The 115,343-nt window shown below is 73.5% G+C and carries 104 protein-coding genes, 5 tRNA genes and 5 pseudogenes; 89 read left to right on the top strand and 25 right to left on the bottom strand.

What is annotated here, in order from left to right:
- Positions 1-266: pseudogene (locus I003_RS36335) on the bottom strand (hypothetical protein); the annotation flags it as partial.
- Between the two features lie 80 nt (positions 267-346).
- On the opposite strand from I003_RS36335, the gene I003_RS31270 reads away from it, so the two are divergent.
- The gene (locus I003_RS31270; RefSeq protein ID WP_486584029.1) at positions 347-1,096 is read left to right on the top strand and encodes a hypothetical protein; all 750 of its coding nucleotides are present in this window, start codon (positions 347-349) and stop codon (positions 1,094-1,096) included.
- Between the two features lie 413 nt (positions 1,097-1,509).
- Here the strand turns inward: I003_RS31270 and I003_RS0100020 are convergent, their stop codons facing one another.
- Positions 1,510-2,187 carry a TnsA-like heteromeric transposase endonuclease subunit gene (locus I003_RS0100020; RefSeq protein ID WP_486584030.1) on the bottom strand — a complete coding sequence of 226 codons (678 nt, stop codon included), beginning with the start codon at positions 2,185-2,187 and terminating at the stop codon, positions 1,510-1,512.
- Between the two features lie 354 nt (positions 2,188-2,541).
- Between I003_RS0100020 and argC the strand changes: the two genes are divergently transcribed.
- The 7 genes from argC (at position 2,542) to I003_RS0100055 (ending at position 8,647) form a co-directional block, all read left to right on the top strand.
- Positions 2,542-3,570, top strand: a complete 1,029-nt coding sequence (gene argC / locus I003_RS0100025; RefSeq protein WP_027769583.1) for an N-acetyl-gamma-glutamyl-phosphate reductase — start codon at positions 2,542-2,544, stop codon at positions 3,568-3,570.
- A complete protein-coding gene (gene argJ, locus I003_RS0100030) occupies positions 3,567-4,733 on the top strand; it encodes a bifunctional glutamate N-acetyltransferase/amino-acid acetyltransferase ArgJ (protein WP_027769584.1) in 1,167 nt (388 codons plus the stop codon). The genes argC and argJ overlap by 4 nt, the downstream gene beginning before the upstream one ends.
- On the top strand, positions 4,730-5,671 hold the full coding sequence (gene argB, locus I003_RS0100035) for an acetylglutamate kinase (protein WP_027769585.1): 942 nt from the start codon (positions 4,730-4,732) through the stop codon (positions 5,669-5,671). The genes argJ and argB overlap by 4 nt, the downstream gene beginning before the upstream one ends.
- A complete protein-coding gene (locus I003_RS0100040) occupies positions 5,668-6,876 on the top strand; it encodes an acetylornithine transaminase (RefSeq protein WP_037719771.1) in 1,209 nt (402 codons plus the stop codon). Before argB ends, I003_RS0100040 begins: the two co-directional genes overlap by 4 nt.
- Positions 6,877-6,899: 23 nt before the next feature.
- Positions 6,900-7,424: an arginine repressor gene (locus tag I003_RS0100045; RefSeq protein ID WP_037719773.1), complete on the top strand. Its 525-nt coding sequence runs from the start codon at positions 6,900-6,902 to the stop codon at positions 7,422-7,424.
- Between the two features lie 349 nt (positions 7,425-7,773).
- Positions 7,774-8,097, top strand: a complete 324-nt coding sequence (locus I003_RS0100050) for an SMR family transporter (RefSeq protein ID WP_027769588.1) — start codon at positions 7,774-7,776, stop codon at positions 8,095-8,097.
- Positions 8,087-8,647, top strand: a complete 561-nt coding sequence (locus tag I003_RS0100055) for a TetR family transcriptional regulator (RefSeq protein WP_027769589.1) — start codon at positions 8,087-8,089, stop codon at positions 8,645-8,647. The genes I003_RS0100050 and I003_RS0100055 overlap by 11 nt, the downstream gene beginning before the upstream one ends.
- A 21-nt stretch (positions 8,648-8,668) precedes the next feature.
- Here I003_RS0100055 and I003_RS0100060 read toward each other — a convergent pair whose 3' ends face one another.
- The 3 genes from I003_RS0100060 to I003_RS0100070 all read right to left on the bottom strand — a co-directional run bounded on the left by I003_RS0100060 (position 8,669) and on the right by I003_RS0100070 (position 10,977).
- Complete coding sequence (locus tag I003_RS0100060; RefSeq protein ID WP_027769590.1) at positions 8,669-9,223, bottom strand: GNAT family N-acetyltransferase; 555 nt, start codon at positions 9,221-9,223, stop codon at positions 8,669-8,671.
- Between the two features lie 20 nt (positions 9,224-9,243).
- On the bottom strand, positions 9,244-9,828 hold the full coding sequence (locus tag I003_RS0100065) for a pyridoxamine 5'-phosphate oxidase family protein (protein ID WP_027769591.1): 585 nt from the start codon (positions 9,826-9,828) through the stop codon (positions 9,244-9,246).
- Positions 9,829-9,921: 93 nt separating this feature from the next.
- Positions 9,922-10,977, bottom strand: a complete 1,056-nt coding sequence (locus tag I003_RS0100070) for a tartrate dehydrogenase (protein WP_027769592.1) — start codon at positions 10,975-10,977, stop codon at positions 9,922-9,924.
- Positions 10,978-11,064: 87 nt separating this feature from the next.
- Between I003_RS0100070 and I003_RS0100075 the strand changes: the two genes are divergently transcribed.
- The 11 genes from I003_RS0100075 to I003_RS0100125 all read left to right on the top strand — a co-directional run bounded on the left by I003_RS0100075 (position 11,065) and on the right by I003_RS0100125 (position 23,214).
- Positions 11,065-12,672, top strand: coding sequence for a DASS family sodium-coupled anion symporter (locus I003_RS0100075; RefSeq protein ID WP_027769593.1), 1,608 nt, complete (start codon positions 11,065-11,067; stop codon positions 12,670-12,672).
- Positions 12,673-12,813: 141 nt separating this feature from the next.
- Positions 12,814-14,010, top strand: coding sequence for an argininosuccinate synthase (locus I003_RS0100080; RefSeq protein WP_027769594.1), 1,197 nt, complete (start codon positions 12,814-12,816; stop codon positions 14,008-14,010).
- Positions 14,007-15,482, top strand: coding sequence for an argininosuccinate lyase (gene argH, locus I003_RS0100085; RefSeq protein WP_027769595.1), 1,476 nt, complete (start codon positions 14,007-14,009; stop codon positions 15,480-15,482). Before I003_RS0100080 ends, argH begins: the two co-directional genes overlap by 4 nt.
- 133 nt (positions 15,483-15,615) lie before the next feature.
- The gene (locus tag I003_RS0100090) at positions 15,616-16,587 is read left to right on the top strand and encodes an aldo/keto reductase (RefSeq protein WP_027769596.1); all 972 of its coding nucleotides are present in this window, start codon (positions 15,616-15,618) and stop codon (positions 16,585-16,587) included.
- Between the two features lie 171 nt (positions 16,588-16,758).
- A complete protein-coding gene (locus tag I003_RS0100095; RefSeq protein ID WP_027769597.1) occupies positions 16,759-16,995 on the top strand; it encodes a hypothetical protein in 237 nt (78 codons plus the stop codon).
- Positions 16,992-18,065 (top strand): AAA family ATPase, encoded by a 1,074-nt coding sequence (locus I003_RS0100100; protein WP_027769598.1) that lies wholly within the window; start codon positions 16,992-16,994, stop codon positions 18,063-18,065. Before I003_RS0100095 ends, I003_RS0100100 begins: the two co-directional genes overlap by 4 nt.
- Complete coding sequence (locus I003_RS0100105; RefSeq protein WP_051368043.1) at positions 18,062-19,018, top strand: DUF58 domain-containing protein; 957 nt, start codon at positions 18,062-18,064, stop codon at positions 19,016-19,018. Before I003_RS0100100 ends, I003_RS0100105 begins: the two co-directional genes overlap by 4 nt.
- Positions 19,019-19,382: 364 nt before the next feature.
- Positions 19,383-20,333 carry a VWA domain-containing protein gene (locus tag I003_RS0100110; protein ID WP_027769600.1) on the top strand — a complete coding sequence of 317 codons (951 nt, stop codon included), beginning with the start codon at positions 19,383-19,385 and terminating at the stop codon, positions 20,331-20,333.
- An 11-nt stretch (positions 20,334-20,344) separates the two neighbouring features.
- A complete protein-coding gene (locus I003_RS0100115) occupies positions 20,345-21,259 on the top strand; it encodes a trypsin-like peptidase domain-containing protein (protein WP_027769601.1) in 915 nt (304 codons plus the stop codon).
- Between the two features lie 9 nt (positions 21,260-21,268).
- Positions 21,269-21,940, top strand: a complete 672-nt coding sequence (locus tag I003_RS0100120) for a response regulator transcription factor (protein ID WP_027769602.1) — start codon at positions 21,269-21,271, stop codon at positions 21,938-21,940.
- Positions 21,937-23,214, top strand: coding sequence for a sensor histidine kinase (locus tag I003_RS0100125; RefSeq protein ID WP_027769603.1), 1,278 nt, complete (start codon positions 21,937-21,939; stop codon positions 23,212-23,214). The genes I003_RS0100120 and I003_RS0100125 overlap by 4 nt, the downstream gene beginning before the upstream one ends.
- A gap of 33 nt (positions 23,215-23,247) precedes the next feature.
- Here I003_RS0100125 and I003_RS0100130 read toward each other — a convergent pair whose 3' ends face one another.
- Positions 23,248-23,919: a lysophospholipid acyltransferase family protein gene (locus tag I003_RS0100130; protein ID WP_027769604.1), complete on the bottom strand. Its 672-nt coding sequence runs from the start codon at positions 23,917-23,919 to the stop codon at positions 23,248-23,250.
- Positions 23,920-24,135: 216 nt separating this feature from the next.
- On the opposite strand from I003_RS0100130, the gene I003_RS0100135 reads away from it, so the two are divergent.
- Together I003_RS0100135 and I003_RS0100140 are read left to right on the top strand one after the other, a co-directional pair.
- Positions 24,136-25,305, top strand: a complete 1,170-nt coding sequence (locus I003_RS0100135; protein ID WP_027769605.1) for a glycerophosphodiester phosphodiesterase — start codon at positions 24,136-24,138, stop codon at positions 25,303-25,305.
- 240 nt (positions 25,306-25,545) lie between these two features.
- On the top strand, positions 25,546-26,070 hold the full coding sequence (locus tag I003_RS0100140; protein WP_027769606.1) for a GNAT family N-acetyltransferase: 525 nt from the start codon (positions 25,546-25,548) through the stop codon (positions 26,068-26,070).
- Here the strand turns inward: I003_RS0100140 and I003_RS0100145 are convergent.
- Complete coding sequence (locus tag I003_RS0100145; protein WP_027769607.1) at positions 26,003-26,455, bottom strand: membrane protein; 453 nt, start codon at positions 26,453-26,455, stop codon at positions 26,003-26,005. The genes I003_RS0100140 and I003_RS0100145 overlap by 68 nt on opposite strands.
- A complete protein-coding gene (locus I003_RS0100150) occupies positions 26,448-26,816 on the bottom strand; it encodes a hypothetical protein (RefSeq protein ID WP_027769608.1) in 369 nt (122 codons plus the stop codon). Before I003_RS0100150 ends, I003_RS0100145 begins: the two co-directional genes overlap by 8 nt.
- Positions 26,817-27,385: 569 nt before the next feature.
- Between I003_RS0100150 and I003_RS0100155 the strand changes: the two genes are divergently transcribed.
- From I003_RS0100155 to I003_RS0100185, 8 genes and pseudogenes are all read left to right on the top strand, one after another.
- The gene (locus I003_RS0100155; RefSeq protein WP_027769609.1) at positions 27,386-28,408 is read left to right on the top strand and encodes an ATP-binding cassette domain-containing protein; all 1,023 of its coding nucleotides are present in this window, start codon (positions 27,386-27,388) and stop codon (positions 28,406-28,408) included.
- A pseudogene (locus tag I003_RS36625) lies at positions 28,405-29,124 on the top strand (methionine ABC transporter permease); the annotation flags it as partial. The gene I003_RS0100155 and the pseudogene I003_RS36625, both read left to right, overlap by 4 nt.
- A gap of 90 nt (positions 29,125-29,214) precedes the next feature.
- A pseudogene (locus I003_RS36630) lies at positions 29,215-29,925 on the top strand (MetQ/NlpA family ABC transporter substrate-binding protein); the annotation flags it as partial.
- Positions 29,926-30,002: 77 nt separating this feature from the next.
- Positions 30,003-30,608, top strand: a complete 606-nt coding sequence (locus tag I003_RS0100165; RefSeq protein WP_027769611.1) for a GNAT family N-acetyltransferase — start codon at positions 30,003-30,005, stop codon at positions 30,606-30,608.
- Between the two features lie 124 nt (positions 30,609-30,732).
- Positions 30,733-32,004, top strand: coding sequence for a precorrin-6y C5,15-methyltransferase (decarboxylating) subunit CbiE (gene cbiE / locus I003_RS0100170; RefSeq protein ID WP_027769612.1), 1,272 nt, complete (start codon positions 30,733-30,735; stop codon positions 32,002-32,004).
- A gap of 376 nt (positions 32,005-32,380) precedes the next feature.
- A complete protein-coding gene (gene cobT, locus I003_RS0100175) occupies positions 32,381-36,781 on the top strand; it encodes a nicotinate-nucleotide--dimethylbenzimidazole phosphoribosyltransferase (protein ID WP_027769613.1) in 4,401 nt (1,466 codons plus the stop codon).
- A 264-nt stretch (positions 36,782-37,045) separates the two neighbouring features.
- Positions 37,046-38,287 (top strand): uroporphyrinogen-III C-methyltransferase, encoded by a 1,242-nt coding sequence (cobA, locus tag I003_RS0100180; RefSeq protein WP_027769614.1) that lies wholly within the window; start codon positions 37,046-37,048, stop codon positions 38,285-38,287.
- 74 nt (positions 38,288-38,361) lie between these two features.
- On the top strand, positions 38,362-39,180 hold the full coding sequence (locus tag I003_RS0100185; protein ID WP_027769615.1) for a TrmH family RNA methyltransferase: 819 nt from the start codon (positions 38,362-38,364) through the stop codon (positions 39,178-39,180).
- A 37-nt stretch (positions 39,181-39,217) separates the two neighbouring features.
- On the opposite strand, the gene I003_RS0100190 is transcribed toward I003_RS0100185, so the two are convergent.
- A complete protein-coding gene (locus I003_RS0100190; protein WP_027769616.1) occupies positions 39,218-40,498 on the bottom strand; it encodes a serine/threonine-protein kinase in 1,281 nt (426 codons plus the stop codon).
- A 170-nt stretch (positions 40,499-40,668) separates the two neighbouring features.
- On the opposite strand from I003_RS0100190, the gene I003_RS0100195 reads away from it, so the two are divergent.
- From I003_RS0100195 to I003_RS0100210, 4 genes are all read left to right on the top strand, one after another.
- Entirely contained in the window at positions 40,669-40,923 is a 255-nt protein-coding gene (locus I003_RS0100195; RefSeq protein ID WP_027769617.1) for a hypothetical protein, read from the top strand.
- Between the two features lie 183 nt (positions 40,924-41,106).
- Positions 41,107-41,313, top strand: a complete 207-nt coding sequence (locus tag I003_RS0100200) for a hypothetical protein (RefSeq protein WP_027769618.1) — start codon at positions 41,107-41,109, stop codon at positions 41,311-41,313.
- A 189-nt stretch (positions 41,314-41,502) separates the two neighbouring features.
- Complete coding sequence (locus tag I003_RS0100205; RefSeq protein WP_027769619.1) at positions 41,503-42,630, top strand: phosphotransferase; 1,128 nt, start codon at positions 41,503-41,505, stop codon at positions 42,628-42,630.
- A gap of 66 nt (positions 42,631-42,696) precedes the next feature.
- The gene (locus I003_RS0100210) at positions 42,697-42,975 is read left to right on the top strand and encodes a TFIIB-type zinc ribbon-containing protein (RefSeq protein ID WP_027769620.1); all 279 of its coding nucleotides are present in this window, start codon (positions 42,697-42,699) and stop codon (positions 42,973-42,975) included.
- Between the two features lie 98 nt (positions 42,976-43,073).
- Here the strand turns inward: I003_RS0100210 and I003_RS0100215 are convergent.
- The 6 genes from I003_RS0100215 to I003_RS0100240 form a co-directional block, all read right to left on the bottom strand.
- Positions 43,074-43,145: transfer RNA gene (locus I003_RS0100215), tRNA-Val, on the bottom strand.
- Positions 43,146-43,298: 153 nt separating this feature from the next.
- Positions 43,299-44,441 (bottom strand): trypsin-like serine protease, encoded by a 1,143-nt coding sequence (locus I003_RS0100220; protein ID WP_027769621.1) that lies wholly within the window; start codon positions 44,439-44,441, stop codon positions 43,299-43,301.
- Between the two features lie 211 nt (positions 44,442-44,652).
- Positions 44,653-45,867 carry a GNAT family N-acetyltransferase gene (locus I003_RS0100225; protein ID WP_027769622.1) on the bottom strand — a complete coding sequence of 405 codons (1,215 nt, stop codon included), beginning with the start codon at positions 45,865-45,867 and terminating at the stop codon, positions 44,653-44,655.
- A gap of 161 nt (positions 45,868-46,028) precedes the next feature.
- Positions 46,029-46,100: transfer RNA gene (locus tag I003_RS0100230), tRNA-Val, on the bottom strand.
- Between the two features lies 1 nt (position 46,101).
- Positions 46,102-46,172 (bottom strand) — tRNA-Cys (locus I003_RS0100235).
- 26 nt (positions 46,173-46,198) lie between these two features.
- Positions 46,199-46,271 (bottom strand) — tRNA-Gly (locus I003_RS0100240).
- Positions 46,272-46,429: 158 nt separating this feature from the next.
- On the opposite strand from I003_RS0100240, the gene I003_RS0100245 reads away from it, so the two are divergent.
- From I003_RS0100245 to I003_RS0100255, 3 genes are read left to right on the top strand one after another with little or no spacing between them, the layout of a single operon-like run.
- Positions 46,430-47,518, top strand: a complete 1,089-nt coding sequence (locus I003_RS0100245; protein WP_027769623.1) for a chorismate-binding protein — start codon at positions 46,430-46,432, stop codon at positions 47,516-47,518.
- On the top strand, positions 47,515-48,354 hold the full coding sequence (locus I003_RS0100250) for an aminodeoxychorismate lyase (RefSeq protein ID WP_027769624.1): 840 nt from the start codon (positions 47,515-47,517) through the stop codon (positions 48,352-48,354). Before I003_RS0100245 ends, I003_RS0100250 begins: the two co-directional genes overlap by 4 nt.
- A 49-nt stretch (positions 48,355-48,403) precedes the next feature.
- Positions 48,404-49,234 (top strand): GNAT family N-acetyltransferase, encoded by an 831-nt coding sequence (locus tag I003_RS0100255; RefSeq protein WP_027769625.1) that lies wholly within the window; start codon positions 48,404-48,406, stop codon positions 49,232-49,234.
- A gap of 49 nt (positions 49,235-49,283) precedes the next feature.
- Here I003_RS0100255 and I003_RS0100260 read toward each other — a convergent pair whose 3' ends face one another.
- Positions 49,284-49,796, bottom strand: a complete 513-nt coding sequence (locus I003_RS0100260) for a DsbA family protein (protein WP_027769626.1) — start codon at positions 49,794-49,796, stop codon at positions 49,284-49,286.
- A gap of 128 nt (positions 49,797-49,924) precedes the next feature.
- Between I003_RS0100260 and I003_RS0100265 the strand changes: the two genes are divergently transcribed.
- Both I003_RS0100265 and I003_RS36340 read left to right on the top strand, forming a co-directional pair.
- Complete coding sequence (locus I003_RS0100265; RefSeq protein ID WP_027769627.1) at positions 49,925-50,401, top strand: hypothetical protein; 477 nt, start codon at positions 49,925-49,927, stop codon at positions 50,399-50,401.
- 152 nt (positions 50,402-50,553) lie between these two features.
- A complete protein-coding gene (locus I003_RS36340) occupies positions 50,554-50,706 on the top strand; it encodes a hypothetical protein (RefSeq protein WP_199784217.1) in 153 nt (50 codons plus the stop codon).
- Between the two features lie 88 nt (positions 50,707-50,794).
- On the opposite strand, the pseudogene I003_RS0100275 reads toward I003_RS36340, so the two are convergent.
- Positions 50,795-51,352, bottom strand: a pseudogene (locus I003_RS0100275) (CGNR zinc finger domain-containing protein); the annotation flags it as partial.
- A 175-nt stretch (positions 51,353-51,527) separates the two neighbouring features.
- Positions 51,528-51,941: an SsgA family sporulation/cell division regulator gene (locus I003_RS0100280; protein WP_018836768.1), complete on the bottom strand. Its 414-nt coding sequence runs from the start codon at positions 51,939-51,941 to the stop codon at positions 51,528-51,530.
- A gap of 377 nt (positions 51,942-52,318) precedes the next feature.
- Here I003_RS0100280 and I003_RS0100285 point away from each other — a divergent pair.
- A tRNA-Val gene (locus tag I003_RS0100285) sits at positions 52,319-52,390 on the top strand.
- 59 nt (positions 52,391-52,449) lie between these two features.
- Here the strand turns inward: I003_RS0100285 and I003_RS0100290 are convergent.
- On the bottom strand, positions 52,450-53,178 hold the full coding sequence (locus tag I003_RS0100290; RefSeq protein ID WP_027769629.1) for a 3'-5' exonuclease: 729 nt from the start codon (positions 53,176-53,178) through the stop codon (positions 52,450-52,452).
- Between the two features lie 471 nt (positions 53,179-53,649).
- Between I003_RS0100290 and I003_RS0100300 the strand changes: the two genes are divergently transcribed.
- From I003_RS0100300 to I003_RS0100310, 3 genes are all read left to right on the top strand, one after another.
- A complete protein-coding gene (locus I003_RS0100300) occupies positions 53,650-54,810 on the top strand; it encodes a hypothetical protein (RefSeq protein ID WP_027769631.1) in 1,161 nt (386 codons plus the stop codon).
- Between the two features lie 113 nt (positions 54,811-54,923).
- Positions 54,924-56,906 (top strand): threonine--tRNA ligase, encoded by a 1,983-nt coding sequence (gene thrS, locus I003_RS0100305; protein ID WP_027769632.1) that lies wholly within the window; start codon positions 54,924-54,926, stop codon positions 56,904-56,906.
- A gap of 54 nt (positions 56,907-56,960) precedes the next feature.
- Positions 56,961-57,521: an HIT family protein gene (locus tag I003_RS0100310; RefSeq protein ID WP_027769633.1), complete on the top strand. Its 561-nt coding sequence runs from the start codon at positions 56,961-56,963 to the stop codon at positions 57,519-57,521.
- 36 nt (positions 57,522-57,557) lie between these two features.
- Here I003_RS0100310 and I003_RS0100315 read toward each other — a convergent pair whose 3' ends face one another.
- Positions 57,558-58,745 carry an aminotransferase class I/II-fold pyridoxal phosphate-dependent enzyme gene (locus I003_RS0100315; protein WP_027769634.1) on the bottom strand — a complete coding sequence of 396 codons (1,188 nt, stop codon included), beginning with the start codon at positions 58,743-58,745 and terminating at the stop codon, positions 57,558-57,560.
- Positions 58,746-58,808: 63 nt separating this feature from the next.
- Here I003_RS0100315 and I003_RS0100320 point away from each other — a divergent pair, with 63 nt between their 5' ends.
- On the top strand, positions 58,809-60,266 hold the full coding sequence (locus I003_RS0100320) for an aminotransferase-like domain-containing protein (RefSeq protein ID WP_027769635.1): 1,458 nt from the start codon (positions 58,809-58,811) through the stop codon (positions 60,264-60,266).
- 51 nt (positions 60,267-60,317) lie between these two features.
- Here the strand turns inward: I003_RS0100320 and I003_RS0100325 are convergent, their stop codons facing one another.
- Positions 60,318-61,931 (bottom strand): hypothetical protein, encoded by a 1,614-nt coding sequence (locus I003_RS0100325; protein WP_078563658.1) that lies wholly within the window; start codon positions 61,929-61,931, stop codon positions 60,318-60,320.
- Positions 61,932-62,072: 141 nt separating this feature from the next.
- Complete coding sequence (locus I003_RS0100330; protein WP_027769637.1) at positions 62,073-64,271, bottom strand: elongation factor G-like protein EF-G2; 2,199 nt, start codon at positions 64,269-64,271, stop codon at positions 62,073-62,075.
- A 252-nt stretch (positions 64,272-64,523) separates the two neighbouring features.
- Here I003_RS0100330 and pgsA point away from each other — a divergent pair, with 252 nt between their 5' ends.
- The 15 genes from pgsA (at position 64,524) to I003_RS0100405 (ending at position 79,991) form a co-directional block, all read left to right on the top strand.
- Complete coding sequence (gene pgsA, locus I003_RS0100335) at positions 64,524-65,243, top strand: phosphatidylinositol phosphate synthase (protein WP_027769638.1); 720 nt, start codon at positions 64,524-64,526, stop codon at positions 65,241-65,243.
- Between the two features lie 20 nt (positions 65,244-65,263).
- Positions 65,264-66,130 (top strand): phosphatidylinositol mannoside acyltransferase, encoded by an 867-nt coding sequence (locus tag I003_RS0100340; protein WP_037719852.1) that lies wholly within the window; start codon positions 65,264-65,266, stop codon positions 66,128-66,130.
- Positions 66,127-67,299 (top strand): glycosyltransferase family 4 protein, encoded by a 1,173-nt coding sequence (locus I003_RS0100345; protein WP_027769640.1) that lies wholly within the window; start codon positions 66,127-66,129, stop codon positions 67,297-67,299. Before I003_RS0100340 ends, I003_RS0100345 begins: the two co-directional genes overlap by 4 nt.
- Before the next feature lies 1 nt (position 67,300).
- Positions 67,301-67,855, top strand: a complete 555-nt coding sequence (locus I003_RS0100350) for a membrane protein (RefSeq protein WP_027769641.1) — start codon at positions 67,301-67,303, stop codon at positions 67,853-67,855.
- A 183-nt stretch (positions 67,856-68,038) separates the two neighbouring features.
- Positions 68,039-68,959, top strand: a complete 921-nt coding sequence (gene pdxS, locus I003_RS0100355; RefSeq protein ID WP_027769642.1) for a pyridoxal 5'-phosphate synthase lyase subunit PdxS — start codon at positions 68,039-68,041, stop codon at positions 68,957-68,959.
- An 11-nt stretch (positions 68,960-68,970) separates the two neighbouring features.
- A complete protein-coding gene (gene pdxT, locus I003_RS0100360) occupies positions 68,971-69,561 on the top strand; it encodes a pyridoxal 5'-phosphate synthase glutaminase subunit PdxT (protein ID WP_027769643.1) in 591 nt (196 codons plus the stop codon).
- 71 nt (positions 69,562-69,632) lie between these two features.
- Positions 69,633-70,385, top strand: a complete 753-nt coding sequence (locus tag I003_RS0100365; protein ID WP_027769644.1) for a YebC/PmpR family DNA-binding transcriptional regulator — start codon at positions 69,633-69,635, stop codon at positions 70,383-70,385.
- 121 nt (positions 70,386-70,506) lie between these two features.
- On the top strand, positions 70,507-71,166 hold the full coding sequence (ruvC, locus tag I003_RS31280) for a crossover junction endodeoxyribonuclease RuvC (RefSeq protein ID WP_078563628.1): 660 nt from the start codon (positions 70,507-70,509) through the stop codon (positions 71,164-71,166).
- Positions 71,163-71,786 (top strand): Holliday junction branch migration protein RuvA, encoded by a 624-nt coding sequence (gene ruvA, locus I003_RS0100375; protein WP_027769645.1) that lies wholly within the window; start codon positions 71,163-71,165, stop codon positions 71,784-71,786. The genes ruvC and ruvA overlap by 4 nt, the downstream gene beginning before the upstream one ends.
- 70 nt (positions 71,787-71,856) lie before the next feature.
- The gene (gene ruvB / locus I003_RS0100380) at positions 71,857-72,900 is read left to right on the top strand and encodes a Holliday junction branch migration DNA helicase RuvB (RefSeq protein WP_027769646.1); all 1,044 of its coding nucleotides are present in this window, start codon (positions 71,857-71,859) and stop codon (positions 72,898-72,900) included.
- Positions 72,901-73,142: 242 nt separating this feature from the next.
- Positions 73,143-73,652: a preprotein translocase subunit YajC gene (gene yajC / locus I003_RS0100385; RefSeq protein WP_027769647.1), complete on the top strand. Its 510-nt coding sequence runs from the start codon at positions 73,143-73,145 to the stop codon at positions 73,650-73,652.
- Between the two features lie 159 nt (positions 73,653-73,811).
- A complete protein-coding gene (secD, locus tag I003_RS0100390) occupies positions 73,812-75,599 on the top strand; it encodes a protein translocase subunit SecD (protein ID WP_027769648.1) in 1,788 nt (595 codons plus the stop codon).
- 1 nt (position 75,600) lies between these two features.
- Positions 75,601-76,803 carry a protein translocase subunit SecF gene (gene secF / locus I003_RS0100395; protein WP_027769649.1) on the top strand — a complete coding sequence of 401 codons (1,203 nt, stop codon included), beginning with the start codon at positions 75,601-75,603 and terminating at the stop codon, positions 76,801-76,803.
- On the top strand, positions 76,800-77,348 hold the full coding sequence (locus I003_RS0100400) for an adenine phosphoribosyltransferase (protein ID WP_027769650.1): 549 nt from the start codon (positions 76,800-76,802) through the stop codon (positions 77,346-77,348). The genes secF and I003_RS0100400 overlap by 4 nt, the downstream gene beginning before the upstream one ends.
- 147 nt (positions 77,349-77,495) lie before the next feature.
- Entirely contained in the window at positions 77,496-79,991 is a 2,496-nt protein-coding gene (locus tag I003_RS0100405; RefSeq protein ID WP_027769651.1) for a RelA/SpoT family protein, read from the top strand.
- A gap of 87 nt (positions 79,992-80,078) precedes the next feature.
- Here I003_RS0100405 and I003_RS0100410 read toward each other — a convergent pair whose 3' ends face one another.
- Together I003_RS0100410 and I003_RS0100415 are read right to left on the bottom strand one after the other, a co-directional pair.
- Positions 80,079-81,308, bottom strand: a complete 1,230-nt coding sequence (locus I003_RS0100410) for a DUF349 domain-containing protein (protein WP_027769652.1) — start codon at positions 81,306-81,308, stop codon at positions 80,079-80,081.
- Between the two features lie 230 nt (positions 81,309-81,538).
- Entirely contained in the window at positions 81,539-82,393 is an 855-nt protein-coding gene (locus I003_RS0100415) for a peptidylprolyl isomerase (RefSeq protein WP_027769653.1), read from the bottom strand.
- Positions 82,394-82,585: 192 nt separating this feature from the next.
- Here I003_RS0100415 and I003_RS0100420 point away from each other — a divergent pair, with 192 nt between their 5' ends.
- The 19 genes and pseudogenes from I003_RS0100420 to nusB form a co-directional block, all read left to right on the top strand.
- Positions 82,586-83,305, top strand: coding sequence for an MBL fold metallo-hydrolase (locus I003_RS0100420; RefSeq protein WP_027769654.1), 720 nt, complete (start codon positions 82,586-82,588; stop codon positions 83,303-83,305).
- Positions 83,302-84,588, top strand: a complete 1,287-nt coding sequence (gene hisS / locus I003_RS0100425) for a histidine--tRNA ligase (RefSeq protein WP_027769655.1) — start codon at positions 83,302-83,304, stop codon at positions 84,586-84,588. The genes I003_RS0100420 and hisS overlap by 4 nt, the downstream gene beginning before the upstream one ends.
- A 183-nt stretch (positions 84,589-84,771) precedes the next feature.
- Positions 84,772-85,413 carry a vitamin K epoxide reductase family protein gene (locus tag I003_RS0100430; RefSeq protein WP_027769656.1) on the top strand — a complete coding sequence of 214 codons (642 nt, stop codon included), beginning with the start codon at positions 84,772-84,774 and terminating at the stop codon, positions 85,411-85,413.
- Between the two features lie 33 nt (positions 85,414-85,446).
- Positions 85,447-86,832, top strand: a complete 1,386-nt coding sequence (locus I003_RS0100435) for a replication-associated recombination protein A (RefSeq protein WP_027769657.1) — start codon at positions 85,447-85,449, stop codon at positions 86,830-86,832.
- 141 nt (positions 86,833-86,973) lie between these two features.
- Positions 86,974-87,585 (top strand): 30S ribosomal protein S4, encoded by a 612-nt coding sequence (gene rpsD / locus I003_RS0100440; protein ID WP_027769658.1) that lies wholly within the window; start codon positions 86,974-86,976, stop codon positions 87,583-87,585.
- A gap of 198 nt (positions 87,586-87,783) precedes the next feature.
- A complete protein-coding gene (locus I003_RS0100445; RefSeq protein ID WP_199784218.1) occupies positions 87,784-88,245 on the top strand; it encodes a DUF948 domain-containing protein in 462 nt (153 codons plus the stop codon).
- Between the two features lie 5 nt (positions 88,246-88,250).
- Positions 88,251-88,601 (top strand): DUF6167 family protein, encoded by a 351-nt coding sequence (locus I003_RS0100450; protein ID WP_027769660.1) that lies wholly within the window; start codon positions 88,251-88,253, stop codon positions 88,599-88,601.
- A complete protein-coding gene (gene alaS / locus I003_RS0100455) occupies positions 88,601-91,270 on the top strand; it encodes an alanine--tRNA ligase (protein ID WP_027769661.1) in 2,670 nt (889 codons plus the stop codon). Before I003_RS0100450 ends, alaS begins: the two co-directional genes overlap by 1 nt.
- A gap of 28 nt (positions 91,271-91,298) precedes the next feature.
- The gene (gene ruvX / locus I003_RS0100460) at positions 91,299-91,763 is read left to right on the top strand and encodes a Holliday junction resolvase RuvX (RefSeq protein ID WP_027769662.1); all 465 of its coding nucleotides are present in this window, start codon (positions 91,299-91,301) and stop codon (positions 91,761-91,763) included.
- Positions 91,764-91,841: 78 nt separating this feature from the next.
- On the top strand, positions 91,842-93,485 hold the full coding sequence (mltG, locus tag I003_RS0100465; RefSeq protein ID WP_027769663.1) for an endolytic transglycosylase MltG: 1,644 nt from the start codon (positions 91,842-91,844) through the stop codon (positions 93,483-93,485).
- Positions 93,482-94,321, top strand: a complete 840-nt coding sequence (locus tag I003_RS0100470; RefSeq protein ID WP_027769664.1) for a shikimate dehydrogenase — start codon at positions 93,482-93,484, stop codon at positions 94,319-94,321. Before mltG ends, I003_RS0100470 begins: the two co-directional genes overlap by 4 nt.
- Positions 94,322-94,461: 140 nt before the next feature.
- Entirely contained in the window at positions 94,462-95,646 is a 1,185-nt protein-coding gene (aroC, locus tag I003_RS0100475; protein ID WP_027769665.1) for a chorismate synthase, read from the top strand.
- Positions 95,643-96,224, top strand: a complete 582-nt coding sequence (locus I003_RS0100480; RefSeq protein ID WP_027769666.1) for a shikimate kinase — start codon at positions 95,643-95,645, stop codon at positions 96,222-96,224. Before aroC ends, I003_RS0100480 begins: the two co-directional genes overlap by 4 nt.
- The gene (aroB, locus tag I003_RS0100485; RefSeq protein ID WP_027769667.1) at positions 96,221-97,348 is read left to right on the top strand and encodes a 3-dehydroquinate synthase; all 1,128 of its coding nucleotides are present in this window, start codon (positions 96,221-96,223) and stop codon (positions 97,346-97,348) included. The genes I003_RS0100480 and aroB overlap by 4 nt, the downstream gene beginning before the upstream one ends.
- Positions 97,345-97,785 carry a type II 3-dehydroquinate dehydratase gene (gene aroQ, locus I003_RS0100490; protein ID WP_027769668.1) on the top strand — a complete coding sequence of 147 codons (441 nt, stop codon included), beginning with the start codon at positions 97,345-97,347 and terminating at the stop codon, positions 97,783-97,785. The genes aroB and aroQ overlap by 4 nt, the downstream gene beginning before the upstream one ends.
- Positions 97,786-98,093: 308 nt before the next feature.
- Positions 98,094-98,828, top strand: a complete 735-nt coding sequence (locus I003_RS0100495) for an AAA family ATPase (protein WP_078563630.1) — start codon at positions 98,094-98,096, stop codon at positions 98,826-98,828.
- Between the two features lie 119 nt (positions 98,829-98,947).
- The gene (locus I003_RS0100500; protein ID WP_027769670.1) at positions 98,948-100,054 is read left to right on the top strand and encodes a M24 family metallopeptidase; all 1,107 of its coding nucleotides are present in this window, start codon (positions 98,948-98,950) and stop codon (positions 100,052-100,054) included.
- A 67-nt stretch (positions 100,055-100,121) separates the two neighbouring features.
- A complete protein-coding gene (gene efp / locus I003_RS0100505) occupies positions 100,122-100,688 on the top strand; it encodes an elongation factor P (protein WP_027769671.1) in 567 nt (188 codons plus the stop codon).
- Position 100,689: 1 nt separating this feature from the next.
- Positions 100,690-101,118 (top strand): annotated as a pseudogene (nusB, locus tag I003_RS0100510) (transcription antitermination factor NusB); the annotation flags it as partial.
- A gap of 328 nt (positions 101,119-101,446) precedes the next feature.
- On the opposite strand, the gene bldD reads toward nusB, so the two are convergent.
- The gene (gene bldD / locus I003_RS0100515) at positions 101,447-101,950 is read right to left on the bottom strand and encodes a transcriptional regulator BldD (RefSeq protein WP_018836716.1); all 504 of its coding nucleotides are present in this window, start codon (positions 101,948-101,950) and stop codon (positions 101,447-101,449) included.
- Between the two features lie 227 nt (positions 101,951-102,177).
- On the opposite strand from bldD, the gene pyrR reads away from it, so the two are divergent.
- The 12 genes from pyrR (at position 102,178) to coaBC (ending at position 115,128) form a co-directional block, all read left to right on the top strand.
- On the top strand, positions 102,178-102,738 hold the full coding sequence (gene pyrR, locus I003_RS0100520; RefSeq protein ID WP_027769673.1) for a bifunctional pyr operon transcriptional regulator/uracil phosphoribosyltransferase PyrR: 561 nt from the start codon (positions 102,178-102,180) through the stop codon (positions 102,736-102,738).
- A 93-nt stretch (positions 102,739-102,831) separates the two neighbouring features.
- Positions 102,832-103,863 (top strand): aspartate carbamoyltransferase catalytic subunit, encoded by a 1,032-nt coding sequence (locus I003_RS0100525; RefSeq protein WP_027769674.1) that lies wholly within the window; start codon positions 102,832-102,834, stop codon positions 103,861-103,863.
- Positions 103,860-105,155 carry a dihydroorotase gene (locus I003_RS0100530; RefSeq protein WP_027769675.1) on the top strand — a complete coding sequence of 432 codons (1,296 nt, stop codon included), beginning with the start codon at positions 103,860-103,862 and terminating at the stop codon, positions 105,153-105,155. Before I003_RS0100525 ends, I003_RS0100530 begins: the two co-directional genes overlap by 4 nt.
- Positions 105,152-105,763: a PH-like domain-containing protein gene (locus I003_RS0100535; RefSeq protein WP_027769676.1), complete on the top strand. Its 612-nt coding sequence runs from the start codon at positions 105,152-105,154 to the stop codon at positions 105,761-105,763. The genes I003_RS0100530 and I003_RS0100535 overlap by 4 nt, the downstream gene beginning before the upstream one ends.
- Entirely contained in the window at positions 105,760-106,929 is a 1,170-nt protein-coding gene (gene carA, locus I003_RS0100540; RefSeq protein ID WP_027769677.1) for a glutamine-hydrolyzing carbamoyl-phosphate synthase small subunit, read from the top strand. The genes I003_RS0100535 and carA overlap by 4 nt, the downstream gene beginning before the upstream one ends.
- On the top strand, positions 106,922-110,242 hold the full coding sequence (carB, locus tag I003_RS0100545) for a carbamoyl-phosphate synthase large subunit (RefSeq protein ID WP_027769678.1): 3,321 nt from the start codon (positions 106,922-106,924) through the stop codon (positions 110,240-110,242). Before carA ends, carB begins: the two co-directional genes overlap by 8 nt.
- Before the next feature lie 82 nt (positions 110,243-110,324).
- Positions 110,325-111,485 (top strand): quinone-dependent dihydroorotate dehydrogenase, encoded by a 1,161-nt coding sequence (locus I003_RS0100550; RefSeq protein WP_027769679.1) that lies wholly within the window; start codon positions 110,325-110,327, stop codon positions 111,483-111,485.
- On the top strand, positions 111,482-112,333 hold the full coding sequence (pyrF, locus tag I003_RS0100555) for an orotidine-5'-phosphate decarboxylase (RefSeq protein WP_027769680.1): 852 nt from the start codon (positions 111,482-111,484) through the stop codon (positions 112,331-112,333). The genes I003_RS0100550 and pyrF overlap by 4 nt, the downstream gene beginning before the upstream one ends.
- Positions 112,334-112,540: 207 nt before the next feature.
- Entirely contained in the window at positions 112,541-112,864 is a 324-nt protein-coding gene (locus I003_RS0100560) for an integration host factor (protein WP_018836707.1), read from the top strand.
- A 38-nt stretch (positions 112,865-112,902) separates the two neighbouring features.
- Positions 112,903-113,496, top strand: a complete 594-nt coding sequence (gene gmk / locus I003_RS0100565) for a guanylate kinase (RefSeq protein ID WP_078563632.1) — start codon at positions 112,903-112,905, stop codon at positions 113,494-113,496.
- Between the two features lie 31 nt (positions 113,497-113,527).
- On the top strand, positions 113,528-113,800 hold the full coding sequence (gene rpoZ, locus I003_RS0100570; RefSeq protein ID WP_018836705.1) for a DNA-directed RNA polymerase subunit omega: 273 nt from the start codon (positions 113,528-113,530) through the stop codon (positions 113,798-113,800).
- Between the two features lie 89 nt (positions 113,801-113,889).
- A complete protein-coding gene (gene coaBC / locus I003_RS0100575) occupies positions 113,890-115,128 on the top strand; it encodes a bifunctional phosphopantothenoylcysteine decarboxylase/phosphopantothenate--cysteine ligase CoaBC (protein ID WP_051368045.1) in 1,239 nt (412 codons plus the stop codon).
- Positions 115,129-115,343: the final 215 nt, after the last annotated feature.

Below are 115,343 nucleotides of genomic sequence, written 5' to 3' on the forward strand. Positions count from 1 at the left end.
CTCCACGGGGTGAGGTTCAAGAACCGCTGGAGTGCCTTGGGCTCCTTCTCACCGGCGAACTCGGCCATGGTCCAGCCGTTCTTGCGCTGCAACGGGGAGAGGAGCCCACGCAGGTACTGAAGGGCGTGCCCTTGGGACTCCGGGCGGTAGAACAGTGGGGTTATCCGCTCGCCCAGCGCGGCGAACTCTCGGTCCCAGACGGCTAAATCGGCCGGGCTGACGGCGTCCGACGGACAATCTTGATCACGGGGCTGTGTCGTGGCCACAGCCAGAGTCTCCCACCACCCCATGATCAAGATCTAGCCCTGTAGTACTAGCCGCCATGGTATGCGGTGACGAGCCAGGTATGAAACGCCGAGCGGGCTGGGAACTGGCTCCATTCCTCCGCCGGGCCGGCTGGGAAGATGTCCCCGACCACGACGGAAGCCCTCGCCACCGCTGGGTCCACACCATCCTGTGTGAACGGCAGGAAGACCAGACAGGAGACGCCGAGCGCGTCATCCTTCGTCTGGCCAACCGACGGGAATACCAACAACAACCTGCCGACTACGACGCCGTCATCCAGCGCCTCCAGGAAGTCCTCGCCCTCGAAGGCCGCCGCATCGACTACCGCAAGGGGCGGCCGTTCCTCATCGAGTACGACCCCGACGAACCCCCTCGCCCGCAGCGCGTGGAGCTGAAGGTGGCCATCACCGAAATCGTGTCCGATCCCGACCTGGCCCGCGCCGTTCAGCTACGCCTCGACGAAGCCCGTATCTGCCAAGAACACGGCGCCTACACCTCCGCCGTCATCATGCTCGGGAGCCTCCTCGAAGGCGTCCTCGTCCATGCTGCCGACGTCAGGACTGCAACCGTGCCGCTGACCCGGCCAGCCCGCGACACCCGGCTGCAGGACCTCATTCAGCACGCCCACACCAACCAGTGGATCGATCAAGACGCAAAAATGGCCTCGGACCTGCTTCGGACCTACCGCAACCTGGTCCACCCCCTCGCGGAAAAGCGCGCCAAACACAGCGCAGACTTCGACACCGCCGACCTCTGCTGGTCCACAGTCAATGCCGTGCTCAACGACCTGGCGGCAAGCAACCCTCAGTAAGCGCGGTAATTGCGTTGACGGATCTGACAGGATGTGACAGTTCCTTCCCCAACGTGGCGCTGCTGAGGCTCATCTCATCGACAGCTGGCGCAGACTGATCGCAAATTCCCCTGGGCGCCCTGGCGCAGGTAGACCCAACTTCCTTGCCAGACACAGGCGATGGTCATGCAGCGAGCGCCCTTGGACCGGGTAGGTGCAAGGGCGCTCTGAGATTCCTCATGACTCGACTGCCGGAAGAAGCCGCAGGTCAGCATGGTTGATGAGCCAGCGGAACGAGCGGGTCTCCGCGCGGCCGTCGTCATCCACGAGGACGAGCCGGCCGAGTTGGCCGTGGACGTCGTCAACCGTCCACTCGACGCCATTGAGTGCGACTCGCCTACCCGGCGCGATCTGCAGGAACCCCCTCGCTGCCATCACACGGCCCAGATTAGTGAGCTGTTGCGCAAGGGACTGCCCAGGTCAACGCCGAGCTCGCGTTGCCAGAGCAGCCGGACGATGTTCGCCCGGCCAACGGAAGGCACGCTGGTCGCCTCCGCCAGGTCGGAGAACGCCATCGCCTGCCCCTGCTGCCCGCTGATAGCGGTGAGCAGCTGCTCGCGCATGCCGAGAAGGGTCCTCGCCGGCCGCCGGCGCGAGGACAGGTGGTCAAGGACGCTCCAGACATGCGGTCGCCAGCCCGCGACCACCGAGTACCGCCAGCCGCAGGCAGCCGCCACTTCCCTGGCGGCCGCGAACTTTAGCGCGTCCTCTTCCTTGATCAGCTCCATCGGGCGGACGTCCAGCAACCACATCCCACCGCCGATCACGGCCAGGAAGTCCGGGATGTGCCAGGCATGCCAGCCCGCATGCTCGAAGTCCAGCCGGAACGGCTGCGACAGCACTTCCGATGCCCTCCAGAAGTCCAGCGTGACCAGCAGGCTCACTTCCTTTAGCGACTCGAAGCCATGCTTCCCGCCCGCTGACGCCATCGCCTCCAGGCCGGGGCGGTGCCGCTGCTGCGCTCGCCACGTGAACCCCCGCATCGGCCGGGACGACATCACCGGTACGTGAGCCATGTCCCGGACCGGCCAGCAGACCTCGTCGGCGCCCACCTGCCACGTCGAACTCCACCGACGCGGCCAGTCGTCCCAGAGCCGCAGCCGATCCTGCAGTCCGGCGTCCCTCTCGTACGCCGTGACACCGTGGTCCAGCTGACTTGAATCCGACGGGATCTTCGCTCTCGCTGCCTCGCCCACTCATCCAGGGAAGCACCACTCGACCGGCGCCGGGGGCGTTTCGCCGGTACTGCCCGCAACACAGCGTGAGCGGGACCAAGATTTGCCAACCAGCGTTCTCCATGTGCCAACTAAAATTCTTCGTCGCATCAGGCCGAGGGGGTGAGCTGTAACCCCTTTGCATATCTCTGCTGAGCTCCGTATAGTCATGCCGTGAGCGAGGAGGAGCCTATGACCGTGCGGGTGGCAGTGGCCGGGGCGAGCGGGTACGTGGGCGGGGAGCTGCTGCGCGTGCTGCTGGCGCATCCCGGGGTCGAGATCGGGGCTCTCACCGCCCACGCCAACGTGGGCCGCCCTCTCGGCGACATACAGCCGCACCTCGCGCCCCTCGCCGGCCGCGAGCTGGCCGAGACCGCGCCCGCCGCGCTCGCCGGGCACGACGTCGTGTTCCTCGCGCTGCCGCACGGGCAGTCCGCCCCCGTCGCCGCCGCCCTCGGCGACGACGTGCTCGTCATCGACTGCGGCGCCGACCACCGGCTCGCCGACGCCGCCGACTGGGAGCGGTTCTACGGCACGCCGCACGCCGGCACCTGGCCCTACGGGCTGCCCGAGCTGCCCGGGCACCGCGACGCGCTCCTCGGGGTCCGGCGCGTCGCGGTGCCCGGGTGCTACCCGACGGCCGTCAGCCTCGGTCTGTTCCCGGCGTACGCCGCCGGGCTCGCCGAGCCGGAGGCCGTCATCGTCGCCGCCTCCGGCACCTCCGGCGCCGGCAAGGCGCTCAAGCCGCATCTGCTGGGCAGCGAGGTGATGGGTTCCATGAGCCCGTACGGCGTCGGCGGCGGGCACCGGCACACGCCGGAGATCGGCCAGAACCTCAGCGCCGTCGCCGGCGAGCGGGTCACGGTCTCCTTCACCCCGACCCTGGCGCCGATGCCCCGCGGCATCCTGGCCACCAGCACGGCGCGGGCCCGCCCCGGCACGACCGCGGAGGCGGTGCGCGCCGCGTACGAGAAGGCGTACCAGGGCGAGCCGTTCGTCCGGCTGCTGCCGCCCGGCCAGTGGCCCGCCACCGGCGCCGTCACCGGCTCCAACACCGTGCTGCTGCAGGTCGCGTACGACGAGAGCGCGCGGCGCATCGTCGCCGTCAGCGCCCTCGACAACCTCACCAAGGGCACCGCCGGCGGCGCGGTGCAGAGCATGAACATCGCCCTCGGGCTCCCGGAGGAGCTGGGGCTCTCTATGACAGGAGTGGCACCTTGAGCGTCACGGCAGCCAAAGGGTTCACGGCGGCGGGCATCGCCGCCGGAATCAAGGAGAACGGCAACCCGGACCTGGCCCTCGTGGTCAACGAAGGGCCGCGACGCGCCGCCGCCGGCGTCTTCACCGCCAACCGCGTCAAGGCAGCGCCGGTGGTCTGGTCCGAGCAGGTGGTCAAGGGCGGCGAGGTCTCCGCGGTGATCCTCAACTCCGGCGGCGCCAACGCCTGCACCGGCCCCCGGGGGTTCCAGGACACCCATGCCACCGCCGAGCGCGTCGCCGAGGTGCTCGGCCACAGCGCCGCGGAGGTCGCCGTGGCCTCCACCGGACTGATCGGCACGCTGCTGCCGATGGACAAGCTGCTGCCCGGCGTCGAGCGGGCCGCGGCCGAGCTGTCCGCCCACGGCGGCGAGAAGGCCGCCATCGCCCTCAAGACCACGGACACCGTGCACAAGACCGCGGTCGTCACCGCCGAAGCGGACGACGGCGCGACCTGGACCGTCGGCGGCATGGCCAAGGGAGCCGGCATGCTCGCGCCGGGCCTCGCGACCATGCTCGTCGTGCTCACCACCGACGCCGACGTACCCGCCGCCGAACTGGACGCCGCGCTGCGCGCCGCGACCCGTACCACCCTCGACCGCGTCGACTCCGACGGCGCCATGTCCACCAACGACACCGTGCTGCTGATGGCCTCCGGCGCGAGCGGATTCCGGCCGGGGCAGGCGGAGTTCGCCGAGGCGGTACGGGCCGTCTGCGACAGCCTCGGCCGGCAGCTCATCGCCGACGCCGAGGGCGCCAGCAAGGAGATCAAGGTCGAGGTCGTGGGCGCCGAGAGCGAGGACGACGCCGTGGAGGTCGGCCGCTCCATCGCCCGCAACAACCTCCTCAAGTGCGCCGTTCACGGCGAGGACCCCAACTGGGGCCGGGTGCTGGCCGCCATCGGCACCACCTCGGCCGCCTTCGAGCCGGACCGGCTGAACGTGGCGATCAACGGCGTGTGGGTGTGCAAGAACGGCTCGTTCGGCGAGGACCGCGACCTGGTCGACATGCGCTTCCGCGAGGTCCACATCGTGGCGGACCTGGCGGCGGGCGACGCCGAAGCGGTCATCTGGACCAACGACCTCACCGCCGACTACGTCCACGAGAACAGCGCGTACAGCTCATGACGACGACCTCCGCGGCACCGGCCACGCCCACCCGTAAGCACACCGCCCTGCCCAAGGCGCGCACCCTCATCGAGGCGCTGCCCTGGCTGACCCGCCACCACGGCAAGATCGTCGTGGTCAAGTTCGGCGGCAACGCCATGGTCGACGACGACCTCAAGCGCGCCTTCGCCCAGGACGTCGTCTTCCTGCGGCACGCCGGGCTCAGGCCCGTCGTGGTCCACGGCGGCGGCCCGCAGATCAGCGCCCAGCTCGACCGGCACGGACTGGCCAGCGAGTTCCGCGCCGGCCTGCGGGTGACGACGCCGGAGGCGATGGACGTCGTACGGATGGTGCTGGCCGGGCAGGTGCAGCGTGAGCTGGTCGGGCTGCTCAACGAGCACGGCCCCTTCGCCGTCGGCCTGACCGGCGAGGACGCGCACACCATCACCGCCACCCGGCACCGCCCGCTGGTCGACGGCAAGCCGGTGGACATCGGCCGGGTCGGCGAGGTCACCGGCATCGACACCGGCGCGATCGAGGCGCTGCTGGCGGACGGCCGCATCCCGGTCGTCTCCTCCGTCGCCCGCTCCGCCGACGAGGCAGACGCGGCCGGCGAGGTCTTCAACGTCAACGCCGACACCGCCGCCGCCGCGCTGGCCGCCGCGCTCGGCGCGGAGACCCTGATGGTCCTCACCGACGTCGAGGGCCTCTACGAGAACTGGCCGGACAGCGACGAGGTCATCAGCCGGCTCACCGCCGGCGAACTGGAGCGGCTGCTGCCCGAGCTGGCCAGCGGCATGGTCCCGAAGATGGAGGGCTGCCTGTACGCGGTGCGCCACGGCGTGCACACCGCGCGGGTCATCGACGGCCGGGTGCCGCACTCCATCCTGCTGGAGATCTTCACGGACGAGGGCATCGGCACGATGGTCGTGCCGGACGCGGAAAGGTCGGCGACATGAGCAGCGACATGAGCGGCGGCACGGGCGGCAACGCGGAGCTGACGGCGCGCTGGCAGGGCGCGCTGATGGACAACTACGGCACCCCCCGCCTGCCCCTGGTCCGCGGGGCGGGCGCGAAGCTGTGGGACGCCGACGGCAAGGAGTACCTGGACTTCGTCGGCGGCATCGCCGTCACCTCGCTCGGCACCGCGCACCCGGCGGTCGTCGAGGCCGTCTCGGCGCAGATCGCCACGCTCGCCCACGTCTCCAACCTGTACGTCGCCGAGCCGCCGGTGGCGCTCGCCGAGCGGCTCCTCGAACTGGCCGGCCGGCCGGGCCGCGTGTACTTCGCCAACTCCGGCGCGGAGGCGGTGGAGGCCGCGTTCAAGATCGGCCGGCTGACGGGCCGTACGCACATGGTGGGCACCCGGGGCGGCTTCCACGGCCGCACCATGGGCGCCCTGGCGCTGACCGGCCAGCCGGGCAAACAGGAGGGCTTCGGCCCGCTGCCGGGCGAGGTCACGCACGTACCGTACGGGGACGCGGACGCGCTGCGGGCCGCGGTGACCGACCGGACCGCGCTGGTGATCGTCGAGCCGGTGCAGGGCGAGAACGGCGTCGTCGTGCCGCCGGACGGCTATCTCGCCGCCGCCCGCAAGATCACCCGGGCCGCCGGCGCGCTGCTGGTCCTGGACGAGGTGCAGACGGGCATCGGGCGTACCGGCCACTGGTTCGCCGCGCAGGCGCAGGGCGTGGAGGCGGACGTCGTCACCCTCGCCAAGGGCCTCGGCGGCGGCCTGCCGATCGGCGCCACGCTGGCGTTCGGGCCCGCCGCGGACCTCTTCACCCCCGGAAGGCACGGCTCCACATTCGGCGGCAACCCGGTCGCCTGCGCCGCGGCGCTGGCGGTGCTCGACGTGATCGAGTCCGACGGGCTGCTGGCCCAGGTCAAACGGGTGGGGGAGCGGCTGCGGGACGGAATCGGCCGACTCGGGCACCCGCTTGTCGACCATGTGCGAGGCGCGGGGCTGCTGCTCGGTATGGTGCTCACCGAGGCCGTCGCGCCCCAGGTGCAACAGGCGGCCCAGGCAGCGGGATTCCTGGTCAATGCGGTGGCGCCGGACGTGATCCGGCTCGCCCCGCCGCTGATCCTCGGCGAGGCGGAGGCGGACGCCCTCCTGGCCGCGCTGCCCGCCGTGCTCGATGCGGCGGGTCCCGCTGCATAGCCCCGACGAGCCGGAGAGTGACGATGTCCGAGGAGCACAACGGTCCCGCCGTGCCGCACACGCGCACGGCACGCCACCGGAGGATCGTCGACATCCTGAACCGGCAGCCGGTCCGCTCGCAGAGCCAGTTGGCCAAGCTCCTCGCCGACGACGGCCTGACGGTCACCCAGGCGACGCTCTCCCGCGACCTCGACGAACTCGGCGCGGTGAAGATCCGCAACACGGGCGGTGAGCTGATCTACGCCGTCCCCTCCGAGGGCGGCTTCCGCACCCCGCGGGTGCCGCTGGGGGAGTCGGCGAAGGAGGAGCGCATGGCGCGCCTGGCCGGGGAACTGCTCATCTCCGCGGAGGCGTCCGCGAACATCGTCGTTCTGCGGACCCCGCCGGGCGCGGCGCAGTTCCTCGCCTCGGCGATCGACGCGGCGGAACTGACGGCGATCCTCGGCACGATCGCGGGCGACGACACCCTGATGGTCATCAGCCGCGACCCGGCGGGCGGCCAGTCACTGGCGGACCACCTGCTGAAGCTGGCGGAACGCGAACGCTGACCACCACCCCCCGGCGGGGCGGGGGAGGGGGCCGGAGCCCCGTCCGCCGGTGCCCGAGCCGCGGGCAGCGGGGGACGGGGCGGGGCCCGAGGCACATCCATGCCCGGGATGCGGCGTGAAGCGGGCGGACCCCCGAGGCGGGTCGGGGCGGAGCCCCATGGGGGTGCGAGCGCGGAGCCCCCGGGTGCCGTGCCGCGGGTGCGGTAGAGGGTCCGGGGCGTCCGGGGGCGCAGCCCCGGTTTCGGGGAGGGGCGGGGAACGCCCCCCCGCCCCCGCGGCGTGGGGCGGGTAGGCTTGAAAACCTGGACGGATGTCCAGCTAGTTTCCGCCGAACCCGGGAGGCCGGACGATGACCTACGTGCTGCTCATCGGTGCCATCCTCAGCGAGGTGACAGCGACCGTCTCCCTGCGTCTCTCCGAAGGCTTCTCGAAGATCCTCCCGTCGATCGTCGTGGTCGTCGGCTACCTCTCGGCGTTCACCCTGCTGAGCCTGGTGCTCAAGCGCGGCATGTCCATCGGGATCGCCTACGGGATCTGGGCCGCCACCGGTGTCGCGCTGGTGGCGCTGATCGGCGCGGCGTTCCTCGGCGACGGGCTGACCGGGGTGCAGATAGGCGGGCTGGTGCTGGTCGCGGCCGGCGTCGTCGCGCTGGAGGCCGGCGGTGCGCACTGAGCCCGGTGCCGCCGACGGCCGCGTGCAGCGCGGGCAGGAGCGGCGGCGTCTGCTGCTGGCGGCCACCGTCCGCGTCATCGGCCGCGGCGGCGTCGCCGCGGTGACGCACCGGGCGGTCGCCGCCGAGGCGGGCGTGCCCAAGTCGGTGGCCACGTACCACTTCCCGGCCGTCGCCGACCTGCTCGCCGCCGCGCTGCGCGACAGCGCCGACTCCTACGCGACCGCCCTGGCCGCCGCGCTGCCCGAGTCGTACGACACCGCCGACCTGGCGCGCACGCTGGCGGCATATCTGGACGAGCACGGCGCGGACTGCGCGGCGGAGTTCGACCTGTACCTCTACGCCGCCCGCCACCCCGAGCTGCGGCCCCTCCTGGGCCGCCGGCACCGGCTGCTGGCGGAGATCGCCGGCCGGTTCACCGCCGACCCGGTCGCCGTCGCCGCGTTCACGGCCGCGCTCGACGGCCTCAGCCTGCAGTCGCTGCTGAAGGCGGAGCCGCTGACCGCCGCCGAGATCCAGCAGGTCGTCGACCAGGTCCTGCACCGCCGCTGAGACCCGGGGGCGCCGGCCGTCTCAACTGCCGCGCGCCGCGGCCCACTCGTCGCTCAGCAGCGACCAGACCTCCAGGTCGTGGCGCTTGCCGGCCATCTCGAAGAGGCTGCGCAGCGTGCCCTCGTGGGTCATCCCCAGCCGCCTGGCGACCGCGATGCTGGACGTGTTCGCCGGGTCGACCAGCCACTCGACGCGGGAGAGTCCGCGTACGCCCACCGCCCAGTCGATCATCCGGCGGGACGCCTCGGTGACCAGCCCGCGGCCCTGTGCCTCCGGTGCCAGCCAGGCCCCCAGCTCGCAGGAGCCCTCCCCGGTGTCGAAGAGCCGGTAGATCATGCCCCCGACCAGCTCGCCGTCCAGCCGTATGGCGAAGATCCGGCCGGCGTCGCGGGCCTGTTTGTCGGCGTACGCCTGAAGGAAGCGGCGGGCGCCGGCCTCGTCGGTGACGGCGTGCGCCCAGGGCAGCCAGGGCTCCAGGTGCGCGCGGTTGCGGTCGGTGAAGGCGGACAGCTCCGCGGCCTGCCACGGCTCCAGCGTGGTCAGTTCCGCGCCTGCGGCCAGGGGTGTGCTCAGCATCGGTGCGGCTCTCTTCTCGGTCACGGGGTGGGCGGCAGCGGCAGGGGAAGCCCCGGCAGTCCGTCGAGGCTGGCCGCGATGTGCTCCTTCTTGCGGAAGTACGCGTCCAGCCCGGCGTCGTCCTCCCGCTCGAAGCGCCGGCCGTGCAGGTCGCGGTCGGCTTCGTAGGCCATGAAGGGCACAGCGTAGCCGCAGGTGTCCCGTATCAGCTCGGCGGTCACCACGATGACCGCACGCAGGCCGTGCCGGGACGGGTCGATGGCGGGGAAGTGCGTGAGCAGGGCGGGAAAGCGCGGGTCGTCGCGGAAGACGGGTTCGCCGCTGCCGTGCACCCGCACGATGTTCGGCGGGCCCTGGAAGGCGCACCACATCAGCGTGATCCTGCCGTTCTCACGCAGGTGCGCGATGGTCTCGGCGTTGCTGCCGGCGAAGTCGAGGTAGGCCACGGTGCGGTCGTCGAGGACGGCGAACGAGCCCGTCAGTCCTTTCGGCGAGAGGTTCACGGTGCCGTCCGCCGCCAGCGGCGCGGTCGCCGTGAAGAACATGTGCTGCGCCTCGATGAAGGCGCGCAATCTGCCGTCGATGCGTTCGTACGTTTTGCCCATGGGGCGAGTGTGGGCCGCGGCACGGCCACGGCGCGCGGAATTCCGCAGTGCGAGACCGCCGCCCGCACCCCGTGGCGCCGTGTCCGCGCCTGGTCACAGCCTGGTGATCACCGCACGCGTGAACTCCGCCGTACTCGCCGAGCCGCCCAGGTCCGGGGTGCGGACGTCGGTGCCGGCGAGCGTTGCGGCGATGGCGTCGAGCACCTCGGCGCCGGCCCGCTCGTGGCCGAGGTGGTCCAGCATCAGCGACGCCGACCAGATGGCGCCGATGGGGTCGGCGATCCCCCGGCCCGCGATGTCCGGCGCCGAGCCGTGCACCGGCTCGAACATCGAGGGGTACGTGCCCTCGGGGTTGAGGTTCGCCGACGGCGCGATGCCGATGGAGCCGGCGACGGCGGCGGTGAGGTCACTGAGGATGTCGCCGAAGAGGTTGGAGGCGACGATCACGTCGAAGCGCCCGGGGTCGAGGACGACCTTGGCGCACAGTGCGTCGATGTGCTCCTGGTCCCACGTCACCTTCGCGTGCTCCCCGGCCCGCTCGCGCACCAGCTCGTCCCAGAACGGCATGGTGTGCACGATGCCGTTGGATTTCGTCGCCGAGGTGAGCCGGCCGGTGCGCCGGCCGGCGAGGCCGAAGGCGTAGTCCAGGACGCGGGTGACGCCGGCCCGGGTGAAGACCGCCTCCTGCACGGCCATCTCCTCGGGGAAGCCGCGGTGCAGCCGGCCGCCGATCTCGCTGTACTCGCCCTCGGTGTTCTCGCGCACCACGATCAGGTCGACGTCGCCCGGCCCCGCGTGGCGCAGCGGGCTCTCCATGCCTGCGAAGACCCGCACCGGGCGGAGGTTCACGTACTGCCTGAAGGCCCGGCGGATGGGGATGAGCAGGCCCCACAGCGAGACATGGTCCGGCACGCCGGGCGCCCCGACGGCACCGAGGAACACCGCGTCGTAGCCGCGCAGCCGCTCGATGCCGTCCTCCGGCATCATGGCGCCTTCGCGCAGGTAGCGCTCGCAGGACCAGTCGAGATGCGTGTACGCGAACTCCACGCCGTGCCGCCGCCCGACGGCGTCCAGGACGTCCAGCGCGGCGGGCGTGACCTCCTGGCCGATGCCGTCTCCGGGGATGACGGCGATCCTATGTATTGTCATGGCCCCTTCCCCTCAGCAGAGTTGTACCCCACCTTACGGAGCAGCCCTGAATGTAAGCCAGGCCGCACGGTTACCTCGGAGGGGACGATGAAGTCCGACGCCACGGCGCCACGTGCCAAGACCGACGTCGAGCAGGCACTGCTCGGCCATGCGACATACCGCAGCCTCGGCGAGCAGAAGCTCTCGCCGCAGGAGGAGAAGTTCGAACGGGGGCGGCGGACCACCGGGTTCTGGCTGGCCCCCCTGGTCTCCGTCATCTTTCTCGCGCTCCCGCTGGACATGGCGCCCAGTCAGCAGACGCTGGCCGGCATCCTGCTCGGCGTCATCGTGCTGTGGATCACCGAACCCGTGCCGATCCCGGTGGGCGGGCTCATAGGCGTCGGGGCGATCGTCGTCCTGGGCGTGGTGCCGCCGGACGACGCACTGGCGCCCTTCGGCTCCTCCACGATCTTCACCTTCATCGGCGCGTTCATTCTCGCCCAGGCGATGCTCAAGCACGGCGTCGCCCGCCGGTTCGCGTTCTGGATCCTGGCACTGCCGGGCGTGGGCCGCTCGACGTTCCGGCTGATCACCGCCTTCGGCGTGATCACCTGCCTGCTGTCGGCCTTCGTCTCCAACACCGCGACGGTGGCGATGCTGCTGCCCACCGCGCTGGGCATCCTCACCGTCATCGCCAAGATGCTCCAGGACCGCGGCCTCGTGGAGCAGGACTTCGACCCCACGCGGCTGCGCATCGGCGCCGCGCTCGTGCTCATGCTCGCGTACGGCGCCAGCGTCGGCGGTCTGCTCACCCCCGTCGGCAGCCCGCCCAACCTCATCGGCCGCGGTCTCATCGAGGAGGCGACCGGCGAGAAGATCTCCTTCGCCGAGTGGACGGCCACCGCACTGCCGCTGTGCGCCTGCATGTTCGTCGTCCTCGTCCTGGTCCTGCTGCTGCTCAACAAGCCGGAGATCCGGCGGATCGAGGGTGTGGAGGAGTACGTGCGCGAACAGCGCGCCGCGCTCGGCGCGATCTCGCGCGCGGAGTGGAACACGCTGATCGCCTTCGGCATCACCGTGGCGCTGTGGATCACCCCGGGCATCGTCGCGCTCGCGGTCGGCACCGAGGCCTCCGCGTACACCACGGTCAGCGACCGGCTCGACGAGGGCATCGTGGCCGTGCTCGGCGCCGCGCTGCTGTTCATCCTGCCGACGAACTGGGCGCGCCGCGAGGCCACCCTCAACTGGAGCGACGCGGCCCGCATCGACTGGGGCACGATCCTGCTCTTCGGCACCGGCATCATCTTCGGCTCGCTGCTCGCCTCCACCGGCCTGGCCGAGACCATCGGCAAGGAGTCCAACGACCTGCTCGGCTTCTCCAGCGTCTTCACCATCACGATCTTCGCGGCGATGCTGGCGGTGATCGTCTCCGAGACCACGAGCAACACGGCGTCGGCGGCGGTGGTGGTGCCCATCATCATCCCGATCGCGATGGCCGCCGAGGTCGATCCGTTCGTGCCGGCGCTGGCCGCGACCTTCGCCGCCTCCTTCGGCTTCATGCTGCCGGTCTCGACGCCGCAGAACGCCATCGCCTACGGCTCGGGCGTGGTGCCGATCACCACGATGATCCGTTCCGGGGCGGGGTTCGACGTCCTCGGCATCATCCTGGTCATCCTCGGGCTGCCGCTGATGGTGGAGCTCACCGGCATCGGCTAGCCCGGCTCCCTGCGTCCGTACCGCCCGGCCGGAGGAGTGCTCCTCCGGCCGGGCGGCTCGCCGTCCGCGCGGTGTTTTGACGAACCATACGGGGTGCTGCATACTTATGCCGGTCAGCGTATGCACCGTAAGGAGACTCCCGTGACCGAGCGCGTCGTACTCGCCTACTCGGGCGGCCTGGACACCTCCGTCGCCATCGGCTGGATCGCCGAGGAGACGGGTGCCGAGGTCGTCGCCGTCGCCGTGGACGTCGGCCAGGGCGGCGAGGACCTCGACGTGATCCGCAAGCGTGCGCTGGCCTGCGGCGCCGTGGAGGCCGAGGTCGCCGACGCCAGGGAGGAGTTCGCCGACGAGTACTGCCTCCCGGCGATCAAGGCCAACGCCCTGTACATGGACCGCTACCCGCTGGTCTCCGCGCTCTCCCGGCCCACCATCGTCAAGCACCTCGTCGCCGCCGCCCGCAAGCACGGGGCCGGCACCGTCGCCCACGGCTGCACCGGCAAGGGCAACGACCAGGTCCGCTTCGAGGCCGGCATCTCCTCCCTGGCCCCGGACCTGAAGTGCATCGCCCCCGTCCGGGACTACGCCATGACCCGGGACAAGGCCATCGCCTTCTGCGAGGAGAAGGGCCTGCCCATCGTGACGACCAAGAAGTCGCCGTACTCCATCGACCAGAACGTCTTCGGCCGGGCCGTCGAGACCGGCTTCCTGGAGGACATCTGGAACGCCCCCATCGAGGACGTCTACGAGTACACGCAGAACCCGGCGGTGGCCCGCGAGGCCGACGAGGTCGTCGTCACCTTCGAGCGCGGCGTGCCCGTGGCGCTCGACGGCCGGCCCGTCACCGTGCTGCAGGCGATCCAGCAGCTCAACGAGCGGGCCGGCGCCCAGGGCGTGGGCCGTATCGACATGGTCGAGGACCGGCTCGTGGGCATCAAGTCCCGGGAGGTCTACGAGGCGCCCGGCGCCATCGCGCTGATCACCGCCCACCAGGAGCTGGAGAACGTCACCGTCGAGCGGGAGCTGGCGCGCTACAAGCGCCAGGTGGAGCAGCGGTGGGGCGAGCTGGTCTACGACGGCCTGTGGTTCTCGCCGCTCAAGCGGGCCCTGGACGGCTTCGTCCAGGAGGCGAACGAGCACGTCACCGGCGAGATCAGGATGACGCTGCACGGCGGCAGGGCCGTCGTCACCGGCCGGCGCTCGCCCGCCTCGCTGTACGACTTCAACCTCGCGACGTACGACACGGGCGACACCTTCGACCAGTCGATGTCCAAGGGCTTCATCGAGATCTTCGGCCTCTCCTCGAAGATCGCGGCCGGCCGGGACCTCGCCCAGTGAGCGACGACGTCAAGGGCGCCGGGCCGCAGGACGGGGAGCGGCAGGACGTCAGGCTCTGGGGCGGCCGGTTCGCCGACGGCCCCGCCGCGGCGCTGGAGCGGCTCTCCGCGTCGGTCCACTTCGACATGCGGCTCGCGCCGTACGACATCGCCGGCTCCCGCGCCCACGCGCGGGTGCTGGCCCGCGCCGGGCTGCTGACGGCGGACGAGCTGGCGCGGATGCTCGCGGGGCTCGACCACCTGGAGACGGACGTCGAGACCGGTGTCTTCACCGCCACCCTCGCCGACGAGGACGTGCACACCGCCCTCGAACGCGGGCTGCTGGAGCGGCTCGGCCCGGAGCTGGGCGGCAAGCTGCGGGCCGGACGGTCCCGCAACGACCAGGTCGCCACCCTCTTCCGGATGTACCTGCGCGACCACGCCCGCACCCTCGGCGGCCTCGTCGCCGAGCTGCAGGAGGCCCTCGTCGGCCTCGCCGAGGCACACCCGGACGTCGCCATGCCGGGCCGCACCCACCTCCAGCACGCCCAGCCCGTGCTCTTCGCCCACCACGTGCTCGCGCACGTCCAGGCGCTCTCCCGGGACGCCGAGCGGCTGCGGCAGTGGGACGAGCGCACGGCCGTCTCGCCGTACGGCTCCGGTGCGCTCGCCGGCTCCTCGCTCGGTCTGGACCCCGAGGCCGTCGCCGCGGAGCTGGGCTTCGAGCACGGCTCGTCGGCCAACTCCATCGACGGGACGGCGGCGCGCGACTTCGCCGCCGAGTTCGCGTTCGTCACCGCGATGATCGGCGTCGACGTCTCCCGCATCGCGGAGGAGGTCATCCTCTGGGCCACGAAGGAGTTCTCCTTCGTCACCCTGCACGACTCCTTCTCCACCGGCAGTTCGATCATGCCGCAGAAGAAGAACCCGGACATCGCCGAGCTGGCCCGCGGCAAGTCCGGGCGGCTGATCGGCAACCTCACCGGGCTGATGGCGACGCTGAAGGCGCTCCCGCTCGCGTACAACCGGGATCTGCAGGAGGACAAGGAGCCGGTCTTCGACTCGATCGACACCCTGGAGGTCCTGCTGCCCGCCTTCACCGGCATGATGGCCACGCTCACGGTCAACCGCGAGCGGCTGGAGGAACTGGCCCCGGCCGGCTTCTCGCTGGCCACCGACATCGCCGAGTGGCTGGTCAAGCAGGGCGTACCGTTCCGCGTCGCACACGAGAGCGCGGGGGAGTGCGTCAAGGTCTGCGAGGCCGAGGGCATCGAGCTGGACCAGCTCACGGACGAGCAGTTCGCGAAGGTCTCCGCGCATCTGACGCCCGAGGTACGCACCGTGCTCACCGTGCCCGGCGCGCTGGCCGCCCGCGATGCCCGCGGCGGCACCGCGCCCGCGGCGGTGGCGGTCCAGCTCGCCGAGGTCAAGGCGGACGTGGCGGCGCAGTTGCGGTGGGCGGCGGCGACGCGCCAGGCCGGCCCCGCCGCCTAGCACGGCGGACGGGGCGGAGGCCGCGACGGCGGGCGCGGCGCGGCGCAAAGCCGTGTCGGGCGCTGACCGGGGCGGGGCCCGTCTTCTACGGTGGACGGGCCCGACAGCCGCACCGAGGACGCAGGAGGCCGCGATGGCGTTCGACCGACTGGCCGCAGTGACGACGCCCGTTGCCCACATCGGCTTCGGGCTCGCCGCCGTGGGCCGCCCCGCCTACCTCACCACGGGCCGCGCCGCGGACCTCCCGGAGGGGCGCGGCGTCGAGGACATGCGCGCCCGCACCCACGAGCTGCTGGACGCCGCCTACGCCCAGGGCGTGCGGTACTTCGACGCCGCCCGCTCCTACGGCCGGGCCGAGGAGTTCCTCGCCGACTGGCTGCGGCAGCGGCCCGGCACCCGGGACGCGGTCGTGGGCAGCAAGTGGGGCTACGCCTACGTCGGCGACTGGCGGGCGGACGCCGAGGTGCACGAGGTCAAGGACCACAGTGTCGACGCCTACGACCGCCAGCACGAGGAGTCCGTGCAGCTCCTCGGCGACCGCCTCGACCTCTACCAGATCCACTCCGTCACCCCCGACAGCCCGGTGCTGACCGACACCGGCCTGCACGAGCGCCTCGCGGCGCTCGCCGCGGGTGGCGTCACCGTCGGCTTCTCCACCAGCGGCCCGGAGCAGGCCGCCGCCGTGCGGGCCGCGCTGGAGGTCACCGTCGAGGGCGAACGGCTCTTCCGCACCGTGCAGAGCACGTACAACGTGCTGGAGCCCGCGGTCGGCGAGGCGCTGGCCGAGGCGCACGAGGCCGGGCTGACGGTGATCGTCAAGGAGGCCCTGGCGAACGGCCGGCTGGCCGGCGCCGACGCGCCCGCGGAGCTGCGCGCCGTCGCCGCCGAGGCCGGCGCGGAGCCCGACGCCGTCGCGCTCGCCGCCGTGCTGCGCCGGCCGTGGGCCGGCGTCGTCCTCTCCGGCGCCGTCACCACCGCGCAACTCCACTCCAACCTCGCCGCCGCCGCGGTCGACCTCGACCCCGCGCAGTGCGACCGGCTCGCCACGCTCGCCGAGCCCGCCGCCGACTACTGGCAGCGGCGCGCCGGCACACCCTGGACGTGAAACCCGTCGCCGGACTCCCGGCCGCACGCCGAGCCCCGCCGTGCACGCCCGGCCTGCGCCCGCCCGCCCCGCGGCGGCCGCCCGGGAGCCGGACGGACGGCGGCTTTAAGGGGATTTTCGCCTCTCGGTGATGACATGCGGTAACGCAGTCGTCTGACGGAGGAGACCCCGATGTCCCGTCGTATACGCAGGCTCTCGGCCGCCGGTGCCGCCGTGTTCGCCGTCGCCGGTCTGGCCACCGGCGCGTCCGCCGCGCTCGACCGTGAGGACGGCAAGCCCGAGGTACGGCTGGTGGTCAACGAGGACCGCGAGAGGACCGGCGCCCGGAGCGGCACGGACAAGGACTGCCCGGACAAGGGCGGTTCGCAAGGCTCCTCGGGCGCCGCCCGGAACGCGGGCGACCTGTGACCGCCACCACCGACGCGAAACCGGGGCCCGCCGCCGCGCGGGACTCCGGGACGGTGCTCCTGGAACAGGCGCTCTTCGAGATCAAGCGGGTGATCGTGGGCCAGGACCGGATGGTCGAGCGGCTGCTGACCGCCGTCCTCGCCCGCGGGCACTGCCTGCTCCAGGGCGTGCCCGGCGTCGCCAAGACGCTGGCGGCGGCGACCCTGGCCACCGTGTCGGGCGGCACCTTCCACCGCATCCAGTTCACCCCGGACCTGGTGCCGTCCGACATCACCGGCACCCGCATCTACCGGCCCTCCAGCGAGACCTTCAGCGTCGAACCCGGGCCGGTCGCCGCCAACTTCGTCCTCGCCGACGAGATCAACCGCGCCCCCGCCAAGGTCCAGTCCGCCCTGCTCGAAGTCATGGCCGAGCGGCAGGTCAGCATCGGCGGCCGGACCATCCCCATGCCCGAGCCCTTCCTCGTCCTCGCCACCCAGAACCCCATCGAGTCCGAGGGCGTCTACCCGTTGCCCGAGGCCCAGCGCGACCGCTTCCTGCTCAAGGTCGACGTCTCCGCGCCCACCGAGGACGAGGAACTGGCGATCCTCTACCGGATGAGCGTCGACCCGCCCGCCGCCCGCCGGGTGCTCGCGCCGCGCACCCTCGCAGCCCTCCAGCGGCGCGCCGACGAGGTGTTCGTCCACCACGCGCTCGCGCAGTACGCGGTGCGCCTCGTCCTCGCCACCCGCGAACTCGCCGCCCGTGGCGGCGACGCCGACGGCGGCGGGCGGCTGGCGTACGGCGCGGGCCCGCGGGCCACGCTGGGTCTGGTGGCGGCGGCGCGGGCCCTGGCGCTGCTGCGCGGGCGCGAGTACGTGCTGCCGGCCGACCTCGTGGCCCTCGCCCACGAGGTCGTCGCCCACCGGCTGGTGCTGTCCTTCGACGCCCTCGCCGACGGCGTCACCCCCGAGTCGGTCGTCGACGAGGTGCTGGCCGCCGTGCCGCAGCCCCGGATCACTCCGCGGCAGGCGGAGGACGCCGCGGCCGGCGGGCCCGCCGGGTCCGCCGAGGCCGGGAGGGCGGCATGAGCGCGACAGGCAGGGCGGGCGCCGCGGCCCCGCGCGTACCCGGGTCGCCGGCGCTGGGCGAACTCACCCCCGAGCAGGCCCTGAAGCACCTGCGGCTCCTCTTCACCCGCCGTCCCGACGGTCTGCTCCAGGGCGACCACACCGCCCTCGTCCCCGGCCCCGGCGGCGAGCCCGACGAGAGCCGCGTCTACGCCCCCGGCGTCGACGACGTGCGCCGCATGGACTGGAACGCCACCGCACGTACGACCGTGCCGCACGTGCGGATGACGCTCGCGGACCGCGAACTGACCACCTGGATCGTCCTCGACGCCAGCGCCAGCATGGACTTCGGCACCGCCCGGATGGAAAAGCGCGACCTCGCCGTCGGCGCCGCCGCGGCCGTCGCGTTCCTCACCGAGCGCGCCGGCAACCGCCTCGGCGCGCAACTCGTCCGCGCCGACGGCATCGAGCGCATCCCCGCCCGCAGCGGCCGCAGGCATCTGACGCGGGTGCTGCGCACCGCGCTCGAACGCCCCCGCGTGCCCGCCGGGCCGCAGAGCCACACCCTCGCCGAGGCACTGGCCGCACTCCGGCGCGCGGAGCGCCGCCGCGGACTGGTCGCCGTCGTCTCCGACTTCCTCGAACCGGGCTGGGAGCAGCCGCTGCGGGCCCTGGCCCGGCGGCACCAGGTGCTGGCCGTCGAGGTCCTCGACCCCCGCGAGCTGGAGCTGCCCGCGGTGGGGCTGCTGACCGTCGTGGACCCGGAGTCGGGCCGGCGCCGGGAGATCCCCACGCACTCCAGGCGCCTGCGGGAGCGGTACGCCGCCGCGGCGGCCGGGCAGCGCGCGGCGATCGGCCGGTCGCTGCGGGCCGCGGGGGCGGCGCGGCTGCGGCTGCGCACCGACCGCGACTGGGTACGGGACATCGCCCGCTACGCGGCGGAGCAGCGCCGTCTGACGGGCGGTGCGGCATGACCTCCGGTCCGGCTCCCGGCGGGCCCGCCGCCGCCCCGGTGCCGGAGGCCACGTCGTCCCGGGCACGGCGGGGCCCGTGCCCCCGCCGCCCGCCGCGCCGCGAGGACAGCCGGCACCCGGCGAGCCACCGCACCGGCCCGGGAACCGCCCCACCCGCGCCCCGGCTCCGCCCGGGGGGCCCGTGTCCGGACGGCACCCGGGCGGGAGGCCCCGGTACCCGCACGCGGTACCCGGGCGCGCCCGGGGGCGTCGCACCCGCGTCCGGCGCGTACCTCGCCGGCGGCGGCCCCGCGTCCGGTGCGTGCGCCCCCGGCCGCATCCGCCCGCCCCGGTGCCGTACGCGCCGATGCCGCGGGGGGCGCGCATGAGCCTCGCCTCGCCCGGGTGGCTCGCGCTCTTCGTGCCGCTCGCCGCCCTCGTCGTCGCCTACGCCGTCATGCAGGCCCGGCGCAGCCGCTACGCCGTGCGGTTCACCACCATCGACCTGCTCGACAAGGTCATGCCCCGCCGCCCCGGCTGGCGCCGGCACGTGCCCGCCACCGCGTTCTGCGCCATGGCCGGGCTGCTCATCGTCGGCTTCGCCCGGCCCACCGCCGAGACCGAGGTGCCGCGGGAGCGCGCGACCCTCATGGTGGCGCTGGACGTGTCCGCCTCGATGCGCGCCACCGACGTGCAGCCGTCGCGGTTCACCGCCGCGCAGGACGCCGCCCAGACATTCGTGACCGACCTGCCCGAGCGGTTCAACGTCGGGCTCGTCACCTTCAGCGGCACCTCCACCCTCGCGCTGCCGCCGACCACCGACCGCGAGGCCATGCGCCGGGCGCTGGACCGGCTGGACACCCGGCAGGGCACGGCGATCGGCGAGGCGGTGTTCTCCTCCGCCGAGGCGATCCGCACGCTCGACGAACAGGCCGAACGGGAGCCGCCGCCCGCGCACGTCGTGCTGCTCTCCGACGGGCAGAACACCACCGGCCGGGCCACGTCCGCCGCCGCCGAGGAGGCGGCAGCGGCCGGCATCCCGGTGTCCACGATCGCGTACGGCACCGAGGGCGGCACCATCGACCTGGCCGGCGGCCGGACCGTCCCGGTGCCGGTCGACGGGCCCGCGCTGGAGGAGCTGGCCACCGCGACCGGCGGCGCGTTCCACGAGGCCGCCTCCGGCGAGGAACTGGAGGCCGTGTACGAGGACATCGGCAGCTCCGTCGGCTACCGCACCGAAGAGCGCGAGATCTGGCAGTGGTTCGTCGCCGCCGCGCTGGTCGCAGCGCTGCTGGCGGCGGCCACGTCCCTGCTGTGGTTCTCGCGCCTACCGTGAGGAGAACGACCGTGATCCACGCCCGTACCGGCCTCGGCGAGCCCCGCGGCCCCGCGTTCACCGCCGGCGCCGCACCCGGGCCGCCGACGGGCGGGCCGCCGGCCGCAGGACCTGTGCCGCCGCCGTCCCCGTACCCCGCTCCCACCCTCACCCCGGCGCCAACCCCGACCCCGCCCCCGGCGCCGCGCCGTGCGGCGAACCGAGCCCTGGCCGCCGCCGTCGCCGCCGCAGTCCTCGCCGGCGGCGCGGCCGGGTTCGCCGCCGGCGAGATACGCGGCCCCGCGGGCGGAGAGGAGGCGGCGGCCGGCGCGCCCCCACCGGCCGCCGCCGGGCGGAACCCCGGCGCCCTCGACAGCGTCGCCGCCCGGGTGCTTCCCAGCGTGGTGTCGGTGCAGGCCGGCGAACGGCAGGGCTCCGGCTTCGGCTTCGACGGCCGCGGCCGGATCCTCACCAACGCCCATGTCGTCGGCGGCGCCACCGAGGTCACCGTCGTGCTGCACAGCGGGCGCCGGGTCGACGCCGAGGTGCTGGGCCGCGACACCGGCCGGGACGTGGCGGTGCTGGAGGTGGCCGGTCCGTACGCCCCGCGCCCGCTGCCCCTGGGCCGCTCCGCGGACCTGTCCGTCGCCGACGCGGTCCTCGCCATCGGCTCGCCGCTCGGCCTGTCGGGCACGGTGACCTCCGGCATCGTCAGCGCCGTCGACCGCGAGGTCTCCCTCGGCGGGGGCGCACGGCAGCGGACGGTGCAGACCGACGCCTCCATCAACCCCGGCAACTCCGGCGGCCCGCTGGTCGACGCGCAGGGCCGCGTCGTCGGCATCAACACCGCCATCGCCTCGCCGGACCGCGGCTCGATCGGCATCGGCTTCGCCGTGCCCGTGGAGGACGCGGTCCGGGCGGCGCACTCGATCATCGACGGCGATTAGGTTCGTCCCATGCGGATACTCGTGGTCGAGGACGAAGAGGACCTGGTGGGCGCGCTCAGGGTCGGGCTGGTGCGCTCCGGGTACGCGGTCGACACCGCCGCCGACGTCGACGGCGCGATGGAGCGGCTCGGGGTCAACGACTACGACCTCGTGCTGCTGGACCTCACCCTGCCCGACGGCGACGGCCTCGCCGTCTGCCGGGAGATACGCGCGGCCCCCGGCGGCCCGCGGATCCTGATGCTCACGGCCCGCGACCGCCTGGCCGACCGGGTACGCGGCCTCGACGCGGGCGCCGACGACTACCTCGTCAAACCCTTCGCGCTGCCGGAGCTGCTGGCGAGGATACGGGCCCTCCTGCGCCGTGACGAGGGCGGCACGTCCGTCGTCGAGGTCGGCGAACTGCGGCTGGACACCGCCCGGTTCGAGGCGTACCGGGGGAGCCGCCCGCTGCGGCTCACCCCCAAGGAGTTCGGCGTGCTGCACTACCTGATGACGCGGCCCGGCCGCGTGGTCTCCGCCGAGGAGCTGCTGGAGCACGTCTGGGACGAGAACGCCGACCCGTTCACCAACACCGTGCGCGTCACCGTCGGTTCGCTGCGCCGCAAGGTCACCGGCCAGGACGAGCCGCTGATCGAGACCGTGATCCGGCACGGCTACCGGCTGAAGGAGCAGACGCCGTGAGGCGGCCCCGGCTGCCGCTGCCGGCGTTCGTCCACACCATCCGCTTCCGGCTCACGGTGCTGTACTCGGTGCTGGTGTTCTGCCTGACCGCGCTGGTCCTCGGCGGCGCCTACGTCGCGGTGCAGCGAAGCGGCGACGCCCATCCGGTCAGCAAGGAGCTGCGGGCCGAGAAGCGGGTGGACGGCGTACGGGTCGGGGACATCGACGTCGTCAAGGCCGAGGACGTCGAGGCCGCCGTCAACTACGAGACCCTGGGCAACCTGCGCACCTTCTCCTTCGCCGTGCTCGGCGGGGTGGCCGTCGCCAGCCTCGGCACCGGCTGGGTGCTCTCCGGCCGGGCGCTGCGCCCCGTCCGCGCCATCGCCCGCACCGCCGAGGAGATCCAGGCCGGCAGCGACCTCTCCCGCCGCATCCGGCTCGACGGCCCGCGCGACGAACTGCGCATGGTCGCCGACACCGTCGACTCCATGCTCGACCGGCTCGACGGCGCGTTCGCCGCGCAGCGCCAGCTCGTGGACGACGCCTCGCACGAGCTGCGCACCCCGCTGGCCATCATCCGGGCCAACCTCGACGCGGTGCTGACGGTCGAGGAGTCCGAGCCGGAGGAGCGCCGCCGGGCCGTCGCCGTGGTCGACCGGGCCACCACGCGGATGACCCGGCTGGTGGAGGACCTGCTCGCCACGGCGCGGCGGTCCGCCGCCGCCTTCGCCGACGCGGACGTGGACCTGGCGGCGGTGGCGGACGAGGCGTGCGAGGAGTTCGCGCCGCTGGCGGCGGAGCGCGGGCTGGTGATCCGGCGCCGGCTGGACGAGGGCCTGGTGCTGATCGGCGACCCGTACGCGCTGCGCCGGGCCGTGGGCAACCTGCTCTCCAACGCGGTGCGCCTCGCGCCCGCCGGCAGCCGCATCACGGTCGCGGCCGGCCGCGCGGAGGGCTGGCTGTGGATCGCCGTGCAGGACGCGGGGCCGGGTATCGGCGAGGGCGAGCAGGCCAGGGTCTTCGACCGGTTCTGGCGCGGCGACGCGGGCCGGGAGGGCCGGCCCCGCGACCGGCACACGGGACTGGGCCTGGCGATCGTGCGGCAGATCGTGGAGTCGCACGGCGGGCAGCCGCGGCTGTTCTCGCGGGTGGGCGCGGGCAGCACGTTCGTGCTGTGGCTGCCCGACGCGGGCGCGGCGGCCGGCGCGCGCGGGGCGGGCGGCCCGCCGGACGGTCTGCCCGCAAAGATGCGCGGCGCCGGGGACGACGGGCCGGCGGAGGTGCCGGCGACGTAGGCGCCGCGGCGCCGGGGCGGCCGTGCCTGCGGCTCAGGCCGCGGACTTCACCTTCGTGGCGTACACGTCGACGTACTCCTGGCCGGACAGCCGCATGACCTCGCTCATCACCTCGTCGGCCACCGCGCGCAGCACGTACCGGTCGCGGTCCATGCCCTCGTAGCGGGAGAAGTCCAGCGGCTCCCCGAAGCGCACCGTGAACCGGGCGATCCGCGGCCTGCCCGCGCCGCCTGGCTGGATCTTCTCCGTGCCGATCATCGCGAACGGCACCACCGGCGCGCCGGTCATCAGCGTCAGCCGCGCCACGCCCGTGCGGGCCCGGTACAGCCGGCCGTCGGGGGAGCGGGTGCCTTCGGGGTAGATGGCGAAGACCCGGCCCTCCTCCAGGATCCGGCGCCCGGTCATCAGCGCCGCGACGCCGCCGCGACCGCCGTCCCGGTCCACCGGGATCATCCCGACCGAGGTGAAGAACCAGGCCATGAGACGGCCCTTGACGCCCTTGCCCGTGACGTACTCGTCCTTGCCGATGAAGAAGACCGGTCGCTTCACGACCAGGCCGAGGAACATCGAGTCGACGAACGTGAGGTGGTTGCCGGCGAGGACGACCGGGCCCGTGCCGGGGATGTGCTCGTGGCCCTCTACCCGGGGGCGGTACAGGACACGCATGAGCAAGCCGAGGAACGCCTTGATCAGGATGCGGAACAACGAAGGATCCTCCGGTCGGGGTGGTGACACCTGGGACGATACCCGCCTGCCCGCGCGGTTCCCACTCCGGATCCGACCGGCCGGAACGCGGTGTTGCCGCCGATTTCACGAGCACGCCGCCGCAAGTCTCCCGCACCCGCGCCGGGGAGCCCTAACATCGGGCCGTCTTTTGTCGAGGCGCCGGCACGGCGCGGGTACGACGGAGAGGTAGCTGACATGAGCGACGGCGGTACGGAGCGGCGGCAGCCCGGCAGACGGGCGGTGCTCGGCGCGGCGGCGCTGGGCGGCGCGGTGGCCGCGGCGGGCCTGCCCGGCACGGCACGGGCCGCGGAGGGGCCCGGCGGCAACGGCGGGCCGGGAGTGGGCGGACGGCTGCCCAGCCCGGCGGTGATCGCGCACCGCGGGGCGAGCGGCTACCGGCCGGAGCACACCCTCGGTGCGTACCAGCTCGCGCTCGACATGGGCGCGGACGTCATCGAGCAGGACCTCGTGCCGACCAGCGACGGCCACCTCGTCTGCCGCCACGAGAACGAGATCGGCGGCACCACCGACGTCGCGGACCACCCCGAGTTCGCCGACCGCCGGACCACCAAGACGGTCGACGGCGCCCAGATCACGGGCTGGTTCACCGAGGACTTCACCCTCGCCGAGCTGAAGACGCTGCGCGCCAAGGAGCGCATCCCGGACGTACGGCAGCGCAACACCCTCTACGACGGCCGCTGGGAGGTGCCTGCCTTCGAGGAGGTGCTGCAGTGGGCGGAGCGGCAGCGGCGCGCCACCGGCCGGCCGGTGTGGCTCCACGTGGAGACGAAACACCCCAGCTACTTCCGCTCCCTCGGCCTGGAGCTGGAGGAGCCGCTGGCCCGGCTGCTGCGCCGCTACGGCCGGGACAAGAGCAACTCGCCCGTCTTCCTGCAGTCGTTCGAGCCCACCAGCGTCGAGCGGCTTGCCGGACTCGTCCGCTCTCCGGGCGTGGTGCTCCTCGGCGGGGCGTCCTCGCGGCCGTGGGACTTCGTCGAGGCGGGCGATCCGCGCACCGTCGCCGACCTGGTCACGCCGGAAGGGCTGGCGTGGATCGCGGGCTTCGCCAAGGGGCTCGGCCCCACCCTCGACCTGATCATCCCGAAGGACTCCACCGGCGGGCTGCTGGAGCCGACGACGCTCGTCCGCGACGCGCACGACGCCGGGCTGGTGCTGCACCCGTACACGATGCGCAACGAGAACACCTTCCTGCCGACCGGCTTCCGCACGGGGACGGACCCGGCGCAGTACGGCGACGCCTTCGGCGCGTTCCAGGTCTACTTCGAGACGGGCATCGACGGCATCTTCACCGACAACCCCGACACCGGGCTCCTCGCCCGGGACGATTTCCTCGCACAGGGCTGACCCGCGGGGGCCGCCGCCGACCGGCGGCCCCTCCGGCCGTGACCGATGTCAGGAACCGGACATCCCGGGTGAGTTGGCAATATCACAGGGCCGTACCGGCCCTGTCCGTAGCCACGGCCCGACCGCGCCGCGCAGAATGCACCCGGCGGAGGTTGCGCCGGGTGAAGTGCGGGGAAACACGCCGTAGGCCGCAAGTTCTTGCGGTCTTCAACTGGGTGCACTTGAGGAGGCGGGCGCGGCATGGGCAAGAGTGTGACGATTACGCCGGCGACGAACGACGACGCCGAGCAGGTCCTGAAACTCCAGTACCTCTGCTACCAGGCCGAGGCCGCGCTGTACGGGGACTACCGCATACCCCCGCTCACCGAGACCCTCGACGAGCTGCGCGCGGAGTTCGCGCGCGGCGCCGCCGTCGTCGCCCGCCTCGGCGACGAGGTCGTCGGCGCCGTCCGCGGCACCGTCGAGATCAACGGCACCGCCGTCATCAACCGGCTCATCGTGCACCCCCGTATGCAGGGGCACGGACTCGGCGCCCGGCTGCTGCTCGCCATGGAGGTCCGGCTCGCCGAGAGCGGGGACCAGGTCAAGCGGTTCCAGCTCTTCACCGGACACCGCAGCGAGGCGAACCTGCGGCTCTACCGGCGGCTGGGCTACGCCCCGGTGGGCACGGAGAAGGTCAGCCCGCGGCTGAGCCTGGTCACTCTGGAGAAGGCTCCGCAGGGCGCCGACGCGACGGCTGTCTCCTCAGCCACCACAGCCCGATGACCGGCAGGATGACGGGCAGGAAGAGGTAGCCGCGGCCGTAGTCGGACCACACGGTCTGGTCCGGGAACTCGGAGGGCTGCACCTCCGTCCACGTGCCGATCGCCAGCACGCCGACCAGCTCGGCGGTGATGCACACCACCGCGAGCCGCCGAGCCGTCTCACCGCCGCGCGCCAGGGCGGCGGTGATGAAGACGTAGACGACGGCGGCCAGCGCCGACAGCACGTACGCGAGCGGCGCCTCGTCGAACTGCGTGCTGAGCTGGTAGACCGCCCGTGAGGTGGCGCCGACGGCGAAGACGCCGTACAGCGCGAGGATCAGCCGTCCGGGCCCGCTGGACAGTCCGGGCTCGCGCGGCTCCCCGGCCGCCGGCCGGCTCTCAGGCACCGGTGCCCGTCCAGATGTCGTGCAGCCGGACCTGGAGGACCGCCAGGACGAATCCTCCGGCGGCCACCGTCGCCGAGCCCCAGCGGCTGCGCTCCGAGAGCGACAGCACACCGGTCGCGGGCACCGCGAACGCGGCGGCGAGCAGATAGGCGACGAACACCGCCGTGCCCTCGTCCGGGTCCTCGCCGCGGCCGAGCTGCACCAGCCCGACGACCATCTGGGCCAGCGCGAGAAGCGTCACCACGGCCATGCCGCCGAAGTGCCAGTCCTTCGTGGGCTGATCCTTGACGGCGGCGTGCCCGCACCAGGCCGCGAGAGCGAGCGCGGCCACCGCGACCGCGATCGTCAAGGGGAGGAACATGACTCGACCTTACTGTGTCCTCCGACGTCCCCCGATCCGGGTCCCGGCGCGGTCCGGACGCCCGGGGCAAGCCCGCCCCCGGTCGTGGCGTTGACCACAGCGCCTGCCCCGCGGTCCCGCGCCCGCCTCTCCGTCCGGCGGTGTATCGGCGCAGGTCACAGCGGTATGCGGGGACGCAGGCGACGGAGCGTCCGGCGTCGTCCGCCATGCGGACGGCGCTCCCGGCCCGCGCCGGCGATCTGTTTAACTGGCCCGCATGACCAGGACGAGCAGCCGCACCTGTGCGACCGAGGCGATGAATGTGCCGCCCGGTGCTCGTTGTATGTGTCGAATGCACCGCTGAGGGCCCCCGTCACGAGACTCGCGCCCCGAAGCGAGTCCGCGGGCCGCTCCGCCGCCGTGCCCCGCACGGCCGTGCCGAGAGCCGCGCCCGTGTGCCCCTGACGGCGCCGCGCCTCCGCGTGCCGCCGCCCGGAGCCCCCCGACCCCCGAACAGCGTGCCCCGCCGCGGGCGCGCCGTGCCCGCCCGCGCGCCCGCGGCCGGGCACCCGAAAGCGAGAGAAGCCCACGTGATCACAGTGACGGACCTCACGAAGGTCTACCGCTCCCGCGGCCGTGAGACCGCCGCGCTCGACGGCGTCGACCTGCGCGTACGCGAGGGCGAGGTCTTCGGCGTCGTCGGCCGCAGCGGCGCCGGCAAGTCCACCCTCATCCGCTGCATCAACCTCCTGGAGCGCCCCGACTCCGGCGCGGTCACCGTCGCCGGCCAGGAACTCACGGCCCTCTCCGGCCGCGAGCTGCGCGCGGCCCGCACCCGCATCGGCATGATCTTCCAGCACTTCAACCTGCTGAGCGCCCGCACCGTGCAGGACAACGTCGAACTGCCGCTGGAGATCCTGGGCCTGTCCGGGCAGGAGCGGGCCCGCAAGGCGCTCGACCTGCTCGACCTCGTCGGCCTCGCCGACCGGGCCAGGGCGTACCCGGCGCAACTGTCCGGCGGCCAGAAGCAGCGCGTCGGCATCGCCCGCGCGCTCGCCGGCGACCCGCGGGTACTCCTCTCCGACGAGGCCACCTCCGCCCTCGACCCGGAGACCACCCGCTCCGTCCTGGAGCTGCTGCGCGAACTCAACCGCGAACTCGGCCTCACGGTCCTGCTCATCACCCACGAGATGGACGTCGTCAAGGCCGTTTGCGACTCCGCCGCCCTGATGCGCTCCGGCCGCATCACCGAATCCGGCACCCTCGACGAGCTGCTGGCCACCCCCGGCTCCGAGATCGCCGCCCAGCTCTTCCCCGTCGGCGGCGAGGCGTACGGAACCGCCGGCACCATCGTCGACATCACCTTCCACGGCGACGTCCGCGGCCGGCCGGTGATCTCCCACCTGTCCCGCACGTACCACCTCGACGTGTCGATCCTCGGCGCCGCGATGGACACCGTCGGCGGCCGGCAGATCGGCCGCATGCGCATCGAACTCCCCGGCCCGTACGAGGAGAACGTCGTCCCCCTGGGCTTCCTGCGCGAGCAGGGCCTGCAGATCGACCCGGTCGGCTTCGGCGCCGCGTACCTGCCCGCCCTGGAGAGTGCCCCGTGAGCTGGACCGAGATACGCCCCGAGCTGCTGACCGGGCTCTGGGAGACGCTGGCCATGGTCGGCTGGGCGGCCCTCATCGCCGTCGTCGCCGGCACCCCGCTGGGCGTGCTGCTGGTCCTCACCGACCGCGGCAGGCCGCTGGAGAACGTCCTGGTCAACCGGGTCATCGGGCTCGTCGTGAACATCGGCCGCTCGCTGCCGTTCATCATCCTGATGCTGGCGCTGACCGCGTTCACCCGCGCGCTGGCCGGTACGTCGATCGGCCTCAAGGGCGCCATCGTGCCGCTGGCGGTCAGCGCGATCCCCTTCTTCGCCCGGCTGGTCGAGACCGCGGTACGGGAGGTCGACACCGGCCTCGCCGAGGCCGTCCAGTCGATGGGCGGCAGCACCTGGACCGTCGTCTCCAAGGCGCTGCTGCCGCAGGCGCTGCCGTCGCTGGTCGCGGGGCTGACCACCACCGTCATCGCCCTCGTCGGCTACTCCGCCATGGCCGGCGCCGTGGGCGGCGGCGGCCTCGGCGACGTGGCCATCCGCTACGGCTACCAGCGCTACGAGGGCGACGTCATGCTCGTCACCGTCGTGCTGCTCGTCGTCCTCGTCAACGCCGTCCAGCTCACCGGCGACTTCTTCGTCCGCAGCCTCAGCGACCGCAGCAGCCGCAGCGCCGCCTACCTGCGCGTCTCCCGCCCCGCACGGGCCTACGTCACCGCGGTGGCGGGTATCGCGCTCGTCGGCACGCTCACCGTGGGCACCGCCAACCTCACCTCCGACGGCGGCGACGGCGGCGCCGGCACCGTCACCGTGGCCGCGACGCCCGCGCCGCACGGCGACATCCTCACCTTCGTCAAGGACAACCTCGCCGAGGACGCCGGGATCGACCTGCGCATCCGCGAGTTCACCGACTACGTCAAGCCCAACGAGGCCGTCGCCGACGGCGAGGCCGACGCCAACTTCTTCCAGCACACCCCGTTCCTCGACGACTACAACGACAAGAACGGCACCGACATCGTCCCCACCGTCGGCGTGCTGGTCGAACCGCTCGGCCTCTACTCCGACCGGGCCGACGGCGTCTCCGGCCTCGGCAGCGGCGACACCGTCGCCGTACCGAACGACACCACCAACGAAGGCCGCGCCCTCCACCTCCTCGACGCCGAGGGCCTCATCGAGCTGAAGGACGGCACCGGCCTCAACGCCACCCTCGGCGACATCGCCGACGACCGCGGCCTGGGCATCCGGGAACTGGAGGCCGCCCAGACGCCGCGGGCGCTGCAGGACGTCGACGCCGCCGTGATCAACGGCAACTACGCCATCGACTCCGGCCTCGATCCGCGAAAGGACGCCCTCGCGCTGGAGGAGACCGAGGGCAACCCGTACGTCAACATCCTCGCCGTCCGGGCCGGCGACGCGGACGACCCGGAGATCAGGAGGCTCGGCGACCTGCTCAACTCCCCGGAGGTCAAGGCGTTCATGGAGAAGGAGTTCCCCTCGTCCGTACCGGTGTTCGGTCCGGTCGGCTGAGCCGTGGCATATCCGCCCGCGGATGCTGCATGCTGTCCGGGTCAGCTCGTCATCGGTCCACGCACTCGGAGAAGCGCATGTCATCCACCTTCCCGGACGTCTCCCTCAGCACGGACCGGCTGGTGCTCCGCCCGTTCGACGAGGAGGACGTGCCGGCGCTGACGGAGATGATGAACGACGAGGCCGTCACCGCGTGGACGCAGGCGCCGCACCCGTACACCCGGGACGACGCCCACGACTGGGTGACGCGCGTAGCCCCGGCCGAGCGCACCGGCGGCCGGGGCATCGTCTTCGCGGTCTCGGAGTTCCTCACCCAGCGGCTCGTCGGCGTCGTGCACCTGAAGCGCACCGACTGGCGCACGCTGGCCGCCGAGGTCTCCTACGCCGTCGCCCCCTGGGCGCGCGGCGAGGGGTACGCCGCCGAGTCGGTGCTCGTCGTCGCGCGCTGGCTCTTCGACGTGCAGAAGTTCGAGCGTCTGGAACTGCGCACGGCCGCGGACAACACCGCGGCGCAGCAGGTCGCGCAGAAGATCGGCGGCATCAGCGAGGGCGTCCTGCGCAACGCCTGGATAGCGCGCACCCGCACCGAGGACGGCGGCTGGACGGACATCCGCACCGACCTGATCGTCTGGAGCCTCCTGCCGGAGGATCTGGACGCGGACGGCGAGAGTAGTGTGCTCTGACGCTCCCTTACCTCCGGCGCGCCTTCGCCCGTACGCACACGTACGCGCGGGCCGCCGCGGGCCGGGAGCGGGCGCCGGCCCGCCGGCGCGTCCCCGCAGTCGACGACCAGGAGAGTAGTGAGCGATGGCGGACCGGGTCACCGTGATCGGGTGGGACGGTTCTCCGCTGACCGAGGCGGCCCGCGCCGCCCTCGGCGCGGCCAGCCTCGTCGCCGGGGCGGCGCACCACCTCGCGCTGCCCGAGGTGCCGCCGGGAGCCGAGCGGATCCGGCTGGGCAGCGTGGGCCTCGCGGCCCGGAGAATCGCCCGGCACCGCGGCACGGCGGTGGTCCTCGCCGACGGCGACCCGGGCTTCTTCGGCGTCGTACGCACCCTGCGCGCCCCTGAACACGGCCTGGAGGTCGAGGTGTTGCCGGCGGTCTCGTCCGTCGCCGCCGCCTTCGCCCGTGCCGGGATGCCGTGGGACGACGCGCAGGTCGTCGTCGCGTACGAGCGCAGCCTGCGCCGGGCGGTGAACGTCTGCCGGGCGCACCCCAAGGTCGCCGTCCTCACCTCGCCCGGCGCCGGGCCCGCCGAACTCGCCCTGCTGCTGCGGGACGTCCACCGCACGTTCGTCATCTGCGAGGAGCTGGGCGGCGCACAGGAGCGGGTGACGGTCCTCACCTCCGACAAGGTGGCCGAGCACGTCTGGCGCGACCCGAACGTGACGCTGGTGATCGGCGGAGGTGTGGCGGCGGGAGCCGGACCCACGGGGCCCGGAGGCGCCGCCGCGCCCGCGGCCGGCGGCTGGCTCGCCGGGCACGACGCGGGCTACCCGCCCGCGGCGCGCGGCTGGAGCCTGGCCGCCGCGGAGTACGCCACCGCGCCCGACGAGGGCGAGGCGCCGCACCTGCGCGCCCTCCAACTCGCCCGGCTCGGGCCCCGGCAGGGCGACCTGGTGTGGGACATCGGCTCCGGCAGCGGCGCGGCGGCGGTCGAGGCCGCCCGCTTCGGCGCCGCCGTCATCGCCGTCGACCGTGACGCCGACGCCTGCGCCCGCGCCGCCGCGGCGGCCCGGCGCTTCGGGGTCCTGCTGCAGACCGTCCACGGCACCGCCCCCGGTGTCCTCAACGATCTGCCCGAGCCCGACGTCGTACGGGTCGGGGGAGGCGGCGCGGCGGTCGTCGCGGAATGCGCGGCCCGGCGCCCGGAGCGGATCGTCGCGCACGCTCGCACCCGGGACGGCGCCGAGGAGGTCGTACGCGCCCTCACGGACGCCGGGTACGCCGTGGAGTGTTCGCTGCTGCAGTCCGTCGACCTCGACCCGGAGGCGCCCGCGGACGCGGGACAGGGCGCCGGCTGGCGGGAGCGGGAGCGCACGGTGGTCTTCCTGATCGCGGGGAACCGCGCGGGCTGAGCCGCAGGGTGCGCGCATGGGTGCGCGCGGTGCGTGCGATGCGCTCCGGGCGCGCGGGAGGCGTGCGCCCGGTGCTCCCCGCCATGCACCGGACGGCGCCCGCGGGCCGCCACCCCAGCCGGACTCGCGTGCGGATTGCGGGTAGGCTGGCCGACTGTTGTGCCGTGACCTGGCATTCGTTGCAGCGTTGCCGAATGCCGGTAATGTCCGGGGGTCTTGTCGCAGTTGTCGGGAACGTCAACCCTGCGGGGGCGGTCGTGCCGCCGGGCGGGGTGTGCTCGTTCTAGCTATGGGCGGCCGGTCTGTCCCGCGGGGGGCTGCTGCCGGACGAACGGTCGGAGAGGGAGCTGGAACGATGGGCGAGGGGTACGGACGCATGACTGACACCGGCAAGCTCCCGGAGGGGCACCAGCCGGGGCCGGACGACGCCGCCGGAGGACACCGCCCCGCCGCCGCCCCCGACGACCTGCCGGGGGCCGCCGCGCCCGCCGAGACCGCCCCGGCGGCCGAGGGAACGGCGGACGACGACGACTTCCTCTTCCTGCCCGGCGCGCAGGGCGCCTGGACGGACCCGCGGGTCCCGGCCTCCGCCGGTGCCCGGAGCGCGCCCCCCGCGGGCGGTGCGGAGCCGGCCACGGGCGCGCAGCGGCGTCCGCTGCACATGGGCCCGCCGGTGCCGGAGCAGGCCGGGGGAGTGGTGCGTTCGCTCGCGGACCGTGGCCCGGCGAGCGGCTCGGTGGACACGCGCGAGGCGGTCGCCGCCGCGGACGCGGCGACCGCCGCGGGCGGTGCCCCGGTGACGGACGGCGCGGCGCAGGCGGGCAACGCGGGCGGCAGGGGGGCCGGTTCACCGGCTCCGGCGACCGCGGCCGGCCCGCAGGCCGCCGGACAGAGCGCTCCTGCCCCGGACGTCGCCGCCGGCCCCGAGCACACCGCCGGGGGTGCCGCGGGGCCCGGCTCCGCAGCGGCGCCGGAGCAGGCCGAAGGGAGCGCAGCCGCGGGAGCGGACACCGCGCCGGGCTCCGCGCAGAGTGCGCCCGCCGCGGCGGGCGCGGTGGCGGGCGCCGTACCGGACCAGGGTGCTCCGGGTCCGGCCGGCGGGGGCCGGGAGGCGACCGCCGCCGGAGGGCAGGCCGCGGGCCGGGCTCCCGAGCCGGGGAGGAACGCGCCGGGCGGACTCGCCCCGGGCCAGGGCACGGCCGCACCGGGGGAGCCGGTGCCGACCGCGGCGGGTTCCGTACCGCCGCAGGTGGCCGGGGCCGGCGGGCCGGCTCCGCAGCCGCCGGTGCGGACGCCGGGGCCGCCGACGGTCGGCCCCGAGTATCTGGACGTCACCCGGGCCGGCACGCCCCGCCTGCCCGGCCCGCAGCTCGGAGAGATCCCGCCCGCCCCGGCCGGCTGGACCGGCGTGTCGCACCCCGCCGACGGTGACACCGCCGCCCAGGCCGGGGCGGACCCCGCGGCCGTCCCGGAAGCGGCGCCCGAGGGCGACGGCGCCACGGCGCCGGCCCCGGCGAACGCCGCCCAGGGCACCGCCGGCGGTACCGGCCCGGGACCGGACGGCGGACCGGCCCAGCCTGCGCACGCCGCCGACGCCGCCGCTGATCAGAACGCGGTCGGTGCACCCGCGGCCGCCCCCGTGGACGCGGCGCAGGCCGCCGTCCGCAGGGCGGCGGCATCCGCGGGCGCGTCCCTGGGCCGCGGCATCTCCGCCCACGGCGGTGCCACGGCGGCCCCGGACGGCCGGAACGGCGCCGCCGGGCCACAGCCCGCGGATGAGGCCGCCGCCGCGGCCCACACGCAGCCGACCCCCCCGGCCCCGGGCGGACAGACCGGCGCCGCGGCAGCGGCCGTGCCCGGCGCCGTCACGGGCGGCCCGGAGAACCCCGCCGGAGGCCGCCCGCCGGGCGCTGACGCGGCGGAGAGGCCCGCGCCGCATGCGGTACGGGACGGCCGACTGGCCGCTGCCGCCGCGGTGTCGGGCGTGGCGGACGGGTCCGCCGGGGAACAGGTACCGGGCGCCGGCCCCGCGTACGGTGCCGCGCCGCACACCGCAGCCCCGCATCCCGCACCCCCGCACGCGGCCGGACAGCCCGGCAACGCCGCGGCGGCCGTGCCCGCCGCCGCCCCGCCGAGCGGGCCGGAGGGCTCCGCGCAGGACCGGGCGCCCGCCGGTGACCCCGCGGACGGTGCCGCGTCCCACGCCGTACCCGGCGAGCAGTCCGGCGGCAACTCCCCGGAGCTGGACGGTGGTCGGGACGGCTCCGCCACCGGAGCCGGGTCGGCGGACGGCACGGTCCTCCGCGCCGTACCCGGCGACGGCACCGCGGTGCCGCCCGCCGGCAACGGCGAGGCCCCGGCCGGCGAGCAGGTGCCCGGCGACCGGACGGCCGCCGCCGAACCCGCCGCCGCGCAGGCGGACGGGCAGACCGGCGGCGACTCCCCGGCACAGGTGGGCCGCCAGGGCGAGCCCGCCGGGCCGAACGGGGACGCAGCCGTGCTGCACGCCGTCACCAGCGGGCAGACCGTCAACGGTGCCAAGGCGCGGGCGGCGAACGGCCAGGCCGTATCCGGCGGGCAGCCCGCCGTGCCGGCCGCGCGGGCGGCGAGCGACGAAGCCGCACCCGCCGGCGCCGTGCACGCCGCCTCCGGCGGGCGGCGCGGCGTGTCGCTCGGCGTGAAGAACGGTGCCCATGCCGCCCCCTCCGGCACCGCCGGAGAAGCGGCGGCCGACCCCGCGGCCGAGGCGCAGCCCGCGGCCGACTCCGCGCCGCGCGCCGCCGCCGGCGTGACACAGATCCGCGGCCGGCGGCGCCGCGGCTCCGCCGTGAGCGCGACGGTCACCGCCGCGACCCCGGCCGGCGACGCGCAGGCCCAGGACGCCGCGGCGTCGGGTGCCTCCGTACCGGCGCAGTCCTCCCCGGCGCCCCGCCCCGCCCCCGCGGACGAGCCGACGGCCGTCCCGGCACCCGCGGCCGGCACCCCCGCCGACGGTGCAGCGGCTCCCGGCCCCGCCGCCCCCGACGGCGACCGGGACGCCCCCGACGCGGCCCCCGGCTTCGCCGACGCCGAGCGCGCGGCCGTCCACCGCGTCATGCGCGAACGCCGCGACATCCGCAACGGCTTCCGCTCCGACCCCGTCCCGCACGAGGTGCTGCTCCGCGTCCTGGAGGCCGCCCACACCGCCCCCAGCGTCGGCCACTCCCAGCCCTGGGACTTCGTCGTCATCCGCTCCGAGGAGACCCGCCACCGGATGCGCGAGCTGGCCCGGCGGCAGCGCGAGGCGTACGCGAAGAGCCTGCCCAAGGGCCGCGCGAAGCAGTTCAAGGAGCTGAAGGTCGAGGCCATCCGGGACACCCCGGTGAACATCGTCGTCACCGCCGACCCCACCCGCGGCGGCCGGCACACCCTCGGCCGGCACACGCAGCCGCAGATGGCCCCGTACTCCTCCGCGCTCGCCGTCGAGAACCTCTGGCTCGCCGCCCGCGCCGAGGGTCTCGGCGTCGGCTGGGTCAGCTTCTTCGACGAGCGCGAACTCGTCCGCGAGCTGGACCTGCCCGAGCACCTGGACGTCGTGGCGTACCTCTGCCTGGGCTACGTCGACGAGTTCCCCGAGGAGCCGGAGCTGGTGCAGGCCGGCTGGTCCAAGCGCCGCCCGCTGTCCTGGGTCGTCCACGAGGAGAGCTACGGCCGCCGCGCGCTGCCCGGCGAGGACCCGCACGACCTGCTCGCGGAGACCCTGGAGGGCATCCGCCCGCTGGACGCCAAGGCGCTCGGTGAGGCGTGGGAGCGGCAGAAGCGGATGACGAAGCCGGCCGGGTCGCTCGGCATGCTGGAGATCATCTCCGCGCAGCTCTGCGGCCTGTCCCGCAAGTGCCCGCCGCCGGTGCCGGAGCCCGCGGCCGTCGCTGTCTTCGCCGGCGACCACGGCGTGCACGCGCAGGGTGTCACGCCCTGGCCGCAGGAGGTCACCGGCCAGATGGTCGCCAACTTCCTCGGCGGCGGCGCCGTCTGCAACGCCTTCGCCGCCCAGGTCGGCGCCGAGGTGTGCGTCGTGGACGTCGGGGTGGCCGCCGAACTGCCCGCCACCGCGGGCCTCGTGCCGCGGAAGGTGCGCAAGGGGACCGCGGACATCACCGCGGGCCCCGCGATGACCCGCGAGGAGGTGCTGCGGGCCGTCGAGGTCGGCATCGAGACCGCCCGGGACCTGGTCGCGGCGGGCAACAAGGCGCTGCTGACGGGCGAGATGGGCATCGCGAACACGACGGCGTCCGCCGCGCTCATCGCGGTCTTCACCGACTCCGAGGCCGCCGAGGTGACCGGCCGCGGCACCGGTGTCGACGACGAGACGTACGCCCGCAAGGTCGAGGCCGTCCGCCGCGCCATCGAGGTCAACCACCCCGACCCCTCCGACCCGGTCGGCGTGCTGGCCGCGGTCGGCGGCCTGGAACACGCCGCGCTCGTCGGCTTCATCCTCGCCGGCTCCTCGCTGCGCACGCCCGTCGTCCTGGACGGCGTGAGCGCGGGCGCGGCGGCGCTGGTCGCCCGCGCGGTGGCGCCGGAGTCGCTGGCGGCGTGCATCGCGGGCCACCGCAGCCCGGAGCCGGGGCACACGGCGGCGCTGACGAAGCTGGGGCTGCGCCCGCTGATCGACCTCGACCTGCGCCTCGGCGAGGGCACCGGCGCGCTGCTGGCACTGCCGCTGGTGCAGAGCGCGGCGCGGGCCATGCACGAGGTGGCGACGTTCGACGCGGCGGGCGTGACGGAGAAGGGCTGATCAAGGGGCGTACGGGCCGAAAGGGGCGGGCCGCGGGCGCTCAGGCGCCGGATGCGCTCGCGGGCCGCTCCCGGGGCTCCCCGCGTACGTACCGCGCCGCCCCCGGGCCCGTACCGCGGGCGTCCCCCGCGGCGGGGTGCCGGCGCAGGCCATAGGGTTGGCGTCGCGGGCCGCGCCGCGCGTCCCGACACCCCCACCAGTCCGCGAAGAACCGCCGCTCCAGCGCCGCAGCGGCCGGCCCACCGTACGAGGAGCCGTTCCGCCATGTCCCGTCCCCCCGCCCCACCCGCCGCCGGCGCAGGCGCGTCCGCGTACCCCGTCGGACTGCGGCTCGCGGGCCGGCGCGTCGTCGTCATCGGCGGCGGCCAGGTCGCCCAGCGCCGGCTGCCCGCGCTGCTCGCCGCCGGCGCCCGGGTCACGCTCGTCTCGCCGTCGGCCACGCCCTCGGTGGAGGCGATGGCCGACGCCGGCGAGCTGACGTGGGAGCGCCGGCGGTACGCGGACGGGGATCTGGAAGACGCCTGGTACGCCGTCGTGGCCACCCGCGACCCCGCGGCCAACGAAGCCGCCTCCGCCGAGGCCGAGCGCCGCCGCGTCTGGTGCGTACGCAGCGACGACGCCTCCGCCGCCACCGCCTGGACCCCCGCCACCGGCCGCAGCGAGGGCGTCACCGTCGCGGTGCTCACCGGCAGCGACCCGCGCCGCTCCGCCGCCGTCCGCGACGCCGTCGTGGAGGGCCTGCGCGACGGCACCCTCAGCGCCCCGCACCACCGCACACGCGCCCCCGGCGTCGCCCTCGTCGGCGGCGGCCCCGGCGACCCCGACCTCATCACCGTCCGGGGCCGCCGGCTGCTCGCCGAGGCCGACGTCGTCATCGCCGACCGCCTCGGCCCCCGCGACCTGCTGGACGAACTCCCTCCGCACGTCGAGGTGATCGACGCCGCGAAGATCCCGTACGGCCGGGCCATGGCCCAGCAGGCCATCAACGACGCGCTGATCCAGCACGCCAGGGCGGGCAGGGCGGTCGTCCGGCTCAAGGGCGGCGATCCGTTCGTCTTCGGCCGCGGCATGGAGGAGGCGGAAGCGCTGGCGCGGGCGGGCGTGGCCTGCACGGTGGTCCCGGGCGTCACCAGCGCGATCAGCGTCCCGGCGGCGGCCGGCATCCCGGTCACCCACCGCGGGGTCGCGCACGAGTTCACCGTCGTCAGCGGCCACGTCGCGCCGGGCGACGAACGCTCGCTCGTCGACTGGCCGGCGCTGGCGCGGCTGCGCGGCACGCTGGTGCTGCTCATGGCCGTCGAGAACATCGGGGCCATCGCGGAGACGCTCGTACGCGAGGGCCGCGACCCGGCGACGCCGGTGGCGATCGTGCAGGAGGGCACCACGGCCGCCCAGCGCCGGGTGGACGCCTCGCTCGCCACGGCCGCCGAGGCGGTCGCGCGCGAGGAGGTGCGGCCCCCCGCCGTGATCGTCGTCGGCGAGGTGGCGGCCCGCTCGCCCCGCTGACGGGGCGGCGCGCGGCGCGCCCCGTCACGTACCCCGGCGTCGGAATGCGGCGCGCGGCACGGCAGGATCGTGCCGTGGCAGAACTCCTCAGGATCGACGACCCCGCCGACCCGCGCCTGGCGGACTACGCCGGCCTCACCGACGTCGAACTGCGCCGCCGCCGCGAGCCGGCGGAGGGGCTGTTCATCGCCGAGGGCGAGAAGGTCATCCGGCGCGCGATCGAGACGGGCCACGAGACCCGCTCCATGATGCTCTCCGCCAAGTGGGTCGACGTGATGCGGGACGTCATCGACGCCCTGCCGGCACCGGTGTACGTCGTCGGCGCCGACCTGGCCGAGCAGGTCACCGGCTACCACGTGCACCGCGGTGCGCTCGCCTCCATGCACCGCAAGCCGCTGCCGGACGCCGCCGGGCTGCTGGCGCGCGCCCGCCGCGTCGCGGTGCTGGAGACCGTCAACGACCACACCAACGTCGGTGCGGTCTTCCGCAGCGCCGCCGCTCTCGGCATGGACGCCGTCCTGCTCTCGCCGGACTGTGCGGACCCGCTGTACCGGCGGTCGGTGAAGGTCTCCATGGGCGCCGTCTTCCACATCCCCTACGCGCGGCTGCCCTCCTGGCCGCACGACCTGACGACGGTCCGCGAGGCGGGCTTCACCCTCGTCGCCCTCACCCCGGACGCGCGGGCGGTGCCGATCGCCGAGGCGGCGCCGCAGCGGCTGCCGCGGGTCGCGCTGATGCTGGGCACGGAGGGCGCGGGACTGTCGGCCGGTGCGCTGCGGGCCGCGGACCGGCACGTACGGATCCCGATGTCGAACGGCGTCGACTCGCTCAACGTGGGCGCCGCCGCGGCCGTCGCGTTCTACGCGGTGGCGACCGCCCCGGCCGCGGGCTGAACCGGCCAGTTGCCCTTGGCGCCGCCTCCCCCAGACCTCAGAGCGGGCCCTGGCAGCCCTGGGCGGCCGCGATGCCGAGGGCGACCAGCAGCGTCACCGTCACGAACACGATCAGCCGCTGCCGCATCAGCCGCGCCCGGTCCGGCGCCGGCCTGCGCTGCGGCGCGGGCCCCCGCGCCGCGGGTGCCGTGCCCTCGCGCGGTCCGCCGTTCCGCGAGCCCTGGGTGCGCTGCTCCGCCGCCCGGCCGCGCTCCGCACCCGGCCTGCCCCGCTCCGGCGCCGGCCCTCGCGCGGCACCGCGGCCCGCGCGCTGTCCGGGCCGCTGCGCCGGCCCCGGCCGCCCGGTGCCGTGCGGCCCGGGGCGCTGTGCGGCGCCCGGCTGCGGCCGGCCCGCGCCCGTCGGCCGCTGCCCCGGCGGCCGGTGGGCGGCCGTGGGGCCCGGAGTCGCCCGCTCCGCGGCGGTACGGCGCGGCGGGGCGGCCTCCGGCCCCGCACCGTGCCCCTCGCGGGCCGCGATCTCCTTCAGCCGCAGCGACAACTGCAGCGTCGACGGCCGGTCGTCCGGTGTCTTCGCCAGGCACGTGCGCAGCAGCGGCGCCAGCGCGTCCGGCACCGCGTCGAGCAGCGGCTCCTCGTGCACCACGCGGTAGAGCATCACCTCGGAACTGCCCTGCCCGAACGGCGAGTCGCCCGTCGCCGCGTACGCGAGCGTGGCGCCCAGGGAGAACACGTCACTCGCCGGCGTCACCGGCTGTCCCCGCACCTGCTCGGGCGCCAGGAACCCGGGCGAGCCGACCGCGGTGCCGACGTGCGTCAGCGTGGAGGCGCCCGTCGCCCAGGCGATGCCGAAGTCGATGATCCGCGGGCCCTTGGGGGAGAGCAGGATGTTGGACGGCTTCAGGTCGCGGTGCACCACGCCCGCCTCGTGCACGGCGACCAGGCCCTCGGAGAGCGCCGCGCCGATCGCCGCGACCCGTGCGGCCAGGAGCGGCCCCTCGTCGCCGACCTTGTCGTGCAGGGAGGGTCCGGGTACGTACTGCGTGGCGAACCATGGCCGGTCCGCGTCCAGATCGGCCGCCACCAGCCGTGCCGTACAGCCGCCGCGGATCCGGCGGGCGGCGGAGACCTCGCGGGCGAACCGCGAGCGGAACTCCTGATCCTCCGCCAGATCCGGCCGGATCACCTTGAGCGCGACCCGCTGGCCGCGCCGGTCCGAGCCCAGGTAGACCACGCCCATGCCGCCCGCGCCGAGCCGCCGGTGGATCCTAAACGAGCCGACGACACGCGGATCCTCACGACGGAGCCGCATCATCGCCATGCCGTAACCATCCCCGCTGCCCGGTCTGTCTGCCGTGCACAGCTTACGGACCTGACCGCCGCTCGCGCTGGCAGGGCGCCGTGCGGCGGGCCGAATTGTCGGTCCCAGGTGGGATCCTGGAGGTATGGCCGGACCCAAGTGCGGCCCCGAGGAAGGGGGATGCGGGACAGGTGAAGGGCGATCGAGTGGAGATAGTCGTGGACGCGGGGGACACGACACGGACGTACCAGGTGGTGGCCTCGCGCGCCGGCCGGAGGGTCGAGACGTCGGTGCGCCGGGGCGTGGTCGAGGTGACCGAGGTGACGCGCAGCGGGTCGGTGGTGCGCACGGCGCGGTTCATGGCCACCAGGGTGCTCGCCCTGGTGGAGCATCCCGTGCCGCGTGCGGACGGCGGGGTCCCCCTCGGGGAAGACCCTGGGTCGTAGTACGCGGTCTCCACCCACGGGAGTAGCGACTTCCCGCCTCCGTCATCCTCCGGGAGGCCAGGCAATCGATACGCGGGCATGACGACCCGTGCCGATCATTTCCCTAATGTTGTCGTCAAGCGGCGGGCGCAGCACTCGTCCCCCGAGGTCGGACGCCCGCCGCTCCCGTACAGGAGTGGAGTCATGGAGAGAACAGCGGAGCACGCCGCACGGCCCGAGGCCGTGGCAGGGGCGCTCGCCGCGTTCGGCGCACCGGCGCCGGAGCGCCGGCACCCGCTGGTCGCCCTCGCCATGGTGCTGCCCCTGGCGATCGTCCTCACCGTCGTCTTCGGCGGCTGGGAGGCGGTCATCACACATGCGTCGTCCGTGGCCGGAATGATGGGGCGTTAGCTCCGTCAGGCCCGGGAGAGCGGCCCGGGCCGGGGACAGCCGGCTCAGCCCCGTGGGGACGGGGGTGCGGCGGACGGACGTGTACGCCCGGGCGTCTGGGGAGACGCCCGGGCTACGCGTTTTCCGGGGCCGGATCCGCCGTCACGTCCACCCGCCCGGGCCGTCGCGGCGCGGGCCTAGGATGAGCCGGTGCGCGCACGCCTCGTCGACCGGCTGGCGGAGCTGAGCCGGGGGGCCGGCGAGCCCGCGGTGATCGTCGACCGCCCGGACGTGACCGTCCTACGCCGCGGGGGCACCGTACTCAAGGCCCACGCCCCGCGGCTGGATCCCGCCGCCCTCGCCGCCCGGCTCCGGGTGGCCGCCCACCCGCTGCTCGCCGGCATCCTGCTGACGCCGCTCGGCGAGCTGGCCGGCCCCGTCGGGGGCCGGTACGTGAGCCGCTGGCCGTACGGCACGACGGTGGCGCCGGACGCCCCGGAGGCGGCGCCGTGGCGCGAGGCGGGGCACCTGGCGGCGCGGCTCCACGCGGTGCCGGCGGACCGGCTGCCGGGACCCCTGCCGCCGATGGCGGGCCCGGCGAACGCGGCCCGCGCGATCACGGCCCTCCGCGCGACGTTCACGGCCCCCGCGCCCCGTTCCCCCGCGGACACCGCCACGGCGCTGGAAAGCACGCGGGTGGCCGCAAGCCCTGCCGCGAGCCCCGCCGCGACCGCCGGTGCGGCCCCGGGCGGCGGCCGTTCGCCCGCGCAGGAAGGCGCCCGCGCGCCGGGCGTGCGCACCGTCGCGCCGGAGCGCGCTTCCCCCGGCCCGGCGCCGGAGCGGGCCTCCGCCGCCGCGCTCGTGCTGCGGGCCTGGGAGCGCCTGCCCGCCTGGGCCCGTGACGAGGAGCCCCGCGCGCAGCCCCGCTCCCTCCTCTGCCACGGAGACCTCCACCTCGGCCAACTCGTGCGCCACCCCGCCCCCGACGGGCCCTGGCACCTCATCGACATCGACGACCTCGGCCTCGGCGAGCCCGCCTGGGACCTCGCCCGCCCCGCCGCCGGGTACGCCACCGGCCTCATCCCCGCCGCCGACTGGGCCGCCTTCCTCGCCGGTTACCGCGCCGCCGGCGGCCCCGCGGTCGCCCCCGGGGACGACTTGTGGCCGCCCGAGGTCGACGTGCCGGCCCGTACCCTCACCGTCCAGCTCGCCGCGCGTGCCCTGGTGGACGCCGCGAGGGGCGTACGGCCCCTGGACGACGCCGACCACGATCTGCTCGCCGCGTGCGCACGCATCGCGGCAATGGAGGACGGGACGGGCCCGGGCGGCGCGTCGTAGGCTGTGCAGCCATGGCCGCCGTCCGTCATCCGTGGCGGCGGGAGATTCGAGGAGTTGAGGGCGACCATGCAGTGTCCCAAGTGCCGTGCGCCGATGCAGACGTACAACCGCAACGGCGTGCAGATCGAGCAGTGCAGCGGCTGCCGGGGGATCTTTCTCGACTACGGCGAACTGGAGACCCTGACCCGCCTGGAGTCCCAGTGGGCACAGCAGGCCCCGCCGCCCCCGCCGCCGGCCGCCCAGGGCTACCCGCAGCAGGCCCCGGGCTGGGGCGGCCACCACGGCGGCCACGGTCACTACGGCCACCGCAAGGGCGGCTTCTCCCGCATGCTCTTCTCGTCCTGAGGCACGGAGCCGCAGGGTCGTGCGGCCTTCCCGAGGAGGCCGCACGACCACACGCCGGAGGGCCGGAGCGATTCGCTCCGGCCCTCCGGCTTTTGCTGTGCGCGGTACTGGGATTGAACCAGTGACCTCTTCCGTGTCAGGGAAGCGCTCTCCCGCTGAGCTAACCGCGCGCGGTTTCTGCGGCTAGATACTTCCACGCGCCGACCGCCATCGCAAGTCCATGATCATGAGGCGGCCGGTACGGCCCGTGCCGCCCGCCCGCGGGCGGGCGGCACGGGTGTGCGGTCACCGGCGAGGGGCCGGTGCCACGGGGTACGGTCGCGCTAGGCGGTGTGCAGTGTCAGCCCGTAGCGGCCGAGGATCTCGTTGACCGGCTGGTACCAGGTCTCGCCGCCGCCGCTGCAGTTGCCCCAGCCGCCGGATGTGACGCCCTGCGCCTGGTCGCCGCTGATGAACGAGCCGCCGGAGTCGCCGGGTTCGGCGCAGACGCTGGTCTTCGTGAGCTGGTGCACGACGGCGCCGCCGCTGTAGTTGACCGTCTCGTTCTTGGCCAGCAGGGTGCCGCAGTGCCAGCGCGTGGTGGAGCCGGAGCGGCAGATGGAGGCGCCCACCGGGGCCTCCGCGGAGCCGCGGACGAGCTGGTCGGGCACGGTGCCCCAGCCGAGGACGACGGGAACGGTCCACCAGCCGTTGCCGACGCTGACCCAGGCGTAGTCGTTGTCGGGGAACGACGAGCCCTGGAACGTGCCGATGGACGAGCCGTCCCAGCCGCTCACGCCCGCGCCCGCGCCGCCGCAGTGGCCCGCGGTGACGAAGCCGCCGTGCACCGAGAAGCCGATGGAACAGCGGACGTTGCCCGTGTAGTACGGGTCCCCGCCGACGGTACCGGCGGCGAAGGTGCTCGGCGCCTCGGCGACCGTGCCCACCTCGACGGGGCCGGCGGCGCGGGCCCGTTCGAGGTACGCGCGGACGGCGGCGTCGCCTCGTCGGTCGGCGACGACGTCGACCCGGACGGTGTTGGCGCGCGGGTCGACACGCCAACTGGCCACCCCGGCGGGGGCGGACAGCCCGTCCAGACGCTTCATCGTGGCGTCGAGCCGCGCGGCGCTGTGCTCGACGAGGCGTACGGCCGCGCCCGTCGCCCGTACCGCGCCGGCGTGCCGCGAGCCGGTGACGGCGACGGTCAGCCGGCCGCTGTCCGCGTCGAACCAGGAGCCGCCGTAGGCGGATCCGGCGGCGCGTGCGGCCTTCTTCTCGATGCGGCCTGCCCGGCGTTCGTCGGCCAGCCGCTCGCGGGCCTGGTCGGCGGTCAGGTCCAGGTCCCGCTGCATGGCGGTCACCAGCCCGGGTGTGAGGTCCCCGGCGGAGTCCGCGCCGGCCGCGGGGGCGAGGGCGGCGGCGCCTCCCCAGGTGCTCAGGAGCAGGAGTGCGGACAGACCGAGTCCTAATCCGAATGTGGGTCGCACGATGACGGACCTTTCTGTCGTTCCCTCATGTCGGGTGGGGGTGGAACACAGAGGGGTGAGAGCGCTCTCATTCAGCGCGCTGTCACCACAGCACGGGCCCGGTTATGTGTCCAGACCTTTCGCAGACATGACAAACGGCCGCCGGGTCCCGCGGGACCGGGCGACCGCCGTTCCCCGCGTCCTCGCCGGTATGTCTTTCCGGCGCGCCGCGCTAGAACTCCTCGACCGTGTGCGGCAGCAGCGGCGTGGACAGCGCGGCGTCGAGCGCGTCGGCCGCGCCCGCGGTGTGCTCGGCGGCCAGGCCCGCGCGGACGGCCGCGGCGACGGCGGTGCCGCCGAGATAGGCGGCGGACAGGTCGCGTATGTCCACGGTGAGGTCCGGCGCCGCGTCGGTGCGCTCGTAGAGGGCGGGGGACCCGGGCGAGGCGGTGAGCCGGTACGTGCCGTCGTTGGCCGGCACCCCGGCGTCGGTCACCGCCAGCACGACGTCCGCCGCGGCGGCCCAGGAGCGGCGCCGCAGGGCCGTGCCGACGTCGGTCAGGCGCACCCACAGCGCGGGGAACGTGCTTGTGACCCGTACCTGGTCGCGGTCCGCGGCGAAGAGGAGGAGCGGGTCGTCGAGCGGCCGGCCCCAGGCCCGCACCGTGCCGGTCAGGTCCAGGGAGACGAGGTAGCGCCACAGGGCCGCGGCCACGGCCGGGGTGTCCGCCTCCAGTTCGTCCAGGCGCACCAGGCCCGGGGAGTCGGGGCGGTCGCCCTCGTCCTTCGTGCGGTAGACGGCGTAACCGGCGAGGGGGTCGCCGAGGGCGACCACGCGCGGCCGGGAGAAGTCCTCGTCGTCCGGGTCCTGTTCGGCCATCCATTCCTTGGCCCACCACTCCTCGCTGCGCGCGTGCCGGCCGGCACGCGTCTCGCGGGTGCGGTCGTAGTACGGGCCGAGCAGCGCGGGCGCCGCGGCCGGGTCGACCAGCCGCAGGGGCCGCTCGTCGGGGGCGATCCGCAGCCGCAGCGCCTCCCGGGAGTCGATCTCGACGGTCGCGCCGTACGTGCCGGGGCCGAAGCCGAACCGCCCGTAGATGGCGGTCTCCGACGCCCACAGCGCCGCCATCGGCCAGCCCTCGGCGGTGCAGCGCGCGAACAGCTCGGCGATCATCCCGGACAGCACCCCGCGGCGCCGGTGGGTCGGCGCGACGGAGACGAACGTCAGGCTCGGGCAGGGGAGTTCCGCACCGGGGACGGCCATCGTGAACGGCAGCGTGGCGACCATGCCGACCAGCGTGTCCGCGTCGTACGCGCCGATGCGCAGGCACCCCGCCAGGAGTTCGTGATGGCGTTTGCGAAGCTCGTCCTCGGGCTTCTCGTGGAAGACCAGATAGGCCAGCTCCTGAGCCCGGTCGATGTCACTCTCGGGTATTTCACGGAACACAATGGCAGCACGGTCGTTCATATTCTGACACTATCCGTCATACCCGAACCGTGCACCTCGCTTGGGAGGCAGCGGCGGGGACGCGCGCGGAGCGGCCCCGCGCCCACGACGAAGGCGACCCACGAGCCGCGGTGCGCGGGCCGGGGTCGCCTCTCGTTCGGTGGACGATACTGGGATTGAACCAGTGACCTCTTCCGTGTCAGGGAAGCGCTCTCCCGCTGAGCTAATCGTCCGAGGTGGAGACGGGATTTGAACCCGTGTAGACGGCTTTGCAGGCCGTTGCCTCGCCTCTCGGCCACTCCACCAGCGAGGGTCCGTGAGACCCCCATCGAGCGGACGACGAGATTCGAACTCGCGACCCTCACCTTGGCAAGGTGATGCTCTACCAACTGAGCTACGTCCGCCGGTCGTGCTCCGAAGGCGCCGGTGAGGCGCTTCCGGTAGTCATGAACCTTAGCGGATTCCGGGGCCAGCTCAAATTCGGTTTCCCGCACGCGCCCGGCCCTCACCGGGCCCCACCGGCCGGAGACCCGGTGTCCGCCGGCCGCCATAGACTCGCGGCGTGTCCCGCCTCGCCCCGCTCGCCCGCTTCGGCGGTCTCGTCGCCTCCGATCTGCGCGACGTGACCGGCGACCCGGCCGCGCTCGACTCGTCGGGCTGGTGGGCCGTCGTCGCCGGGTACGAGGGCCGGACGGTGTGCGCGCGCTTCGGCGACGTACGCCCCGATCCGCATCCGCCCGCCCACCGCGCGCACCGCTGGCGCGGCCCGGGCGCCGCGCGCTGGACGACCTCGCTCGACCGCGCCGGCTATGTCGCCGGAGTGCGCCGCATAAGGGAGCACATCGCCGCCGGCGACGTCTACCAGGTCAACCTGTGCCGCGTGCTCACCGCCCCGCTTCCCGGCGCCGGCCCAAACGCCGCCTCCGCCGGCAACGACGCCGACGTCGACGCACTCGGCGCCGTCCTCGCCCGCGGCAACCCCGCCCCGTACGCCGGCGTCGTCCGGCTGCCCGCGCACGGGGTCGAGGTCGCCACCGCCTCGCCCGAGCTGTACCTGCGCCGTGCCGGCCGCACCGTGGAGTCCGGCCCCATCAAGGGCACCGGCCGCACCGCCGCCGACCTGACCGCGAAGGACCGCGCCGAGAACGTCATGATCGTCGACCTCGTGCGCAACGACCTCGGCCGCGTCTGCACCACCGGCTCCGTCACCGTGCCCGCCCTCTGCGCCGTCGAGGAGCACCCCGGCCTCGTCCACCTCGTCTCCACCGTCCGCGGCGAGCTGGCCCCCGGCGCCGGCTGGGCGGACCTGATCGGCGCCACCTTCCCGGCCGGCTCCATCACCGGCGCGCCGAAAAGCAGCGCGCTGCGCATCATCGACGAGCTGGAGACCGCCCCCCGGGGCCCGTACTGCGGCGGCGTCGGCTGGGTCGACGCCGACCGGGGCACCGGCGAACTGGCCGTCGGCATCCGCACGTTCTGGATCGACCGGGCCGCGGCCGGGGGGCCCGTGCTGCGCTTCGGCACCGGCGCGGGCATCACCTGGGGCTCCGATCCGGAGCGCGAGTGGCGGGAGACGGAATTGAAGGCATCGCGGCTGCTCGCGGTAGCGTCGGAGGCGGAAGTCACGAGTGAAGGGACCGCACGTCCATGAAGGTCTGGCTCGACGGGGGGCTGCACGAGGTGGCCGACGCCCGGGTGTCCGTGCTCGACCACGGCATCACGGTGGGCGACGGCGTCTTCGAGACGCTGAAGGCCACCGACGGCACCGCCTTCGCCGTCACCCGCCATCTGGAACGCCTGGCCCGCTCCGCCCGCGGCCTCGGCCTGCCCGCACCCGACCTCGACGAGGTGCGCCGCGCCTGCGCCGCGGTGCTGGCCGCCGAGCCCGTGCCGCACGGCCGGCTGCGCATCACGTACACCGGCGGCGCGGCGCCCCTGTCCTCCCTCCGCAACGACCCGGACGACAGCCGTCCCACCCTGGTCGTCGCCCTCGCCGCCGCCGACCCGCGGCCGGACGAGACGGACGTCGTCACCGTGCCCTGGACGCGCAACGAGCGCGGTGCCGTCACGGGCCTGAAGACCACGTCGTACGCGGAGAACGTCGTCGCCCTGGCCCGCGCGCACGACGCCGGCGCCAGCGAGGCGCTCTTCGCCAACACCCGCGACCGGCTCTGCGAGGGCACCGGCTCCAACGTCTTCGTCGTCCTCGACGGCGAAGTGCACACCCCGCCGCTCTCCTCCGGCTGCCTGGCCGGGATCACGCGGCGGCTCCTGCTGGAGTGGACCGGCGCGCGGGAGACGGACCTGCCGTTCTCGGTGCTCGCGGAGGGCGGCCCGGTGGAGGAGGTCTTCCTGACGTCCTCGCTGCGCGACGTCCAGGCCGTACGCCGGCTCGACGGCCGCGACCTGCCGGGGGCCCTCGGCCCGGTCACGGCGAAGACGATGCAGCTGTTCGCCGAGCGGTCGGCGGCGGACGTCGACCCGTAGAGGCACCGCGGGCGGCGGACTCCGAGCGTGCGAGGACGAAGGGGAACCGATGACGACCCACCTGCGCCCGGCCGGAGCCGAGCGGCGTGAGCCGGACGGCGGCCGGACGCGCGCGTTCGCCGTGTGCGTCAACGGCCACCCGGTCGGCGACGTCGAACTCGCCACCGACCCGCGCCTCGGCCCCACCGCGGGGCGCGTGCGCACGCTGCGGATCCACAGGCCCGAACGGGGCCGCGGCCGGGGCACGGTGGCGGCGCTGGCGGCCGAGGAGGTGCTGCGCGGCTGGGGCTGCCGGGAGGTCGTGCTCAGCCTGGACCCCCGCGCCGGCGTCGGCCTGCGGCTGGCCGCGGCGCTCGGCTACACGGAGACGGGCCGGACGCTGGCCAAGGAGCTGGCCGCCGTGCCCGCGCTGCCGCGGGGCTCGGTGGTGCGGCCGATGACGGCGGACGAGTACCCGGGCTGGCGGACCGCGGAGGTGGCGGCGTACGCGCAGCGGTGGCTGGACCGGGGACTGGCGCCGGCCGAGGCCCGCGACCGGTCGGCCGCCGACCACGACGGGCTGCTGCCCGCGGGCGCCGCCACCGCGGACGTGGCGCTGCGCGTCCTGGAGCACGACGGGGCCGGGGTGGGCACGATCTGGATCTCGCTGCGGCCGAAGATCGCCACCGGGGGGTACGTCTATTCCGTGACCGTCGCACCGGAGCACCGGGGGAGGGGCCACGGCCGCACCCTGATGCGCGCGGCGGAGGGCGAGTGCCTGGCGGCCGGGCTCGGCACCCTGGGCCTGCACGTTTTCGCGGGCAACGAGCCGGCGCTGCGCCTGTACGAGTCCCTGGGCTACGGCCCCACGGCGTACCACCTGCGCAAGCCGCTGATCTGAGCGGGCACCGGCCCGCGGCCCGCAGAACCCGCGCCGCCGCCCCCGCCTCTCAGTCCTTCGCCGCCAGCAGCCGGTCCGCGATCTCCTCGATCCGCTCGCGCAGCCCTTCCTGGCTCTTGCCGCCGTCGAGGCGCTCGCCGCCGATGACGTAGGTCGGCGTCCCCGTCACCCCGATCGCCTTGCCCTCCGCGACGTCCGCGTCCACGATCAGGAAGTGCCGCCCGTCCACGAGCGCGGACTCCACCTCGGCCGCGTTCAGGCCCAGCTCCCGCGCCGTCTCGGCCAGCAGCGGCTCGCCCCGCTTGCCGAACTTCTCCGCCCGCGTCAGCACCGCCTCCACGTACTCCCAGCCCTTCCCCTGCGCGAACGCCTCCTCGGCGGCCTGGGCGCCCGCCATCGCGTGCTGGTGCTTGTCCAGCGGGAAGTGCCGCAGCCGGATGTCCAGCCGGTCCCCGTAGCGCTCCCGCAGCGATCGCAGATCGCCGAGCGCCGTCCGGCAGTCCGGGCACTGCAGCTCGCACCACACGTCGAGGACGGGCGCAGCGTTCACATCGTTCTCCATGGACGTCAGTCTTCCAGGCTCCGCGGGGCACCGCCGTCTCGGTCCTGCGGACGAGCCGGACCCGGAGATGTCCCCCATGCCGTGCCGCACCATTTCAATCCCGTCGCATTCCGGTGCACGATGGATGCATGTTCACCACCACGGTCTGCGCCGCGCTCTCCGCGGCGGGGCTCGCGATCGCGCTGCTGACCGCATACCGGCGGAGGTTCCGGCGGGCGACGAAGATCGCCGCCCTGTCGCTGGTGCCCGTCGGCCTGGCCATGACCGGGCTGGTCGAACTGGGCGGCAAGGTCGGCAGGGCCACCGGGGACTGGGCGACGGACCTGGTCTTCAAGCCCTCGGTCTGGGGCGGCTTCGGCGTGCTCGCGGTCGCCGTCGTGCTGTGGGTGAGTCAGCGGCTCGTCGGCGAGCGCGCCAAGCGCAAGGCGGGCGGAGGCGCACCGGCGGCCCCGGCGGCGCCGTCGGCCTCCCGGCCCGCGCTCGGCGCCGGCCGGGCGGGCACGTCGCGCGGTGCCGCGCCGGCGACGACCGGCCGCACGGGCTCCGGGGCCGGGGACGAGGATTTCTCCGACATCGAGGCGATCTTGAAGAAGCACGGAATCTGACGCTACGGGCCCGCCGAACTACCCTGCGCAGCCGCAACGTCGACCTCTGCCGACAAGAATCGATCAAGCACGGCCGATCTTCGTGAACAGCCCGGGTTTTCCTGGCGTGTTGCCCACATGGGTATGCGTGCCTGCGTAATCATCTGCGCGAGATGAACGACCACACGCCCGCACCGCGGCCTCCCGCCCCCGCCGAGCCCCGCGGCTGCCTCTTCGCCCTGTCCCAGCCGCCGTTGATGCTCTTCCTCACCGTCGTGGGCGTGCTGATCTTCGGCACCTCGGTCTACGACCTCGTCAGCTGGTGAGCGCCGTCCCCCCGGCCGCCCCGGCCGCCGCCTTCCCGTCCCCGTTCCCGGCCGCGGTTGCCGCCGCGTTGCCCGTCCCGTTCTCGGCCGCCGCCTCGCGCTGCCGCGCGCGGTACGCCGCCACGTGCAGCCGGTTGCCGCAGGTGCGGCTGGAGCAGTAGCGGCGGGAGCGGTTGCGCGAGTAGTCGACGAAGGCCCGGCCGCAGTCCGGCGCCTCGCAGCGGCGCAGCCGCTCGCGCTCGCCGGCCACGACGAGGAACGCCAGCGCCATCCCGCCGTCCGCGGCCAGGTGTTCGGCGACGGAGGCGCCGGGGGCGAAGTAGTGCACGTGCCAGTCGTAGCCGTCGTGGTCCGTGAGCTGCGGCGTGGTGCCGGCGGCGGCCACGATCGCATTGAGCCGCTCCGCCGCGGCCCGGTCGTCCGGGGCGGCGAAGACCGCCGAGAGGTCCTTCCGCACGGCCCGGACCGCGGCCACGTCGGAGCGGCAGAGCCTTTCGAGGCCGCTGATCTCGTGCGCGTCGACGAACTCCTGCAGCGCCCTCACATCGACGAGCGCGTCCGCTTCCTCGCCCCCGTCCCCGGTATCCGTGTTCAGCAGCGCCACGACGATGTCGAGCGCGCACCGGGTGTCGTGATTGATCAGCACCGTTCCGCTCCCCTGGTCGGGCCGCGCGTTCCCCTGGCCGGTCTGGTGCCGACTCTAGCCAAAACGTGACACCGCCGTCGCCCGGAGTGGGCGACGGCGGTGCCAGAGACGTTGTCCGGTGGTGTCCGGCCGTCTCCCCGAGGCTGACGGCTACGGACCGTGAGGTCGTCCGGGCTCAGCTCTCCGCGAGGATGTGCGAGAGCTCGGTGTCGAGGTCGAAGTGGCGTGGCTCCGTCCCGGGCGGCACGGCGGCGTCCGTACGCTTCAGGAAGGACTCCAGTGCCCGCGCGGGTGCTTCGAGCAGTGCCTCGCCCTCGGGCGAGCTGAGGGCGATGCAGACGACGCCCTGGCCGTGACTCCTGGACGGCCAGACGCGGACGTCTCCGGTGCCGGTCGGGCGGTGGAGCCCTTCGGCGAGCAGATCGCGGGCGAACACCCATTCGACCGTCTCTTCTGCGCCCGTGTGGAAGGTGGCGTGCACGGCGTAAGGATCCGCGGTGTCGTACCGCAGACCTGCGGGGACAGGCAGGGAGGACTCGCTCGACACAACGAGGCGCAGGTGCAGCTCGCAGCTGACCGTGTGGTTCATAAGCGCCAGGGCCTTTCGCTCAGTGTGCGCTCGGGGATTCGCACGTCGGCGAAGTCGACATGCCACCTACCGGGGCGTTGTAAACCCCTCTGACTGTTTTGTGATGTTTTTCGTAGTTCGTACGGCTTAGTGAAGCTTGTCCCAGCAGGGCCGTTCCGGTGAACTCTCCGGTAGGGAGAGTTTGGACTCCATGGATGCGGAGAGTAACGAGTATCGGGCGCAGTGTGACGGAGGCGCGCGGAGACACGTCGGCGGAAGGCCGGTGAGGGGCACACGGGGATGCTCACGCCGGGTGGCTTCGGCCCTGCCGCGGCAACGGGTTTGAACGGCAACCCCGGCGCACTGTATGGTTCTGACCACGCCACAACGGCGTTCCGGGGCGATTAGCTCAGGGGGAGAGCGCTTCGTTCACACCGAAGAGGTCACTGGTTCGATCCCAGTATCGCCCACCCGGAGAGGGCCGTCCCGCATCCCGCGGGACGGCCCTCACTCGTTCCCGGCCCGCACGTCAGGCCGCGGTCGCCAGGCCGGGGGCGCGCAGCGGCCAGGCCGGGTCGCAGCGTTCCTCCGAGCCCGTCTGCGCGAACCACGCCGTCAGGCCGCGCGCCTGCGCGCCGTGCCAGACCGCCTGCCGCGCGTGCAGCTCCGGCGCGCTCAGCTCGCCCAGCCGCTCCGCGTAGCGCTGTCCGATGGCCCGGACGAGGCGCAGGGCCGCCGTCGCGTCCGCCCCGGCCTCGTGGGCGCCGGACAGCTCCACGCCGTAGTGCTCGCACAGCGCCGTCAGTGTGCGCCGGCCCTTGCGGTAGCGGTCGAGGTGCCGGTCGAGCACGAGCGGGTCCAGCACGCACAGCGGTGCGCCCCCGAGGTACTTCGGCAGCGAGGAGGCGCGGTGCCTGCGTAACTCGCGGTCCAGCAGCGTCAGATCGAAGGGTGCGTTCATCACCACCAGCGGCACGTGGCCCGCGCACTGCGCCGCGAGCGCCTTGCCGACCTCCTCCATCACCGGCGCCGGCCAGCGGCCCAGGCGCTGCAGATGCGGCAGCGTCAGCCCGTGGATCGCCGTGGCCGAGGCCGGGATCTCCACATCCGGGGAGACGAGCCACGACGTACAGCGCGGCGGCGAGGTGATGTGGGGCTGCACGACGACGGCTGCGGAGAGTATCCGGTCGCGCTCCACGTCCACGCCGGTGGTCTCGGTGTCGAAGGCCGCCAGCGGCCCCTCGTACCAGAGCGTCATCAGCCCAACTCCCTGGAACTTTACGGTCGGTGGGGTCGGTCCCACCCGACCGGGTGATACCCGCAACACCCTTCGTTCGAACAATGGTTGTTTGGCGGAGAGTCCGCGCGGTGACAACAGAGAGTGAGGGTCGGGCACGCCTCGGCCGCCCGTGGCGGGGCCGGCCCCCGTCAGCTACCGACAGCGTGTGGAAGGCAGTTGGGCCATGGCCCTCATCCGGCCCGAACCGGGCGGCCCGCTCCCCGAGCGGGCCGCGGCGCCGCGCGGCGCCCAGGCCGTCACGGCGTCCCCCCCGACGCCGCCGACCGGCTGTCCGTACGCGGTCGTTGCCGCTGCCGGCTGCACCCTGGCGCAGCCCTTCCCCGGCAGCGGCACCGACCGGCACGCCAGGTCACGGGCCGCGACCCCCGTCCCCGGCCGGCACGCCCGCCGCGCGCTCGGGACGCGGGCCGGCGGGGGAGGGAGACCCTGATGTACCGCCAGCCACCGGAACCCGACCCCGCCCACACCGACCCCGCCGTGCTCGGCGCCCTCCTCGCTCGCCATGGCTGGCGCCGGCACGGCGGTTCCACCGGCAGGTACGCGCGCTTCACCCCGCCCGGCGACGCGCCGGGCGGCGCCGGCGTCCTCGTACCGGCCGACCGCGCCTTCCCCGGCTGCACCGACCTGCTCGCCGAGACCCTCGCCGCGCTGGCCCGCAGCCCCGAGCCGTCCGCCCCGCTCGTGCTCACCGCCGCGGCGGTGCCCAGCGACGAGATGAGCTGGGAGTACGGCGCCGAGCGGCGCGCCGGCCCCGCCAGATGGGCCGACGCGGAGCGACTGTCCGCCGCCGCCCGCGCCATGCTGCTGGCCGGCGCGCTCGCCGCCCGCCGCCCGGCGGGGTTCCACGGCGCCCGGCTGCGCCCGCACGCCGCCCGGGACGTCGAGAAGACCCTGCTCGGCCCCGGCGCCCACGCCGCCCGGCTCACCGCCTTCGTCCCCGCGCCGGAGAGCCGCAATGTCACCACCACCCTGCTGCGCGCCCTGCACGGCACCCGCCACGCGGTGGACCGCCAGCACACCACCGGCTCCATGACGGCCTTCGACAACGCCGTGGAGCTCGGCGTGTGCCACGAGCTGACCGAGGCCCTGACCGCCCTCGTGCGCGGCACGGACGGCGTGCGCATCACCCTGGCCTGGGCCCCCGCGCACCCGCCGCCGGCGGGCTTCGCCGCCGCCCCCGAGCCGGTGGAGTTCACCCCCGGCGACGTCCCCGCCCTGCAGCGGGCCGCCGTGCGCTACCGGCACCGGGAGCCCTCCCTCCCGGTCCGGCTCACCGCAGCCGTCACCCGGCTCAGCCGGTCGGCAGCCACCGGCCCGGGCCGGGTGCGGCTGCGGGTACTCGCGGGCGCGGACGTCACCGAGGTGCGCACGTCGCTCGACGAGCAGGCCTACCGCGTCGCGTGCCGGGCGCATCTGGCCGGCGTGCCGGTGCGGCTCAGCGGCCGGCTGGAGAGCCGCGGGGGCTTCCGGCGGCTGACGGGGGTGTCGGAGGTGCGGCCCGTACCGGTGGAGGACGCCGGGCTGGACCGGCTGCCGCAACCACCGCACCGGCACCCCGGCCTCTTCGGCGAGGCGTACGGCGACGGCTGAGCGCACCGGTCCGCCCACCCGGCTCCCGATTTCGCCGTGCACCCCCCCGGCTCGGTACGATTCACGCCGTGCCGCCGCCCGCGCGGCACCCCGTTCCCCGCGAAGGAGACCTCGTGTCCGACGTCCGTGTGATCATCAGCCGCGATGCCGCCGAGCGGGAAGAGCGCGTGGTCACGACGGGCACGACGGCCGGTGATCTCTTCCCCGGCGAGCGCACCGTGATCGCCGCCCGCGTCGACGGCGCGCTGAAGGACCTCGCCTACGAGGTCGCCGACGGCGACGAGGTCGAGCCGGTGGAGATCTCCAGCCCCGACGGCCTGGACATTCTGCGCCACTCCACCGCGCACGTCATGGCCCAGGCCGTGCAGGAGCTCTTCCCCGAGGCCCGGCTCGGCATCGGCCCGCCCATCAAGGACGGCTTCTACTACGACTTCGACGTTCCCGAGCCCTTCCACCCCGACGACCTCAAGCGCGTCGAGAAGAAGATGCAGGAGATCGTCAAGCGCGGCCAGCGCTTCTCCCGCCGCGTCACCACCGACGCCGACGCCCGCGAGGAGCTGGCCGCCGAGCCGTACAAGCTGGAGCTGATCGGCCTGAAGGGCGACGCCGCCGGCGCCGCCGAAGGCGCCTCCGCGGAGGTCGGCGCCGGCGAGCTGACGATCTACGACAACCTCGACGCCAGGACCGGCGAGCTGTGCTGGAAGGACCTCTGCCGCGGTCCCCACCTGCCGACGACCCGGATGATCCCGGCCTTCAAGCTGATGCGCTCGGCCGCCGCGTACTGGCGCGGCAGCGAGAAGAACCCGCAGCTCCAGCGGATCTACGGCACCGCCTGGCCGTCGAAGGACGAGCTGAAGGCGCATCTGGAGTTCCTGGCCGAGGCCGAGAAGCGCGACCACCGCAAGCTCGGCACCGAGCTGGACCTCTTCTCCATCCCCGAGGACATCGGCTCCGGTCTCGCCGTCTTCCACCCCAAGGGCGGCATCGTGCGCCGCGTGATGGAGGACTACTCGCGGCGGCGGCACGAGGAGTCGGGCTACGAGTTCGTCTACACCCCGCACGCGACGAAGGGGAAGCTCTTCGAGAAGTCGGGGCACCTGGACTGGTACGCCGAGGGCATGTACCCGCCCATGCAGCTCGACGAGGGCCAGGACTACTACCTCAAGCCCATGAACTGCCCGATGCACAACCTGATCTTCGACGCCCGCGGGCGCTCCTACCGCGAGCTGCCGCTGCGCCTCTTCGAGTTCGGGACCGTCTACCGGTACGAGAAGTCGGGCGTCGTGCACGGCCTGACCCGGGCCCGGGGCTTCACCCAGGACGACGCGCACATCTACTGCACCAAGGAGCAGATGGCCGGCGAGCTGGACTCGCTGCTGACCTTCGTGCTGAACCTGCTGCGCGACTACGGCCTGGAGGACTTCTACCTGGAGTTGTCCACCAAGGACCCGGAGAAGTTCATCGGCTCCGACGAGGTCTGGGAGGAGGCCACCGAGATCCTCCGCCAGGCTGCCGGCAAGCAGGGCCTGGAGCTGGTCATGGACCCGGGCGGGGCGGCGTTCTACGGGCCGAAGATCTCGGTGCAGGCCAAGGACGCCATCGGCCGGACGTGGCAGATGTCCACGATCCAGGTGGACTTCAACCTGCCGGAGCGCTTCGACCTGGAGTACACCGCGGCCGACGGCTCGCGGCAGCGGCCGGTGATGATCCACCGCGCGCTCTTCGGCTCCATCGAGCGGTTCTTCGCCGTGCTGCTGGAGCACTACGCGGGCGCCTTCCCGGCGTGGCTGGCGCCGGTGCAGGTGGTGGGCATCCCGATCGGCGACGACCACGTGCCGTATCTGGAGGAGGTCGCCGCGAAGATGCGGGCCCGCGGGCTCCGCGTCGAGGTGGACTCCTCGTCCGACCGGATGCAGAAGAAGATCCGTAACGCGCAGAAAGCGAAGATTCCGTACATGCTCATCGCGGGCGACGACGACATGGCGAAGGGCGCCGTCTCCTTCCGCTACCGCAGCGGCGAGCAGAACAACGGCGTGCCGATCGACGAGGCCGTCGACGAGGTGGCGCGCGCGGTCGCGGAGCGCACCGGGGCGTGATCCGGCGCGGGCCGGGCCGGGGCCCTCGGCCCGGCCCGCGGGTGTGTACGCCATATGCTGCTGAGCATGACCAGTGAGCCGGAGCAGCAGCTCGGGGTCGGCACCCCGGATCAGTTCCAGCGGTTGTGGACGCCGCACCGCATGGCGTACATCCAGGGGGAGAACAAGCCCACCGGCACCTCCGCCGGCGACGGGTGCCCGTTCTGCGCGATCCCGCGGAAGTCCGACGAGGACGGGCTGATTCTCGCCCGCGGCGCACAGGTCTACGCGGTGCTGAACCTGTACCCGTACAACGGCGGGCACTTGATGACCGTCCCGTACCGGCATGTCGCGGACTACACCGACCTCACCGACGGCGAGACCGCGGAGCTGGCGGACTTCACCAAGCGCGCGATGACCGCCCTGCGCACCGCCTCCGGAGCGCAGGGGTTCAACCTCGGCATGAACCAGGGCCCGGTCGCCGGCGCGGGCATCGCCGCGCACCTGCACCAGCACGTGGTGCCGCGGTGGGGCGGGGACACGAACTTCATGCCCGTCGTCGCCCACACCAAGGTGCTGCCGCAACTGCTCGCCGAGACCCGCGCGATGCTCGCCGGCGCCTGGCCCCGGAGCTGACCCGCCGCGTACCGCACACGGCCCCGTGCGCAGCGCTCAGCCCGACGCCTTCGCCAGCGCCTGCTCCAGGTCCGCCCACAGGTCCTCCGGGTGCTCGATGCCCACCGAGACCCGCACCGTACCCTCGCCGATCTCCATCGCCGCCAGCGCCGCCGCGTCCAGCTGGCGGTGCGACGTGCTCGCCGGGTGCATCACGAGGGTCTTGACGTCGCCGAGCGACGGGCTCAGCAGCGCCAGGCGCAGCGACTCGACGAACCTGCGCCCCGCCTCCCGGCCGCCCACCAGGTCGAACGCCAGCACGCCGCCGCCGGCGGCGAGCAGCCGGGCCGCCGTGGCACGGTCGGGGTGGTCCGGCAGGCCGGGGTGGCGGACCCGGGCGGCGGCCGGGTGGGGGGCCAGCCGTTCGGCCAGCGTCAGCGCCGTCGCGGACTGCCGCTCCACCCGCAGCGCGAGGGTCGCCATGCCGCGCAGCGTCAGCCACGCCGCGAACGGATCCGCGACCGCACCCTGCTCCACGGCGTGCTCCCAGACCCGGCGGCGCAGCTCCGCGTCGCGGAAGACCGCGACGCCGCCCAGGACGTCGGCGTGCCCGCCGAGGTACTTGGTCGCCGAGTGGACGACGACGGCGGCGCCGTGCTCGACCGGGCGGCAGAGCAGCGGGGTGGCGAACGTGTTGTCGACGACGCCGGTGACACCGGCCTCCGCGGCGGCGGCGAGGAGCGCGGGCAGGTCGGTGACGGCGGTGGTGGGGTTGGCGATGGTCTCCAGGTAGAGCACCCGGGTGCGCGGCGTGAGCGCCGCCCGTACCTCGTCCGCGTCCCGGCCGGAGACGTACGTGACCGACACCCCCCAGCGCTCCGCCAGGCCGGTCAGCGTCGCGTACGTGCCGCCGTAGAGCGAGCGCTGCGCGACGACGTGGTCGCCGGCGGAGAGCAGGCTGAGCAGCACGGCGTTGATCGCGCCCATGCCGGAGGCGAACGCCATCCCGCCCGCGCCCCCTTCGAGACCGCTGACGGCCTCCTCCAGCGCGCGGACGGTCGGGTTGCCGAAGCGGCTGTAGAGGTACGCGCCGTCCGGGTCGTGGAAGGCGGCGGCCATCGCGTCGGCGGAGTCGAAGGAGAAGACGTGGCCCTGGTGGATCGGCACGGTCACCGGGCGGCTGCCCCCTTGGACGGGCACGGGCGGGTGGGCGGTACGGGTCGAGGGGTGCAGATCGGCGCTCATGGCAGAAGTCTGCGCGGCGAATGGGTTGCCGGGACAGGGCCAATTCCGGGAGATTGGTCCGCCATGGACACCGACGACGTGCGGGCCTCCGACCTCGTGGCCGCGCTGGGCCGCTGGTCGGCCGGGCGCGGCCCGCTGTACGTGCTGCTCGCCGCCCGGCTCCGGCGGCTGGTCGACGAGGGCCGGCTGCGCCCCGGCGCGGCGCTGCCGCCGGAGCGGGCGCTCGCGGCGGCGCTGGCCGTGGGGCGCACGACGGTGGTCGCGGCGTACGGCGTGCTGCGGCAGGAGGGCCGCGTCGTACGGCGGCAGGGGAGCGGCACCCGCGTCGCGGAGGCGGCGCTCGTGCCCGGCCGTACGGCCGGGACCGCGAACCCGCTCTTCCTCAACCTCCTGGAGCCCGCCGACGGCGTGATCCTGCTGAGCTGCGCCGCCCCGGACGGCCCGCCGCCCGAACTGGTCCGCGCCTACCGCGACCTGACCCTGCCCGCGACCGGCCTCGGCTACCACCCCGCCGGGCTGCCCGCCCTGCGCGCCGCCGTCGCCGCCCGCTACGCCGCGCGCGGCATCCCCACCGACCCGGCACAGATCCTCGTCACCACCGGCGGCCAGCAGGCGCTGGCGCTGCTGACCCGGCTGCTCGTCGCCCCCGGCGACCCGGTGCTGGTCGAGGCGCCCGCGTACCCGGGGGCGCTGGACCTGTTCCGCGAGGCGGGCGCCGTGCTGCGGCCGGTGACCGTGAGGGCGGACGGGATCGACGTGGACGCCGCGGTGCACACGCTCGCCGAGCACCGGCCCGCGCTCGCGTACGTCGGCTCGGTACACCAGAACCCGACGGCCGCCGTGCTGCCCCCGCTGCGCGGGCGCCGGCTCGCGGAGGCGGCGGGGCGCCTGGGCGTACCGCTGGTGGACGACGAGGTGGTGGCGGACCTGGCCTTCGACGGCGCCGCGCCCCCGGCGCTGGCCGGGGGCGCGGCCGGCGGCGCCGAGGTGCTCAGTGTCGGGTCGCTGAGCAAGGTGGTGTGGGGCGGGCTGCGCATCGGCTGGGTGCGCGCGCCCGCCGGTGTCGTCACCCGGCTCGCCCGGCTGAAGGCGGTCCACGACCTGGGCACGGACGTACCGGCCCAGCTCGTCGCCGTCTCCCTGCTCGCCGCGTACGAACCTCTGCTCGCCAGGCGCCGCGCCGAACTGCGCCGCGCCCACGACCATCTGCGCGCCGAACTCGCCCGGCTGCTGCCCTCCTGGGAGTGCCCGCCGGTGCCGGGCGGGCAGACCGTGTGGCTCCGGCTGCCGTACGGGGACGGGGTGTCCTTCGCGCAGGTCGCGCTCCGGCACGGGGTCGCGGTCCTGCCCGGCGCATGCGTCGACGCCGCGGGGGGCAGCGGCCCGTACCTGCGGCTGCACTTCTGCTCCCCGCCCGAGGTGCTCACGGAGGCCGTGGTGCGGCTGGCGTCGGCGTGGGCGGCGTACGACGGCAGCTCCCGGTCCGCGGCGCCCGCGGCCCTCGGCGGCATGACCGTCTGACCGGGTACACCGGCCCGCCGGCCCGGCCGGGTCCCGCCGGCCCGCGGGCCGTCAGCCGTCGTAGACGTCCGCCCGCCGCGGCTCCGCGCCCTGCACCATCCCGCTGAGCACCATCGACCGGGCGCCGAAGCTCGTGGTGTCCACGTTGTGCTCCTCCAGCACCTTCAGCGCCGCCTGGTGCACCACCCGCAGCACCGGCGTCGCCGCGCGCAGCGCGTCGTCCGCCATGAAGCGGTGCCGCCACGGCTTGTCGGCCCACACATGCCGCAGCCCGAAGGGCTCGGGGAGCTTCAGCTTGCCGCCGAGGTAGTCGAGGAGCGGCGGATACCAGGTGAACGGTGCCCGCGCCGCCAGCCGCACCACCTCGCGGGTACGGACCAGGGGCAGCGGCTTCTCCTTGGTCTCCCAGAACTTCATGCCGCTCACGGTCTTCGTCTCGCGGCTGGGCTTGCTGGTGAACAACGGATGCACCGGGCCCAGCGCGTGCCCCGTGACCTCGATGCGCAGCGTCTGGTGCAGCACGGTCACGGAGACCAGCAGCGTGATGACCAACTGGCCGTCCCAGAGCGTGAACTGCACCCCGAGGTAGTGCCGGTTGCCCGCGCCGAACTGCTGCTCGTTGCAGATCCGCTGGACCTCGAAGTCCCGCACGGAATAGCCGTCGACGATCGCCCCGCCGGGCCGGGCGACCTCGCCCGCGCCCTCGCCTATCGGCGCGACGATCCAGTGCTTTATCGCGGGTGCGGGGAAGCCGCCGGTGTGCAGCGGGGTGCGCTCCAGCATGCGCAGTTGGTCGTGGACCGCCTTGACGACGTCCCAGCTTCGGAACGGGTGGATCTCCCCGCCGGACTCCTTCGGCTTGAGGTCTTCCGCCAGGTGCCAGGCGCCCCAGCGGGTGCCCATGCCGAGTATCCCCTTGGGGCCCGCGTAGAAGACGACGTTGCTGTGCTGCTCCGCCGACAGCTTCGCCAGGCCCAGCCGCAGCCGCTCCGCGCTGGCCTCACCGGGGTTGCTCGGCACCGCCTCGGGGATCTTGGCGCCGAGGCCGCCGCCGGACAGCAGCGCGGTCCAGTGCTCACGCAGGCCCTTGGCATAGTTCTCGCAGATCCGGTTCGCCCAGAACCAGCCTATGACCGGCGCGATCAGCACGCCGCGCAGATAGATGTTGAGCAGGCCATTCAGCGGCAGGGTGAGGAACAGGTAGACGGCGGCGAGGCCGACGATCCCCAGCAGCACGTATCCCACCGCGCCGACGCGCTTGTCCGCCGCACCCGCCAGGGTCCGGCGGAGCTGGAAGACACCGAGCCAGAGCAGCACCCCGGGCAGGAACAGCAGCCCGAAGACGGCCATCACCACGGTCAGCCGGGTATCGCGCTCTTTGCGGTAGCGGTTGGCCGCCAGGCAGTGCTCCAGCACCGCCTGGGGCTCCGTACCGAACGACTGGATGAGCGGCTTGCGGCCGTCGGCCAGCATGCGCACCGTGACCGCGCGCGCGAACGCCTCGCCCAGGTTCGGCTCGAAGAGCGAGAGCCGGCCCTTCTTGAAGTCCGACTTGCTCCAGTCGTTGTTCGCGTCGAGGAGCTTGGTGACCGGGCTGTCGCGGTACGCCGTGGAGGCGAGCGCGTGCGTCGCGGCCGTCTGGCCGTGGGCACCCGAGAGCGGCACCTGTGCGCGCGGGGCGAAGTCGAACTCCAGCCCCTCAGAACCTGCCACTGCCGCCCCCAACGCCGCGCGTCCGCCCCGGTGATGGGGCCAGGCCCGCGGGCAAGCGGGCCCGACCACCAATGTGCCCCAGCCTAGCCGCGGTCAACCTTCACGGGCCTGCCGATCACGGATCTTCGCCGCCAACTGCTGCGGCATCGGCTCGTGACGGGCGTACGAGCGGTCGAAACGGCCGGTGCCGTGCGACAGGGAGCGCAGATCCACCGCGTACCTGCCGATCTCGAACTCCGGCACCTCCGCGCGTACCAGCGTCCGGCCGCCGACCGCCTGCTCGGTGCCGACCACGCGGCCGCGCCGCCCGGACAGATCGCTCATCACCGGGCCGACGTAGTCGTCCGCGACCAGCACGCCGACCTCGGCGACCGGCTCCAGCAGATGGATCTGCACCTGGGCCGCGGCCTCCCGCAGCGCCAGCGCGCCCGCCGTCTGGAACGCGGCGTCGGAGGAGTCCACCGAGTGCGCCTTGCCGTCGACGAGCGTCACCCGCACGTCGACCAGCGGATAGCCGGTGGCGACGCCCCTGGCCGCCTGGCCGCGTACGCCCTTCTCCACCGACGGGATGAACTGCCGCGGCACCGCGCCGCCGACCACCTTGTCCACGAACTCGATACCCGAGCCCTCCGGCAGCGGCTCGACCTCGATCTCGCAGATGGCGTACTGCCCGTGGCCGCCGGACTGCTTGACGTGCCGCCCGCGCGCCGTCGCGCGGCCCGAGAACGTCTCGCGCAGCGACACCTTGTGGTCCACCGAGTCGACCTGCACGCCGTAGCGCGTGCGCAGCCGCTCCAGCGCCACGTCGCGGTGCGCCTCGCCCAGACACCACAGCACCAACTGGCGCGTGTCGGCGTTCTGTTCCAGCCGCATCGTCGGATCCTCCGCGCACAGCCGCGCCAGACCCTGCGACAGCTTGTCCTCGTCCTGCTTGGTGTGCGCCTCGATGGCCACCGGGAGCAGCGGGTCGGGCATCAGCCACGGCGCCATCAGCAGCGGCTCGTCCTTGGCCGAGACGGTGTCGCCGGTCTCCGCGCCGTTCAGCTTGCCGACGCAGGCGATGTCGCCCGCGATGGCCGCGTCCAGCGGGCGCTGGAGCTTGCCGAACGGGGCGGTCAGCGAGCCGATCCGCTCGTCGGTGTCGTGGTCCTCGTGCCCGCGGTCCTCCATGCCGTGCCCCGAGACGTGCACCGTCTGGTCGGGGCGCAGGGTGCCGGAGAAGACGCGCAGCAGCGACAGCCGGCCGATGTAGGGGTCCGAGGACGTCCTGACCACCTCGGCGGCCAGCGGCCCGGACGGATCGCAGGCCAGCCCGGCGCGCTGCTCGCCGCGTACGGTGGTCACGTCGGGGATCCGCCGCTCCGGCGGGGTGGGGAAGCCGCCGGTGATCAGCTCCAGCAGCTCGACCGTGCCCAGCCCCTGCGTGCCGCCGTCCGGGGCGGGCGCGGCGGCCAGCACGGGATGGAACACCCCGCGCGCGACGGCCTTCTCCAGATCCTGCACGAGCGTCTTGACCTCGACGTCCTCGCCGCCGAGATAGCGCTCCATGAGGGACTCGTCCTCGCTCTCGGAGATGATGCCCTCGATGAGCCGGTTGCGCGCCTCCTCGATCAGCGGCAGTTCGTCCGGGTGCGGCGGTCTTTCCTCACGTGCGCCGGAGGTGTAGTCGAAGACACGCTGCGTGAGCAGGCCGATCAGCCCGTGTACGGGCGCGTGGCCGTCCGCCGCCGGTGCGCCGAGCAGCGGCAGGTACAGCGGGAGCACGGCGTCGGGGTCGTCGCCGCCGAAGGCCTCCCGGCAGGTCTCGGTCATCTGGTCGAAGTCGGCTCTGGCCGCGTCCAGGTGGGTGACGACGATCGCCCGGGGCATCCCGACCGACGCGCATTCCTCCCAGAGCATCCGGGTCGCGCCGTCCACGCCGTCGGCGGCCGAGACGACGAAAAGGGCCGCGTCCGCCGCTCGCAGACCGGCCCGTAGCTCCCCGACGAAATCCGCGTAGCCGGGGGTGTCCAGCAGATTGATCTTGATGCCGTCCCATGTGACCGGGACCAGCGAGAGCTGCACCGAGCGCTGCTGGCGCTGCTCGATCTCGTCGTAGTCGGATACGCAGCCGCCGTCCTCGACCCGGCCGGCCCGGGTGAGCGCCTTCGTGGTCAGCGCCAGCGCCTCCACCAGCGTCGTCTTACCGGATCCGCTATGGCCGACCAGCACCACGTTCCGAATGTCGGAGGGCCGGGCGGCCGCCGCTGCCCTGCCGGCGGCCCCGGGGTGTGCGTTTGCCTTGTCACCCATGTGTCTCGCCTCCGTCTGACACGTGCGGTGCATTCGAGCTTTGCACCGCGGTCAGACCCCGTCCATAGCACGGACGGGTTCGGAAACGGGCCCGCCGCGGATGTGCGTACGGGCCCGGCAGGTCACCGGCATACGGCCTGAGCGGCCCCACCCGGGCGCTGGCTACGATGGCTGCGCTACGTTGAGCGACTTCCACCGACGAGTCCCCCGGCCAGCCGTGGGGGCCCGCCGACCGGCGACCCTGGGACGGCCATGCTGAACAAGTACGCGCGTGCGATCTTCACGCGTGTCTTCGCACCGATCGCCGCGATGCTGCTGCGTCGTGGCGTGAGCCCCGACACCGTCACCTTCGTGGGCACCCTCGGGGTGATGGCGGGTGCCTTGGCCTTCTTCCCGCGGGGGGAGTTCTTCTGGGGCACGGTGATCATCACCCTCTTCGTCTTCTCCGACCTGATCGACGGCACCATGGCCCGCCAGTCCGGCCGTTCCAGCCGCTGGGGCGCGTTCCTGGACTCGACGCTCGACCGGGCGGCGGACTCCGCCGTCTTCGGCGGCATCGCGCTCTGGTACGCGGGTGACGGCGACGACCTCATGCTGTGCGCGGTGGCGATCTTCTGCCTGGCCGGCGGCCAGGTCGTGTCGTACACCAAGGCACGCGGCGAGAGCATCGGGCTGCCGGTCAAGGTCAACGGCCTGATGGAGCGCGCCGACAGGCTGGTGATCACCCTCGTGCTCGCCGGCTTCGCGGGTATGGAGCGCACCTTCGGCATCCCGCACATCGACCTCCTGCTCCCCGTCGCCCTGTGGGCTGTCGCCGCGGGCAGCGCCGTCACGCTCTGCCAGCGGATGGTGACGGTGCACCGGGAGGCCGCCGAGAAGGACGCCGCCGATCCGCTGCCGCCGCCCGCGCCCCGCGGCGGCGCCCCGCGCAAGGAGCCCGAGGCCGCGTCCGCGGACCAGGAGCACGCGTGAAGGAACGCCTGACCGACGGGATGTACGGCCTGGGCTGGGCAGCCGTGAAACGGCTCCCCGAACCCGGCGCCGCCGCCCTCGGCAGGCGCATCGCGGACACCGCCTGGCGCCGCGGCGGCAAGGGCGTGCGGCGGCTGAGGTCGAACCTCGCCCGCGTGGTCCCGGACGCCGGGCCCGGGGAACTGGACGCACTCACCCGGGCCGGCATGCGCTCGTACATGCGCTACTGGATGGAGTCCTTCCGGCTGCCCGCCTGGAGCAGGCAGCGCATCCGGGAGGGCTTCGACCCCGCGGACGTACACCGGCTGGAGGACGGCCTCGCCGGCGACACCGGCGTGATCCTCGCGCTGCCGCACATGGGCAACTGGGACCTCGCCGGCGCGTGGGTCACCACCAGGCTCGGGGTGCCTTTCACCACCGTCCAGGAGCGGCTGAAGCCTGAGTCGCTGTACGACCGCTTCGTCGCGTACCGCGAGAGCCTGGGCATGGAGGTGCTGGCGCACGGGGGCGCGAGCGCCTTCGGCACCCTCGCCCGGCGGCTGCGCGACGGCGGACTGGTCTGCCTGGTGGCCGACCGCGATCTGTCGGCCACCGGCGTCGAGGTCGATTTCTTCGGCTCCGCCGCCCGGATGCCGGCGGGCCCCGCGCTGCTCGCCCAGCAGACCGGCGCGCTGCTGCTGCCCGTCACGCTCTGGTACGACGACTCGCCCGTCCTGCAGGGCAGGGTGCATCCGCCCGTCGAGGTGCCCGGGACCGGCACCCGTGCGGAGAAGACCGCCGCCATGACGCAGGCCATGGCCGACGACTTCGCCGCCGGCATCGCCGCGCACCCGGAGGACTGGCACATGCTCCAGCGCTTCTGGCCGGCGGACCTGGAGTCGCGGTGAGGGTCGGGATCGTCTGCCCGTACTCGTGGGAGGCGCCCGGCGGTGTGCAGTTCCACGTCCGGGACCTGGCGGAGCACCTGCGCGCCGCCGGCCACGAGGTCTCCGTCCTCGCGCCCGCGGACGACGACACCCCGCTGCCGGAGTACGTCGTCTGGGCCGGGCGCGCCGTCCCCGTGCCGTACAACGGGTCCGTGGCGCGCATCAACTTCGGCTTCCTGTCCGCCGCCCGGGTACGCCGCTGGGTGCGCGACGGCGACTTCGACGTGCTGCACATCCACGAGCCGGCCGCGCCGTCGCTCGCCCTGCTGGCCTGCTGGGCGGCGAAGGGGCCGATCGTGGCCACGTTCCACATGTCCAGCCCGCGCTCCCGCGGCATGATCGCCGCGTACCCGATCCTGCAGTCGGCGCTGGAGAAGATCAGCGCCCGCGTGGCCGTCAGCGAGTACGCGCGCCGCACCCTGGTGGAGCACCTGGGCGGCGACGCCGTCGTCATCCCCAACGGCGTCGACGTCTCCTTCTTCGCCGGGGCCGAGCCGAAGGCCGAGTGGCAGGGCCGCACACTGGGCTTCATCGGCCGGATCGACGAGCCGCGCAAGGGGCTTCCGGTGCTGATGGAGGCGTTCCCGCGGATCCTCCGGCGCGTGCCCGACGCGCGCCTGCTGGTCGCCGGGCGCGGTGACCGTGCGGAGGTCGCGGGGATGCTGCCGCCCGGGGTGCGCGACCGGGTGGAGTTCCTGGGGATGGTCAGCGACGAGGACAAGGCGCGGCTGCTGCGCAGCGTCGACCTGTACGTCGCGCCGAACACCGGAGGCGAGTCGTTCGGCATCATCCTCGTCGAGGCGATGTCGGCGGGTGCGCCGGTGCTGGCCTCCGACATCGACGCGTTCGTGCAGGTGCTGGACGGCGGCACGGCGGGCGAGGTCTTCGCGCGCGAGAACGCCGGGGACCTGGCCGAGCGGGCGGCGGAGCTGCTGCTGGACGACGCCCGCCGGGCCGGGCTGCGCGAGCGGGGCCGCCGGCACGTCCAGCGCTTCGACTGGTCGACGGTCGGCGCGGACATTCTGGCGGTCTACGAGACGGTGACCCAGGGCGCCGCGTCGGTGGCGGAGGACGAGCGCGCCGGCCGCTGGGCGGCCCGCTTCGGCCCCGCCCGCGACCGGGAGGCGTGAGGTGTCGAGCGCTCTGACCGTGCTGCTCGTCCTGGTGGCGCTCTGCCTGATCGGCGTCTACCTGAGCTGGACCGCCGGACGGCTCGACCGGCTGCACACCCGGATCGACGCCGCCAAGGCGGCCCTCGACGCCCAGTTGCTGCGGCGCGCCTCGGTGGCGCAGGAGCTGGCGACCAGCGGAGTGCTCGACCCGGCCGCCTCGATCGTGCTCTACGAGGCCGCGCACGCCGCCCGGCAGGCGGAGGAGGACCATCGCGAGGTCGCCGAGAGCGAGCTGAGCCAGGCGCTGCGGGCGGTGTTCGAGGCCCCGGAGCAGGTGGAGGCGGTACGCGGGGCGCCGGGCGGCGACGAGGCCGTCCACGAGCTGGCGGAGGCCGCGCGGCGGGTGCCGATGGCGCGGCGTTTCCACAACGACGCGGTGCGGGCGGCGCGGGCGCTGCGCCGGCACCGCAAGGTGCGCTGGTTCCGGCTGGCGGGGCACGCGCCGTTCCCGCTCGCGGTCGAGATGGACGACGAGCCGCCGCCGGCGCTGACCGACCGCGCCCCGGCGGGCTGACCCCGCGGGCGGCTCGGCGGCCACAGCTTGCCGATTGGCTCTTTCCCGACCCCTCCCGCCTGGGGTTTCCTTGACCGTGGCGCTCATTCGGGCCCTTCGTCCGAACGTGCTTACGATAGAAGCGGCGCACCGTACGCCACCCGACACCCACACCGCACCCACATCACCGAGCGAGGTTCCACCGTGTCCAGCACGCCCAGCTCCGCCCCCCAGCCGTCGGCTCCCGAGACCGGCACCGCACGCGTCAAGCGCGGCATGGCCGAGCAGCTCAAGGGCGGCGTGATCATGGACGTCGTCACGCCCGAGCAGGCGAAGATCGCCGAGGACGCGGGCGCCGTCGCGGTGATGGCCCTGGAGCGGGTGCCCGCCGACATCCGCAAGGACGGCGGCGTGGCGCGCATGTCGGACCCCGACATGATCGAGGGCATCATCGAGGCCGTCTCCATCCCCGTGATGGCCAAGTCCCGCATCGGCCACTTCGTCGAGGCCCAGATCCTCCAGGCGCTCGGCGTCGACTACATCGACGAGTCCGAGGTGCTCACCCCGGCCGACGAGGTCAACCACTCCGACAAGTGGGCCTTCACCACCCCCTTCGTCTGCGGCGCCACCAACCTGGGCGAGGCACTGCGCCGGATCGCCGAGGGCGCGGCCATGATCCGCTCCAAGGGCGAGGCGGGCACCGGGAACGTCGTGGAGGCCGTCCGCCACCTGCGCCAGATCAAGAACGAGATCGGGGCCCTGCGCGGCCTGGACAACCACGAGCTGTACGCCGCGGCCAAGGAGCTGCGCGCCCCGTACGAGCTGGTGGCCGAGGTGGCGCGGCTCGGCAAGCTGCCCGTCGTACTCTTCTCCGCCGGCGGTGTCGCCACCCCCGCCGACGCCGCGCTGATGCGCCAGCTCGGCGCCGAGGGCGTCTTCGTCGGCTCCGGGATCTTCAAGTCCGGCGACCCGGCCAAGCGCGCCTCCGCCATCGTCAAGGCCACCACCTTCTACGACGACCCGAAGGTCGTCGCGGACGCCTCCCGCAACCTCGGCGAGGCCATGGTCGGCATCAACCTCGACACCCTGGACGACTCCGAGCGCTACGCCGGCCGGGGCTGGTGAGGACGATTCCCATGGACACCCCCGCCGTCGGCGTGCTCGCCCTCCAGGGCGACGTACGCGAGCATCTGGCCGCCCTCGCCGCGGCCGGCGCCGACGCTGTGCCGGTGCGCCGGCCGGCGGAGCTGGCGGCGGTGTCCGGCCTGGTCATCCCGGGCGGCGAGTCCACCACGATGTCCAAGCTCGCCGTCGCCTTCGGGCTGCTGGAGCCGCTGCGTGAGCGGGTCCGGGCGGGCATGCCCGCATACGGCTCCTGCGCCGGCATGATCATGCTGGCCGACAAGATCCTCGATCCGCGCTCCGGCCAGGAGACCGTCGGCGGCATCGACATGATCGTGCGGCGCAACGCCTTCGGCCGGCAGAACGAGTCGTTCGAGGTGCCGCTGGAGGTCGCCGGTGTCCCCGGCGGCCCGGTGCACGGTGTCTTCATCCGGGCGCCGTGGGTGGAGTCCACCGGTGCCGGGGTGGAGCGGCTGGCGGAGGTCGGCGGGCACCCCGTCGCCGTCCGGCAGGGTCCGCTGCTGGCGACGTCGTTCCATCCCGAACTCACCGGCGACCACCGCGTGCACGCCCTCTTCGCGGATATGGTGCGCCGGGAGGGCTGACGGGCACCGGTAGGATCGACGCGTTCGTTGCCGGTTAGTCGAATGCGCGGAACGCGGAATGGAGCGGGGCTGTGTCCGGCCACTCTAAGTGGGCAACCACCAAGCACAAGAAGGCCGTGATCGATGCCAAGCGAGGAAAGCTCTTCGCCAAGCTGATCAAGAACGTCGAGGTCGCGGCGCGGCAGGGGGGACCTGACCCGGACGGAAATCCCACGCTGTTCGACGCGATCCAGAAGGCCAAGAAGCAGTCCGTCCCGAACAAGAACATCGACAGCGCGGTCAAGCGCGGTGCCGGTCTTGAGGCGGGCGGCTCCGAGTACGAGACGATCATGTACGAGGGCTACGGGCCCAACGGCGTGGCGGTCCTCATCGAGTGCCTGACGGACAACCGCAACCGCGCCGCCTCCGACGTCCGCGTCGCCATGACCCGCAACGGCGGCTCCATGGCCGATCCCGGCTCTGTGTCGTACCTCTTCAACCGCAAGGGCGTGGTGATCGTCCCCAAGGCCGGGCTGAGCGAGGACGACGTGCTGGCCGCGGTGCTGGACGCCGGTGCCGAGGAGGTCAACGACCTGGGCGAGTCCTTCGAGGTGCTCAGCGAGGCCGGCGACATGGTCGCGGTCCGCACCGCGCTGCAGGACGCCGGGATCGACTACGACTCGGCCGAGGCGAACTTCGTCCCCACCATGCAGGTGGAGCTGGACGAGGAGGGCGCCCGCAAGATCTTCCGGCTCATCGACGCCCTGGAGGACAGCGACGACGTGCAGAACGTCTTCGCCAACTTCGACGTCTCCGACGAGGTCATGGAGAAGGCTTCCGCCTGAGCCGTACGCACGCCGTGAGGGGCCCGCGGGATGTCGGCATCCGGCGGGCCCTTCGGCCGCGGTGTCAGTGCCGGCCGGTAGCCTGCACACACGTACGCGGGCAGACGAGAGGGGGCGGCCGGTGCGGGTGCTCGGAGTCGACCCGGGGCTGACACGCTGCGGCGTGGGCGTCGTGGACGGGGCGCCGGGCCGGACGCTGCGCATGGTCGCCGTCGGCGTCGTGCGGACCCCTTCCGAGGCACCGACCGCCGAGCGGCTGCTGCTCATCGAGCGTGGCGTCGAGGAGTGGCTCGACGCCCACGGGCCGGACGCCGTCGCCGTCGAGCGCGTCTTCAGCCAGCACAACGTGCGTACCGTCATGGGCACCGCCCAGGCCAGCGCCGTCGCCATCCTCTGCGCCGCCCGCCGCGGCCTGCCCGTCGCCCTGCACACCCCGAGCGAGGTCAAGGCCGCCGTCACCGGCTCCGGCCGCGCCGGCAAGGCGCAGGTCGGCGCCATGGTCACCAGGCTGCTGCGGCTCGACGCCCCGCCGAAGCCGGCCGACGCCGCCGACGCGCTCGCGCTGGCCATCTGCCACCTGTGGCGGGCTCCCGCCCAGGAGCGCCTGCTGCGCGCGCGAGCCGCGGACGCGCCCGCGCGCGCGGGCACGTCCGCCCGCGGTTCCGCGCCCGGCGTGCGACGCGACGCACGCCCGGCCGGCCGGGGCGCCCCGCGCGCCGGCCGCGCGGCCCAGGACCGCCCGGAGCACCGGGACCACGAGATCCGGAGAGACCCCGCATGATCGCCTTCGTCAGCGGCCCGGTCGCCGCCCTCGCCCCCGACGCCGCGGTCATCGAGGTCGGCGGCATCGGCATGGCCGTGCAGTGCACGCCCGACACCCTGTCCGGCCTGCGCGTGGGCGAGCAAGCCCGGCTGGCCACCTCCCTGGTCGTCCGGGAGGACTCCCTCACCCTGTACGGGTTCGCCGACGACGACGAGCGCCAGGTCTTCGAGCTGCTGCAGACCGCCAGCGGAGTCGGCCCGCGACTGGCGCAGGCCATGCTCGCCGTGCACCGCCCCGACGCGCTCCGCCTCGCCGTCTCCACCGGCGACGAGAAGGCGCTGACCGCTGTCCCCGGCATCGGCAAGAAGGGCGCCCAGAAGCTGCTGCTGGAGCTGAAGGACCGGCTCGGCGAGCCGCTGGGCAGCAGCGGCCTCGCCGGCAGGCAGGCGGGCGCCGCCCCGGCCGCCGGCTGGCGCGAGCAGTTGCACGCCGCCCTCACGGGCCTGGGGTACGCGCCGCGCGAGGCCGACGAGGCCGTCAGCGCCGTCGCCCCGCAGGCGGAGGGGAACGGTGCCGCGCCCCCGCCGCTGCCGCAGTTGCTGCGCGCCGCCCTGCAGACCCTGAACCGCGCCCGATGACGGCGCCGCCCCGCCCCCGGCCCGTACGGCCAGCCGCACCGGCACCCGAACCACGACGGACGGATCCACGATGACCTGGGAGGACGCCGACCCGCGGCTGGTGGACTCGGCCGCCGACGCCGACGACCGGGCGGTGGAGACCGCACTGCGCCCCAAGGACCTCGCCGAGTTCGTCGGCCAGGAGCGCGTGCGCGAGCAGCTCGACCTGGTACTGCGCGCCGCCCGCCAGCGCGGCGGCGCCGCCGACCACGTGCTGCTCTCCGGCGCCCCCGGCCTCGGCAAGACGACGCTGGCGATGATCGTCGCCGCCGAGATGGCCGCGCCGATCCGCATCACCTCGGGCCCCGCCATCCAGCACGCCGGTGACCTGGCCGCCATCCTCTCCTCGCTCCAGGAGGGCGAGGTGCTCTTCCTCGACGAGCTGCACCGGATGTCCCGGCCCGCCGAGGAGATGCTCTACATGGCGATGGAGGACCTGCGCGTCGACGTCATCGTCGGCAAGGGCCCCGGCGCCACCGCCATCCCGCTGGAGCTGCCCCCGTTCACCCTCGTCGGCGCCACCACCCGGGCCGGGCTGCTGCCCCCGCCGCTGCGCGACCGCTTCGGGTTCACCGGGCACATGGAGTTCTACTCACCGGCCGAGCTGGAGCGCGTCCTGCACCGCTCCGCCGACCTGCTCGACGTCGCTGTGGACGCCGCCGGCGCCGCCGAGATCGCGGGCCGCTCCCGCGGCACCCCCCGCATCGCGAACCGCCTGCTGCGCCGCGTGCGCGACTACGCCCAGGTCAAGGCCGACGGCGTGATCACGCGCGAGATCGCCGCCCGCGGCCTGGAGGTCTACGAGGTCGACGACCGCGGCCTCGACCGCCTCGACCGCGCCGTTCTCGGCGCCCTGCTCAAGCTCTTCTCCGGCGGCCCCGTGGGACTGTCCACGCTGGCCGTGGCGGTGGGGGAGGAGCGGGAGACCGTCGAGGAGGTCGCCGAGCCCTTCCTCGTACGCGAAGGGCTGCTGGCCCGTACCCCCCGCGGCCGGGTCGCCACCCCGGCGGCCTGGGCCCACCTGGGCCTCACGCCCCCGCAGCCCGGCGGCGGCATGCAGCAGACCGCCTTCTGACGGCCCGCGGCGCCCGCCGCGACCGCCGCCGGAGGGGAACGGGCCGGCGGCGCCCGTGCCCCGGGCGCGGACGGCGGCGGAGCGGGGAGTCGCCGGTTACGGAACCCGGGTGACATGCTGGGCGTTGTTCACACGGCGGAACTCGCTTAGACTCCGCCGACGCCTTCCGGAACCGGAGGGTACCCCCGCCCCCCAGAACGAGGCCGCGGCGAGCGCGGTCCTACGAAGGAAACCCGGACACCGTGGATATCACGATTCTCTTGCCGTTCATCGTGCTCATCGGGGCGATGTTCCTGATGACCCGCTCGGCAAAGAACAAGCAGCGCCAGATGATGAACATGCGGGACCAGTTGCAGCCGGGCAGCGGCGTGCGGACCATCGGCGGCATGTACGCCACGGTCAAGGAGGTCCACGAGGACACCCTCCTTCTGGAGGTGGCCCCCGGAGTGCACGCGATCTACGCGAAGAACTCCATCGGCGCCGTCCTGGACGACGCCGAATACAACCGCATCGTGCACGGCGCTCCGGAGTTCGACGACGAGGAGATCACCGCTCCCGACGACGTCTCCTCCCTCACCGGGTCCGCCGACGGTGACGACGACGCGGACGAGGACGGCCGGGAGACGCCGGACACGATCGACCTCGACAAGAAGGACGCGGCCGACGACGCCGGGGACGACGCGCAGGCCACGGAGGCGGCGGACGCCTCCGACGAGGAAGACAAGAAGAACGGCGGCTCCGCCGCGAAGTGACCGCGGCCCTTCGGCGGCGGCCCCGCACCGTGTGCGGAGGCGCCGCCGGCCGCGGAAAACGGGGGATGGTCACTTTTCGCCTCGCGGCACCGCGGGGCTACACTTCGTGACCGCGCGACGAGCCCCGCCGCGCGCTGTCTGGACAGGAGAATCGAGAAGGTGGCAGCACCCAAGACGGGCCGCAGGTCCCAGGGATCTCACGGCAGGCCCTGGCGCCCCCTGCTGCTGATCCTGACCGCGATCGCCGCGCTCACCGGTGGAATGTTCCTTTCCGGGCACACCACCCCGCGCCTGGGCATCGACCTCGCCGGCGGCACCAGCATCACGCTGGAGGCCAAGTCCCAGCCGGGCAGCGAGAACGCGATCAACTCCACCAACATGGATACCGCCGTCAACATCATCGAGCGCCGCGTCAACGGCCTCGGTGTGCAGGAGGCGGAGGTCCAGACACAGGGCGACCGGCACATTATCGTCAACATTCCCAAGGGCACCGACCAGAAGTCGGCGCGCGAGCAGGTGGGCACCACCGCGCGGCTCTTCTTCCGCCCCGTGCTGACGTACGAGGTGAACGAGGCCACCCCGGCGCCGAGCCCCTCGGAGTCCGGGGACAAGGACAAGGACAAGGGCGACGACGCCTCGACCTCGCCGTCCTCGTCCGAGTCCGCCGGCGACAAGGCGGACGACAAGGCCGGCGACGACGCGAGCCCGAGCGGTGACGCGAGCCCGAGCGACGACGCCACCGAACAGGGCCGGGCCCTGTCCGAGGGCCTCGCCCAGGCCGACGACTCGCCCAGCCCGTCGGAGTCGCAGGAGCCGCCCGCCGAGCAGGCGCCCACGGGCCAGGTCCCCGCCGACGTGCAGAAGAAGCTGGACGCGCTGGACTGCTCGAACGTCGAGGAGCGCACCAAGGTCGGCGAGAACGCCAAGCCGACCGACACCGTCGTCGCCTGTGACAGCGACGGCGCCTACAAGTACGCGCTCGGCCCGGCCGAGGTCGAGGGCACCGACGTCGACGACGCCTCCGCCACGTACGACGCGCAGCAGGGCTCCGGCTGGATCGTGCAGCTCGAGTTCAACGACAAGGGCTCCGACAAGTTCGCCGACGTCACCGGCACCCTGGCCGGCCAGGCGCCGCCGAACAACCAGTTCGCCATCGAGCTCGACGGCGAGGTCGTCTCCGCACCGTCCGTCGACGAGTCGATCACCGGCGGCCGGGCGCAGATCTCCGGCAGCTTCAACCAGGAGTCGGCCGAGGAGCTGGCCAACGTCCTGTCCTACGGTGCGCTGCCGCTGTCCTTCGAGGAGTCCGAGGTCACCACGGTCTCGCCGGCCCTCGGCAACGAGCAGCTCGAAGCCGGTCTCATCGCCGGCGCCATCGGGCTGGCACTGGTGATCGTCTACCTCGTCGGGTACTACCGCGGGCTGGCCCTGGTGGCCGTCGTCAGCCTCATGGTCTCCGCCGCCCTCACCTACACGATCATGGCCCTGCTCGGCCCCGGCATCGGCTTCGCGCTGAACCTTCCGGCGGTCTGCGGCGCGATCGTGGCGATCGGCATCACGGCGGACTCGTTCATCGTCTACTTCGAGCGCATCCGCGACGAGATCCGCGAGGGGCGCACCCTGCGTCCCTCGGTCGAGCGAGGCTGGCCGCGGGCCCGGCGCACCATCCTGGTCTCCGACTTCGTGTCGTTCCTCGCCGCGGCCGTGCTCTTCGCCGTCACCGTCGGCAAGGTGCAGGGCTTCGCCTTCACGCTGGGCCTGACCACGCTCCTCGACGTGGTCGTGGTCTTCCTCTTCACCAAGCCGGTGATGACCCTCCTGGCCCGCAAGCGGTTCTTCGCCAGCGGTCATTCCTGGTCCGGGCTCGATCCCAAACGTCTGGGAGCCAGGCCACCGCTGCGCGGGCGCCCGCGCCCCGCCGGTCCCGTCAACCCGAAGGAGGTCTGAGATGTCGCGCCTCGGCACCCTCGGCGCCCGTCTCTACCGCGGTGAGGCCGGCTACGACTTCGTCGCCAAGCGGTTCCTCTGGTACGGGGTCTCCATCCTCATCACGATCATCGCGATCGCCGGCTTCTTCGTCCGCGGGCTGAACATGGGCATCGAGTTCGAGGGCGGTGCGGTCTTCACCACCCCGAAGACCGAGACCTCGGTCTCGCAGGCCCAGGAGATCGCCGAGGAGACCTCGGGACACCAGGCGATCGTCCAGGAGCTGGGCAGCGGAAAGCTCCGCATCCAGGTCAGCAGCATCGAGACGCAGCAGTCCGACAAGGTCAAGTCGGCCCTCGCCGAGGAGCTGAACGTCGACGCGGCGGACATCAACGACCAGCTCGTCGGCCCGAGCTGGGGCGAGCAGATCGCGAACAAGGCGTGGCAGGGCCTGGCGATCTTCATGGTCCTCGTGGTGATCTACCTCGCCATCGCCTTCGAGTGGCGCATGGCGCTCTCGGCGCTGGTCGCGCTGATCCACGACCTGACGATCACGGTCGGCGTCTACACGATCGTCGGCTTCGAAGTCACCCCGGGTACGGTCATCGGTCTGCTGACCATCCTCGGTTACTCGCTGTACGACACGGTGGTGGTCTTCGACGGCCTCAAGGAGAGCACGAAGGGCATCACCAAACAGACGGGCTTCACCTACCGCGAGGCGGCCAACCGCAGCCTCAACGGCACGCTCGTCCGTTCCATCAACACCTCCGTCGTGGCCCTGCTGCCGGTCGCCGGCCTGCTCTTCATCGGCGGCGGCGTGCTCGGCGGCGGCATGCTCAACGACATCGCGCTGTCGCTGTTCGTCGGCCTCGCGGCCGGTGCGTACTCCTCGATCTTCATCGCCACCCCGCTGGTGGTCGACTTCAAGGAGCGCGACCCGGCCATACAGGCCCACAACAAGCGGGTGGCCGCCCGGCGTGCCGCCGACGCCCGTGCCGCCGCCCGCGGCGAGAAGGGGCCGGGCCGGCGCGAGGACGGGGCCGCAGCGGCGCCCGTCGCGGACGACGAGCCCGAGGATGACCCCCGCGCCCCCGAGCCCGCCGCCCAGGGCGTCGTCGGTCCCCCGCGCGCGGAGGGCCGCCGGCAGCAGCCGGTGTCCCGGCAGCGCGGCCGGGGCCGGCCCTCCGGCAGCCGCGGCGGCCGGTCGGGAGGCAAGCGCCGGTGAGTGTGCCCGACGGGACCAGGGAGCTGTTGCTCAGCCGGATCCAGGACGTGCCGGACTATCCGCAGCCCGGCGTGATGTTCAAGGACATCACGCCGCTGCTGGCCGACGCGAAGGCGTTCTCGGTGCTCACGGACGCCCTGACCGAGGTCTGCCGGGAGCAGGGCGCGCAGAAGGTCGTCGGCCTGGAGGCGCGCGGCTTCATCCTGGGCGCGCCGGTCGCGGTGCGCGCGGGGATCGGCTTCGTGCCCGTACGCAAGGCGGGCAAGCTCCCCGGCGCCACCCTCGGGCAGGCGTACGACCTGGAGTACGGCACGGCGGAGATCGAGATACACGCCGACGCCCTCAAGCCCGGCGACCGCGTCCTCGTCATCGACGACGTGCTGGCCACCGGCGGCACCGCGGAGGCGTCGGTGCAGCTCATCCGGCGGGCCGGCGGCACCGTCACCGGCCTCGCCGTACTGCTGGAGCTGGGTTTCCTGGCCGGCAGGGCGCGCGTCGAGCAGGTGCTCGGCGGCGCTCCGCTGGAGGCACTCGTCACCGTCTGAGCCCGGGCCGTCCGGGCGTCACCGGCCGGCGTTCTGCCCGGTCGGGGGCCTGGGCAGACGGTTGCCGGGTGGTGAGGGCGTGACGGCAGATACCATGGCAGTTCCGGGGATCTCTCCCCGTGGGCCGTCCACCGTCAAGGAGTGCTCTTGCCAGACGAGGCTCATCGGTCCACCGCCGCGCCGCCCGAGAAGCAGCGGCAGCCCGGCGCGGGGGACCGACCGCTGCCCGCACGGGCGGCGGAGAACGGCTCCGGACGCCGTGCCGCGCCGCCGGAAGGGCGGACGCAGCCGGCCACCTCCGCGCGCGTCGAGCCCGCCTCCGGGCACGGCGGCGGGCAGGCCGGCCGCGGTGCCTCGCCGAGCCGGGTGCGGGCCCGGCTGGCGCGCCTCGGCGTGCAGCGGCAGAGCCCGTACAACCCGGTGCTGGAGCCGCTGCTGCGGATAGTGCGCGGCAACGACCCGAAGGCCGACACCGCCACGCTGCGCCAGATAGAGCGCGCCTACCAGGTCGCCGAGCGCTGGCACCGCGGCCAGAAGCGCAAGAGCGGCGATCCCTACATCACCCACCCCCTGGCCGTCACCACGATCCTGGCCGAGCTGGGCATGGACCCGGCCACGCTGATGGCCGGGCTGCTGCACGACACGGTCGAGGACACCGAGTACGGGCTCGAGGACCTGCGCCGCGACTTCGGTGACCAGGTGACCCTGCTGGTGGACGGCGTCACCAAGCTGGACAAGGTCAAGTTCGGCGAGGCCGCGCAGGCGGAGACCGTGCGCAAGATGGTCGTCGCCATGGCCAAGGACCCCCGGGTCCTGGTGATCAAACTCGCCGACCGGCTGCACAACATGCGCACGATGCGCTACCTGCGCCGCGAGAAGCAGGAGCAGAAGGCCCGCGAGACGCTGGAGATCTACGCGCCGCTGGCCCACCGGCTGGGCATGAACACCATCAAGTGGGAGCTGGAGGACCTCGCCTTCGCGATCCTCTACCCGAAGATGTACGACGAGATCGTCCGTCTGGTCGCCGAGCGCGCCCCGAAGCGGGACGAGTACCTGGCCGTCGTCATCGACGAGGTGCAGCAGGACCTGCGCAGCGCCCGGATCAAGGCGACCGTCACCGGCCGTCCCAAGCACTACTACAGCGTGTACCAGAAGATGATCGTGCGCGGCCGCGACTTCGCCGAGATCTACGACCTGGTGGGCATCCGCGTCCTCGTCGACTCGGTCCGCGACTGCTACGCGGCGCTGGGCACCATCCACGCGCGGTGGAACCCCGTCCCCGGACGGTTCAAGGACTACATCGCGATGCCCAAGTTCAACATGTACCAGTCGCTGCACACGACGGTCATCGGCCCCGAGGGCAAGCCTGTCGAACTGCAGATCCGCACGTTCGACATGCACCGCCGCGCCGAGTACGGCATCGCAGCGCACTGGAAGTACAAGCAGGAGGCCACCGGCGCCGCCGCCCGCCAGCAGGGCTCGGGCGCCCGCAAGGGCGGCAAGTCCGAGCAGGTCAACGACATGGCCTGGCTGCGGCAGCTCATCGACTGGCAGAAAGAGACCGAGGACCCCGGCGAGTTCCTGGACGCGCTGCGCTTCGACCTCTCCCGCAACGAGGTCTTCGTCTTCACGCCCAAGGGCGACGTGATCGCCCTGCCCGCCGGGGCCACCCCCGTCGACTTCGCGTACGCGGTGCACACCGAGGTCGGGCACAAGACCATAGGAGCGCGGGTCGGCGGCCGGCTCGTACCGCTGGAATCCGCCCTCGACAACGGCGACACCGTCGAGGTCTTCACCTCCAAGGCGGCCGGCGCCGGCCCCTCCCGGGACTGGCTGAACTTCGTCAAGTCGCCCCGCGCGCGCAACAAGATCCGCGCCTGGTTCTCCAAGGAGCGCCGGGACGAGGCCATCGAGCACGGCAAGGACGCCATCGCGCGGGCGATGCGCAAGCAGAACCTGCCGATCCAGCGCATCCTCACCGGCGACTCGCTGGTCACCATCGCGCACGAGATGCGCTACCCCGACATCTCCGCGCTCTACGCGGCGATCGGCGAGGGGCACGTCTCCGCGCAGAACGTGGTGCAGAAGCTGGTCCAGGCGCTCGGCGGCGAGGAGGCGGCCACCGAGGACATCGAGGAGAGCGCCCCGCCGCTGCCCGGCACCCGCAAGCGCCGTGCGGCCAACGACCCCGGCGTGATCGTCAAGGGCGTCGACGACGTGTGGGTGAAGCTCTCCCGCTGCTGCACGCCGGTGCCCGGAGACCCGATCATCGGCTTCGTCACCCGCGGCAAGGGCGTCTCCGTGCACCGCGCCGACTGCGTCAACGTCGAGTCGCTGTCGCAGCAGCCCGAGCGGATCATCGAGGTGGAGTGGGCGCCGACGCAGTCGTCGGTCTTCCTCGTCGCCATCCAGGTGGAGGCGCTGGACCGCTCCCGGCTGCTCTCGGACGTCACCAGGGTGCTCTCCGACCAGCATGTGAACATCCTGTCCGCGGCCGTGCAGACCTCCCGTGACCGCGTCGCCACCTCGCGCTTCACCTTCGAGATGGGCGATCCGAAGCACCTGGGACACGTGCTGAAGGCGGTGCGGAAGGTGGAGGGCGTCTACGACGTGTACCGCGTCACCTCCGCCCGGAACAACTGAACGCCCCGTCGCCACCGCCCAGGTCGTACGTGAGGAGGGCCCCGCCGTCCGGCGGGGCCCTCCTCACGTACGTGCTGCTCCCCGGCCTCAGCCGCCGAACTCCCGCAGCCCCTTGAGCGCCTGGTCGAGCAGTGCTTGCCGGCCCTCCAGCTCACGGGCCAGCTTGTCCGCCTTGGCGGTATTGCCCTGCGCACGGGCCTGCTCGATCTGCCGGTGAAGCTTGTCGACGGCGTCCTGCAACTGCCCCGTGAGCCCTTCGGCGCGCGCCCGCGCCTCCGGGTTCGTACGGCGCCACTCGGCCTCCTCCGCCTCGCCGATGGAGCGCTCCACCGCGTGCATCCGGGCCTCGATCTTCGCCCGGGCGTCCCGCGGTACGTGCCCGATGGCCTCCCACCGCTCGTTGATCGAGCGGAAGGCGCTCCTGGCGGCCTTGAGGTCGGTGACCGGCAGCAGCTTCTCCGCCTCCGCGACCAACTCCTCCTTGCGCGTCAGGTTCTCGCGCTGCTCGCTGTCACGCTCGGCGAAGACCTCGCTGCGGGCCTGGAAGAAGACGTCCTGCGCGCCGCGGAAGCGGGCCCACAGGTCCTCCTCCTGGTCGCGCTGGGCGCGGCCCGCGGCCTTCCAGTCGGCCATCAACTCGCGGTAGCGGGCGGCCGTCGGCCCCCACTCACGGGAGCCGGAGAGCGCCTCCGCCTCCTCCACCAGCTTCTCCTTGCGCCGCCTGGCCTCCTCGCGCTGGGCGTCGAGCGAGGCGAAGTGCGCCTTGCGGCGCTTGGAGAACGCCGAGCGCGCGTGGCTGAAGCGGTGCCACAGCTCGTCGTCGCTCCTGCGGTCCAGCCGCGGCAGACTCTTCCAGGTCTCCACCAGCTCGCGCAGCCGCTCGCCCGCCGCGCGCCACTGCTCGCTCTGCGCCAGCTCCTCGGCCTCGGCGACCACCGCCTCCTTGGACTCACGCACCTCCTGCTGGTGCCTGGCCTTGGCCGCCTTGCGCTCCTCCTGGCGGGCTTCCACGGCCTCCACCAGCCGGTCGAGCCGCGCCGTCAGCGCCTCCAGATCGCCGACCGCATGCGCCTCCGAGACCTGCGCGCGCAGGTGCTCGATGGCGGTGGTGGCGTCCTTGGTGGACAGGTCGGTGGTCTGCACCCGGCGCTCGAGAAGGCCGATCTCCACGACCAGACCCTCGTACTTGCGCTTGAAGTAGGCGAGCGCCTCTTCCGCCGAGCCCGCCTGCCAGGAGCCGACGACTCGCTCGCCGTCGGGGGTACGCACGTACACGGTGCCCGTCTCGTCGACCCGGCCCCATGGGTCGCTGCTCACAGCGCCTCCTCACATGACGCCCCGCGGACCCGGCAGTCCGGTGGCGTCTTCCACAGTTGTCTGCGGCCGGAAAGGGGATGGGGTACCGGATCCGGCCGATCCGGCGGCGGGCGAAAGCGACTGCCGCCGGCACCCCCGCACCTGCACAACGCCAACATAGGCGAACGGCGGGCCGGCTGTCCGCATCCCGCGCGAGACCAATCCCGTAACGACGCGGCCCCGGCCGTGGCTCAGCGGTCGGTCTCCTGTTCCTTCGTGCCCTCGGTGACGGTCGCCTTGTCGATGACCACCGTCGCGTTGGGCGCGGTGTTGCCGGTCTGCGGGTCCTGCGGCTGCGCGCCGGCCTCGGCGATGGTCTTGACCGTGGCCGTGCCCTCGTCGGTGAGCCGGCCGAACGGCGTGTAGTTCGGGGGCAGCGGGCTGTCCTCGTAGACGAGGAAGAACTGGCTGCCGCCGGAGTCCTTCTGGCCGGTGTTGGCCATCGCCACGGTGCCCGCGGGGTACGTCCCTCCCTTGACCGCCTTGTCCTTGAGGTTCTCGTCCGGGATCGTGTACCCGGGGCCGCCCTGGCCGGTGCCGCCCGGGTCGCCGCACTGCAGCACGAAGATGCCGGACTCCTCGCCGGTCAGCCGGTGGCACGGGCTGTGGTCGAAGTAGCCCTCACCGGCGAGGAAGCGCATGTTGTTCACCGTGTGCGGCGCCTTGCCCGCGTCCATCTCGATGCCGATGTCGCCACAGGTGGTCGCCAGCGTCATCGTGTAGGTCGCCGATTCGTCGATGTCGAGCTTCGGCTCCTTCTTCCACGTCTTCTTCGACGGCTTGCCGTCCTCCGGCTTGCCGCACGGGTCGTGGGCCTTCTCCGGGCTCGCGCTGGGCGCCGCGGCGTCGTCCTTCTTCTTGTCGTCGTCGTCCGACCCGAAGCCGGTGACGGCCAGGACCCCGACGGCGGTGATCACCACCACCAGCGGGGCGGTGATGATCGCCGCGAGCTTCCGGTTGTGCTTTCTGCGGTCGGCGCGCCTGCGCTGCTGCCGCTCGTACTTTTCCCGGGCGAGCTGCCGCCTCCGCTGGTCCCTGCTGACCACCGCGTAATCTCCCTCGAGTCGCTGCCACACGCGTTCGTGGACCGGAATTCCGTGTGCCGTACCGTATATCGATTCGCTGCCGGATGAGGAGCGCCGGTAGTCTCGGAACGGCCGCAATTCCGGGGCCGCCGCGGGCCGCGCGGCTCCCGGCGGCGGACACATCCGACGACATCCGACAGGTGAAGGACGATCGTGCTCATTGCCGGGTTCCCCGCGGGCGCATGGGGCACCAACTGTTACCTCCTCGCCCCGGCCGCCGGGGAGGAATGCGTGATCGTGGATCCCGGGCACCGGGCGGCGGACGGCGTCGCGGAGGCCGTCGCCAAGCACCGGCTCAAGCCGGTCGCGGTCGTGCTCACCCACGGGCACCTGGACCACGTCGCCTCGGTGATCCCCGTCTGCGGCGCCCACGGCGTGCCCGCCTGGATCCACCCCGCCGACCGGTACATGCTCGCCGAGCCGGAGAAGGCCCTCGGCATGGCCGTCGGGGCGCCGCTGCTCGGCGACCTGACCGTGGGGGAGCCCGACGACGTGGCCGAGCTGGCCGACGGCGCCGAGCTGGAGCTGGCGGGGCTGAGCCTCAGCGTCGCGCACGCGCCCGGCCATACCAAGGGGTCGGTGACCTTCCGGCTGCCCGAGCAGCCGGATGTGCCGCAGGTCCTCTTCTCGGGCGACCTGCTCTTCGCCGGCTCCATCGGACGCACCGACCTGCCCGGCGGCGACGGCGCCGAGATCCTGGAGTCGCTGGCCCGCGTGTGCCTGCCGCTCGACGACTCGACCGTGGTGCTCCCCGGGCACGGCCCCCAGACGACCATCGGACGCGAGCGCGCCGGCAACCCCTTCCTGCAGGAGCTGGCCGCCGGCCGGGCGGGCGGCCCGACCGCCCCGCTCCGCCACCAACGACGAATGTGACGACACTCTCCGTGAGCACTTCACCGGCCTTCAAGGCCCCCAAGGGCACCTACGACCTGATCCCGCCGCGCTCCGCGGCCTACCTCGCCGTCCGCGAGGCGTTCGCCGCGCCCGTACGCCGCGCCGGCTACGGCTACGTCGAGACCCCCGGCTTCGAGGACGTGCGGCTCTTCGCCCGCGGCGTCGGGGAGTCCACCGACATCGTGACCAAGGAGATGTACACCCTCACCACCAAGGGCGGCGACGAGCTGGCGCTGCGCCCCGAGGGCACCGCCTCGGTGTTGCGCGCGGCGCTGGAGAGCAACCTGCACAAGCAGGGCAACCTGCCGGTCAAGCTCTGGTACTCCGGCTCGTACTACCGCTACGAGCGCCCGCAGAAGGGCCGCTACCGGCACTTCTCCCAGGTCGGTGCCGAGGCCATCGGCGCCGAGGACCCCGCGCTGGACGCCGAGTTGATCGTCCTGGCCGTCGACGGCTACCGCGCGCTGGGGCTGACGGGCTTCCGGCTGCTGCTCAACTCCCTGGGCGACCAGGAGTGCCGGCCGGTGTACCGCGCCGCGCTGCAGGATTTCCTGCGCGGCCTCGACCTCGACGAGCCGACCCGCGAGCGGATCGAGATCAACCCGCTGCGGGTGCTCGACGACAAGCGCCCGGAGGTCCGGGCCCAGCTCGACGACGCACCGCTGATGCGCGACCACCTGTGCGAGGCGTGCAAGGCGTACCACGAGCAGGTCCGCGAGCTGCTGACCGCCGCCGGCGTCGCGTACGAGGACGACCCCCGGCTGGTCCGGGGCCTCGACTACTACACGCGCACCACCTTCGAGTTCGTCCACGACGGCCTCGGCGCCCAGTCCGCCATCGGCGGCGGCGGCCGCTACGACGGGCTGTCGGAGATGATCGGCGGCCCCGCGCTGCCGTCGGTGGGCTGGGCGCTGGGCGTGGACCGCACGGTGCTGGCGCTGCAGGCCGAGGGCGTGGAGCTGGATCTGCCCGCGACCACCGACGTGTACGCCGCGGCGCTCGGGGAGCGGGCCCGCAGGACGCTCTTCGGGGTGGTCACGGAGCTGCGCCGGGCCGGGGTCGCGGCGGACTTCGCGTTCGGCGGCAAGGGGCTGAAGAACGCGATGAAGTCCGCCGACCGCTCCGGCGCCCGCTACGCGCTGGTGGCGGGGGAGCGGGACCTCGACGAGGGCGTCGTGCAGCTCAAGGACCTCGGCAGCGGCGAGCAGCGGGCGGTGGAGCTCGCGGCCGTGGTCGGCGAGCTGCGGAAGCTGCTGGCCTGACCCCTGCGGGGGGCCCGGTGACGGGTGGATTTGCGCCGGTCGAATGCACGGTCGGGCATCGTTGACCCCTGCCGGTGGATGGCCGGCGGGTCACCGGCTGATCACCGGTGCACCGGTGCCCGACCACGCCGTGTTGCGGCACAATGAAGTGCCGCCACCGACCGAGCCCACGGAAGCAGCGAGATGACCACGACCGCAACGAGAACGGCACCGTCCCCGCACGAGGACCCGCCCGATTCCGGACTGATCGGATCGAGCCGGCCGTTCGCCTGGCTGCTGATGATCGGCGGCACGCTGGGTGTGGTGGCGTCCGCGGTGATCACGCACGACAAGATGAAGCTGCTGGAGGACCCGAACTACGTCTCGGCCTGCAGCCTGAACCCCGTCCTGTCGTGCAACAACATCATGAAGAGCTGGCAGGCGTCGGTGTTCGGGTTCCCGAACCCGTTCGTCGGCTGGATCGCCTTCCCGATGCTCGTCGTGATCGGCGCCGGCCTGCTGGCCGGCGCGGGGCACCGCCGCTGGTGGTGGACCGGACTGTGGGCGGGCTCTCTCTTCGGGGTCGGCTTCGTCACCTTCCTCCAGTACTCCTCGCTGTACGAGATCGGCTCGCTGTGCCTGTGGTGCTCGCTGGTCTGGGCGGTGACGATCCTGATCTTCTGGTACACCACCGTGCACAACCTGAAGACCGGCGTCTTCCCGGTCTCCGCGCGGGTCCGCGAGACGGTGCTGGAGTTCAACTGGGTGGTGCCCGTCCTCTGGTACGGGGTCCTGCTCATCCTGATCGGCATCCGCTGGTGGTCGTACTGGAAGACGCTCCTCTGAGCGCTGTCGGTCCCGTGGCATAGGGTCGGGAGCGTGGAGCCCGACCTGTTCACCGCCGCGGCGGAGGAGCGCCAGGAGAAGGACCCCGGCAGCTCCCCGCTCGCCGTCCGGATGCGCCCGCGCAGCCTCGACGAGGTCGTGGGGCAGCAGCACCTCCTCAAGCCCGGCGCACCGCTGCGCCGGCTCGTCGGCGAGGGCGCGGGAGGGCCGGCGGGCCCGGCGTCCGTGCTGCTGTGGGGCCCGCCCGGTACCGGCAAGACCACCTTGGCGTACGTGGTCAGCCAGGCCACCCGCAAGCGCTTCGTGGAGTTGTCCGCGATCACGGCCGGCGTCAAGGAGGTTCGCGCGGTCATCGAGGGTGCCCGCCGGGCGGCCGGGGGGTACGGCAAGGAGACCGTCCTCTTCCTCGACGAGATCCACCGCTTCAGCAAGGCCCAGCAGGACTCGCTGCTGCCCGCGGTGGAGAACCGCTGGGTGACGCTGATCGCGGCCACCACGGAGAATCCGTACTTCTCGGTCATCTCCCCGCTGCTCTCCCGCTCGCTGCTGCTCACGCTGGAGCCTCTGACCGACGACGATGTGCGCGGGCTGCTGCGCCGCGCGGTCGGCGCCGAGCGCGGCCTCGGCGGCGCGGTGACGCTGCCGGAGGAGTCCGAGGAGCACCTGCTGCGCATCGCCGGCGGCGACGCGCGCCGGGCGCTGACGGCGCTGGAGGCGGCGGCCGGGGCGGCGCTGGCGCAGGGCGGGACGGAGGTGTCGCTGCCGACGCTGGAGGCGGCGGTGGACCGCGCCGCCGTGGCGTACGACCGGGACGGCGACCAGCACTACGACGTGGCCAGCGCCCTCATCAAGTCGGTGCGCGGCTCGGACGTGGACGCGGCACTGCACTATCTGGCGCGCATGATCGAGGCGGGTGAGGACCCGCGGTTCATCGCCCGGCGCCTGATGATCTCCGCCAGCGAGGACATCGGTCTCGCCGACTCCTCCGCGCTGCAGACGGCGGTCGCGGCGGCCCAGGCGGTCGCCATGATCGGCTTTCCGGAGGCGGCGCTGACGCTGGCGCACGCCACGGTGGCGCTTGCGCTGGCCCCGAAGTCCAACGCGGTCACGAAGGCCGTCGGGGCCGCGATGGACGACGTACGGGCCGGGAAGGCGGGTCCGGTGCCCGCGCATCTGCGGGACGGGCACTACAAGGGCGCGGAGAAGCTGGGGCACGCGCAGGGCTACGTGTACCCGCACGACGTCCCCGGCGCCATCGCCGCACAGCAGTACGCGCCGGACGCTCTCGCCGGCCGGCGGTACTACGAGCCGACGCGGTACGGCGCGGAGGCGCGGTACGCCGAGGTGGTCGAGCGGGTGCGCGAGCGGCTGGCGGGCGGAGGGCAGGACGGCCCGGGCCGGGGAGACGCGCGCGACTGACCGGCCCGGTGACGCGGATCACGGTGCCCGCCGCCCGGGAATGCCCGGAATCGCGGGCGCGTTTTTCGCAGTGGGCATGAGGAAGGGCTGACATCGATTAAGGTAAGCCTTGCCTAAGTTTTCCGAAGAGGACGGAACGACGTGAACCAGCCGCGCCCCAAGGTCCGCAAGTCACGGGCCCTCGGCATCCCGCTCACCCCGAAGGCCGCCAGGTACTTCGAGGCCCGCCCCTACCCGCCCGGCATGCACGGCCGCGGGCGCAAGCAGGCCAGCGACTACAAGGTGCGGCTGCTGGAGAAGCAGCGGCTGCGCGCTCAGTACGACATCAGCGAGCGCCAGCTCGTCCGGGCGTACGAGCGGGCCAGCAAGGTGCAGGGCAAGACCGGCGAGGCGCTGATCGCCGAGCTGGAGCGCAGGCTGGACGCGCTGGTCCTGCGGGCGGGCCTGGCCAGGACGGTCTACCAGTCCCGGCAGATGGTCGTGCACGGTCACATCGAGGTCAACGGCCGCAAGGTCGACAAGCCGTCCTTCCGGGTCCGTCCCGGTGACGTGGTGACGGTCCGCGAGCGCAGCCGCGGGAAGTACCCCTTCCAGGTCGCGCGCGAGGGCGGCTACGCCACCGACGGCGAGACCCCCCGCTACCTGGAGGTCAACCTGCCGGCGCTCGCCTTCCGGCTGGACCGGGAGCCCCACCGCCGCGAGGTCCCCGTCCTCTGCGACGAGCAACTGGTCGTGGAGTACTACGCCCGCTGACGCCTCCCGCTCCCGGCGGACGTACCGAACGTGCGCGGAAGTATGCGCAGCGTACGATCCGCTCACGCAACTCTCCTGCGCACGGGGGTTAATCCGGTACGGCGCCGTCAGTCCGGCGCGATAGGGTCGGAGCCTGCCCTGGCAGCGCAACACCCCGTCGTACTCGCCCGGCGAGCAGCCCTGAAGGAGCGGTGCATCGTGTCCGGTGGAGAGGTGGCCGGCATCCTCGTGGCCGTCTTCTGGGCCATCCTGGTCTCGTTCCTGGCCGTGGCGCTCTTCCGGCTGGCTCAGACGCTCCGCGCCGCGGGCGAGTTGGTCACGCGCGTCACCGAGGAGGCCGTCCCGCTCCTCGCCGAGGCCGGCGCCACCGTGCGCTCGGCGAACACCCAGCTCGCCCGGGTCGATGCCATCGCCTCCGACGTCCAGGAGGTCACGGCCAACGCCTCGGCCCTGTCCTCCACCGTCTCCACCGCCTTCGGCGGCCCCCTGGTGAAGGTGGCCGCGTTCGGGTACGGGGTGCGCCGTGCGCTCGGCCGGAACCGCGGCGCGGCCGGGGACGGCGGCGAGGTGATCGCCGGCGGCCCGGTGGGCGGGTCCGCCGCGCGGGCCCGGGTGCCCGCCGCCCGCCGGGGCTTTTCCGCCAGGCGCAGAAAGGGCTGAGCAGCATGTTCCGTCGGACCTTCTGGTTCACGACCGGTGCGGCCACCGGCGTCTGGGCCACCCTCAGGGCACAGCGCGCGATGCGCCGCGTCTCGCCGGAGAGCATCGCCGCCACGGCAGCCAACCGCGCCGTCGACACCGGCCGCCGCGCCCTGCTCTTCGCCCAGGACGTACGCGCCGCGATGGCCGAGCGCGAGGACCAGCTCAACGACGCCCTCGGGCTCAGCCCCCGCAGCCGCCCCGCCGAACTGCCGGGCAGGCGCGCGAAGGCACAGCTCGAACGGAAGGCCGCGCGGCGCGGCGCGGCCGGCCGGAACCCGTATCACCGTAATCGCCACCTGAAAGAGGACCACTGATGGAGTCGGCCGAAATCCGCCGCCGCTGGCTGCGCTTCTTCGAAGAGCGTGGGCACACCGTCGTGCCGTCGGCGTCGCTGATCGCCGACGACCCCACGCTGCTCCTCATCAACGCGGGCATGGTCCCCTTCAAGCCGTACTTCCTCGGCGAGGCCGCCCCGCCGTACAAGCGCGCCACCAGCGTGCAGAAGTGCATCCGCACCCCGGACATCGACGAGGTCGGCAAGACCACCCGGCACGGCACGTTCTTCCAGATGTGCGGCAACTTCTCCTTCGGGGACTACTTCAAGGAGGGCGCCGCCACCCTTGCCTGGGAGCTGCTCACCAGCTCCCAGGACGCCGGGGGGTACGGTCTGGACCCCGAGCGCCTGTGGATCACGGTCTACGAGGACGACGACGAGGCCGAGCGCATCTGGCGCGACGTGGTCGGCGTGCCCCCGGAGCGCATCCAGCGCCTGGGCAAGGAGGAGAACTACTGGGACATGGGCGTGCCCGGTCCCTGCGGCCCGTGCTCCGAGGTCAACTACGACCGCGGCCCCGAGTTCGGCGAGGCGGGCGGCCCCGCCGTCAACGACGAGCGCTACGTGGAGATCTGGAACCTGGTCTTCATGCAGTACGTGCGCGGCCCCGGCAGGGGCAAGGACTACCCCATCCTGGGGGACCTCCCCCAGCAGAACATCGACACCGGCCTCGGACTCGAACGGCTGGCGATGATCCTGCAGGGCGTGCACAACATGTACGAGATCGACACCTCGCGCGCCGTCATCGACAAGGCCGAGGAGCTGACCGGCGTCCGCTACGGTGCCGCCGACCACTCGGACGTGTCGCTGCGCGTCGTCTCCGACCACATGCGCGCCTCCGTCATGCTCATCGGCGACGGCGTCACCCCCGGCAACGAGGGCCGGGGCTACGTGCTGCGCCGCATCATGCGCCGCGCCGTACGCAACATGAAGCTGCTCGGCGCGGACCGCCCCGTGGTCGGCGACCTGGTCGACGTCGTCATCGCCACCATGGGCGAGCAGTACCCGGAGCTGGTCGCCGACCGCAAGCGCATCGAGTCCGTCGCACTCGCCGAGGAGGCCCGTTTCCTCAAGACCCTCAAGGCCGGCACCAACGTGCTGGACACCGCGGTCTCCGAGGCCAGGGCCGCCGGCTCGGGCGTGCTCCCCGGCGACAAGGCGTTCCTGCTTCACGACACCTGGGGCTTCCCCATCGACCTCACCCTGGAGATGGCCGGCGAACAGGGCCTGACGGTCGACGAGGACGGCTTCCGGCGGCTCATGAAGGAGCAGCGGGACCGGGCCAAGGCGGATGCCGCCGCCAAGAAGACCGGCCACGCCGACCTGTCGGCGTACCGCGAGGTCGCCGACTCCGCCGGCGCCACCGAGTTCACCGGCTACACCCACACCGCCACCGAGTCCACGGTCGTCGGCCTGCTCGTCGGCGGCGTGGCCTCACCCGCCGCCACCGAGGGCGACGAGGTCGAGGTCATCCTCGACCGCACCCCTTTCTACGCGGAGGGCGGCGGCCAGCTCGCCGACACCGGACGGATCCGGCTCGGCTCCGGCGCCGTGGTCGAGGTGCGCGACGTGCAGCAACCGGTGCCCGGGGTCAGCGTGCACAAGGGCGTCGTCCAGGTCGGCGAGGTCACCGTCGGCGAACCGGCCCAGGCCGCCATCGACGTGGGCCGGCGCCGCGCCATCGCCCGCGCCCACAGCGCCACCCACCTCACCCACCAGGCGCTGCGCGACGCCCTCGGCCCGACCGCCGCCCAGGCCGGCTCCGAAAACGCCCCGGGCCGCTTCCGCTTCGACTTCGGTGCGCCCGCCGCCGTGCCCGGCGGCGTCCTCGGCGACGTCGAGCAGAAGATCAACGAGGTGCTGGCCCGGGAACTCGACGTGAACGCCGAAGTCATGTCGATGGAGGAGGCCAAGAAGCAGGGCGCGCTGGCCGAGTTCGGCGAGAAGTACGGCGACCGGGTGCGCGTCGTCACCATCGGCGACTTCTCCAAGGAACTGTGCGGCGGCACGCACGTGCACAACACCGCCCAGCTCGGCCTGGTCAAGCTGCTCGGTGAGTCCTCCATCGGCGCCGGCGTGCGCCGGGTCGAGGCCCTGGTCGGCGTGGACGCGTACAACTATCTCGCCCGCGAGCACACCGTGGTCCACCAGCTCACCGAGCTGCTGAAGGGCCGCCCGGAGGAACTGCCCGAGCGGATCTCCGGCATGCTCGCCCGGCTGAAGGACGCGGAGAAGGAGATCGAGAAGTTCCGCGCCGAGAAGGTGCTGCAGGCCGCCGCCGGCCTCGCCGAGTCCGCCAGGGACGTGCACGGCGTCGCGCTCGTCGCCGCCCGGGTGCCGGACGGCACCGCCGCCGAGGACCTGCGCAAGCTCGTCCTGGACGTACGCGGCCGCATTCCCGGCGACCGGCCCGCCGTCGTGGCGCTGTTCTCCGTCGCGGGTTCCCGGCCGGTCACCGTGATCGCCACCAACGAGGCCGCCCGCGAGCGCGGTCTGAAGGCCGGCGACCTGGTGCGTACGGCGGCCAGGACGCTCGGCGGCGGCGGCGGTGGCAAGCCCGACATCGCCCAGGGCGGCGGGCAGGACCCGCAGGCCGTCGGCGACGCGGTGGCCGCGGTGGAGCGGGGCGTCGCGGAGGCCGCCGGCTGATGCGGAACAGCCGCCGGAGGATCCGGTGATCCGCCGCGGGCGCCGGCTCGCGGTGGACGTCGGCGACGTCCGGATCGGGGTCGCGTCCTGCGACCCCGACGGGATCCTCGCCACGCCCGTGGAGACCGTGCCCGGCCGGGACCTGCCGGCGGCGTACCGCAGGCTGGCCGCCCTCACCGAGGAGTACGAGCCGCTGGAGGTGCTCGTCGGCCTGCCGCGCTCGCTGCACGGCGGCGAAGGCCCGGCGGCGGCCAAGGTCCGCGCCTTCGCCGAGAAGCTGGCGCGGCGCGTCCAACCCGTTCCCGTGCGGCTCGTGGACGAACGCATGTCCACGGTGACGGCCTCCCAGAACCTCCGTGCGGCCGGCAGATCGAGTCGCAAGGGCCGATCGGTCGTCGACCAGGTGGCGGCCGTCGTCATCCTCCAGAGCGCGCTGGAAGCCGAACGGGCGTCGGGGGTCGCGCCGGGTGAGAGCGTCGAAGCGGGCCCGTGATCGCGATACGGTAACGTTCCGCGCGGACACGGCACCCGTCGTATAAAAGCACCGGCGGCCACGCGGCATAGGGGACTGATGACTGACTACGGCCAAAACCCCGGCTCCCAACCCTGGCAGCCCGACGACGGCCATGACGGCGGGCAGCAGGACTGGTCGGGCGGCCAGCCCGGCGCGGGCTACCAGCACTACGGGGGACACCAGCCGCAGCAGCACTACCCGCACCAGCAGCAGTCCTCCTGGGACTCGGGCCAGCATCCGCAGTACCCCGGCGGCTGGGACACCACCGGCGGCGGGATGCCGCTGGCCGACCCCTACGCGGCCCCCGCGCCGCAGCCCGACTACTACGGCACGCCGGACGCCTACCCCCCGCCGCACCCGCACCCGCGCCGCCCGCAGCCGCACCAGCAGCAGCCGGGCCACCAGCAGCCGCAGCAGCCGCACCCGCAGCAGGGGCCCGGACACCGGCAGCCGGCGCACCAGCAGCCCTCCCACCCGGCCCAGGGCCGCCGCCTTCCCGACGGCCGCGAGGACTGGGATCCCGCCTCCCGCCCGCCCGAGCGCGACGACCATCCCTTCTTCGACGATGGCGGCGGAGGCGACGACGACTTCGACGACGACCCCCGCGAGAGCCGCCGCAGCGGTGGCCGCAGCGCCGGCCGCGACCGGCGCGGCGCCAAGCGCCGCAACGGCTGCGCCTGCCTCGTCATCGCCCTCGTGCTGGCCGGCGGCCTCGGCGGCCTCGGCTACGTCGGCTACAACTTCTGGAACGACCGCTTCGGCGCCGCCCCCGACTACGCGGGCGAGGGCCAGGGCTCGGTGACCGTGGAGATCCCCGAGGGCGCGACCATCACGCAGATGGGGAACATCCTCAAGGACAAGGGCGTGGTCAAGAGCGTCCAGGCGTTCGTCGACGCCGCCGGCGACGAGATGCTCCACCCCGGCGCGTACACGCTGCACAAGGCCATGTCCGGCGAGGCCGCCGTCGAGATGATGCTGAGTCCGGAGGCCGCCAACCAGCTCGTCGTCCCCGAGGGCCGGCGCGCCACCGCCGTCTACGCGATGATCGACGAGCACCTGGGGCTCAAGGAGGACACCACCGCCAAGATCGCCGAAAAGGGCGACCTCGGCCTGCCCGGCTGGGCGGAGGGCAACCCCGAGGGCTTCCTGTGGCCTTCCAGTTACTCCGCCGCCGAGGGCACCGACCCCAAGAAGCTGCTGCGCGAGATGGTCGCGCGTGCCAAGGGCACGTACACGGAGCTGGGTCTGGAGGGCAAGGCGGAGAAGGCGGGCCGGACCCCGTACGAGATCCTCACCATCGCCAGCCTCATCGAGGCGGAGGGGCAGTCGAAGGAGGAGTTCGGCAAGGTCTCGCGGGTCATCTACAACCGCATGAAGCCGGACAACACCGCGACCAACGGCATGCTGCAGTTCGACTCCACCATCAACTACGCCAAGGGCGAGTCGAACCTCGACATCTCCAACCAGGACACGCAGTTCGACTCCCCGTACAACACCTACCTCCACGCCGGCCTGCCGCCCGGGCCCATCGACAACCCCAGCGAGCGGGCCATCGAGGCGGCCCTCGACCCGACCCCCGGCGACTGGCTGTACTTCGTCACCGTCAAGCCGGACGACACGCGTTTCACCGCCAGCAAGGAAGAGCACGACCGCAACGTCGAGGAGTTCAACGAGAACCAGCGCAAGAAGGAGGACGAGTGAGGGACCAGCCCCGGCGCGCGGCCGTGCTCGGCTCGCCCATCAGCCACTCGCTCTCTCCGGTGCTGCACCGCGCCGCGTACGGCGAGCTGGGCCTGGCCAACTGGACCTACGGCCGCTACGACGTGGACGAGCAGCGGCTCTCCGGCTTCCTCGACAGCCTGGAGCCGGGGGAGTGGGCCGGGCTCTCGCTGACCATGCCGCTCAAGCGCGCGGTGATCCCGCTGCTCGACGAGGTCAGCGCCACGGCCGGCTCCGTCGAGTCGGTCAACACCGTCGTGCTGCACGACGATGGCAGCCGCTTCGGTGACAACACCGACATCCCGGGCATGATCGCGGCGCTGCGCGAGCGCGGCATCGAGAAGGTCGAGCGCGCCGCCGTGCTCGGCGCCGGCGCCACCGCTTCCTCCGCGCTCGCCGCCCTCGCCACCGTCTGCACGGGGGAGGTCACGGCGTACGTCCGCTCCGCCGCCCGCGCGACGGAGATGGAGCAGTGGGGCGAGCGCCTCGGCGTTCCGGTGCGCTGCACGGACTGGTCCGGGGCCGCGTCCGCCTTCGACGCGCCCCTGGTCGTCGCCACCACCCCGGCCGGCGCCACCGACGACCTCGCCAGCGGGGTGCCGGAGCGCCCCGGCGCACTCTTCGACGTGCTGTACGAGCCGTGGCCCACCCCGCTTTCCGGCGCGTGGGCCGCGCAAGGCGGCACAGTCGTCGGAGGTCTCGACCTGCTGGTGCACCAGGCGGTGCTGCAGGTGGAGCAGATGACGGGCGTCGCCCCGGCCCCTCTGGCGGCCATGCGCGAGGCCGGCGAGGCCGCGCTCCGCGCCCGCACCGCCTGAGTCCGGCGGCGCCGCGGGACTCTCCGCCAAGGGCGCAGGAATCTGTCTGTCCAACCGTCCATTCCGCGGACCCGGACCGGTGCGGGGCCCGGACCGTGCGAGGATCGGGGCGAGGACTTCGCATTCGTAAGGGAGCACCGTTGAGCAGGTTGCGCTGGCTCACCGCAGGGGAATCGCACGGCCCGGCACTCGTCGCGACGCTGGAGGGTCTTCCCGCGGGAGTGCCCGTCACCACCGACCTGGTCGCCGACCACCTCGCCCGCCGCCGACTGGGCCACGGCCGCGGGGCGCGGATGAAGTTCGAGCGCGACGAGGTCACCTTCATCGGCGGCGTACGCCACGGGCTCACCCTCGGCTCCCCGGTCGCGGTCATGATCGGGAACACCGAGTGGCCCAAGTGGGAGAAGGTCATGGCCGCCGACCCGGTGGACCCGGCCGAGCTGGCGGGCGTCGCCCGCAACGCCCCGCTGACCCGTCCCCGCCCGGGCCACGCCGATCTCGCCGGGATGCAGAAGTACGGCTTCGACGAGGCCCGCCCGGTGCTGGAGCGCGCCTCCGCCCGCGAGACAGCGGCGCGGGTCGCGCTGGGTGCCGTGGCCCGCTCGTACCTGACGGAGACCGCCGGCATCGAGGTCGTCTCACACGTCGTGGAGCTGGGGCGCGCGAAGGCCCCGTACGGCAGCATTCCCGCGCCGGGCGACGTGGCGCGGCTCGATGCCGACCCCGTGCGCTGCCTGGACGCGGACGCGAGCAAGGCGATGGTCGCCGAGATCGACCAGGCCCACCAGGACGGCGACACCCTCGGCGGCGTCGTCGAGGTCGTCGCCTACGGCGTGCCGGTCGGTCTCGGCTCGCACGTGCACTGGGACCGCCGGCTGGACTCCCGGCTGGCCGGGGCGCTCATGGGCATCCAGGCCATCAAGGGCGTCGAGCTGGGCGACGGCTTCGCGCTGGCCCGCGTGCCCGGCTCACAGGCCCACGACGAGATCGTCGGCACCGAGGACGGCATCCGCCGCTCCTCCGGCCGCTCCGGCGGCACCGAGGGCGGGCTGAGCACCGGCGAGCGGCTGCGGGTGCGCGCCGCGATGAAGCCCATCGCCACGGTGCCGCGCGCGCTGGCCACCGTGGACGTCGCCACCGGCGAGGCCACCAGGGCGCACCACCAGCGCTCCGATGTCTGCGCGGTGCCCGCCGCGGGCATCGTCGCGGAGGCGATGGTGGCGCTGGTGCTGGCCGACGCGGTGGCCGAGAAGTTCGGCGGCGACAGCGTCGCCGAGACCGCCCGCAACGTCCGTGGCTACCTGGAGAACCTGGCGATCCGATGACCGGCAGCACCGAGGGCCGCGAGCGCCCCGACACCGCAGACGGCGCAGCCACGGCGGCGCGCACGGACGGCCCCGCCGTCGTGCTCGTCGGCCCGCCCGGCGCCGGCAAGTCCACCGTCGGGGCCGTGCTCGCCGCCCGCCTCGGCACCACCGTCCGCGACACCGACGAGGACATCGAGAAGGCCGCGGGCAAGCCCATCGCCGAGATCTTCTTCGACGACGGCGAGCCCGCCTTCCGGGCCCTGGAGCGCGCCGCCGTGCGTGCCGCGCTCGCCGAGCATCCCGGGGTGCTGGCCCTCGGCGGCGGCGCCGTCATGGACCCCGGCACCCGCGAGCTGCTGGCGGCGCACCGGGTCGTCTTCCTCGACGTCGAGCTGGCCGACGCCGTCAAGCGCGTCGGCCTCGACGCCCCCCGCCCGCTGCTCGTCGTCAACCCGCGGCAGCAGTGGCGCACCCTGATGGAGGAGCGCCGCCCGCACTACACCGAGGTCGCCCGCGCGACGGTCACCACCGCCGGCCGCACGCCGGACGAGGTCGCCGCTCTCGTACTCGCAGCATTGGAGAACCACCCCGCATGACAGCGAGCGCCGAAGAGGCCGAGGTCACCCGTATCCCCGTCGGCGGCACCGCCGGTACGGACTCCTACGAGGCCGTCGTCGGCCGGCAGTTGCTCGGCGAGCTGCCGCGGCTGATCGGGCCGGGGGCCAAGCGGGTCGCCGTCATCGTGCCGGAGGCACTGGCCGAGACCGGCGAGGCGCTCCGCGCGGACCTGGCCGGCCAGGAGTACGAGGCCGTCGTCATCCAGGTGCCGAACGCCGAGGAGGCGAAGACCGCCGAGGTCGCCGCGTACTGCTGGCGGGCTCTGGGCCAGTCCGGGTTCACCCGCAGCGACGCCGTCGTCGGCGTCGGCGGCGGAGCCACGACGGACCTCGCCGGGTTCGTGGCCGCGACCTGGCTGCGCGGGGTGCGCTGGGTCGCCGTGCCGACGACCGTGCTCGGCATGGTGGACGCGGCGGTCGGCGGCAAGACCGGCATCAACACCGCGGAGGGCAAGAACCTCGTCGGCGCGTTCCATCCGCCGGCGGGGGTGCTGTGCGACCTCGCCGCGCTGGACTCCCTCGGCGTCCACGACTACGTCTCCGGTCTCGCCGAGGTCATCAAGGCCGGCTTCATCGCCGACCCGGCGATCCTGGAGCTGATCGAGGCCGACCCCGAGGGCGCCCGCAGCCCCGCGGGGCCGCACACCGCGGAGCTGGTCGAGCGCGCGATCCGGGTCAAGGCGGAGGTGGTCTCGGCGGACCTGAAGGAGTCCGGCCTGAGGGAGATCCTCAACTACGGGCACACTCTCGGCCACGCCATCGAGAAGAACGAGCGCTACACGTGGCGGCACGGCGCGGCCGTCTCCGTCGGCATGGTCTTCGCCGCCGAGCTGGGGCGGATCGCCGGCCGCCTCGACGATGCCACCGCCGACCGGCACCGTGCGGTGCTGCGCGCCGTCGGGCTGCCCGTGACCTACCGCGGCGACCAGTGGCCCAAGCTGCTGCAGACGATGAAGGTGGACAAGAAGACCCGCGGCGACCTGCTGCGCTTCATCGTCCTCGACGGGCCGGCCAAACCGGCTGTGCTGGAGGGGCCCGACCCGGCCATGCTGCTCGCCGCGCACGCCGAGATCGCGGCCGGTCACGAGGAGGCCGCCGGATGACGCGCGTACTGGTGCTCAACGGGCCGAACCTCGGCCGGCTCGGCTCCCGCGAGCCGGACGTCTACGGCGCCACGTCCTACGCCGGGCTCGTCGAGCAGTGCACCGCACTCGGCAAGGAGCTGGGCTTCGAGGTCGAGGTGCGGGAGACCAACGACGAGGCCGAGATGATCCGCTGGCTGCACGAGGCCGCGGACGGCCGGCTGCCCGTGGTGATCAACCCGGGGGCGTTCACGCATTATTCGTACGGGATGCGGGACGCGGCGGCACAGCGCACGGCCCCGCTGATCGAGGTGCACATCTCCAACCCGCACGCCCGTGAAGAGTTCCGGCACACCTCGGTGATCGCCGCGGTGGCCTCCGGCACCGTCGCGGGCTTCGGTATCGGCTCGTACCGGCTGGCGCTGCGCGCCCTCGTGGAGGATCTGGCCGCATCCTGACCCGCTGATCTCCCTCACCGGCCGGGGGCGCCGCGTACCGCCGCCACAGTTCCGGATCCTCTCCTCGGTACGTAGGCGTAACCCCGGCGCCCCTTCCGCGGAGGGAAGAGGGACCGCACAGTCTCCGTCCGAAACACCGGGACAGTGGGACCAGGCCCTCCTGGGCCCGCGCGGGGCTCCTGGCAGGATCGTTCCCACTATGGCGGGTCGTACGGGTACCGTGCGGGCTAAGACAGCCGCGGACCGCGGTACGGCCATGACCAGCCGGGTGTCGGGACGTGACGGGTCACAGAGCGAGGGTGCACGGGATGCAGCACGCAGTGGGGGTACCGCAGCCGCCCCAGGGCAGACCTGGGCCGGGCGGCCCGCCGCCGGCGGCCGGGCCGCATGACGCGGTGGAGACGACCGGCCATCTGAAGCTCCCGGTCGGCGGTCCCGTGATCCTGCCCAGCCCGCCGCCCGCACCCATGCCGCACGGAGCACCCCCGCCGACGGTGGCGGTGCTCCTCATCGGCCCGGCCGGGGCCGGCAAGACCACCGTGGCGCGGCACTGGGCGGACACCCGCCGCGCGCCGACCGCGCACATCAGCCTCGACGACGTCCGCGAGTGGGTGCGCGCCGGCTTCGCCGACCCGCAGGCGGGGTGGACGGACCACTCCGAGGCGCAGTACCGGCTGGCCCGCCGCACCTGCGGCTTCGCCGCCCGCAACTATCTGGCCAACGGCATCTCCTGCATCCTCGATGACGCTGTCTTCCCCGACCGCCCCGTGGTCGGCCTCGGGGGCTGGAAACGGCACGTCGGCCCCGGGCTGCTGCCCGTGGTGCTGCTGCCCGGGCTGGAGTCCGTCCTCGCCCGCAACGCCGCGCGCACCGGCAACCGGCGGCTCGCGGACGAGGAGGTCGCCCGCATCCACGGCCGGATGGCCGGCTGGTACGGCTCGGGCCTGCCGATCATCGACAACTCGCGCCACGACGTGCCCGCGACCGCCCGGATGCTCGACGACGTCGTCGGGCGCAGCCTGGCGAGTCCGCCGGCCTGGTAGCCCGCCGGCCGCGCACGGCCGGCTCCGTCCCCGGTACGCCAGCCGCGCACGCCGGGGGCACGTGCCCGTACGGACGCGCTCGGGCGGCCCGGTGCACCGGTCAGCCCTAGGCTCGGACCATGCCCGAGGTGCACGCTGCCCGCCGTACCCGGCTTCGCTCCCACTGCGAGGCGGCCGGCAGCGACGCCGTGCTCGTCTCCCGGCCGGCGAACATCCTCTACCTGGCGGGCTGCGCCCCTCCCGGCGCCGCCCTGCTGCTCGGGCCCGGCGAGGACGTGCTCGTACGGCCCGGCGACCCCGCGCAGGACCCGGCCGGCGCCCCGCACCCCGGCGACCTGCGCGTCCACGCACTCGGCAGCCCCGGCGGGGACGCCGCCGTCGCGGCCACCGGGCTCGCCGCCGCCGGCGGCGCCACCGCGCTCGCGGTCGAGGAGCACCACCTGACCGTGGCCACGCACCGCGCCCTGGCCTCCGTCGCCCCCCGGCTCGTGCTGACCGACCTGTGCCGCGCCGTGGAGCAGCAGCGGCTCGTCAAGGACGACGAGGAGATCGCCTGCCTGCGGGTCGCCGCCGAGATCGGCGACCAGGCGCTCGGCGAACTGCTGGAGTCCATCCTCGTCGGCCGCACGGAACGGCACCTGGCTCTGGAGCTGGAGCGGCGGCTCGTCGACCACGGTGCCGAGGGCCCCGCGTTCCCCACCGCCGTCGGCACCGGGCCGCACGCCGGCCGGGCCGGGCACGTGCCGACCGACCGCCGGGTGGAGGAGGGCGACTTCCTCACCGTCTGCCTGGGGGCGCGCTACCGCGGCTACCGCTGCGAGATCGGCCGTACCTTCGTCGTCGGCACCGCCCCGGACGACTGGCAGATCGAGCTGTACGACCTGGTCTTCGCCGCGCAGCGGGCCGGGCGGGAGGCGCTGACGCCGGGCGCGGAGTACCGCGAGGTGGACCGGGCGGCGCGCCAGGTGCTCACCGCGGCCGGGCGCGGCGACGGCGTCGGGCCGTTCACCGGTCACGGGGTGGGACTCGAAATCGACGAGGACCCGCGGCTGGCCCCGGAGGCGATGGGTAAACTGGACGCTCGTGTGCCGGTCACCGTCGAGCCGGGAGTGCATCTCCCGGGCCGTGGCGGGGTCCGGATCGACGACACGCTCGTCGTCCGCTCGCCGGCGGACGGCGGTCCCGAGCTACTCACCATCACGACCAAGGAACTGCTCGCCCTCTGACCCCGGCCGGGTCGCAGGCGTATCCGGGCCTCCTCGGTCGTCCACGCAGTCCAGGAGATTTCGCGACGTGGCCACCACGAACGACCTCAAGAACGGCTTGGTGCTCAAGCTCGACGGCGACCAGCTCTGGTCCGTCGTCGAGTTCCAGCACGTCAAGCCCGGCAAGGGCCCTGCCTTCGTCCGTACGAAGCTGAAGAACGTGCTCTCCGGCAAGACCGTCGACAAGACGTTCAACGCCGGAGTGAAGGTCGAGACGGCCAACGTCGACCGCAGGGACATGCAGTTCTCGTACAAGGACGGCGAGTACTTCGTCTTCATGGACATGGAGACGTACGACCAGCTCCACGTCGACCCCAAGACCGTCGGCGACGCCGCCAACTATCTGCTGGAGGGGTTCGACGCGACCGTGGCGCTGCACGAGGGCACGCCGCTCTACGTCGAGTTGCCCGCCGCCGTCGAGCTGACCATCGCGCAGACCGACCCGGGTGTGCAGGGCGACCGCTCCACCGGCGGCACCAAGCCGGCCGAGCTGGAGACCGGTTTCTCGATCCAGGTCCCGCTGTTCATCACCACCGGCGAGAAGATCAAGGTCGACACCCGCTCCGGTGAGTACCTCGGCCGCGTGAGCGGCTGACGTGGCGGCACGGAACACGGCTCGCAAGCGCGCGTTCCAGATCATCTTCGAGTCCGACCAGCGCGGCGCGCCCGCCGGGCAGGTGCTGGAGGACTGGATCCGGCTGGGCCGGACCGACCCCCGGCAGCCGCCCGTCGGCGACTTCACGCGGCGGCTGGTCGAGGGCTACGCGGAGCACGCCGCCCGCATCGACGAGCTGCTGGGCTCGTACTCGGTCGGCTGGACCCTGGACCGGATGCCGGTCGTGGACCGCAGCATCCTGCGGCTGGGGGCGTACGAGCTGATCTGGGAGGACGGGACGCCGGACGCGGTGGCGATCGACGAGGCGGTGCAGCTCACGAAGGAGTTCTCCACGGACGACTCGCCCGGCTTCGTCAACGGCCTGCTGGGCCGGCTGCAGGAGCTGAAGCCGCGCCTGCGCCGAAACACCGACGAGCCCCGCGAGGAGACGGCACAGGCGGTCCCGGAGCCGGGCGGCGACAACGCCCCCGAGCCGGGCCGGAGTGCCCGGCAGAACGACCACGGGGACGCGGCTGAGGCCCCTCCCGCGGCCGGCACGGCGGCGGAGGCACCCGGCACCGCGGCGGCCGAGGGCGTGCCGGAGGGCGCGCCGCGGCCGGAGGCCGGCTAGCCCCGGCGCTCCGCCCGCCGGGCGGGCACGCCCCCGCGCGCCCACCACGCACACCGCCGTCGGCGGAACGGACCCGTCCCTGGGCCGTTTCGCCGACGGCGGTACGTTTCTGCTGGTGAGGTGCGGGTCAGGCGTCCTCGTGGACCACGACTGCACGACGGGCGTCGGCGTCCAGGACCCCCCAGCCGATGAGCTGCTCGGTCAGCACCGAGGGGGACTGGTCATAGATCACGGCGAGGGTGCGCAGATCGTCCTGGCGGATCGAGAGGACCTTGCCGTTGTAGTCGCCGCGCTGGCTCTGGATCGTCGCCGCGTAGCGCTGCAGCGGTCCCGCCTTCTCCGCGGGAATCTGGGCCAGGCGCTCCAGGTCCAGCACGAGCTTCGGCGGCGGCTCCGCGGCGCCGCCGGGCGCCGAACCCGGGAGAAGCTCCTGCACCGGCACCCCGTAGAAGTCCGCCAGCTCGGCCAGCCGCTGCACGGTGACCGCACGGTCCCCGCGCTCGTACGACCCGACGACGACGGCCTTCCAGCGCCCCTGGGACTTCTCCTCCACGCCGTGCAGTGAGAGGCCCTGCTGGGTACGGATGCCCCGGAGCTTGGCCCCGAGCTGTTTGGCGTATTCGCTGGACATATGGCTCCCCGGACGACAGTCTGGTAACTCATTGTGAGGTTACGCAGCGTAACTTGGCTTCGTCAAGCGGAAGATTCATCCGGTCGCCACCCATGAGGGTGGTAGACGGGCGGTGGTGCCGCGGCGGAGACCCGGCGGCGGTGGTGTCGGACCGCGCTGTTACGGTAGAGGGGACCTGACGTCCTTTAACGCCCGTCCTGTGAGGCGGGGAAGGGGGTCCTTTTCGTATGGACATGAACGGCACAGACCCGGCGCGGTCCGTCCTGGAGGCGCCGGACATCCAGCGGGTGCTGACCCGCATCGCGCACGAGATCGTGGAGCGCACCAAAGGCGCCCACGACGTGGTGCTCCTGGGCATCCCGACCCGCGGCGTGTGGCTCGGCCACCGGCTCGCCGCGAAGCTCGAAGAGATCACCGGCAGCACGTTCGGCCAGTCGGGCGTCGGCTCGCTCGACATCACCATGTACCGCGACGATCTGCGCATGGGCCCGCCCCGCGCGCTGGCCCGCACGGACATCCCCGCGGCGGGCATCGACGGCCGGCTGGTGGTCCTCGTGGACGACGTGCTCTTCTCCGGCCGCACGATCCGCGCGGCGCTCGACGCGCTGAACGACATCGGCAGACCGCGGGCGGTGCAGCTCGCCGTCCTCGTCGACCGCGGCCACCGCGAGCTGCCCATCCGCGCCGACTACGTCGGCAAGAACCTCCCCACGTCGCTGCGGGAGACGGTCCGCGTCCAGCTCACCGAAGAGGACGGCCGCGACGCCGTGCTGCTCGGCTCCAAGTAGGACGCCCGCCCCGCTCCGCCGGCCGCCCGAGGCGTACGCCCCCGTGAGCCGCGGCGCGCGACCCGCCGTACCCACCACACCCCGGAGCACCCAGTGAAGCGCCATCTCATCTCGGCCGCCGACCTGTCCCGCGACGACGCCGTGCTGATCCTCGACACCGCCGAGGAGCTGTCCCGGATCGCGGACCGGCCGATCAAGAAGCTGCCCACCCTGCGCGGGCGCACGGTGGTCAACCTCTTCTACGAGGACTCCACCCGCACTCGTATCTCGTTCGAAGCCGCCGCCAAGCGGCTCTCCGCCGACGTCATCAACTTCTCCGCCAAGGGCTCGTCCGTCTCCAAGGGCGAGTCGCTGAAGGACACCGCCCTGACCCTGGAGGCCATGGGCGCCGACGCCGTCGTCATCCGCCACCACGACTCCGGCGCCCCGCACCGGCTGGCCACCTCCGGCTGGATCAACGGCTCCGTCGTCAACGCCGGCGACGGCACCCACGAGCACCCCACGCAGGCGCTTCTGGACGCCTTCACCATGCGCCGCCACCTGGCGCCGGGCACCGGCGGCGGGCTCGACGGCCGCCGGATCACGGTGGTCGGCGACATTCTGCACAGCCGGGTCGCCCGCTCGAACGTGCTGCTGCTGCACACCCTCGGGGCCGAGGTCACCCTGGTCGCGCCGCCCACGCTGGTGCCGGTGGGCGTGGAGCGCTGGCCGTGCGAGGTCTCGTACGACCTGGACGCCGTGCTGCCGAAGTCCGACGGCGTGATGATGCTGCGGGTCCAGCGGGAGCGGATGAACGCCGCCTTCTTCCCCACCGAGCGCGAATACGCCCGCCGCTACGGTCTCGACGGCCTCCGGATGGCGCGCATGCCCGAGCACGCCCTCGTCATGCACCCCGGCCCGATGAACCGCGGCATGGAGATCACCGCCGAGGTCGCCGACTCGCCCCGCTGCACCGCGGTCGAGCAGGTCGCCAACGGCGTCTCCATCCGCATGGCCGTCCTCTACCTGCTGCTCGGCGGCGCGCCGGGCGAGGCGCCTGCCGCAGGCACGGCAGCAGCCCCGGCGACGGCCACGAGCGCCGCGCCCGCCCCGACCACCGCACGCACCGAGGAGACCGACCGATGAGCAAGACCCTGATCCGCGGCGCCCGGGTACTCGGCGGCGAGGCCCGGGACGTCCTGATCGACGGCGAGACGATCGCCGAGGTCGCCGGGCCCGGCGTGCCGCTGCCCGCCGACGGCGCGGAGGTGATCGAGGCCGCGGGGCACATCCTGCTGCCCGGCCTGGTCGACCTGCACACCCACCTGCGCGAGCCCGGCCGCGAGGACTCCGAGACGGTCCTGACCGGCACCCGCGCCGCCGCCAAGGGCGGCTTCACCGCCGTCCACGCGATGGCCAACACCTTCCCCGTCGCCGACACCGCCGGCGTCGTCGAGCAGGTCTGGCGGCTCGGCCGCGAGTCCGGCTACTGCGACGTGCAGCCGGTCGGCGCCGTCACCGTGGGCCTGGAGGGCAGGCAGCTCGCCGAGCTGGGTGCCATGCACGAGTCGGCGGCCGGCGTCGTGGTCTTCTCCGACGACGGCACGTGCGTGGACGACGCCGTGATCATGCGCCGGGCGCTGGAGTACGTGAAGGCGTTCGACGGCGTCGTCGCGCAGCACGCGCAGGAGCCGCGGCTGACCGAGGGCGCCCAGATGAACGAGGGCGTCGTCTCCGCCGAGCTGGGCCTCGGCGGCTGGCCCGCCGCCGCCGAGGAGTCGGTCATCGCCCGCGACGTGCTGCTCGCCGCCCACGTCGACTCCCGCGTGCACATCTGCCACCTGTCCACCGCCGGCTCGGTGGAGATCGTGCGCTGGGCGAAGTCCAAGGGCTGGCGCGTCACCGCCGAGGTCACTCCGCACCACCTGCTGCTCACCGACGAGCTGGTCCGCTCCTACGACCCCGTTTACAAGGTCAACCCGCCGCTGCGCACCGAGACCGACGTACGCGCGCTGCGCGAGGCCCTGGCCGACGGCACCATCGACTGCGTCGCCACCGACCACGCCCCCCATCCGCAGGAGGACAAGGACTGCGAGTGGGCCGCCGCCGCCATGGGCATGGTCGGCCTGGAGACGGCGCTGTCCGTCGTGCAGGAGACGATGGTCGACACCGGCCTGCTCGACTGGGCGGGCGTCGCCGACCGGATGTCCTTCCGCCCCGCCGCCATCGGCCGCCTCGACGGCCACGGCCGGCCCGTGGCCCCCGGCGAGCCCGCCAACCTCACCCTGCTCGATCCGGCCTACCGTGGTCGGGTGGATCCGCACAGCTTCCTCTCCCGCAGCCGCAACACCCCCTACGCAGGCCGTGAGCTGCCCGGCCGGGTCACGCACACGTTCCTGCGCGGCCGGGCCACCCTCGCCGGCGGTGAGCAGGCGTGAGGTTCACCACCCTGCTCGCCGACGAGCGGCAGTCGCAGCCCGTGACCGACTGGGCGGCGCGCATCGGCTGGATCGTCGGCCTGATCCTCTTCGTCGCGCTCGTCTACTGGCTGATGCGCGAGGGCTGGAAGTGGCGCGGCCAGCTCCAGTCCGGCATTCCGGACCTGCCCCCGGTCCCCGGCGACCCGGGTCCGGTGCGCCTGGAGCTGACCGGGCGCTACCACGGCACCACCGTCGCCGGGCAGTGGCTGGAGCGCATCGTCGCCCACGGCCTGGGCGTACGCAGCCGCGTCGAGCTGACCCTCACCGAGCGGGGCCTGGCCGTCGTACGCCCCGGGGCCACCGACTTCTTCGTCCCCGCCGCGCACCTGCGCGGCGCCCGGCTCGACAAGGCCATCGCCGGCAAGGTCCTCACCGAGGGCGGGCTGCTGGTGATCACCTGGGCGCACGGCGGCGCGGAGTACGACTCCGGGTTCCGCTCCGACCACGCCGCCGAGCACGCCGCCTGGGTGGCGTCGCTCGGCGCGCAGCCCGCCGAGAAAGCTCCCGTCGCCGACGCCGCCGCCGCGAGCACCGAAGACAGCACCACCACGGAAGGCGCACCATGAGCGCAACCCACCGCGGCCAGGGAAGCCCCGCCGTACTCGTCCTCGAAGACGGCCGCAGCTTCCGCGGCCGCGCCTACGGAGCGACGGGGGAGACCTTCGGCGAAGCCGTGTTCTCCACCGGGATGACCGGCTACCAGGAGACCCTCACCGACCCCTCGTACCACCGCCAGGTCGTCGTCATGACCGCCCCGCACGTCGGCAACACCGGCGTCAACGACGAGGACGCCGAGTCCGCCCGCATCTGGGTCTCCGGCTACGTCGTACGCGACCCCGCCCGCGTGCCCTCCAGCTGGCGCGCCACCCGCTCCCTCGACGAGGAGCTGCGCCGCCAGGGCGTCGTCGGCATCTCCGGCGTCGACACCCGGGCGATCACCCGGCACCTGCGCGAGCGCGGCGCCATGCGCGTCGGCATCTTCTCCGGCGAGAAGGTCACCGGCCCGGACGCGATGCTCGCCCGGGTGCGGGAGCAGGAGCAGATGACGGGCGCCGACCTCGCGCCCGAGGTCGCCACCGGCGAGCGGTACGTCGTCCCCGCCGTCGGTGAGAAGCGCTTCACCGTCGCCGCCCTCGACCTCGGCATCAAGGGCATGACGCCGCGGCGCATGGCCGAGCGCGGCATCGAAGTGCACGTGCTGCCCGCCACCGCCACGGTCGAGGAGGTCTACGCGCCCGGGCCCGACGGCGTGTTCCTCTCCAACGGCCCCGGCGACCCGGCCGCCGCCGACCTCACCGTGGTCCGCGCGGTGCTGGAGCGCGGCACCCCGCTGTTCGGCATCTGCTTCGGCAACCAGCTCCTCGGCCGCGCGCTCGGCTTCGGCACGTACAAGCTGAAGTACGGCCACCGCGGGATCAACCAGCCCGTCCGGGACCGCACCACGGGCCGCGTCGAGGTCACCGCGCACAACCACGGCTTCGCCGTCGACGCGCCCCTCGACGGCGTGACCGACACCCCCTACGGACGCGCCGAGGTCACCCACGTGTGCCTCAACGACCAGGTCGTCGAGGGCCTGCGGCTGCTGGACCGGCCGGCGTTCTCCGTGCAGTACCACCCCGAGGCCGCCGCCGGGCCGCATGACGCGGCGTACCTCTTCGACCGCTTCGTCCGGGTCATGGCAGACCACACGGAAAAGGCCGCACAGGCAGAACAGGGAGCCCAGCGTGCCTAAGCGCACCGATATCCGGTCCGTCCTGGTCATCGGCTCGGGCCCGATCGTCATCGGCCAGGCGGCCGAGTTCGACTACTCCGGCACCCAGGCGTGCCGCGTGCTCAGGGCCGAGGGCCTGCGGGTCGTCCTCGTCAACTCCAACCCGGCGACGATCATGACCGACCCGGAGATCGCCGACGCCACGTACGTCGAGCCGATCACGCCCGAGTTCGTCGAGAAGATCATCGCGCGCGAGCGCCCCGACGCCCTGCTGCCCACCCTCGGCGGGCAGACCGCGCTCAACACGGCGGTCTCGCTGCACGATTCCGGGGTGCTGGAGAAGTACGGCGTGGAGCTGATCGGCGCCAACGTCGAGGCCATCAAGAAGGGCGAGGACCGCGACCAGTTCAAGGAGGTCGTCGCCGAGGTGCGGCGCAAGACCGGGCACGGCGAGTCCGCCCGCTCGGTGATCTGCCACACCATGGACGAGGTGCTGGCCGGCGTCGGCGGACTGGGCGGCTACCCCGTCGTCGTACGCCCCTCCTTCACCATGGGCGGCGCCGGCTCCGGCTTCGCCCACGACGAGGAGGAGCTGCGGCGCATCGCCGGCCAGGGCCTGGCGCTCTCGCCGACGACCGAGGTGCTGCTGGAGGAGTCCATCCTCGGCTGGAAGGAGTACGAGCTGGAGCTGATGCGCGACAAGCACGACAACGTCGTGGTCGTCTGCTCCATCGAGAACCTCGACCCCATGGGCGTGCACACCGGCGACTCCGTGACCGTCGCCCCGTCGATGACGCTCACCGACCGTGAGTACCAGATCCTGCGCGACATCGGCATCGCCGTCATCCGTGAGGTCGGCGTCGACACCGGCGGCTGCAACATCCAGTTCGCGGTCGATCCCGCGGACGGCCGGGTCGTGGTCATCGAGATGAACCCGCGCGTCTCACGCTCCTCCGCGCTCGCCTCCAAGGCCACCGGTTTCCCGATCGCCAAGATCGCCGCGAAGCTGGCCGTGGGTTACACCCTCGACGAGATCCCCAACGACATCACGCGCGAGACCCCCGCGTCCTTCGAGCCCACGCTCGACTACGTGGTGGTGAAGGTGCCCCGCTTCGCCTTCGAGAAGTTCCCGGCCGCCGACGCGACGCTCACCACCACGATGAAGTCGGTCGGCGAGGCCATGGCCATCGGCCGCAACTTCACCGAGGCGCTGAACAAGGCGCTGCGCTCGGTCGAGAAGAAGGACGCCCCGTTCGACTTCGCGGGACCGCCGCCCGGTCCCGGCGAGAAGGCCGCGCTGCTCGCGAGGGCCGCCGTGCCCACCGACGGCCGGCTGAACACGGTGATGGCCGCCATCCGGGCCGGCGCCACCGAGGCGGAGGTGCACGAGGCGACGCGGATCGACCCCTGGTTCGTCGACCAGCTCTTCCTGATCAAGGAGGTCGCCGACGAGCTGGCCGCCGCGGACCACCTCGACCCCGGGCTCCTCGCCCACGCCAAGCGCCACGGCTTCTCCGACGCCCAGATCGCCGGCGTACGCGGGCTGCGCGAGGACGTGGTGCGCGAGGTGCGGCACGCGCTGGGCGTACGGCCGGTGTACAAGACCGTCGACACCTGCGCCGCCGAGTTCGCGGCCCGTACGCCCTACCTCTACTCCTCGTACGACGAGGAGACCGAGGTCGCCCCGCGTGAGCGGCCCGCGGTGATCATCCTGGGCTCCGGGCCCAACCGCATCGGCCAGGGCATCGAGTTCGACTACTCCTGCGTCCACGCCTCCTTCGCCCTCGTCGAGGCGGGCTACGAGACCGTGATGGTCAACTGCAACCCGGAGACGGTCTCCACCGACTACGACACGTCCGACCGGCTGTACTTCGAGCCGCTGACGCTGGAGGACGTGCTGGAGGTGGTGCACGCAGAGACCCAGGCGGGCCCGGTCGCCGGCGTCCTCGTCCAGTTGGGCGGCCAGACTCCGCTCGGTCTCGCGCAGGCGCTGAAGGACAACGGCGTGCCCGTGGCGGGCACGTCGCCGGAGGCGATCCACGCTGCCGAGGACCGCGGAGCGTTCGGCCGGGTGCTCGCCGAGGCGGGGCTGCCGGCGCCCCGGTACGGCACCGCGTTCTCCTTCACCGAGGCCGAGAAGATCGCCGCCGGGATCGGCTATCCGGTCATGGTGCGGCCGTCGTACGTGCTCGGCGGGCGCGGCATGGAGATCGTCTACGACGAGCCGTCGCTGGCCGCCTACCTGGAGCGGCACGCCGGGCTCATCTCCGAACACCCGGTGCTCATCGACCGGTTCCTCGACGACACCATCGAAATCGACGTCGACGCCCTCTACGACGGCAACGAGCTGTACCTCGGCGGCGTCATGGAGCACATCGAGGAAGCCGGCATCCACTCCGGCGACTCCGCCTGCGCACTGCCGCCCATCACCCTGGGCGGCCACGACATCAAACGGCTGCGCGCCTCCACCGAGGCCATCGCGAGCGGCGTCGGCGTCCGCGGGCTGATCAACATCCAGTTCGCGCTGGCCGGGGACATCCTGTACGTCCTGGAGGCCAACCCCCGCGCCTCGCGCACCGTCCCCTTCACCTCCAAGGCCACCGCCGTCCCGCTGGCCAAGGCAGCCGCCAGGATCTCGCTCGGCGCCACGGTCGCCGAACTGCGCGCGGAGGGGATGCTGCCGGCCACCGGCGACGGCGGCACGCTGCCCCTGGACGCGCCCATCTCGGTGAAGGAGGCGGTGCTGCCGTGGACGCGCTTCCGCGACATCCGCGGCCGGGGCGTCGACACGGTGCTCGGCCCGGAGATGCGCTCCACCGGCGAGGTCATGGGCATCGACGGCCTCTTCGGGACGGCGTACGCCAAGTCGCAGGCCGCCGCGTACGGCGCGCTGCCCACCCGCGGCCGGGCGTTCGTCTCGGTCGCCAACCGTGACAAGCGCTCGATGGTCTTCCCGGCCCGCGAGCTGGTCCAGCACGGCTTCGAGCTGCTGGCCACCTCCGGCACCGCCGAGGTGCTCAGGCGCAACGGCATCGCCGCGACCGTCGTACGCAAGCACTCGCAGGGCCCCGGCCCGGACGGAGAGCGGACGATCGTGCAACTGATCCACGACGGCGCCGTCGACCTCATCGTCAACACCCCGTACGGCACCGGAGGCCGACTCGACGGTTACGACATCCGCACCGCCGCCGTCGCCCGCGGGGTGCCGTGCCTGACGACGGTCCAGGCGCTGGCCGCCGCCGTCCAGGGCATCGAGGCGCTGACCCGCGGCGAGGTCGGGGTGCGCTCCCTCCAGGAGCACGCCGGCCACCTCACCGAGGCCCGCGCCCGCTAGCCGCAGCCCGAGCCGTTCCGGGTCCCGCCGGTCCGTCACCGGGCCGGCGGGGCACGGCACCCGAAGCAGCCGAAGGTCCCTTATGTACCCCTTGCTCTTCCGTGGCGTCCTCGCCCGGATGGACCCCGAGCGGGCCCACGGCCTGGCGTTCGCGGCCATCCGCGGCACCGCCGCCGTACCCGGCCTGCGCGGCGCGGTCCGTGCCGCCGCGGCCCCCCGCCACCCCGGCCTGCGCGTCCGCGCGCTCGGCATCGACTTCCCCGGCCCCTTCGGGCTCGCCGCGGGTTTCGACAAGAACGCGGTCGGCGTCGACGGACTGACCATGCTCGGCTTCGACTTCGTCGAGGTCGGCACCGTCACCGCCCGCCCCCAGGCCGGCAACGAGCCGACCCGGCTGTTCCGGCTGATCCCCGACCGGGCGCTGGTCAACCGGATGGGCTTCAACAACGACGGGTCCGCCGCCGTCGCCGCCCGCCTCGCCCGCCGCCGGCACGGCCGGCGCACCCCGTACCGGCCGAACGCCGTCGTCGGCGTCAACATCGGCAAGACCAAGGCCGTCCCCGAATCGGGTGCCATCGACGACTACGTCACGTCCGCCGAACGGCTCGCCGGCCACGCGGACTACCTCGTCGTCAACGTCTCCTCGCCCAACACCCCGGGCCTGCGCGACCTCCAGGCCGTCGAGCACCTGCGCCCGCTGCTCGCGGCGGTCCGCTCCGCGGCCGACCGCGTCACCTCCGGCGCCGCCCCGGCGGGCGCCTCCGCGCGCGTACCGCTGCTGGTCAAAATCGCCCCCGACCTCGCCGACGAGGACGTCGACGCGGTCGCCGACCTGGCCCTGGAGCTGGGCCTCGACGGCATCATCGCCACCAACACCACCGTCGCCCGCGACGGACTGGTCACCGAGCCGGCACGCGTCGAGTCCATCGGCGCCGGCGGCCTGTCCGGAGCGCCGCTGCGGCGGCGCTCCCTGGAGGTGCTGCGCCGTCTCTACGGGCGCGTGGGCGCGCCCGCAGAGAACGGCGTCGTGCTGGTCGGCGCCGGCGGCATCGAGACCGCCGGGCACGCCTGGGAGCGCATCCTCGCCGGTGCCACCCTCGTCCAGGGCTACAGCGGCTTCGTCTACGAGGGCCCGCTGTGGCCCCGCAGGATCCACCGCGGCCTGGCGGAGCTGCTGGCCGCGTCCCCGTACGCCACCCTCGCCGACGCCGTCGGCGCCGACGTCAGGAAGGCGACCGCATGAGCCCCGAACCTCCCGAGCCCTTCGGCCTGCGGCTGCACCGCGCGATGGCCGCCCGCGGCCCGCTGTGCGTGGGCATCGATCCGCACGCCTCGCTGCTGGCCCGCTGGGAGCTGCCCGACGACCCGGCGGGTCTGGAGTGGTTCACGATGACCGCCGTCGAGGCACTTGCCGACCGCGTCGCCGTGCTCAAGCCGCAGTCCGCGTTCTTCGAGCGCTTCGGCTCCCGCGGCATCGCCGTTCTCGAGAAGGCCGTCACGGTGGCGCGCGCGGCCGGCGCGCTCGTCCTCATGGACGCCAAGCGCGGCGACATCGGCTCGACGATGGGCGGCTACGCCGCCGCCTACCTCGACAAGGACGCCCCGCTGCGCTCCGACGCGCTGACGGTCACGCCCTATCTCGGGTACGAGTCGCTGCGCCCGGCGCTGGACGCCGCCCACGCCGCCGGGGCCGGGCTGTTCGTCGTCACGCTCACGTCCAACCCGGAGGGCGCCGAGGTGCAGCGCGCCGCCTCGCACGGCGCGCACGGCGCGCGGAGCGTGGCACAGACGATGCTGGACCACATCGCCGCCGAGAACCGCGGTGCCGAGCCGCTCGGTTCGACCGGCGCCGTGGTGGGCGCCACTCTCGCCCGGGCGGGCGCCGACCTGGGCGTGAACGGCCCGTTGCTGGCCCCCGGCATCGGTGCCCAGGGAGCCGCGCCGGCCGACCTCCCGCGGATCTTCGGCGCCGCGCTGCCCCAAGTCCTGCCGAGCGCAAGCCGGTCGGTGCTGGCACACGGACCCGATATCGCGAGGCTGCGGGCAGCGGCCGAACAGTTGGCCGATGACGTACGAAACGTATCCCCATAAACCGGGTGATATACCCAGAACTTGCCGCGGAACTTGAGTCTGACCAGGACTTTTCGTCTGTTCTCGCTGACTGGCGCCTTCTCGGCCGCTAGTCTCCGTCATCAGAGCGCGGGCGCCAGCGCGTTGCTCGTTGCTCCGCAGGTGCGGGGCCACTAGGTTCCACACCGTTCCATATCCGATTAGTTCGACATCCGAGGTGACGTAGGCGTGGCTCTTCCGCCCCTTACCCCTGAACAGCGCGCAGCCGCGCTCGAGAAGGCCGCAGCGGCTCGCCGGGAGCGCGCCGAGGTCAAGAATCGGCTGAAGCACTCCGGCGCTTCCCTGCACGACGTCATCAAGCAGGGCCAGGAGAACGACGTCATCGGCAAGATGAAGGTCTCCGCCCTGCTTGAGTCCATGCCCGGCGTGGGCAAGGTGCGCGCCAAGCAGATCATGGAGCGTCTCGGCATCTCCGAGAGCCGTCGGGTGCGCGGTCTGGGGTCCAACCAGATCGCCTCGCTGGAGCGCGAGTTCGGCAGCACCGGTTCCTGACGTTCCGAGGCACTCCCGGAAACCGGGATAATCGCTGCATGAGTACAGCCTTCTCCCGGGGGGCGGCCCCCGTCCCGCCGGCAGATCGTCCGCGGCTGACCGTGCTCTCCGGCCCTTCCGGGGTCGGCAAGAGCACGGTCGTCGCGCATCTGCGCAAGGTCCATCCCGAGGTGTGGCTCTCGGTCTCCGCGACGACCCGCAGACCACGACCGGGCGAGCGGCACGGCGTCCAGTACTTCTTCGTCAGCGACGACGAGTTCGACAAGCTCGTCGCCAACGGCGAGCTGCTGGAGTGGGCGGAGTTCTCCGGCCACCGGTACGGCACCCCGCGCGGGCCCGTGCTGGAGCGGCTGGACGCCGGTGAGCCCGTGCTGCTGGAGATCGATCTGCAGGGGGCGCGGCTGGTCCGGGAGAGCATGCCCGACGCGCTGCTGGTCTTCCTCGCCCCGCCGAGCTGGGACGAGCTGGTGCGCCGGCTCACCGGACGCGGCACGGAGCCGCCGGAGGTGATCGAGCGCCGGCTGGCCGCGGCGCGTACGGAGCTGGCGGCCGAGGAGGAGTTCGACGTGACCCTGGTCAACACCTCCGTCGAGGAGGTCTCCGCCGAGCTGCTAGCCTTGATGCAGGTTTGATTCGTGAAGTTCCACTGGAAGGCTGGATAGGTTGTCCTCTCCCATCACCGCGCCCGAGGGCATCATCAACCCGCCGATCGACGAGCTGCTTGAGGCGACCGACTCCAAGTACAGCCTCGTGATCTACGCGGCGAAGCGCGCGCGGCAGATCAATGCGTACTACTCCCAGCTCGGCGAGGGCCTGCTGGAGTACGTCGGCCCGCTGGTGGACACCCACGTGCACGAGAAGCCGCTGTCCATCGCGCTCCGCGAGATCAACGCGGGTCTGCTGACCTCCGAGGCCACCGAGGGCCCCGCGCAGTAGGCATCCCTCCTCCATCGGGCCCGGCAGCGCGGCTGCCGGGCCCGTGGTGTGTCATGGGGGGAGCGGACGACGAGCGGCGGGGAGCGGGAATGGCGGAAGAGACGAAGGAAACGGCAGCGGCGGCACCGGCCGAGGTGGTGCTGGGCGTCAGCGGCGGCATCGCGGCGTACAAGGCGTGCGAGCTGCTGCGGCTGTTCACCGAATCGGGTCACGCGGTGCGGGCCGTGCCCACGGCCGCCGCGCTGCACTTCGTGGGCGAGGCCACCTGGGCGGCGCTCTCCGGGCGCCCCGCCGCCACCGAGACCTGGGCGGACGTGCACGAGGTCCCCCACGTGCGGATCGGCCGGCGGGCCGACCTCGTGGTCGTCGCCCCCGCCACCGCCGACGTGCTCGCCAGGGCCGCCCACGGCCTGGCGGACGACCTGCTGACGAACACCCTGCTCACCGCCACCTGCCCGGTCGTCTTCGCGCCGGCCATGCACACCGAGATGTGGGAGCACCCCGCCACCCGGGCCAACGTCGCCACGCTGCGCGCCCGCGGCGCCGTCGTCATCGAGCCCGCCGTGGGCCGGCTCACCGGCGCCGACACCGGCAAGGGCCGGCTGCCGGAGCCGGCGGAGATCTTCGAGGTCTGCCGTCGCGCGCTCGCCCGCGGTACCGGGGGCCTGGCCCCCGACCTCGCCGGCAGGCACGTCGTCGTCAGCGCCGGCGGCACCCGCGAGCCGCTGGACCCCGTCCGCTTCCTGGGCAACCGCTCGTCGGGCCGGCAGGGCTACGCCCTGGCCCGTACCGCCGTCGCCCGCGGTGCCCGGGTCACGCTGCTCGCGGCGAACACCGCGCTGCCCGACCCGGCGGGTGCCGACCTCGTCCGCGTCGGCACCACCGTGGAGCTGCAGGAGGCCGTGGTGAAGGCCGCGGCCGACGCCGACGCCGTCGTCATGGCCGCCGCCGTCGCCGACTTCCGCCCGGTGACGTACGCCACCGGCAAGATCAAGAAGAAGGACGACCGCGAGCCGGAACCGATCGGGCTGACCCGCAACCCCGACATCCTCGCCGGGATCTCCGCCGCCCGGCCGCGCGCCGGGCAGGTCGTCGTCGGCTTCGCCGCCGAGACCGACGACGTCCTCGCCAACGGCCGCGCCAAGCTCGCCCGCAAGGGCTGCGACCTGCTCGTGGTCAACGAGGTGGGCGAGACCAAGGCGTTCGGCTCCGACGGCAACGAGGCCGTCGTGCTCACCGCGGACGGGCGCGAGGTGGCCGTGCCGTACGGTCCGAAGGAAGCGCTGGCGGACGTGGTGTGGGACCTCGTCGCGGAACGCCTCGGCTGAGTCGTCCGCTGCCGACACTCCGGCAGATAATTGCTGCTTTGCGCCAGAACTCGTAGAGGAACCTGCGGTTCCCCAGGTCAACGGGCATCCAGGGACCGAGACGGGTTGTCCCCCGGGCGAGACTCCCGGATAAAATGGCCCGCGGGTCCGCCCGGAAGCGCCCGGCGCGGACCCGCAACCGATCAGCCAGCAGCCGCTGCAACCGTGGGGAGCGA

Source organism: Streptomyces sp. CNQ329 (assembly GCF_000482585.1).

Excerpts from the sequence above, each read along its gene's own strand:
- cbiE (WP_027769612.1), top strand. The coding sequence starts at position 30,733 with ATGGCGGACCGGGTCACCGTGATCGGGTGGGACGGTTCTCCGCTGACC.
- I003_RS0100260 (WP_027769626.1), bottom strand. The coding sequence starts at position 49,796 with ATGGAGAACGATGTGAACGCTGCGCCCGTCCTCGACGTGTGGTGCGAG.
- I003_RS0100045 (WP_037719773.1), top strand. The coding sequence starts at position 6,900 with ATGTCCGAGGAGCACAACGGTCCCGCCGTGCCGCACACGCGCACGGCA.
- cobT (WP_027769613.1), top strand. The coding sequence starts at position 32,381 with ATGACTGACACCGGCAAGCTCCCGGAGGGGCACCAGCCGGGGCCGGAC.
- I003_RS0100290 (WP_027769629.1), bottom strand. The coding sequence starts at position 53,178 with ATGACGCTCTGGTACGAGGGGCCGCTGGCGGCCTTCGACACCGAGACC.
- I003_RS0100340 (WP_037719852.1), top strand. The coding sequence starts at position 65,264 with ATGTACGGCCTGGGCTGGGCAGCCGTGAAACGGCTCCCCGAACCCGGC.
- I003_RS0100070 (WP_027769592.1), bottom strand. The coding sequence starts at position 10,977 with ATGACAATACATAGGATCGCCGTCATCCCCGGAGACGGCATCGGCCAG.
- carA (WP_027769677.1), top strand. The coding sequence starts at position 105,760 with ATGAGCGCAACCCACCGCGGCCAGGGAAGCCCCGCCGTACTCGTCCTC.
- I003_RS36340 (WP_199784217.1), top strand. The coding sequence starts at position 50,554 with ATGAACGACCACACGCCCGCACCGCGGCCTCCCGCCCCCGCCGAGCCC.
- I003_RS0100530 (WP_027769675.1), top strand. The coding sequence starts at position 103,860 with ATGAGCAAGACCCTGATCCGCGGCGCCCGGGTACTCGGCGGCGAGGCC.
- I003_RS0100500 (WP_027769670.1), top strand. The coding sequence starts at position 98,948 with ATGCCCGAGGTGCACGCTGCCCGCCGTACCCGGCTTCGCTCCCACTGC.
- argB (WP_027769585.1), top strand. The coding sequence starts at position 4,730 with ATGACGACGACCTCCGCGGCACCGGCCACGCCCACCCGTAAGCACACC.
- I003_RS0100450 (WP_027769660.1), top strand. The coding sequence starts at position 88,251 with ATGTTCCGTCGGACCTTCTGGTTCACGACCGGTGCGGCCACCGGCGTC.
- secF (WP_027769649.1), top strand. The coding sequence starts at position 75,601 with ATGTCGCGCCTCGGCACCCTCGGCGCCCGTCTCTACCGCGGTGAGGCC.
- I003_RS0100050 (WP_027769588.1), top strand. The coding sequence starts at position 7,774 with ATGACCTACGTGCTGCTCATCGGTGCCATCCTCAGCGAGGTGACAGCG.
- I003_RS31270 (WP_486584029.1), top strand. The coding sequence starts at position 347 with ATGAAACGCCGAGCGGGCTGGGAACTGGCTCCATTCCTCCGCCGGGCC.
- I003_RS0100495 (WP_078563630.1), top strand. The coding sequence starts at position 98,094 with ATGCAGCACGCAGTGGGGGTACCGCAGCCGCCCCAGGGCAGACCTGGG.
- I003_RS0100550 (WP_027769679.1), top strand. The coding sequence starts at position 110,325 with ATGTACCCCTTGCTCTTCCGTGGCGTCCTCGCCCGGATGGACCCCGAG.
- pdxT (WP_027769643.1), top strand. The coding sequence starts at position 68,971 with ATGGACACCCCCGCCGTCGGCGTGCTCGCCCTCCAGGGCGACGTACGC.
- I003_RS0100065 (WP_027769591.1), bottom strand. The coding sequence starts at position 9,828 with ATGGGCAAAACGTACGAACGCATCGACGGCAGATTGCGCGCCTTCATC.
- I003_RS0100265 (WP_027769627.1), top strand. The coding sequence starts at position 49,925 with ATGTTCACCACCACGGTCTGCGCCGCGCTCTCCGCGGCGGGGCTCGCG.
- I003_RS0100315 (WP_027769634.1), bottom strand. The coding sequence starts at position 58,745 with ATGAGCGCCGATCTGCACCCCTCGACCCGTACCGCCCACCCGCCCGTG.
- pyrF (WP_027769680.1), top strand. The coding sequence starts at position 111,482 with ATGAGCCCCGAACCTCCCGAGCCCTTCGGCCTGCGGCTGCACCGCGCG.
- I003_RS0100200 (WP_027769618.1), top strand. The coding sequence starts at position 41,107 with ATGGAGAGAACAGCGGAGCACGCCGCACGGCCCGAGGCCGTGGCAGGG.
- I003_RS0100040 (WP_037719771.1), top strand. The coding sequence starts at position 5,668 with ATGAGCAGCGACATGAGCGGCGGCACGGGCGGCAACGCGGAGCTGACG.
- I003_RS0100190 (WP_027769616.1), bottom strand. The coding sequence starts at position 40,498 with ATGGCGATGATGCGGCTCCGTCGTGAGGATCCGCGTGTCGTCGGCTCG.
- I003_RS0100150 (WP_027769608.1), bottom strand. The coding sequence starts at position 26,816 with ATGTTCCTCCCCTTGACGATCGCGGTCGCGGTGGCCGCGCTCGCTCTC.
- cobA (WP_027769614.1), top strand. The coding sequence starts at position 37,046 with ATGTCCCGTCCCCCCGCCCCACCCGCCGCCGGCGCAGGCGCGTCCGCG.
- I003_RS0100300 (WP_027769631.1), top strand. The coding sequence starts at position 53,650 with ATGTACCGCCAGCCACCGGAACCCGACCCCGCCCACACCGACCCCGCC.
- ruvA (WP_027769645.1), top strand. The coding sequence starts at position 71,163 with ATGATCGCCTTCGTCAGCGGCCCGGTCGCCGCCCTCGCCCCCGACGCC.
- coaBC (WP_051368045.1), top strand. The coding sequence starts at position 113,890 with ATGGCGGAAGAGACGAAGGAAACGGCAGCGGCGGCACCGGCCGAGGTG.
- bldD (WP_018836716.1), bottom strand. The coding sequence starts at position 101,950 with ATGTCCAGCGAATACGCCAAACAGCTCGGGGCCAAGCTCCGGGGCATC.
- I003_RS0100480 (WP_027769666.1), top strand. The coding sequence starts at position 95,643 with ATGACCGGCAGCACCGAGGGCCGCGAGCGCCCCGACACCGCAGACGGC.
- I003_RS0100250 (WP_027769624.1), top strand. The coding sequence starts at position 47,515 with ATGAAGGTCTGGCTCGACGGGGGGCTGCACGAGGTGGCCGACGCCCGG.
- I003_RS0100060 (WP_027769590.1), bottom strand. The coding sequence starts at position 9,223 with ATGCTGAGCACACCCCTGGCCGCAGGCGCGGAACTGACCACGCTGGAG.
- alaS (WP_027769661.1), top strand. The coding sequence starts at position 88,601 with ATGGAGTCGGCCGAAATCCGCCGCCGCTGGCTGCGCTTCTTCGAAGAG.
- I003_RS0100430 (WP_027769656.1), top strand. The coding sequence starts at position 84,772 with ATGACCACGACCGCAACGAGAACGGCACCGTCCCCGCACGAGGACCCG.
- I003_RS0100320 (WP_027769635.1), top strand. The coding sequence starts at position 58,809 with ATGGACACCGACGACGTGCGGGCCTCCGACCTCGTGGCCGCGCTGGGC.
- pgsA (WP_027769638.1), top strand. The coding sequence starts at position 64,524 with ATGCTGAACAAGTACGCGCGTGCGATCTTCACGCGTGTCTTCGCACCG.
- I003_RS0100310 (WP_027769633.1), top strand. The coding sequence starts at position 56,961 with ATGCTGCTGAGCATGACCAGTGAGCCGGAGCAGCAGCTCGGGGTCGGC.
- I003_RS0100090 (WP_027769596.1), top strand. The coding sequence starts at position 15,616 with ATGGCGTTCGACCGACTGGCCGCAGTGACGACGCCCGTTGCCCACATC.
- I003_RS0100095 (WP_027769597.1), top strand. The coding sequence starts at position 16,759 with ATGTCCCGTCGTATACGCAGGCTCTCGGCCGCCGGTGCCGCCGTGTTC.
- I003_RS0100140 (WP_027769606.1), top strand. The coding sequence starts at position 25,546 with ATGGGCAAGAGTGTGACGATTACGCCGGCGACGAACGACGACGCCGAG.
- I003_RS0100165 (WP_027769611.1), top strand. The coding sequence starts at position 30,003 with ATGTCATCCACCTTCCCGGACGTCTCCCTCAGCACGGACCGGCTGGTG.
- I003_RS0100105 (WP_051368043.1), top strand. The coding sequence starts at position 18,062 with ATGAGCGCGACAGGCAGGGCGGGCGCCGCGGCCCCGCGCGTACCCGGG.
- I003_RS0100120 (WP_027769602.1), top strand. The coding sequence starts at position 21,269 with ATGCGGATACTCGTGGTCGAGGACGAAGAGGACCTGGTGGGCGCGCTC.
- gmk (WP_078563632.1), top strand. The coding sequence starts at position 112,903 with ATGAGTACAGCCTTCTCCCGGGGGGCGGCCCCCGTCCCGCCGGCAGAT.
- I003_RS0100075 (WP_027769593.1), top strand. The coding sequence starts at position 11,065 with ATGAAGTCCGACGCCACGGCGCCACGTGCCAAGACCGACGTCGAGCAG.
- I003_RS0100210 (WP_027769620.1), top strand. The coding sequence starts at position 42,697 with ATGCAGTGTCCCAAGTGCCGTGCGCCGATGCAGACGTACAACCGCAAC.
- ruvB (WP_027769646.1), top strand. The coding sequence starts at position 71,857 with ATGACCTGGGAGGACGCCGACCCGCGGCTGGTGGACTCGGCCGCCGAC.
- aroQ (WP_027769668.1), top strand. The coding sequence starts at position 97,345 with ATGACGCGCGTACTGGTGCTCAACGGGCCGAACCTCGGCCGGCTCGGC.
- I003_RS0100255 (WP_027769625.1), top strand. The coding sequence starts at position 48,404 with ATGACGACCCACCTGCGCCCGGCCGGAGCCGAGCGGCGTGAGCCGGAC.
- I003_RS0100135 (WP_027769605.1), top strand. The coding sequence starts at position 24,136 with ATGAGCGACGGCGGTACGGAGCGGCGGCAGCCCGGCAGACGGGCGGTG.
- argC (WP_027769583.1), top strand. The coding sequence starts at position 2,542 with ATGACCGTGCGGGTGGCAGTGGCCGGGGCGAGCGGGTACGTGGGCGGG.
- I003_RS0100330 (WP_027769637.1), bottom strand. The coding sequence starts at position 64,271 with ATGGGTGACAAGGCAAACGCACACCCCGGGGCCGCCGGCAGGGCAGCG.
- aroB (WP_027769667.1), top strand. The coding sequence starts at position 96,221 with ATGACAGCGAGCGCCGAAGAGGCCGAGGTCACCCGTATCCCCGTCGGC.
- mltG (WP_027769663.1), top strand. The coding sequence starts at position 91,842 with ATGACTGACTACGGCCAAAACCCCGGCTCCCAACCCTGGCAGCCCGAC.
- I003_RS0100110 (WP_027769600.1), top strand. The coding sequence starts at position 19,383 with ATGAGCCTCGCCTCGCCCGGGTGGCTCGCGCTCTTCGTGCCGCTCGCC.
- pyrR (WP_027769673.1), top strand. The coding sequence starts at position 102,178 with ATGGACATGAACGGCACAGACCCGGCGCGGTCCGTCCTGGAGGCGCCG.
- I003_RS0100280 (WP_018836768.1), bottom strand. The coding sequence starts at position 51,941 with ATGAACCACACGGTCAGCTGCGAGCTGCACCTGCGCCTCGTTGTGTCG.